The 115,343-nt window shown below is 60.2% G+C and carries 101 protein-coding genes, 2 tRNA genes and 1 riboswitch (1 of these 104 cut by a window edge); of the genes, 60 read left to right on the top strand and 43 right to left on the bottom strand.

Annotated elements, in window-relative coordinates; all coding sequences use genetic code 11:
• The 6 genes in view from CPH57_RS17315 to hemW are tightly spaced (at most 31 nt apart) and all read left to right on the top strand, a layout consistent with a single transcriptional unit that may run on beyond the window.
• Positions 1 to 505 carry the 3' portion of a YggS family pyridoxal phosphate-dependent enzyme gene (locus tag CPH57_RS17315; RefSeq protein ID WP_089197424.1) on the top strand. The gene continues 203 nt to the left of window position 1, outside the view, so only the last 505 of its 708 coding nucleotides appear in the window; its start codon lies beyond the left edge, outside the window; the stop codon is at positions 503 to 505.
• Between the two features lie 19 nt (positions 506 to 524).
• Positions 525 to 1,346, top strand: coding sequence for a pyrroline-5-carboxylate reductase (proC, locus tag CPH57_RS17320; protein WP_089197425.1), 822 nt, complete (start codon positions 525 to 527; stop codon positions 1,344 to 1,346).
• A 31-nt stretch (positions 1,347 to 1,377) separates the two neighbouring features.
• On the top strand, positions 1,378 to 1,932 hold the full coding sequence (locus CPH57_RS17325) for a YggT family protein (protein ID WP_033644671.1): 555 nt from the start codon (positions 1,378 to 1,380) through the stop codon (positions 1,930 to 1,932).
• Positions 1,929 to 2,219, top strand: a complete 291-nt coding sequence (gene yggU, locus CPH57_RS17330) for a DUF167 family protein YggU (RefSeq protein ID WP_004948014.1) — start codon at positions 1,929 to 1,931, stop codon at positions 2,217 to 2,219. Before CPH57_RS17325 ends, yggU begins: the two co-directional genes overlap by 4 nt.
• Positions 2,220 to 2,236: 17 nt before the next feature.
• A complete protein-coding gene (locus CPH57_RS17335; RefSeq protein WP_033651321.1) occupies positions 2,237 to 2,830 on the top strand; it encodes an XTP/dITP diphosphatase in 594 nt (197 codons plus the stop codon).
• Positions 2,823 to 3,965: a radical SAM family heme chaperone HemW gene (gene hemW / locus CPH57_RS17340; RefSeq protein ID WP_033644669.1), complete on the top strand. Its 1,143-nt coding sequence runs from the start codon at positions 2,823 to 2,825 to the stop codon at positions 3,963 to 3,965. The genes CPH57_RS17335 and hemW overlap by 8 nt, the downstream gene beginning before the upstream one ends.
• Before the next feature lie 37 nt (positions 3,966 to 4,002).
• On the opposite strand, the gene CPH57_RS17345 is transcribed toward hemW, so the two are convergent.
• The 5 genes from CPH57_RS17345 to trmB all read right to left on the bottom strand — a co-directional run bounded on the left by CPH57_RS17345 (position 4,003) and on the right by trmB (position 7,475).
• Positions 4,003 to 4,437 (bottom strand): DUF29 domain-containing protein, encoded by a 435-nt coding sequence (locus CPH57_RS17345; protein ID WP_016930094.1) that lies wholly within the window; start codon positions 4,435 to 4,437, stop codon positions 4,003 to 4,005.
• Between the two features lie 100 nt (positions 4,438 to 4,537).
• The gene (locus CPH57_RS17350) at positions 4,538 to 5,260 is read right to left on the bottom strand and encodes a DUF2884 domain-containing protein (protein WP_046687803.1); all 723 of its coding nucleotides are present in this window, start codon (positions 5,258 to 5,260) and stop codon (positions 4,538 to 4,540) included.
• 30 nt (positions 5,261 to 5,290) lie between these two features.
• Entirely contained in the window at positions 5,291 to 6,214 is a 924-nt protein-coding gene (gene glsB / locus CPH57_RS17355; protein WP_046688541.1) for a glutaminase B, read from the bottom strand.
• 215 nt (positions 6,215 to 6,429) lie between these two features.
• On the bottom strand, positions 6,430 to 6,756 hold the full coding sequence (locus CPH57_RS17360; RefSeq protein ID WP_004937412.1) for a YggL family protein: 327 nt from the start codon (positions 6,754 to 6,756) through the stop codon (positions 6,430 to 6,432).
• Positions 6,756 to 7,475, bottom strand: a complete 720-nt coding sequence (gene trmB, locus CPH57_RS17365; RefSeq protein WP_004937410.1) for a tRNA (guanosine(46)-N7)-methyltransferase TrmB — start codon at positions 7,473 to 7,475, stop codon at positions 6,756 to 6,758. Before trmB ends, CPH57_RS17360 begins: the two co-directional genes overlap by 1 nt.
• 175 nt (positions 7,476 to 7,650) lie before the next feature.
• On the opposite strand from trmB, the gene mutY reads away from it, so the two are divergent.
• The 3 genes from mutY to mltC all read left to right on the top strand — a co-directional run bounded on the left by mutY (position 7,651) and on the right by mltC (position 10,160).
• The gene (gene mutY, locus CPH57_RS17370; protein ID WP_004937408.1) at positions 7,651 to 8,751 is read left to right on the top strand and encodes an A/G-specific adenine glycosylase; all 1,101 of its coding nucleotides are present in this window, start codon (positions 7,651 to 7,653) and stop codon (positions 8,749 to 8,751) included.
• Complete coding sequence (locus tag CPH57_RS17375; protein WP_004937404.1) at positions 8,748 to 9,020, top strand: oxidative damage protection protein; 273 nt, start codon at positions 8,748 to 8,750, stop codon at positions 9,018 to 9,020. The genes mutY and CPH57_RS17375 overlap by 4 nt, the downstream gene beginning before the upstream one ends.
• Before the next feature lie 63 nt (positions 9,021 to 9,083).
• A complete protein-coding gene (mltC, locus tag CPH57_RS17380; RefSeq protein WP_033644661.1) occupies positions 9,084 to 10,160 on the top strand; it encodes a membrane-bound lytic murein transglycosylase MltC in 1,077 nt (358 codons plus the stop codon).
• A 48-nt stretch (positions 10,161 to 10,208) separates the two neighbouring features.
• Here mltC and speF read toward each other — a convergent pair whose 3' ends face one another.
• Positions 10,209 to 12,374, bottom strand: a complete 2,166-nt coding sequence (gene speF, locus CPH57_RS17385) for an ornithine decarboxylase SpeF (RefSeq protein WP_033644924.1) — start codon at positions 12,372 to 12,374, stop codon at positions 10,209 to 10,211.
• A 705-nt stretch (positions 12,375 to 13,079) separates the two neighbouring features.
• Between speF and CPH57_RS17390 the strand changes: the two genes are divergently transcribed.
• From CPH57_RS17390 to CPH57_RS17495, 22 genes are all read left to right on the top strand, one after another.
• Positions 13,080 to 13,155: transfer RNA gene (locus tag CPH57_RS17390), tRNA-Phe, on the top strand.
• 976 nt (positions 13,156 to 14,131) lie between these two features.
• Complete coding sequence (locus CPH57_RS17395) at positions 14,132 to 14,704, top strand: sorbitol dehydrogenase family protein (protein WP_046687809.1); 573 nt, start codon at positions 14,132 to 14,134, stop codon at positions 14,702 to 14,704.
• A 3-nt stretch (positions 14,705 to 14,707) separates the two neighbouring features.
• The gene (locus CPH57_RS17400; protein WP_033651316.1) at positions 14,708 to 16,363 is read left to right on the top strand and encodes a GMC family oxidoreductase; all 1,656 of its coding nucleotides are present in this window, start codon (positions 14,708 to 14,710) and stop codon (positions 16,361 to 16,363) included.
• A complete protein-coding gene (locus tag CPH57_RS17405) occupies positions 16,360 to 17,778 on the top strand; it encodes a cytochrome c (protein ID WP_096242595.1) in 1,419 nt (472 codons plus the stop codon). The genes CPH57_RS17400 and CPH57_RS17405 overlap by 4 nt, the downstream gene beginning before the upstream one ends.
• A 232-nt stretch (positions 17,779 to 18,010) precedes the next feature.
• Positions 18,011 to 19,213 carry a lactonase family protein gene (locus CPH57_RS17410; RefSeq protein WP_096242596.1) on the top strand — a complete coding sequence of 401 codons (1,203 nt, stop codon included), beginning with the start codon at positions 18,011 to 18,013 and terminating at the stop codon, positions 19,211 to 19,213.
• Positions 19,214 to 20,256: 1,043 nt separating this feature from the next.
• Positions 20,257 to 21,552 (top strand): lysine N(6)-hydroxylase/L-ornithine N(5)-oxygenase family protein, encoded by a 1,296-nt coding sequence (locus CPH57_RS17415; RefSeq protein WP_096242597.1) that lies wholly within the window; start codon positions 20,257 to 20,259, stop codon positions 21,550 to 21,552.
• Between the two features lie 50 nt (positions 21,553 to 21,602).
• Entirely contained in the window at positions 21,603 to 22,487 is an 885-nt protein-coding gene (locus CPH57_RS17420) for an ATP-grasp fold amidoligase family protein (RefSeq protein ID WP_033651313.1), read from the top strand.
• Positions 22,488 to 23,101: 614 nt separating this feature from the next.
• Positions 23,102 to 24,016: an alpha/beta hydrolase gene (locus tag CPH57_RS17425; protein ID WP_033644649.1), complete on the top strand. Its 915-nt coding sequence runs from the start codon at positions 23,102 to 23,104 to the stop codon at positions 24,014 to 24,016.
• Between the two features lie 416 nt (positions 24,017 to 24,432).
• Positions 24,433 to 24,843 (top strand): GNAT family N-acetyltransferase, encoded by a 411-nt coding sequence (locus CPH57_RS17430; protein WP_019453029.1) that lies wholly within the window; start codon positions 24,433 to 24,435, stop codon positions 24,841 to 24,843.
• A 27-nt stretch (positions 24,844 to 24,870) separates the two neighbouring features.
• Positions 24,871 to 25,560, top strand: coding sequence for a PAS and helix-turn-helix domain-containing protein (locus CPH57_RS17435; protein WP_033644646.1), 690 nt, complete (start codon positions 24,871 to 24,873; stop codon positions 25,558 to 25,560).
• Positions 25,561 to 25,580: 20 nt separating this feature from the next.
• On the top strand, positions 25,581 to 26,882 hold the full coding sequence (locus tag CPH57_RS17440) for a cytosine permease (protein ID WP_096242853.1): 1,302 nt from the start codon (positions 25,581 to 25,583) through the stop codon (positions 26,880 to 26,882).
• A 534-nt stretch (positions 26,883 to 27,416) separates the two neighbouring features.
• Complete coding sequence (locus tag CPH57_RS17445) at positions 27,417 to 28,031, top strand: helix-turn-helix transcriptional regulator (protein ID WP_033644644.1); 615 nt, start codon at positions 27,417 to 27,419, stop codon at positions 28,029 to 28,031.
• The gene (locus CPH57_RS17450) at positions 28,032 to 28,928 is read left to right on the top strand and encodes a queuosine precursor transporter (RefSeq protein ID WP_096242598.1); all 897 of its coding nucleotides are present in this window, start codon (positions 28,032 to 28,034) and stop codon (positions 28,926 to 28,928) included. It abuts the gene before it with no gap.
• A complete protein-coding gene (queF, locus tag CPH57_RS17455) occupies positions 28,906 to 29,745 on the top strand; it encodes an NADPH-dependent 7-cyano-7-deazaguanine reductase QueF (RefSeq protein ID WP_047575474.1) in 840 nt (279 codons plus the stop codon). The genes CPH57_RS17450 and queF overlap by 23 nt, the downstream gene beginning before the upstream one ends.
• 123 nt (positions 29,746 to 29,868) lie before the next feature.
• Positions 29,869 to 32,016: a phosphocholine-specific phospholipase C gene (locus CPH57_RS17460; RefSeq protein ID WP_096242599.1), complete on the top strand. Its 2,148-nt coding sequence runs from the start codon at positions 29,869 to 29,871 to the stop codon at positions 32,014 to 32,016.
• Between the two features lie 86 nt (positions 32,017 to 32,102).
• Complete coding sequence (locus CPH57_RS17465) at positions 32,103 to 33,239, top strand: ABC transporter substrate-binding protein (RefSeq protein WP_033644639.1); 1,137 nt, start codon at positions 32,103 to 32,105, stop codon at positions 33,237 to 33,239.
• Positions 33,240 to 33,399: 160 nt separating this feature from the next.
• The gene (locus tag CPH57_RS17470) at positions 33,400 to 35,523 is read left to right on the top strand and encodes a TonB-dependent siderophore receptor (protein WP_096242600.1); all 2,124 of its coding nucleotides are present in this window, start codon (positions 33,400 to 33,402) and stop codon (positions 35,521 to 35,523) included.
• Between the two features lie 197 nt (positions 35,524 to 35,720).
• Positions 35,721 to 36,647 carry an aminoimidazole riboside kinase gene (locus CPH57_RS17475; protein ID WP_033644636.1) on the top strand — a complete coding sequence of 309 codons (927 nt, stop codon included), beginning with the start codon at positions 35,721 to 35,723 and terminating at the stop codon, positions 36,645 to 36,647.
• A 195-nt stretch (positions 36,648 to 36,842) separates the two neighbouring features.
• On the top strand, positions 36,843 to 38,252 hold the full coding sequence (locus CPH57_RS17480) for a carbohydrate porin (RefSeq protein ID WP_096242854.1): 1,410 nt from the start codon (positions 36,843 to 36,845) through the stop codon (positions 38,250 to 38,252).
• Between the two features lie 63 nt (positions 38,253 to 38,315).
• On the top strand, positions 38,316 to 39,686 hold the full coding sequence (locus CPH57_RS17485; RefSeq protein WP_096242601.1) for a sucrose-specific PTS transporter subunit IIBC: 1,371 nt from the start codon (positions 38,316 to 38,318) through the stop codon (positions 39,684 to 39,686).
• A complete protein-coding gene (locus CPH57_RS17490; RefSeq protein WP_096242855.1) occupies positions 39,686 to 41,095 on the top strand; it encodes a sucrose-6-phosphate hydrolase in 1,410 nt (469 codons plus the stop codon). The genes CPH57_RS17485 and CPH57_RS17490 overlap by 1 nt, the downstream gene beginning before the upstream one ends.
• A 21-nt stretch (positions 41,096 to 41,116) precedes the next feature.
• On the top strand, positions 41,117 to 42,160 hold the full coding sequence (locus CPH57_RS17495) for a LacI family DNA-binding transcriptional regulator (RefSeq protein ID WP_033644632.1): 1,044 nt from the start codon (positions 41,117 to 41,119) through the stop codon (positions 42,158 to 42,160).
• Positions 42,161 to 42,215: 55 nt separating this feature from the next.
• Here CPH57_RS17495 and exbD read toward each other — a convergent pair whose 3' ends face one another.
• Positions 42,216 to 42,638, bottom strand: a complete 423-nt coding sequence (exbD, locus tag CPH57_RS17500) for a TonB system transport protein ExbD (protein ID WP_004937307.1) — start codon at positions 42,636 to 42,638, stop codon at positions 42,216 to 42,218.
• Between the two features lie 3 nt (positions 42,639 to 42,641).
• Entirely contained in the window at positions 42,642 to 43,619 is a 978-nt protein-coding gene (gene exbB / locus CPH57_RS17505; protein ID WP_072626976.1) for a tol-pal system-associated acyl-CoA thioesterase, read from the bottom strand.
• A gap of 430 nt (positions 43,620 to 44,049) precedes the next feature.
• Between exbB and metC the strand changes: the two genes are divergently transcribed.
• Together metC and CPH57_RS17515 are read left to right on the top strand one after the other, a co-directional pair.
• Complete coding sequence (gene metC, locus CPH57_RS17510) at positions 44,050 to 45,246, top strand: cystathionine beta-lyase (RefSeq protein WP_033644631.1); 1,197 nt, start codon at positions 44,050 to 44,052, stop codon at positions 45,244 to 45,246.
• Between the two features lie 145 nt (positions 45,247 to 45,391).
• The gene (locus CPH57_RS17515) at positions 45,392 to 46,054 is read left to right on the top strand and encodes a DedA family protein (protein WP_033644630.1); all 663 of its coding nucleotides are present in this window, start codon (positions 45,392 to 45,394) and stop codon (positions 46,052 to 46,054) included.
• A 10-nt stretch (positions 46,055 to 46,064) separates the two neighbouring features.
• On the opposite strand, the gene CPH57_RS17520 is transcribed toward CPH57_RS17515, so the two are convergent.
• On the bottom strand, positions 46,065 to 46,985 hold the full coding sequence (locus CPH57_RS17520; protein WP_042785382.1) for a LysR family transcriptional regulator: 921 nt from the start codon (positions 46,983 to 46,985) through the stop codon (positions 46,065 to 46,067).
• Positions 46,986 to 47,092: 107 nt separating this feature from the next.
• Here CPH57_RS17520 and CPH57_RS17525 point away from each other — a divergent pair, with 107 nt between their 5' ends.
• On the top strand, positions 47,093 to 48,121 hold the full coding sequence (locus CPH57_RS17525; RefSeq protein WP_089195190.1) for an NAD(P)-dependent alcohol dehydrogenase: 1,029 nt from the start codon (positions 47,093 to 47,095) through the stop codon (positions 48,119 to 48,121).
• A 19-nt stretch (positions 48,122 to 48,140) separates the two neighbouring features.
• Here CPH57_RS17525 and CPH57_RS17530 read toward each other — a convergent pair whose 3' ends face one another.
• On the bottom strand, positions 48,141 to 49,028 hold the full coding sequence (locus CPH57_RS17530; RefSeq protein WP_202396379.1) for an AraC family transcriptional regulator: 888 nt from the start codon (positions 49,026 to 49,028) through the stop codon (positions 48,141 to 48,143).
• Positions 49,029 to 49,254: 226 nt separating this feature from the next.
• Between CPH57_RS17530 and yqhD the strand changes: the two genes are divergently transcribed.
• From yqhD to CPH57_RS17545, 3 genes are all read left to right on the top strand, one after another.
• Entirely contained in the window at positions 49,255 to 50,418 is a 1,164-nt protein-coding gene (gene yqhD / locus CPH57_RS17535) for an alcohol dehydrogenase (protein ID WP_033644626.1), read from the top strand.
• A 287-nt stretch (positions 50,419 to 50,705) separates the two neighbouring features.
• Positions 50,706 to 51,530: a 2,5-didehydrogluconate reductase DkgA gene (gene dkgA, locus CPH57_RS17540; protein ID WP_033644625.1), complete on the top strand. Its 825-nt coding sequence runs from the start codon at positions 50,706 to 50,708 to the stop codon at positions 51,528 to 51,530.
• Between the two features lie 141 nt (positions 51,531 to 51,671).
• Complete coding sequence (locus tag CPH57_RS17545; protein ID WP_033644624.1) at positions 51,672 to 52,277, top strand: transglycosylase SLT domain-containing protein; 606 nt, start codon at positions 51,672 to 51,674, stop codon at positions 52,275 to 52,277.
• Between the two features lie 62 nt (positions 52,278 to 52,339).
• Here CPH57_RS17545 and CPH57_RS17550 read toward each other — a convergent pair whose 3' ends face one another.
• Both CPH57_RS17550 and CPH57_RS17555 read right to left on the bottom strand, forming a co-directional pair.
• The gene (locus CPH57_RS17550) at positions 52,340 to 54,508 is read right to left on the bottom strand and encodes a YgiQ family radical SAM protein (RefSeq protein ID WP_033651302.1); all 2,169 of its coding nucleotides are present in this window, start codon (positions 54,506 to 54,508) and stop codon (positions 52,340 to 52,342) included.
• An 80-nt stretch (positions 54,509 to 54,588) separates the two neighbouring features.
• Positions 54,589 to 55,323 (bottom strand): GntR family transcriptional regulator, encoded by a 735-nt coding sequence (locus CPH57_RS17555; protein ID WP_033644622.1) that lies wholly within the window; start codon positions 55,321 to 55,323, stop codon positions 54,589 to 54,591.
• A gap of 659 nt (positions 55,324 to 55,982) precedes the next feature.
• Between CPH57_RS17555 and CPH57_RS17560 the strand changes: the two genes are divergently transcribed.
• Together CPH57_RS17560 and CPH57_RS17565 are read left to right on the top strand one after the other, a co-directional pair.
• Entirely contained in the window at positions 55,983 to 57,380 is a 1,398-nt protein-coding gene (locus tag CPH57_RS17560; protein ID WP_060660237.1) for a cytosine permease, read from the top strand.
• Positions 57,377 to 58,309, top strand: coding sequence for a PfkB family carbohydrate kinase (locus CPH57_RS17565; RefSeq protein ID WP_060660236.1), 933 nt, complete (start codon positions 57,377 to 57,379; stop codon positions 58,307 to 58,309). The genes CPH57_RS17560 and CPH57_RS17565 overlap by 4 nt, the downstream gene beginning before the upstream one ends.
• 34 nt (positions 58,310 to 58,343) lie before the next feature.
• Here the strand turns inward: CPH57_RS17565 and CPH57_RS17570 are convergent, their stop codons facing one another.
• Both CPH57_RS17570 and xapA read right to left on the bottom strand, forming a co-directional pair.
• A complete protein-coding gene (locus CPH57_RS17570) occupies positions 58,344 to 59,594 on the bottom strand; it encodes a nucleoside permease (protein ID WP_033651349.1) in 1,251 nt (416 codons plus the stop codon).
• Positions 59,595 to 59,675: 81 nt separating this feature from the next.
• Positions 59,676 to 60,497, bottom strand: a complete 822-nt coding sequence (gene xapA / locus CPH57_RS17575) for a xanthosine phosphorylase (RefSeq protein WP_060660235.1) — start codon at positions 60,495 to 60,497, stop codon at positions 59,676 to 59,678.
• Between the two features lie 136 nt (positions 60,498 to 60,633).
• Here xapA and CPH57_RS17580 point away from each other — a divergent pair, with 136 nt between their 5' ends.
• Positions 60,634 to 61,545: a LysR family transcriptional regulator gene (locus tag CPH57_RS17580; protein WP_060660234.1), complete on the top strand. Its 912-nt coding sequence runs from the start codon at positions 60,634 to 60,636 to the stop codon at positions 61,543 to 61,545.
• 17 nt (positions 61,546 to 61,562) lie between these two features.
• On the opposite strand, the gene ftsP is transcribed toward CPH57_RS17580, so the two are convergent.
• The 3 genes from ftsP to parC form a co-directional block, all read right to left on the bottom strand.
• Positions 61,563 to 62,978, bottom strand: coding sequence for a cell division protein FtsP (gene ftsP, locus CPH57_RS17585; protein WP_033644615.1), 1,416 nt, complete (start codon positions 62,976 to 62,978; stop codon positions 61,563 to 61,565).
• 132 nt (positions 62,979 to 63,110) lie between these two features.
• Positions 63,111 to 63,845, bottom strand: coding sequence for a 1-acylglycerol-3-phosphate O-acyltransferase (locus tag CPH57_RS17590; protein WP_004937266.1), 735 nt, complete (start codon positions 63,843 to 63,845; stop codon positions 63,111 to 63,113).
• A gap of 246 nt (positions 63,846 to 64,091) precedes the next feature.
• A complete protein-coding gene (parC, locus tag CPH57_RS17595; protein ID WP_004937261.1) occupies positions 64,092 to 66,365 on the bottom strand; it encodes a DNA topoisomerase IV subunit A in 2,274 nt (757 codons plus the stop codon).
• A gap of 325 nt (positions 66,366 to 66,690) precedes the next feature.
• Here parC and CPH57_RS17600 point away from each other — a divergent pair, with 325 nt between their 5' ends.
• Complete coding sequence (locus CPH57_RS17600; protein WP_046687821.1) at positions 66,691 to 67,272, top strand: NAD(P)H-dependent oxidoreductase; 582 nt, start codon at positions 66,691 to 66,693, stop codon at positions 67,270 to 67,272.
• Positions 67,273 to 67,305: 33 nt separating this feature from the next.
• The gene (locus tag CPH57_RS17605) at positions 67,306 to 67,614 is read left to right on the top strand and encodes a putative quinol monooxygenase (protein WP_033644613.1); all 309 of its coding nucleotides are present in this window, start codon (positions 67,306 to 67,308) and stop codon (positions 67,612 to 67,614) included.
• A gap of 27 nt (positions 67,615 to 67,641) precedes the next feature.
• Here the strand turns inward: CPH57_RS17605 and CPH57_RS17610 are convergent, their stop codons facing one another.
• The 6 genes from CPH57_RS17610 to nudF all read right to left on the bottom strand — a co-directional run bounded on the left by CPH57_RS17610 (position 67,642) and on the right by nudF (position 73,059).
• Positions 67,642 to 68,538: a LysR substrate-binding domain-containing protein gene (locus tag CPH57_RS17610; RefSeq protein ID WP_046687822.1), complete on the bottom strand. Its 897-nt coding sequence runs from the start codon at positions 68,536 to 68,538 to the stop codon at positions 67,642 to 67,644.
• Positions 68,539 to 68,620: 82 nt separating this feature from the next.
• On the bottom strand, positions 68,621 to 70,516 hold the full coding sequence (gene parE, locus CPH57_RS17615; protein WP_025304305.1) for a DNA topoisomerase IV subunit B: 1,896 nt from the start codon (positions 70,514 to 70,516) through the stop codon (positions 68,621 to 68,623).
• A 46-nt stretch (positions 70,517 to 70,562) separates the two neighbouring features.
• Entirely contained in the window at positions 70,563 to 71,147 is a 585-nt protein-coding gene (yqiA, locus tag CPH57_RS17620) for an esterase YqiA (protein ID WP_004937252.1), read from the bottom strand.
• The gene (cpdA, locus tag CPH57_RS17625; RefSeq protein WP_004937250.1) at positions 71,147 to 71,974 is read right to left on the bottom strand and encodes a 3',5'-cyclic-AMP phosphodiesterase; all 828 of its coding nucleotides are present in this window, start codon (positions 71,972 to 71,974) and stop codon (positions 71,147 to 71,149) included. Before cpdA ends, yqiA begins: the two co-directional genes overlap by 1 nt.
• A gap of 27 nt (positions 71,975 to 72,001) precedes the next feature.
• A complete protein-coding gene (locus CPH57_RS17630) occupies positions 72,002 to 72,427 on the bottom strand; it encodes a DUF1249 family protein (protein ID WP_033651295.1) in 426 nt (141 codons plus the stop codon).
• A complete protein-coding gene (nudF, locus tag CPH57_RS17635) occupies positions 72,427 to 73,059 on the bottom strand; it encodes an ADP-ribose diphosphatase (RefSeq protein ID WP_004937242.1) in 633 nt (210 codons plus the stop codon). The genes CPH57_RS17630 and nudF overlap by 1 nt, the downstream gene beginning before the upstream one ends.
• 347 nt (positions 73,060 to 73,406) lie before the next feature.
• Between nudF and hasF the strand changes: the two genes are divergently transcribed.
• A complete protein-coding gene (hasF, locus tag CPH57_RS17640) occupies positions 73,407 to 74,924 on the top strand; it encodes a multidrug efflux transporter outer membrane subunit HasF (protein WP_046687823.1) in 1,518 nt (505 codons plus the stop codon).
• Between the two features lie 150 nt (positions 74,925 to 75,074).
• Positions 75,075 to 77,024, top strand: a complete 1,950-nt coding sequence (dhaR, locus tag CPH57_RS17645) for a dihydroxyacetone kinase operon transcriptional regulator DhaR (RefSeq protein WP_096242602.1) — start codon at positions 75,075 to 75,077, stop codon at positions 77,022 to 77,024.
• Here dhaR and dhaM read toward each other — a convergent pair.
• From dhaM to CPH57_RS17665, 4 genes are read right to left on the bottom strand one after another with little or no spacing between them, the layout of a single operon-like run.
• Complete coding sequence (dhaM, locus tag CPH57_RS17650) at positions 77,021 to 78,451, bottom strand: dihydroxyacetone kinase phosphoryl donor subunit DhaM (RefSeq protein ID WP_096242603.1); 1,431 nt, start codon at positions 78,449 to 78,451, stop codon at positions 77,021 to 77,023. The genes dhaR and dhaM overlap by 4 nt on opposite strands.
• An 11-nt stretch (positions 78,452 to 78,462) precedes the next feature.
• Positions 78,463 to 79,095: a dihydroxyacetone kinase subunit DhaL gene (gene dhaL, locus CPH57_RS17655; RefSeq protein WP_033644604.1), complete on the bottom strand. Its 633-nt coding sequence runs from the start codon at positions 79,093 to 79,095 to the stop codon at positions 78,463 to 78,465.
• A 9-nt stretch (positions 79,096 to 79,104) separates the two neighbouring features.
• Entirely contained in the window at positions 79,105 to 80,175 is a 1,071-nt protein-coding gene (gene dhaK, locus CPH57_RS17660; protein ID WP_033644603.1) for a dihydroxyacetone kinase subunit DhaK, read from the bottom strand.
• Positions 80,176 to 80,225: 50 nt separating this feature from the next.
• Positions 80,226 to 81,326: a glycerol dehydrogenase gene (locus CPH57_RS17665; RefSeq protein WP_046687824.1), complete on the bottom strand. Its 1,101-nt coding sequence runs from the start codon at positions 81,324 to 81,326 to the stop codon at positions 80,226 to 80,228.
• Between the two features lie 353 nt (positions 81,327 to 81,679).
• On the opposite strand from CPH57_RS17665, the gene CPH57_RS17670 reads away from it, so the two are divergent.
• The gene (locus CPH57_RS17670) at positions 81,680 to 82,348 is read left to right on the top strand and encodes a DUF1190 family protein (protein WP_033644601.1); all 669 of its coding nucleotides are present in this window, start codon (positions 81,680 to 81,682) and stop codon (positions 82,346 to 82,348) included.
• Between the two features lie 3 nt (positions 82,349 to 82,351).
• Positions 82,352 to 83,512 (top strand): glutathionylspermidine synthase family protein, encoded by a 1,161-nt coding sequence (locus CPH57_RS17675; RefSeq protein WP_033644600.1) that lies wholly within the window; start codon positions 82,352 to 82,354, stop codon positions 83,510 to 83,512.
• 47 nt (positions 83,513 to 83,559) lie between these two features.
• Here CPH57_RS17675 and ygiD read toward each other — a convergent pair whose 3' ends face one another.
• The gene (gene ygiD, locus CPH57_RS17680; RefSeq protein ID WP_033644599.1) at positions 83,560 to 84,342 is read right to left on the bottom strand and encodes a 4,5-DOPA dioxygenase extradiol; all 783 of its coding nucleotides are present in this window, start codon (positions 84,340 to 84,342) and stop codon (positions 83,560 to 83,562) included.
• Positions 84,343 to 84,667: 325 nt separating this feature from the next.
• Between ygiD and CPH57_RS17685 the strand changes: the two genes are divergently transcribed.
• Positions 84,668 to 86,200: an alkaline phosphatase gene (locus CPH57_RS17685; protein WP_096242604.1), complete on the top strand. Its 1,533-nt coding sequence runs from the start codon at positions 84,668 to 84,670 to the stop codon at positions 86,198 to 86,200.
• A gap of 52 nt (positions 86,201 to 86,252) precedes the next feature.
• Here the strand turns inward: CPH57_RS17685 and ribB are convergent, their stop codons facing one another.
• The gene (gene ribB, locus CPH57_RS17690) at positions 86,253 to 86,906 is read right to left on the bottom strand and encodes a 3,4-dihydroxy-2-butanone-4-phosphate synthase (protein ID WP_033636071.1); all 654 of its coding nucleotides are present in this window, start codon (positions 86,904 to 86,906) and stop codon (positions 86,253 to 86,255) included.
• A 109-nt stretch (positions 86,907 to 87,015) separates the two neighbouring features.
• A riboswitch (FMN riboswitch) is annotated at positions 87,016 to 87,176 on the bottom strand.
• A 147-nt stretch (positions 87,177 to 87,323) separates the two neighbouring features.
• On the opposite strand from ribB, the gene CPH57_RS17695 reads away from it, so the two are divergent.
• Complete coding sequence (locus tag CPH57_RS17695) at positions 87,324 to 87,599, top strand: accessory factor UbiK family protein (protein WP_004937216.1); 276 nt, start codon at positions 87,324 to 87,326, stop codon at positions 87,597 to 87,599.
• A gap of 51 nt (positions 87,600 to 87,650) precedes the next feature.
• Here the strand turns inward: CPH57_RS17695 and hldE are convergent, their stop codons facing one another.
• The 3 genes from hldE to CPH57_RS17710 all read right to left on the bottom strand — a co-directional run bounded on the left by hldE (position 87,651) and on the right by CPH57_RS17710 (position 93,349).
• Positions 87,651 to 89,081 carry a bifunctional D-glycero-beta-D-manno-heptose-7-phosphate kinase/D-glycero-beta-D-manno-heptose 1-phosphate adenylyltransferase HldE gene (gene hldE / locus CPH57_RS17700; RefSeq protein ID WP_033644597.1) on the bottom strand — a complete coding sequence of 477 codons (1,431 nt, stop codon included), beginning with the start codon at positions 89,079 to 89,081 and terminating at the stop codon, positions 87,651 to 87,653.
• A 77-nt stretch (positions 89,082 to 89,158) separates the two neighbouring features.
• Positions 89,159 to 91,996 carry a bifunctional [glutamate--ammonia ligase]-adenylyl-L-tyrosine phosphorylase/[glutamate--ammonia-ligase] adenylyltransferase gene (gene glnE / locus CPH57_RS17705; protein ID WP_046687828.1) on the bottom strand — a complete coding sequence of 946 codons (2,838 nt, stop codon included), beginning with the start codon at positions 91,994 to 91,996 and terminating at the stop codon, positions 89,159 to 89,161.
• Between the two features lie 45 nt (positions 91,997 to 92,041).
• The gene (locus CPH57_RS17710) at positions 92,042 to 93,349 is read right to left on the bottom strand and encodes an inorganic triphosphatase (RefSeq protein ID WP_096242605.1); all 1,308 of its coding nucleotides are present in this window, start codon (positions 93,347 to 93,349) and stop codon (positions 92,042 to 92,044) included.
• Positions 93,350 to 93,626: 277 nt separating this feature from the next.
• Between CPH57_RS17710 and CPH57_RS17715 the strand changes: the two genes are divergently transcribed.
• On the top strand, positions 93,627 to 94,247 hold the full coding sequence (locus CPH57_RS17715) for a TIGR04211 family SH3 domain-containing protein (protein ID WP_033644594.1): 621 nt from the start codon (positions 93,627 to 93,629) through the stop codon (positions 94,245 to 94,247).
• 122 nt (positions 94,248 to 94,369) lie between these two features.
• On the top strand, positions 94,370 to 95,614 hold the full coding sequence (locus CPH57_RS17720) for a multifunctional CCA addition/repair protein (protein WP_033644593.1): 1,245 nt from the start codon (positions 94,370 to 94,372) through the stop codon (positions 95,612 to 95,614).
• A 40-nt stretch (positions 95,615 to 95,654) separates the two neighbouring features.
• On the opposite strand, the gene bacA is transcribed toward CPH57_RS17720, so the two are convergent.
• Both bacA and folB read right to left on the bottom strand, forming a co-directional pair.
• Entirely contained in the window at positions 95,655 to 96,479 is an 825-nt protein-coding gene (gene bacA / locus CPH57_RS17725; protein ID WP_033644592.1) for an undecaprenyl-diphosphate phosphatase, read from the bottom strand.
• A gap of 132 nt (positions 96,480 to 96,611) precedes the next feature.
• Positions 96,612 to 96,971 carry a bifunctional dihydroneopterin aldolase/7,8-dihydroneopterin epimerase gene (gene folB, locus CPH57_RS17730; protein ID WP_015379095.1) on the bottom strand — a complete coding sequence of 120 codons (360 nt, stop codon included), beginning with the start codon at positions 96,969 to 96,971 and terminating at the stop codon, positions 96,612 to 96,614.
• A gap of 107 nt (positions 96,972 to 97,078) precedes the next feature.
• On the opposite strand from folB, the gene plsY reads away from it, so the two are divergent.
• Positions 97,079 to 97,723: a glycerol-3-phosphate 1-O-acyltransferase PlsY gene (plsY, locus tag CPH57_RS17735; protein ID WP_033644590.1), complete on the top strand. Its 645-nt coding sequence runs from the start codon at positions 97,079 to 97,081 to the stop codon at positions 97,721 to 97,723.
• Between the two features lie 30 nt (positions 97,724 to 97,753).
• Here the strand turns inward: plsY and tsaD are convergent, their stop codons facing one another.
• Positions 97,754 to 98,767: a tRNA (adenosine(37)-N6)-threonylcarbamoyltransferase complex transferase subunit TsaD gene (tsaD, locus tag CPH57_RS17740; RefSeq protein WP_004937199.1), complete on the bottom strand. Its 1,014-nt coding sequence runs from the start codon at positions 98,765 to 98,767 to the stop codon at positions 97,754 to 97,756.
• Between the two features lie 325 nt (positions 98,768 to 99,092).
• Here tsaD and rpsU point away from each other — a divergent pair, with 325 nt between their 5' ends.
• The 3 genes from rpsU to rpoD all read left to right on the top strand — a co-directional run bounded on the left by rpsU (position 99,093) and on the right by rpoD (position 103,192).
• A complete protein-coding gene (gene rpsU / locus CPH57_RS17745; RefSeq protein ID WP_001144069.1) occupies positions 99,093 to 99,308 on the top strand; it encodes a 30S ribosomal protein S21 in 216 nt (71 codons plus the stop codon).
• Between the two features lie 136 nt (positions 99,309 to 99,444).
• Positions 99,445 to 101,193 (top strand): DNA primase, encoded by a 1,749-nt coding sequence (gene dnaG / locus CPH57_RS17750; protein ID WP_025304325.1) that lies wholly within the window; start codon positions 99,445 to 99,447, stop codon positions 101,191 to 101,193.
• Positions 101,194 to 101,350: 157 nt separating this feature from the next.
• Positions 101,351 to 103,192 carry an RNA polymerase sigma factor RpoD gene (gene rpoD, locus CPH57_RS17755; protein ID WP_025304326.1) on the top strand — a complete coding sequence of 614 codons (1,842 nt, stop codon included), beginning with the start codon at positions 101,351 to 101,353 and terminating at the stop codon, positions 103,190 to 103,192.
• A 55-nt stretch (positions 103,193 to 103,247) separates the two neighbouring features.
• Here rpoD and CPH57_RS17760 read toward each other — a convergent pair whose 3' ends face one another.
• Both CPH57_RS17760 and mug read right to left on the bottom strand, forming a co-directional pair.
• The gene (locus CPH57_RS17760; RefSeq protein WP_084710309.1) at positions 103,248 to 103,700 is read right to left on the bottom strand and encodes an ester cyclase; all 453 of its coding nucleotides are present in this window, start codon (positions 103,698 to 103,700) and stop codon (positions 103,248 to 103,250) included.
• A 16-nt stretch (positions 103,701 to 103,716) separates the two neighbouring features.
• Positions 103,717 to 104,205, bottom strand: coding sequence for a G/U mismatch-specific DNA glycosylase (gene mug / locus CPH57_RS17765; protein WP_096242606.1), 489 nt, complete (start codon positions 104,203 to 104,205; stop codon positions 103,717 to 103,719).
• 146 nt (positions 104,206 to 104,351) lie between these two features.
• Here mug and CPH57_RS17770 point away from each other — a divergent pair.
• A tRNA-Ile gene (locus tag CPH57_RS17770) sits at positions 104,352 to 104,427 on the top strand.
• A gap of 106 nt (positions 104,428 to 104,533) precedes the next feature.
• Here CPH57_RS17770 and CPH57_RS17775 read toward each other — a convergent pair.
• Both CPH57_RS17775 and CPH57_RS17780 read right to left on the bottom strand, forming a co-directional pair.
• Entirely contained in the window at positions 104,534 to 104,755 is a 222-nt protein-coding gene (locus CPH57_RS17775; RefSeq protein ID WP_046687854.1) for a hypothetical protein, read from the bottom strand.
• Between the two features lie 265 nt (positions 104,756 to 105,020).
• Positions 105,021 to 105,656 carry a hypothetical protein gene (locus tag CPH57_RS17780; protein WP_046687855.1) on the bottom strand — a complete coding sequence of 212 codons (636 nt, stop codon included), beginning with the start codon at positions 105,654 to 105,656 and terminating at the stop codon, positions 105,021 to 105,023.
• Positions 105,657 to 105,831: 175 nt separating this feature from the next.
• Between CPH57_RS17780 and aac(6') the strand changes: the two genes are divergently transcribed.
• From aac(6') to CPH57_RS17795, 3 genes are all read left to right on the top strand, one after another.
• Positions 105,832 to 106,272: an aminoglycoside 6'-N-acetyltransferase gene (gene aac(6'), locus CPH57_RS17785; protein WP_046687856.1), complete on the top strand. Its 441-nt coding sequence runs from the start codon at positions 105,832 to 105,834 to the stop codon at positions 106,270 to 106,272.
• A 294-nt stretch (positions 106,273 to 106,566) separates the two neighbouring features.
• Positions 106,567 to 107,208 (top strand): YbhB/YbcL family Raf kinase inhibitor-like protein, encoded by a 642-nt coding sequence (locus CPH57_RS17790; RefSeq protein WP_096242607.1) that lies wholly within the window; start codon positions 106,567 to 106,569, stop codon positions 107,206 to 107,208.
• Between the two features lie 19 nt (positions 107,209 to 107,227).
• The gene (locus tag CPH57_RS17795; protein ID WP_197705152.1) at positions 107,228 to 108,106 is read left to right on the top strand and encodes an AraC family transcriptional regulator; all 879 of its coding nucleotides are present in this window, start codon (positions 107,228 to 107,230) and stop codon (positions 108,104 to 108,106) included.
• A gap of 13 nt (positions 108,107 to 108,119) precedes the next feature.
• Here CPH57_RS17795 and CPH57_RS17800 read toward each other — a convergent pair whose 3' ends face one another.
• Entirely contained in the window at positions 108,120 to 108,836 is a 717-nt protein-coding gene (locus tag CPH57_RS17800) for an HPP family protein (protein ID WP_096242608.1), read from the bottom strand.
• Between the two features lie 162 nt (positions 108,837 to 108,998).
• Between CPH57_RS17800 and yfcF the strand changes: the two genes are divergently transcribed.
• Positions 108,999 to 109,634: a glutathione transferase gene (gene yfcF, locus CPH57_RS17805; protein ID WP_096242609.1), complete on the top strand. Its 636-nt coding sequence runs from the start codon at positions 108,999 to 109,001 to the stop codon at positions 109,632 to 109,634.
• Positions 109,635 to 109,707: 73 nt separating this feature from the next.
• Here the strand turns inward: yfcF and CPH57_RS17810 are convergent, their stop codons facing one another.
• The 3 genes from CPH57_RS17810 to CPH57_RS17820 are packed head-to-tail and all read right to left on the bottom strand — an operon-like array spanning position 109,708 to position 113,740.
• On the bottom strand, positions 109,708 to 110,949 hold the full coding sequence (locus CPH57_RS17810; RefSeq protein WP_096242610.1) for an amino acid permease: 1,242 nt from the start codon (positions 110,947 to 110,949) through the stop codon (positions 109,708 to 109,710).
• A 58-nt stretch (positions 110,950 to 111,007) separates the two neighbouring features.
• A complete protein-coding gene (locus tag CPH57_RS17815; RefSeq protein ID WP_096242611.1) occupies positions 111,008 to 112,462 on the bottom strand; it encodes an NAD-dependent succinate-semialdehyde dehydrogenase in 1,455 nt (484 codons plus the stop codon).
• 12 nt (positions 112,463 to 112,474) lie between these two features.
• Entirely contained in the window at positions 112,475 to 113,740 is a 1,266-nt protein-coding gene (locus tag CPH57_RS17820) for a 4-aminobutyrate--2-oxoglutarate transaminase (RefSeq protein ID WP_047026542.1), read from the bottom strand.
• A gap of 121 nt (positions 113,741 to 113,861) precedes the next feature.
• Here CPH57_RS17820 and CPH57_RS17825 point away from each other — a divergent pair, with 121 nt between their 5' ends.
• A complete protein-coding gene (locus tag CPH57_RS17825) occupies positions 113,862 to 115,334 on the top strand; it encodes a PLP-dependent aminotransferase family protein (protein ID WP_096242612.1) in 1,473 nt (490 codons plus the stop codon).
• Positions 115,335 to 115,343 lie beyond the last annotated feature (9 nt).

Consider the following 115,343-nt stretch of genomic DNA (forward strand, 5'->3'; position numbering starts at 1 on the left):
TTTCGCCGAGTCGTCGCAGGGCGGTGAGTTGGTGTGGCACTTTATCGGCCCGCTGCAATCCAATAAGAGTCGGCTGGTGGCGGAACATTTCGCCTGGTGTCATACCGTGGATCGGCTGCGCATCGCCCAGCGCCTGAGCGATCAGCGCCCGGCCGACATGCCGCCGCTCAACGTGCTGATTCAAATCAACATCAGCGATGAGCAGAGCAAATCCGGCATCGCGTTGAACGAACTGCCGGCGTTGGCCGACGCGATCGCGGCGCTGCCGAATCTGGCGCTGCGCGGCCTGATGGCCATCCCGGCGCCGGAAACGGATTATCAGCGGCAGTTGGCGGTATTCAGCCGGATGAACGACGCATTTCTCGCCCTGCGTCAGCGTTATCCGCAGGCCGATACGCTGTCGATGGGCATGACGGACGACATGGCGGCGGCGATCGCCGCAGGCAGCACCCTGGTGCGCATCGGCACCGCAATTTTTGGCGCCCGCGACTACTCGCAGGCCTGACAAACAGACGAGGGATTTGATGCAACATCGCAAGATTACCTTTATCGGCGCCGGCAACATGGCGCGTGCAATCATCGCCGGCCTGGTCGCGGGCGGCTATCCGGCCAAATCCATCAGCGTCTGCGCCCCGTCGCCGAAAAACCGTGACGCGTTGGCGGCGGACTACGGCATCGTCAGCAGCGGCGACAACGTCGCCTGCGCGCGTGAAGCCGACGTCGTGGTGCTGGCGGTCAAACCGCAAATGATGGCCGACGTGTGTCAGCCGCTGCACGAACAGGTCGATTTCGGCGGCAAACTGGTGCTGTCGATCGCCGCCGGCATTCAGGTCAGCCGTTTCTATCAGTTGCTCGGCGACCAACTGGACATCGTGCGCATCATGCCCAACACCCCGTCGCTGGTCGGCAAGGGCATGAGCGGGCTGTACGCGCCGGCGCAGGTCAGCCAACAGGATCGCGACTACACCGGCGATTTAATGGCCTCGGTCGGTAAAGTTTGCTGGGTAGATGACGAAAATGGCATCAACGGCGTGATCGCCGCCGCGGGCAGCGCCCCGGCTTATTTCTTCCTGTTTATGGAAGCGATGCAAAAAGAGGCCGAACGCATGGGCTTCGACAGCCAGACCGCGCGCGATCTGGTGCAGCAGGCCGCTACCGGCGCCGCCGCGCTGGTTGAAGCCAACCCGGATACGCCGCTGGGCACGCTGCGCGAGCAGGTGACCTCCAAAGGCGGCACCACCGCCGAAGCGCTGCGGGTGTTCAACGAACGCCAACTGCCGGAAACCGTGGCGCAAGCGATGCAGGCCGCCGTTTCCCGTGCGCAAGAAATGGAAAAATTATTTTAAATAACCCCGAGTTAAGGAGAAGGACCACTTCATGCTAACGCTGACTTTCCTGGTCAAGACCGTTATTGATCTGTACGTGATGGTGCTGTTGCTGCGCATTTGGATGCAATGGACGCGCACCGATTTTTACAACCCGTTCTCGCAGTTTGTGGTGAAGATCACCCAACCGGTGGTCGGCCCGCTGCGCCGCATCATCCCAGCGCTTGGGCCTATCGACAGCGCTTCGCTGCTGCTGGCGTTCCTGCTGATGACCATCAAGTACCCGCTGCTGCTGCTGATACAAAGCCACGCGCTGTCGCTCAGCCCGTATAACCTGCTGTTCGGCCTGATCTCGCTGGTCAAGTCCGCCGGCTACCTGATCTTCTGGGTGATGATCATTCGTGCGCTGATGAGCTGGGTAAGCCAGGGCCGCAGCCCGATCGACTACGTGATGTACCAACTGACCGAACCGTTGATGGCGCCGATCCGTCGCATCATCCCGGCGATGGGCGGCATCGATTTTTCCGCCATGGTAGTGATCCTGATCCTCTATCTGATCAACTACCTGGGCATGGATGTGTTCGGCGAGATCTGGTTCCTGCTGTGAGTGCAGTCACTCCCGTGCTGGACGGGCTGGCGATCAGGCTATATATTCAGCCGAAAGCCAGCCGCGACCAAATTATCGGCTTGCATGGCGACGAGCTGAAAGTCGCCATCACCGCCCCGCCGGTCGACGGCCAAGCCAACGCCCATTTGATCAAGTTTATCGCCAAGCAGTTCAAAGTGGCGAAAAGCAACGTCACCATCGAGAAAGGCGAACTGGGGCGGCATAAACAGTTACGCATCGTGAATCCGCAACAGATCCCCGCCGTGGTCGCGGCGCTCATCGAATAATTTTCAAGGTAGTCATTATGCAAAAAGTCGTTCTTGCCACCGGTAACCCGGGCAAAGTGCGCGAACTCGCCGACCTGTTGGCCGATTTCGGCCTGGACGTGGTCGCGCAAACCGATCTGGGCGTGGAGTCCGCCGAAGAAACCGGCCTGACGTTTATCGAAAACGCCATTCTGAAAGCGCGCCATGCGGCACAGGTCACCGGCCTGCCGGCGATCGCCGACGACTCCGGTCTGGCGGTAGATGCGCTGGGCGGCGCGCCGGGCATCTACTCCGCGCGCTACGCCGGTGAAGACGCCGACGATCGGCAGAACCTCGACAAGCTGCTGGCGGCGATGAAAGACGTGGCGCCGGGCCGGCGCGGCGCGCAATTTCACTGCGTGCTGGTCTATCTGCGCCATGCGCAAGATCCGACGCCGCTGGTGTTTCACGGCAGCTGGGCCGGTGAAATCACCGAACAGGCCGCCGGTGAAGGCGGTTTCGGTTACGATCCTGTCTTCTACGTACCGGAGCTGGGCCGCACCGCCGCCGAGCTGAGCCGCGACGAGAAGCGGGCGATTTCGCACCGCGGCAAGGCGCTGAAGCTGATGTTGGAAGCCATGCGCAATGCTTAAGCTGCCCCCGCTGAGTCTCTACATCCACATCCCGTGGTGCGTGCAGAAATGCCCGTACTGCGACTTCAACTCCCATGCGCTGAAGGGTGACGTGCCGCATCAGGAGTATGTCGATCATCTGTTGGCGGATCTGGATGCCGACCTGCCGCTGGCCGGCGGCCGGGAAATCAGCACTATCTTTATCGGCGGCGGCACCCCCAGCCTGCTGAGCGCCGAGGCGATGCAAGCCTTGCTGGACGGCGTGCGGGCGCGCATTCGCGTCGCCGACGACGCCGAAATCACCATGGAAGCCAATCCCGGCACCGTGGAGGCCGATCGCTTCAGCGGCTACCAGCGCGCCGGCGTCAACCGCATCTCCATCGGGGTGCAAAGCTTCAGCGCCGAGAAGCTGAACCGTCTGGGGCGCATCCACGGCCCGGAAGAAGCCAAACGCGCGGCGACGCTGGCGACCGGCCTCGGCCTGCGCAGCTTCAACCTCGATCTGATGCACGGCCTCCCGGATCAGTCGCTGGAAGAGGCGCTGGACGATCTGCGCCAGGCTATCGCCCTCAATCCGCCGCACCTGTCGTGGTATCAGCTGACCATCGAGCCGAACACCCTGTTCAGCTCGCGCCCGCCGGTTTTGCCGGACGACGATGCGCTGTGGGACATCTTCGAGCGCGGCCACCAGTTGCTGAGCGCCGCCGGCTATCAGCAGTATGAAACCTCGGCCTACGCCAAGCCGGGCTACCAATGCCAGCACAATCTCAACTACTGGCGCTTCGGCGACTATCTGGGGATCGGCTGCGGCGCGCACGGCAAGGTGACCTTCAGCGACGGACGCATCCTGCGCACCGCCAAGACCAAGCACCCGCGCGGCTTTATGCGCGGCGACTACATGGACAAGCAGCATGAGGTGGCGGCGGCGGATCGGCCGTTCGAATTCTTCATGAACCGCTTCCGCTTGCTGGAAGCCGCGCCGCGCGCCGACTTCGCCAACTACACCGGGCTGACGGAAAGCGTCATTCGCCCGCAGCTGGACGAAGCGCTGGCCAAAGGCTATCTGGAAGAAACCGCGGAGCACTGGCAGATCACCGAGAAGGGCAAACTGTTCCTCAACTCGCTGCTGGAACTGTTCCTGGCGGACGACGAGTAAAAAAAAGCGCTGAATGATCAGCGCTTTTTTATTGGTGTTAATCCGGGTAAAACGTCTGAGACAGAATCTGCTGAGTTTCCCAGATGCCGTTTTCCGGATACACATCCAGCCCGGTTTCGGCCGTGGCGAGCGCAACGGCCTTCGACCAGACGACATCCAGCCAATCGGCATCGCTCAGTTTACCTTTTAGGCTGGGCGACTCTTTCAAGCTGTAAAGCACCTCTTTGCGCTGCGCTTTAATCGTTCTTTCCCAGCTGGTTCCGCGCCTGGCCGGCTGATATTTCCATTTAAGCAAATGTGCAATCAGCACCGTCATCCGGCTAGCAAGTTCCCTTTGCTCGCTCTTCCCCACGTCCTCAATCTCCTCGGCGATCTTTTCAATATCGATCTCAGACAATTTTCCGGAGCGCAAAAGAGCGGCCTGTTCATTTGCCCAGGCAACAACATCGGTTTCGTAACGTGTATGGCTCATAGCGTCCTCCGTAAACATCCATAAATCTGTACGTAGTTTGATCAGTCTGTCAGATAAGCTTCAGAAGGTCAAAAAACGGTCTACCAAGAAGATTCTTAAATCACTTCAACGCGTTAAGCAGATCCTTGCGCTGGGTTTCCAGTGCGGTGACGCGGTTGCACACGTCATGACCGAAGTTCTGGAAGTCCTGTTCCTGGTTGTTCCATTCGTTCTGGATCGCCTTCTGCAAGCCGCCCAAATTGCCCATGATCGCCTGCAGCGGGTTGCCGCCGCTGTTGGCGGCCTGTTTGACGCCCATCTCGTTCAGGCTGTCCTGCAGCACGCCGCCCATGCTCTGCTGCACGATGTTGCGGCCATCCTGTTCCACTTGGTCAATCGCCTTGTGGTGGAAGGTCAGGCCGTCGCTGCGGTGCTCGATGATGCGGTTCATCTGCTGTTTCAGCTGGCCATTCAGGGTGGTCAGCCGGTTGCGCACGTTGCTGTTGCTGCCCAGCTCTTTGACGATCACCTTATCCAGCGCTGCGCGGGCTTTCTCCAGGTGTTTCTGCGCGCCGTCGTCGATCCACGGCAGCTGCTTGCGCAGCGCGCTCTGGTAACTGAAGGCTTTCTGCCGCTGGCTGTCGCTCAGGCTCAGCGCCTGACCGTTGCGGATCACGTCACCATCCGGCGAAATTTGCAGGTCGCCGCTGGCGCCTTTCACCTGCACGCTCTGCGGGCTGATGATCACATCGTCCTGGGGTTTAACGCTGCATTGGTACTCGGCGTGGGCCTGCGCGGCAGTCGCCGCCAGCAGCAGTAAGGCTAACCCGGTTTTCTTCAACATAGCTTCTCCTGACTCCCATCCAGATTGGGATTAAAAAATCGAACGACCGATACGTTGAGACAACAGTTCCAGCGCCGCAGTTCCCGCCAGCGAGTTGCCGGAAGCATCCAGCTCCGGCGACCAGACGACGATCGACAATTCGCCCGGCACGATGGCCACGATGCCGCCGCCCACGCCGGACTTGCCCGGCATCCCCACCCGATAGGCGAATTCGCCGGCGCCGTCGTACATGCCGCTGGTCATCATCAGGGCGTTGATCTGCCGGGCCTGCAGCGGGCTGATCACCGTCTCGCCGTTGAGATCGCGGCCGTGATTGGCCAGATAGACGAAGCTGCGCGCCAGCTCCACGCAGCTCATGCGCAGCGCACAGTAGTGGAAATAGGTTTGCAGCACGGTGATCACGTCGTTCTCGAAGTTGCCGAACGACTTCATCAGATAGGCGATGGCCGCATTGCGATCGGAGTGTTCGAACTCGGAGCGCGCCACCCGCAGGTCATAGGCCAGGTCGTCTTCGCCGGCCAGCTGGCGCACCACCTCCAGCATGCGCTGTTTGGGGGCGCTGAGCCGGGTTTGCAGCATGTCGCACACCACCAGCGCGCCGGGGTTGATAAACGGATTGCGCGGTTTGCCCTGCTCCATCTCCAGCTGCAGCAGCGAATTGAACGGCAGGCCGGAAGGCTCTTTGCCGACGCGCCGCCAGATCTCATGCTCCTGATAGCGCGTCAGCGCCAGCGTCAGACTCAGCACTTTGGAGATCGACTGGATGGAGAAGCGCTCCGCGGCGTCGCCGGCCTGGAACAGTTCGCCATCCACCGTACACACGGCGAGCGCCAGCCGATCGGCGGGCACTTCCGCCAACGCCGGGATGTAGTCGGCCACTTTTCCCTGGCCAATCAGCGGGCGCACCTGTTGCAGGATCTCTTCCAGCAACGCGTTATCCAATGTTGTTACCACCTCGGTCACACTCCGGGCAAAACAAAGGCGCCGTTAAGGCACCTTAAATCCATCCCCGTCATACTTGAATCCGCATCTGTGTTGGCTGCGAGCGCTCACCCCAGTCACTTACTGAAGTAAGCTCCTGGGGACTCACCCTCTTGCCGCCGTGATGCGAATCCAATTATTTAGGGGGAAATAAGCGGCGCGAAGCCGCGCTCATCGGGCAAGCGCGATCAATCCCACCAGATATCGAACAGATCGCTGACCTTAACGTCGGTCAGTTTGCGCGCTTCCAGCCAGTTTTTCACCAGTTCGCGATGCTCGTCGGTGCAGTGGCCGATCTTCTGCAGGCAGATCAAACCTTCCCACTGCAGGTAGCCGCTGCCGTCAAACGCCAGACCGTTCGGCTCGATCACTTCATCGATGAAGGTATCCAGCGTGCTGTCGATATCTTCCACCGACGTGCCTTCGGCGAAGCGCCAGGCTACGGAGAAACCCAACTCCTGAAATTCTTCAATGTGCAACTTTTTACGTAAACGACGACTGCGGTTCTTAGCCATTATTCTTTCCTCTCAAACATCAAGTCCCAAACGCCATGTCCCAGGCGCTGGCCGCGTAATTCAAATTTCGTCAGTGGGCGCGAATCCGGACGCGGCACATAATCATTATCGCTGGAAAGATTACGGTAGCCTGCGACCCCGTTCATAACCTCTAACATATGTTCCGCATAAGGTTGCCAATCGGTGGCCATGTGGAAGACGCCACCGGTCTTCAGCTTGCGCAGCACCAGTTCGACAAACGGCGTTTGCACGATGCGGCGCTTGTTGTGGCGCGCCTTGTGCCACGGATCGGGGAAGAACAGCTGCACCATGTCCAGCGAGCCGTCCGGGATCATGTTTTCCAGCACTTCAACCGCATCGTGGCACATTACGCGCAGGTTGCTCAGCTTCGCCTCATGGGCGTCGGCCAGGCAGGCGCCCACGCCCGGCGAGTGTACTTCGATCCCTAAAAAGTTCTGCTGCGGGTTGTTGCCCGCCATGGTCACCAGCGAGGCGCCCATGCCAAAACCGATCTCCAGCACCGTCGGCGCTTCGCGGCCGAACAGCGCGGCGAGATCGACAGCGTCAGCCTGATACTCCACGCCCATCACCGGCCAATAGTTCTCCAGCGCGTGCTGCTGGCCTTTGGTCAGCCGCCCCTGGCGGCGGACAAAACTGCGGATACGGCGCATCGCGCGGCCGTTCTCATCAAATTCCGGGGAGATGACGTCATTAATCATAGTGCTTTCTGTCTGTTTGGCTGCCAATTAGGGAAACGCGCATTATGCAAAGATACATTGGTTTAGCAAGTGTTCATCTTCTGTACCCGCCGTGCGGCGTCGGAAAGTTCCGGTTTACAGCATCATGACTCTATGCTGCAATCTCGCTTCATTTTCTGCCGGATAACGACTCTTCATGATGCAAGCACAACAATTCGCACAGGTGGTGCTTGACTGGTACCAGCGCTACGGCCGCAAAACCCTGCCATGGCAGCTGGAGAAAACCGCCTATCAAGTATGGCTCTCCGAAGTGATGTTGCAACAGACCCAGGTTGCCACCGTCATTCCTTATTTTCAGCGCTTTATGGCCCGTTTTCCCAACGTGCGCGCGCTGGCGGAGGCCCCGCTGGACGAAGTGCTGCATCTGTGGACCGGCCTCGGCTATTACGCCCGCGCCCGCAACCTGCACAAAGCGGCGCAGACCATTGTCGCACAGCACGGCGGCGAGTTCCCGACAACCTTCGCAGAAATCGCCGATTTACCGGGCGTCGGCCGCTCCACCGCCGGCGCGGTGCTATCGTTGGCGCTGGGCCAACACTATCCGATCCTCGACGGCAACGTGAAGCGCGTGCTGGCCCGCTGCTACGCGGTGGAAGGCTGGCCGGGCAAAAAAGAGGTCGAAAACCGGCTGTGGAAAATCAGCGAAGAAGTCACCCCGGCCCAGGGCGTCGGCCAGTTCAACCAGGCGATGATGGATCTGGGCGCCATGGTCTGCACCCGCTCCAAGCCCAAGTGTGAGCTCTGCCCGCTCAACGTCGGCTGCCTGTCTTACGCCAACCACAGCTGGGCCAACTACCCCGGCAAGAAGCCCAAGCAGACCCTGCCGGAAAAAACCGCCTACTTCTTATTGCTGCAGCACGGCGACCGCGTGTGGCTGGAGCAGCGCCCGGCGGTGGGCCTGTGGGGCGGCCTGTTCTGCTTCCCGCAGTTCAGCGCGCGCGTGGATTTGGAACTCTGGCTGCAGCAGCGTGGTCTGAAAGGCAAGCGCCTGGAACAGCTGACCGCGTTTCGCCACACGTTCAGCCATTTCCATCTCGATATCGTGCCGATGTGGCTGTCGCTCGACGCGGCGGGCAGCGGCATGGATGAGGGCGCGGGTCTCTGGTATAACTTAGCGCAGCCGCCGTCGGTCGGGCTGGCAGCGCCGGTGGACCGCCTGTTGCAACAGCTGGCGAAGCAGCCCCCGATCCAACAAAACTTATATGGCGATAGCGCCATCGATGAGGAATTAGCATGAGCCGCACCATTTTTTGTACTTTCCTTCAACGCGACGCCGAAGGCCAGGACTTCCAGCTTTATCCCGGCGACGTCGGCAAGCGCATCTACAACGAGATCTCCAAGGAAGCCTGGGGCGAGTGGATGAAGAAGCAGACCATGCTGATCAACGAGAAGAAGCTGAACATGATGAACGTGGATGACCGCAAACTGCTGGAAGAGGAAATGATCAAATTCCTGTTCGAAGGGCACGACGTGCACATCGAAGGCTATACGCCGCCGAGCGAATAACGCTGTTGGGGCCAGGCGCTGGCCCGCTTCAATCCTCTTATACTTCTTCCAAACGGCTTTAAGATGAAGAAAATTTTAGCTTTGCTCGTAATAGCGCCTTTGCTGATCTCCTGTTCCGGCAAAAAAAGTGAAGAAATCAACGAAGCCTGGATCAAAGACACCAACGGCTTCGACATTCTGATGGGCCAATTCGCTCACAACATCGAGAACATCTGGGGTCTGAACGAAGTTCTGATCGCCGGGCCGAAAGACTACGTCAAGTACACCGACCAATACCAAACCCGCAGCCACATCAACTTCGACACCGGCGCCATCACCGTCGAGACCATCGCCACCACCGATCCGGCCGCGCACCTGCGCCAGGCGATCATCAGCACGCTGCTGATGGGTGACGATCCGGGTTCGATCGACCTCTATTCCGACGCCAACGATATCCAGATCAGCAAAGAGCCGTTCCTGTACGGCCAGGTGCTGGATAACAAAGGGGCGCCGATCCGCTGGGAATGGCGCGCGGCGCACTTCGCCGATTACCTGCTGCAGACCAAGCTGCAAAAACGCACCTCCGGCCTGCACGTCATCTACTCGGTCACCATCCAACTGGTGCCGAACCACCTGGACAAACGTGCGCATAAATATCTGCCGATGGTGCGCAAGGCGTCGGAAAAATATGGCGTGGACGAGTCGCTGATCCTGGCTATCATGCAGACCGAATCGAGCTTCAACCCGTATGCGGTGAGCGGTTCGGACGCGCTGGGCCTGATGCAGGTGGTGCAGCACACCGCCGGTAAGGATGTGTTCCAGATGCGCGGTAAATGGGGCACCCCGAGCCGCAGCTACCTGTTCGATCCGGAGAACAACATCGATACCGGCACCGCCTACCTGGCGATCCTGCAGAACAACTACCTGGGCGGCATTCAGAACCCGACCTCGCGCCGCTATGCGGTGATCACCGCTTACAACGGCGGCGCCGGCAGCGTGCTGCGGGTGTTCTCCAGCGACAGAACGCGCGCGGTGGGCATCATCAACGGCATGCAGCCGGGCGACGTGTACCAAACGCTGACCACCAAGCACCCGGCAGCCGAGTCGCGCCGCTATCTGGTGAAAGTGAATACCGCGCAGAAGAGCTACCGCAGAAAGTAGCGCTTCCCGCGTGGATAGAAGAAGGGCCGGTGCGAACCGGCCCTTTTTTCATGGCTTGATCATATAGCCGAAGATGCGCTTCCAGCCGTGATCTTTTTTCTCGATGTAGACCCCCTGCAGCTCCGGCGAGAAGCCCGGCAGGCGGTTGATGCCCTCCTCGAGCGCCAGGAAGTAGCGCTGCACCGCGCCGCCCCACACTTCGCCCGGCACCACGCACAGCACGCCCGGCGGATACGGCAGGGCCCCTTCCGCCGCGATGCGCCCTTCCGCCTGGCCGATCGGCACCAGCTCGACGTTGTCGCGGATAAACTCCACGTTGGCGTCCTGCGGGTTCATCACCACCGGCGGGAAATGATCCTGACGGAACATCTCCTTTTGCAGCTGCTTAACGTCAAAGCTGACGTACAGATCGTGCATCTCCTGGCACAGCCGGCGAATGCTGTAGCCGCGGTAACGCTGCTCGTTCTTGCGGTACACCGTCGGCAGCACCACGCTCAGCGGCGCATCCTCTTCGACATAGCGTTCGAACTGCGCCAGCATCTCCACCAGCTGTTCCATCTTGGCCGGGTTCTCCGCCGGGGTAAGCAGGAACAGGATCGAGTTGAGATCGCACTTCTCCGGCACGATGCCGTTCTCGCGCAGAAAGTTGGCCAGAATGGTGGCCGGCACGCCGAACTCGGTGTATTGGCCGGTCGCGGCGTCAATCCCCGGCGTGGTCAGCAGCAGCTTGCACGGATCGACCAAATACTGATCCTGGGCGTAACCTTCGAAGCCGTGCCACGTCTCCCCCGGTACGAAGGTGAAGAAGCGCGCGTCGTTGGCGATCAGATCGGTATCGTAATCCTGCCAGTCCTTGCCCGCCACCTGCAGCGGAATAAACGGCTTCAGCTGCGAGCAGCGCGTGAGCAGCTGTTTGCGCGTCTCGATGCCCAGCTTGACGCAGTCCATCCACATGCGGCGCCCGGCGGGGCCGGCGTGCATCTTGGCGTTGACGTCCAGCGCGGCGAACAGCGGATAGAACGGGCTGGTCGACGCATGCAGCATGAATGCGTTGTTCAGATGCTTATGGTTGCAGTGGCGCTTTTGCCCTTTGATATGGTCGTCTTTCTTATGGATCTGCGACGTCTGCGAGAACCCCGCCTGCTGTTTATGCACCGACTGGGTGACGAAAATGCCCGGATCGTGTTCGTCCAGCTCCAGCAGCAACGGCGAACACTCTTTCAGCATCGGGATAAAACCTTCGTAGCCCACCCAGGCGGAGTCGAACAGGATGTAATCGCACAGGTGGCCGATGGTGTCGATCACCTGGCGAGCGTTGTAAATCGTGCCGTCGTAGGTGCCAAGCTGAATGATCGCCAGCCGGAACGGCCGCGCCGCCGTGGCCTTCTCCGGCGCCACCTCGCGGATCTGCTCGCGCAGGTAGCGCTCGTCGAAGCAGCGCGCATCGATGCCGCCGATAAAGCCGAACGGGTTGCGGGCGGTTTCTAGATACACCGGCGTGGCGCCGGCCTGGATCAGCGCCCCGTGGTGATTGGATTTGTGGTTGTTGCGATCGAACAGCACCAGATCGCCACGGGTCAGCAGCGCGTTGGTCACCACCTTGTTGGCCGCCGAGGTGCCGTTGAGCACGAAGTAGGTTTTATCAGCGTTGAACACCCGCGCCGCATGCTTTTGCGCATCCTTGGCCGAGCCTTCGTGGATCAGCAGATCGCCCAGCTTAACGTCGGCGTTGCACATGTCGGAACGGAAAAGGGTTTCACCGTAGAAATCGAAAAACTGCCGGCCGGCCGGGTGCTTGCGGAAGAACTCGCCGCCCTGATGTCCTGGACACGCAAAGGTCGAATTCTCCATCTCGACGTAGGTCTTCAGCGTTTTGAAGAACGGCGGCAGCAGCGCCTGCTCGTAGGCGTCGGCAGCGGCCTCCAGCTGCGCCATGTAGAATGGCTTGCTGGCGCCGGCCAGCAGCGCAAAGACCCCGCTGACAAACGGCAGATAATCCGGGGAAAGATGCTCGTCCCCTTCCACCGCCACGAAGGTCGGAATATCGAACCCCGTCGCCTGCAAGCGCGCCAGAATGCCGGCATCCACGTCGGCGACCGACACCACCACTGCCGCCACGTCGGTGTAGTCCGTCTGCTCTACGCGCACGATCTGGCGCAGCGTCTCAATGGTGGCGACCAGGCTGGCGCTGGTTGCGATTTTCAATTCTTTCATCATGCTGACTCTCAAACGGTGAAGGATGAGGGTGTGCCACCGGCACGGTAATGAGATAACGCGGTTATCCCGGTAAAAGCGATACCCGGGCACGGCAGCATAAGCGGCGTGCGTGACCGCCTCATGATCGGGGACCATCAGGCAGCTATCGGGGGAACTGGTCTTGGCAGCGTCCGACAGGCATCAGTAAAATCAGGGCCGCAGCGCTGGCTTTACGCATGCCTAACAGCGAGCATCAGGCGGCCTTACCGCATGATCGGCAGGCGTATTCGGACGGATGGCGTTCGGAGCAAGCAAAGACGGAACGGTGGCGGCGTCAGAGGTCTGGTGCGCGACAGCGCTTGAGCGACAAAACCAGTCATGCCAATAACCCTCTGACTTATAAGAAGCGGGAACACCGTCAGGGAACGGAGAGTGCTAAAATTTGCGCAATGATTGCATGATTCGTTACGAGGTTCAAGCGAGAATCATCTGGGTTGAGCTTGCGTTAACGCAAGCATAACTTATTGTTACTTAACAATAAACATGAAAAACAACATTGATAAAGTGGTATAAATACACGTTTTTTATGCATATTTATTGGGTGCCGATATCGCCACAGGCTCTAGCGCCTCGGGTTCGCTGCCTGAAAATAGAGCAACCGATCGGCTTTGTGACAGAAAGCGATTGACGCCATCCGACCAATACGGTTTAATGCGCCCCGTTGCCCGGATAGCTCAGTCGGTAGAGCAGGGGATTGAAAATCCCCGTGTCCTTGGTTCGATTCCGAGTCCGGGCACCATATTCAGAAGAACCCGCCTATGGCGGGTTTTTCGCTTTCTGGGGTACGGACTCTCCATCGAACTGCGTTCGATTATTCGGCCAAAGGCCTCACCCTACGGGCCAGCGCTAAAGCGCTGTTCAACGCGGCGCCAGCGCCGGTTGTCCGAGTCCGGTCGCCCTATTCAGAGAACCCAGCCTATGGCTGGGTTTTTGCTTTGCAGGGACAGGACTCTCCATCGAACTGCGTTCGATTATTCGGCCAAAGGCCTCACCCTGCGGGCCAGCGCTAAAGCGCTGTTCAACGCGGCGCCAGCGCCGGTTATCCGAGTCCGGGCACCATATTTAGAAGAACCCGCCTATGGCGGGTTTTTCGCTTTCTGAGATACGGACTCTCCATCGAACTGCGTTCGATTATTCGGCCAAGGGCCTCACCCTGCGGGCCAGCTCTAAAGCGCTGTTCAACGCGGCGCCAGCGCTGAGACCTTGAATACCGAGCAGAAGTGCTCCTGTTCCTATCTCTTTAACCTAAATCTCGGCCTTTATATTCGCAGTCTTAATTGATGCCCGCCCCCTGCCCTGTGTTTACGGCACTGTATTATTTCCATTTGCGCCATAACCCAACCCTCCTTATTTTCGCCGTCATTTGAATTAATACGCAAACACGGGATACCATTAATGTTTTCATTCTGCGCCTGATAAAAACCCACAGCCACAAACCGATAAAAACATTAAATAACAATCAATTAAACAGAGCCCCATCACATAATCCCCTGCCGTTATTAAAAATAAACCAAAAATGCGGTCGGCACTCACCTTGTGATTTTTTGATAAATACCGTCCGTTGCCGCTGCTAATTTACCGACAGGCGTTCTTAAAACATCACATCGGTGAAGATCGTCATATCACCGTAATAGAACGCTTAATTTAGCCTGCTCACCCACTGATATTTTGGCCTTTTTTGGCTCTGGCATTAAACACCCGTTGAGAAAAAACATATGGAATATGGTTTATCAGACAATGGCGAACAGCCGGATCAACATGGCAAGGGCGTCAGCCGCAGAAATGTCTTGCTCGGCCTGGCGTCAACGCTTGTCGCCACCGCATTGGCCGGCGCCCCATTCCTCACGCTGGCGGAACAGCATACCGCCGCGCAAAACCCCCTGCTTTTTGCCCGTTTCTTCGCGCTCTCCCGGCAATTGACAGAACGTCAGGATATTGACCCTGGCATTTCGGCTCGTATTTTCACTGCGTTGAGCCTCGCAAACCCGCAATTCTCATCACAGGTTGAGCGATTAAGCGCACGCGTGAAGGCCGGACAAAGCGCCCGGCAACTTCAGCAAATCGCCGGCCAACTGGGGCTCTCGGCATTGGTCTCGGCCATCGTCACCGCCTGGTATACCGGTACCGTGGGCCAGGGGGCAAACGCCAGTCTCATCGCTTATAAAGATGCCCTGATGTATCGCCCGGTTAAAGACGCCTTGATTGTGCCCACCTATTGCGGCAACGGCCCGCTTTGGTGGACCGCCGCCCCGCCTGAGGTTAACGCCTTACTGCCCTCTGAGAGCTGAATCATGAAAAAACCGGTATTCACGGCTGATGGCGATGCCTCGGCCGATATTGTCATCGTCGGCTCGGGGATCGTCGGCGGCATGATGGCGGACCAGTTGGCCGGCCAAGGCTATTCCGTGCTGGTATTGGAGGCGGGCCTGCGTATCGATCGCGCGCAGGCCGTCGAAAACTGGCGCAATATGCCGTTTGATAACCGTGCGGGCTCCGATTTTCAAGGCTTGTACCCGCAATCAGCCTACGCCACCGCGCCGCTCTATTTTCCGCCAAACGATTATGTCGCGTTAAGTGGCCCAAGCGCGGACAGCTTTAAGCAGGGCTATTTACGCACCGTGGGCGGCACGACCTGGCACTGGGCGGCCTCCTGCTGGCGCCATCTGCCAAACGATTTCAAAATGAAAACGCTGTACGGGGTTGGCCGCGACTGGCCCATCGCCTATGACGATCTCGAGCCCTACTACTGCCGCGCGGAGGAGGCGATTGGCGTCGCCGGCCCAAACGATCCGGCCAAACAATCGCCTTCAGCGCGCAGCAAGCCTTATCCCATGGATATGGTGCCCTGGGCCCACGGAGATACGCGGTTCGCCGAAGTGGTCAACCCGCACGGTTACCGCTCCGTACCGATCCCCCAAGGGCGCAGCACGCGACCATGGCAGGGGCGGCCCACCTGCTGCGGCAACAATAACTGCCAACCTATCTGCCCGATTGGCGCCATGTATAACGGCATCCATCACATCGAACGCGCCGAAATGAAAGGAGCGCTCGTGCTGGCGGAAGCGGTGGCGTACAAAATCGATACCGATGGACAAAATCAGGTTACCGCCGTGCATTGGCTGGACAACCAAAAGCGGTCGCACAAAGCCAGCGCCAGCGCGTTCGTCCTGGCATGCAATGGCATCGAAACCCCGCGCCTGCTGTTGATGGCCGCCAATGCGCAAAACCCGAATGGGATCGCCAACAGCTCCGATCAGGTTGGCCGCAATATGATGGATCACTCCGGCTTTCACTGCACCTTCCTGGCGAAAGAGCCGCTGTGGCCAGGACGCGGCCCGGCGCAGAGCAGCTGTTTGGTCGGCCCGCGCGATGGGGATTTCCGCAAGCATTACTCAGCCAACAAGATGATCCTCAATAACATCAACCGCGTTTTGCCGGCTACGCGTCAGGCCCTGGCGCAGGGCCTGGTGGGGAAAGCGCTGGATGACGAGATCCGCCGCCGCGCGGCGCACGGCGTCGATTTGTCCATCAGTCTGGAACCGCTGCCCGATCCCAATAACCGTCTGACGTTGAGCGCAACGCGCAAAGACGCCCACGGTTTGCCTTGCCCGGACATTTACTATGACGTGGGGGACTATGTGCGAAAAGGGGCTGAAGCGGCGCACCGGCAGCTCAAGCATATTGGCCAATTGTTTGATGCCGATGAATTCACCATCACCACCAGCCTGAATGCCAATAATCACATTATGGGCGGCACCATCATGGGCAACGATGAGAAAAATTCCGTGGTGAACGGCGATTGCCGTGCGCACGATCATCCGAACCTGTGGCTACCCGGCGGTGGCGCCATCCCTTCAGCCAGCGTGGTGAACAGCACGCTGACGATGGCGGCCCTGGGCCTTAAAGCGGCGGACGACATTGCCCGCAAACTGGCGGTGAAATCATGAGAAAACCTGCAAGGATAGCCTGGCTGGCGCTGCTCTTCGCGGCGGGCGGCGGCTCGGCGTTCGCCGCCGACGAAGGACCGTATTTCGGCGCCGAGCTGATTGAAAAAGGCGAGCGGCTCGCGGTGGCGGCGGACTGCCAGGCCTGCCACACCCAAACGGGAGGCGGCGAGCGATTTGCCGGCGGTTACAGCATCGCCACGCCGGTAGGCGTGATTTACACCACCAACATCACCCCCGACAAGGAAACCGGCATTGGCCGCTACAGCGAAGCGCAATTCGCCCGCGCCGTGCGTGAAGGCATTCGTGCGGACGGCACCCCGCTGTACCCGGCAATGCCTTATACGTCATACGTCAAATTGAACGACGAGGACATTCACGCGCTGTACGCCTACTTTATGAACGGCGTCGCCCCCGTCGTTCAGCACAACAGGCGAACCGAACTGCCCTTCCCCTTTAACCTGCGCTTTATCATGCCGGCCTGGAACAGTTTGTTTCTGGAAGAGGGGCATTTCAGCGCCGACAGCCGCGAAGATGCGCAATGGAACCGCGGCGCCTACCTGGTCAACGGCCCTGGACACTGCGATACCTGCCATACGCCGCGCAACGTGTTACTGGCTGAATACAGCGGGCAACCGCTTTCCGGCGCCATGGTCGGCAGTTGGTATGCGCCCAATATTACTTCCGACCCGATCAGCGGCATTGGCGGATGGAGCCAGGCTGAGCTAATCCAGTATTTGAAAACCGGGCGCGCGGCGGGAAAAAACCAGGCGGCGGGGGGCATGGCGGAAGCGATAGAAAACAGCCTGCAATATTTGTCGGACGACGATCTGGCCGCGATTGCCGCTTACCTGAAAAACAGTCCGCCGATCAGAGATCGACGCGATACGCGGCCGGCAGACAGCTTTGGCAAGCCGTTCAACGTTGAACCCGAGCTGCGCGGCGCGCATCCGCCGACCGCCAACGAGACGGTGATTGACGGCGCCGCCTTGTTCAGCGGCAACTGCGCCAGCTGCCACCAACCCGACGGCAGCGGCAGTCAAAACCAGGCCTATCCATCGCTGTTCAACAACACGGCGACGGGCTCGCGCAATCCCTCCAATCTGATCTCGGCCATTTTGTTCGGCGTCGAGCGCCGCGTCGGGGATCAACATATCCTGATGCCGAATTTCGGCCCGCAATCCTATGTCAATCCCTTGAACGACCAACAGATTGCGGCGATCGGCAACTATGTCTTGCAACATTACGGCAACCCCGCGGCGCACGTCACCGCCGAAGACGTTGCGATCCTCAGACGAGGGGGCCCGGCGCCCTTGCTGGCCGAGATGCAGCCCTATATGGCACCGGGGTTGGGCGGCGGCGCGCTGGCGCTACTGGCGGCCATCGCGTGGCGGGTGCGCAAACGCCGCGGCGCGTGATTCACGCCAATTAAAGCTCCCTACGCTGGCGGCCGCAGGGAGCTTGTCTGCCGGCGCGCAAGGCTCTGATGCCATACGCCAATGATGTGCTAAAAATAGGCCCCGCCGGCGTTTTGCACTATTTTGGTTATGTCTGCCTGTTCATTCTGGGCGGTGCCTCGCTACGACGATAAACCCTGTACACCGTTCGCCTCGGTCACAAAACACAGTCAATCACGCCAGGAGCCCGACCATGAAAAACGCAACGTTCCCCAGCATCGCCAAGTTTTCCTTTCTGTCTTTATTATTGCCGGCCTGGATCACCCAGGCCGCTCCCCCGCAGCCGCAGCCGGGCAGCACCGCGCAAATCGTTTTGATTGGCACCTGGACAGGGGAAAGAGACGGCGATCGGGTTCAGCCGCCCGTTTATCCCAGCCAGGGGATGTATCGGTTGGCGCTCAACGAAGACGGCAGCCTGCTGCCATTGAATCGCATAAAAATGGACAGCCCTTCCTGGATAGTTCTGAGCAAAAATCGCCAATTTGCCTATACCACCAATGAAACTCAGCAAGGCCAAATCAGCACGCTCAGGCTCGGCAAAGGCGGCGACCCGCAACGCATCAGCGGCATCGACTCGCAGGGACAAGAGCCGACGCATGCCGCCATCAGTCCAGACGGGCGCTACTTATTGGCCGCCAATTACTCCAACGCCCCCGGGCATGCCAGCGTCATCGTGGCCCCCATTCTCCAGAACGGTGAACTCGGCGAGGTGCTGCAGCGCTTTCCCTTCACCAAGGGCTCAGAGGCCGTTGCCGAGCGGCAAGCCAGCGCCCATATTCACTCCGTCAACTTCACCCCCGACGGGCGCATGATGTACGCCGCCGATTTAGGCGGCGACATCATTCATGCCTTCTTCTACGACGCGGCAAATAAGGCCGCGCCGTTCAGGCTCGCGCCGGATTACGATTTGTCGTTTCCGCCGGGCACCGGCCCGCGACATATGATCTTTACCGCAAATGGCAGATTCGCCTACGTGATCAGCGAAATGTCGGCGAATATTTTTGCCTACCAGATTAATAACGATCGGTTGGAGAACATCCAGACATTAGCGCTGACGGAAAGCACCCGCGCGGATGCAAAGGGCGGCGGCGGGCTGGCGTTTTCCCCTGACGGAAAATACCTCTATGCGAGCAATCGCCAAAAAACCAACGAAATCGTGGGTTATAAAATTAACCCGAAGAATGGCAAACTCACGCTGATTGGCCGCACGCTTTCCGGCGGAATCGAACCGCGCGCTTTCGCCTTCGATAAAAGCGGAAAGTTTTTGCTAGTCGCCAATGTGTTTAGTAATAACGTTACCGTATTACAACGCGATCTGGATACCGGCGAATTATATGGCAACGGCGTAAGCGTCCAGATAGGTACGCCAACTGACGTTAAATTTATCCACGAGTAAATTATTGCTGCGGCAATCCGTTTGTCGCAGCGCCAACATCGATTCTCTTGCCCACACGAGCGCCATACTTTACCCCATTCCCATGGCGTTTAACGTGTCGATAACGTGAACGCTCAGGTAATGAGAATCATCATCAGCGGCAAAGGAATTATAAAAGAGAAACGCCAAAACAATTCAAACCGGGTTGATATCATGGCGGCTACATTCAGGCAAGTTCCGGCGGCACACGGATATCCTTGCACGTCACGCCGTCGCTGAACCTAAACGAACCTAAACGTCAAACTGTCGGCCAATCGGTTTTTAATTGGCGCTTTTCCAACGTCAACAGGCGCCTCTGTATATAACATGAACATTCACTCATTGAAATTAATGCATATAGGGATAATTTCCCGCCATACAGGCCCGCAAACAACAAAACTGGGCGCATTGGCCGGTGTGAAAGCGGATACCCCCATGCCGCCCAGACGCAATAGCTCTCGCATCCAAAAGATAATAACACATTGAATACAATGATAAAAATACCATCAAAACGGCCTAATTTCATAATTTCACTTTAATTTCATCTTTTCAAAAAGCGCTCAACGCCTAATATCATGTTATTTCACCTTCCCAGAATCCCTTTTAACGCTATTCTAAGCAGCGAATACCTGATTCAAGAAACACAAGCCGAACGCAGAACGGCGTATACACGTTAACAGTCAATAGTCGATGCCAATCCCATGCGGCTTATCCTCTTTGCGGAGTGTCGTTTACATGGAATGATGAACGCGGTTTCTAAGATTATTGCTTAAGAATATTAATTAAACACATACGCAAACTTTCGCAGGGACTTTCATGGAAAGAAATACACCCGTAGCCTTTACCTGATGTGCTACCGAATTCTAAACGGGCATTTAAAAATGACGCATTTTTAACCCGCATATCTTTTAATTATTTTTAATTCATGTCGTTTACTTATAAGAAAAAGGCAGCCTGGTTGCTATAAGCCAACCCCTTTGCAGCCGTATTTCTGGGTATTATTCTCATTATACTGGAGCTTATTAATGAATCAGCGTTTCGATATCATCGGTATTGGCCTTGGCCCGTCGAATCTTAGCCTGGCGGCCTTAGGGAGCGAAATCGAGGGATTTACGGGGCAATTCCTTGAGCGCAAACCTCATTTCTCCTGGCACCCGGGCATGATTTTGGCTGACTGCAACATGCAAACCAACTTTTTAAAGGATTTGGTGAGCGCGGTTGCCCCAACCAATCCCTACAGCTTTCTCAACTATCTGGTAAAAAACCGAAAATTCTACCGTTTCCTGACGACCGAACAGCGTACCGCATCGCGTGAAGAGTTCGCCGATTACCTCACCTGGGCCGCAAGCGGGATGGGATCGTTGGCGTTCAATCAAGACGTTCAGCGAGTCGAGTTTGACGATCGGCAACGCCAGTTCGTGGTGACCACCTCACGGGAAATCTTCCACGCCAGACACGTAAGTATCGGTATTGGCAAGAAAATAAAGTTACCTGATTGCGTGACGGCGCAAAACGATCGCTGTTTCCACGCCAGCGAAATGATGCTGCGCAACCCTAATCTGGCAGGCAAACGCGTGGCGATCGTCGGCGGCGGCCAGAGCGGCGCCGATCTGTTCCTGAATATTTTTAAAGGGGAATGGGGGCAGCCGGAACAACTCGACTGGATATCGCGGCGCAACAATTACAACGCGCTTGATGAGGCGGCCTTTGCCAATGAATATTTCACGCCAGATTACGTCGAGAGTTTCTACTCACTGGACAGCGCGGCCAAGCGGCATATGCTGGCCGAACAAAAGATGACCTCAGACGGCATCACCAGCGAGTCGCTGCTGGCCATCTATCGCGCCATGTACCACCGCTTCGACGTACTGCGCGAGAAATTATGGGTGCGCCTGCTGCCCAGCCGTTCGCTGACGGCCGTAAAACACACGCTGGATAACGCCTACCAACTCGAAACGCGTCATCATCTCGATCACGGCGAGGAAATCTTCAAGGCGGACGTGGTGATCTTTGCTACCGGTTATCAATCGGCGACGCCTGAGTTCCTTGCGCCTCTGGCCCACCGACTGTTGACCACGGCGGACGGCGAGTACCGCATAGCCCCGGACTTTACCTTTGAGTGGGAAGGCCCGGCGGAGAACTGCTTATTTGCGATGAACGCCAGTATGCATAATCACGGCATTGCCGATCCTCAGCTGAGCCTGATGGCGTGGCGTTCGGCCCGCATTCTTAATCGGGCGTTAGACCACCAGCCATTTGATTTGGGAACAACGCCGACAGCCATTCAATGGCGCAGTGAAGGCGCGCCACCCGCGTTTTAAATACAAGAACGTCTTAATCATTGTCACTATGCTTTGATGGAATTACGTATATGAAAAGACAAATAAACAAGTTCATTATGAATCAGTTGGCCGTATTGGCCCCCGAATTCAAGGCCAGATTGATCTACAAAAGAGCATTTGGCAAACCGCTGAACTTGCAGGCGCCATCGACCTGGAATGAAAAAATCAATCACCTTAAGTTGAATGACTACAGTAAAAATGCCTTAGTCACTCAATGCGCAGATAAATATGCGGTTAGAGAGTACATCAAGGCAAAAGGATGTGAAGAGATCCTAAATGAGCTGTACTTTGCCTGTGATTCGGTACAGGAGATCCCATGGGAAACGCTGCCTGAGAAATTTGTCATCAAGGGGAATCACGGCTCAGGATATAATTTAATTTGCCAGAATAAACAATCGTTGAACATTAAAAGCGCCTCCCAGCTGATCGATGGCTGGATGAAAGACGATTACTGGAAAACCTATGTAGAACTCAACTACAAAGGGATACAAAAAAAGATCATTGGAGAAAAGTATATCGAATCGGCCAATGGTCACGGGCCTGAAGACTACAAAATTTATTGTTTTCGCGGCGTGCCATACTGCACCTTGCTGTGCGTCGGCAGGGATACCGGGACGCCGAAATATTACTTCTTCGACAAAGATTTCAAGTTCCTTTGCTATAGCGAGGACTGCCTGGCGTTGAGCCAGGAGGAGATAGATGCCTTCGTGAAACCGGAGGGATACGATGAGCTGTTTGAGTATGCCGCTCGTTTGTCAGCGCCCTTCGAGTTCGTGCGCGTTGATTTCTACATCTCTCAGGGCCAAATCATTTTCGGTGAGCTGACCTTTACCCCCTCGGCCGGGCTGGATACGGATATTCTGCCACCGACCGATGTTTTGCTTGGCAAGATGCTGACGCTGCAACAGCACTGATTATCATCAACAAAAGGCGGCGCAATTCCCCTGCGCATCCATCAAACAGGAGATACCGGCCGGCGTTTTCGCAGGCCGCCCGCCGGCATCTCACTGTGGGGCGGCGGGCCGGCACCGCCCCGCCACCTGCGCTTAATCCACTGCGGAGTGGCTTGCACCGCCATCGGGAACGTTCCCCCTTGGGCGACATAACCCCTTGAAAAACAATGGCATTAGAACATTAATAAGAATCGTTTACATATTTATAATAAAATGTTCTATATGTATAGGAAGCTATAATATAAGATACCGGAAAGTTTCCCTGGTGTTGTTGTGTGTCTTTGCCCTATTTTATAGGGCTTTTTTTTCGCTAACACCCATTGATGATTGAGTGTTTTTGCACCCATCAGCAGATTACCCCCTCAAAAAAACATAATCATTTCTAATTAATCGTAACCCTTCTTATTCCTGACTTGCCAATAATAACAATGAGTTGCTATTAACCCTGCGAAGCATCAGGCAGCCACCGCCTGACCCCGGCCGCACTTCGCCACTGAAATACCCGCCCGAAGGAGAGGTTTTTACTGGGCGCGTACCGATGCTAATATCGGCCTTTTTCGAGGACGCTGCCCCGCATGTTATTGTCTCACCGGCATTTTATCTGCACGCTTCTGGCGCTCGCCATCGGCTTTTGGTTGCCGACTGCCGTGCAGGCCAGGCCCGATCTGGAACGCAGGATCGGCGTGACCGTCGCCGATAGCGACTCTGCGGATTACCGCTTCAGCGATCTGCGCTTCACCTCCGCCGATGGTCAACGGCGTTACCGCGTCCGTATCGCCCAGCCGCGTCGGGCGCCTGCGCCTGACGGCTATCCGACGATTTATTTCCTCGACGGCAATGCGGTGCTGATGGAGCTGAACGCCAGCTTACTGGCCAGATTGGCGACGGCGAAGCGGCCACCGGTGCTGGTGATGATCGGCTATGACAACGATCTGCGCATCGATGCCGCCGGCCGCGCCTACGACTATACGCTGCCTCTGCCGACGGGCATGAAGAAACCGCCGCAGGCGGGCGGGGGCGCGGAGGCCTTCCTGCAATTGATTGAAACGCGGATCAAACCGGCGATCGCCGCCAAACTGGCGGTCGATCAGCAGCGGCAAACGCTGTGGGGCCATTCCTACGGCGGGCTCTTCGTTCTGCATACGTTATTCGCCCATCCCGCCGCCTTCCAGCATTATATCGCCGTGGAACCCTCGCTGTGGTGGGGCAACGGCATGATCCTGCAAGAGGCGCAGCAGTGGGCGGAACGGCATCCGACGCCGGCGGCAAGGCTGCAGTTGTGGGTGGGTCTGGCGGAGCGCGAGCGCGCGGCCCCGCCCGGCGTGAAGAGCCCTGCACTGCCGGCGAACGCGGCGCAAATGCTGGCGGAACGCCTGGCAAAGCTCGACGGTCTTACCGTCGGCTATCGGGAATGGCCCGACTTGGGACACGGCGCCATGCTGGGTGCCGCCATCGAGCCGGCACTGAGCAGCGTGGCATATGAAGACTAAAGGAGGGTATCGACCGCATTTTCATCGGCGGCTCATATCTTCTGATAAGAAGAGCGTTTAATATCTGAGACAGCGCGCAGTCATCGCGGAACGGATGCGCAAAAACAAAGTGGCTCCCCCGTCGGCAAGTTAGCTTGCTCTATCCGGTGGAGCCGTACAGTACTGCAGTTTTCCCGGTGGGGCCCTGGTGAGGCGCAAGTAGGAAAAGATGGTGTTGGCAGGGCATTTCAGCGTTTTAATACTGCCTGTTTCGCTATTTTCTTCACCCTGTGATGCTTACTATAAGCGCCCGCCTGCACGGCGGAAAAGGGTGAAAACCACCCTTGAAATACATTAATAAAAGTGATAATAGAAGCGGTTGGGGCGAAAGCGTCTAGTTCAGATTTGAATAATTAAATCAGGGAATTATATTAAAAATGAATATTAATATCACCGACAAACCCAACCCGCAGGATGAAGAGTTCGTTATCGACAGCCTCTGGGCGCACAACCATAAAACCCAGCCCGTAGACATTCACCCGCTGTTCCTGACCGTCACCGACGACAACCAGCAGATCGTCGGCGGTCTGGTCGCACGTACCTGGTGGGGCGGCCTGGAAGTACAGTATCTTTGGGTCGGCGATCAATGCCGCAAAAGCGGTTACGGTCGCCAACTGATGCAGCTAGCCGAAGAAGAAGCCCGCAAGCGCGGTTGCCATATGGCCTACGTCGATACCTTCGATTTCCAGGCCAGAGGCTTCTACGAAAAACTGGGCTACCGAGTCTATGGCGAGCTGGGTGACTATGCGCATCGCCATACCCGCCATTACCTGGCTAAAAGCCTGTAACGCGGCCTGAGCGGCGCAGAGGTGGGTATGGGTTCATCGCATAAAAATAATGAATCTTATTTCAAGGGCCTCATCACCATGATGGAGCACCTGAGCGAGCCCTGGGGCATCAAAGACCAGCTGTCCCGCCACCTCTATATGAACCGCGCCGCTTATCTCTATACCAATACGCCGCTGAATTTCGACGTCGCGGGAAAATATGACCACGAATTCCCCGCCGACTGGGCCGATTCCGCCGCCGACTTTATCGAGCATGACAAGATGACCGAAGCGGCGCGCGATCGGGTCACGGTCATCGAGACGCACTACTGGTATGGCAAAGACAGCCTGACGCCGTTTATCAGCGAAAAGCTGCCGGTCTACAACGATGACAAACAGGTGATCGGCGTGATCTGGAACGCCAAGCCGATGAACAGCCTGTCGCCGCTGAAATACATCAATCAGCAAAAACCCAGCATCTTGACCACCGAAGTTAACAACGAGCTGTTCACCCGCGCCGAGCTCGATGTCATTTTCCTTATGCTGCAGCGATTTACGGTGAAAGAGATCGCCAAAATCTATAACGTCAGCAATAAGACCATCGAAAACCGCATTTATAATATTTACCAGAAGGCCAACGTGCATACTCAGCAACAGTTTGAGGAGTATTGCAAATACGCCAACCTGGATAACTACATTCCCGATCGCCTGATAACCAAGGGCATTCAGTTTATTTGAACCGCAAGGAAGATCTCACCGTGATAAAGATCGAAGATTATCCGCTCACCCGGGTGCCGCAGGATAAAAGAGTCTCGTTTTTAAGCGTGGCCATCGTGCATATGGGCATGCTGACCGCGCTGGACCAGTTCATGCTCGGCGCCGTGCTCGGCAACTCCATGACGCTGATTGACGCCTTCACCGCCATTTTCGTCGGCAGCCTGATCTTCGGCGTGGTGACCTATGGGCTTGGGATGGCGGGCATGCGCGAAGGGATTTCCGGCAGCCTGCTGGCGCGCTGGTGCGGCTTTGGCCGCCTGGGCTCGGTGCTGATCGGCGTGGTCGTGGCCGTCAGCCTGCTGGGTTGGTTCGGCATTCAAAACGCCATTTTCGCCAAGTCGCTCGATTTCGCGCTCGGCAATAAGCTGGGCTTTGGCCTGGCCGCCGGGCTCTCGGGCACGCTGTTGACCATCCTGGTGGCATTCGGCTTCAAGGCGTTGCGCATCGCCGCCCGTATCGCGGTGCCGATGTTCATTATGCTGGTGGCCTATATTTCGGTGACCGCGCTTTCCGGCCATAACCTGCAGGAGATCATCCAGCTGGCGCCGCCGGGTGAACCATTGACCATCAGCGCCGGCATCACCATCGTCGTCGGCGGCGCCATCGTGGCCAGCCTGATGACGCCCGATCTGACCCGTTACTCCAAAAACGGCAAACACGTGCTCGGCGTTACGATCTTCACCATCGTCGCCGGCGAGTTCGTGGTGAATGGCCTGGCTATCCTGATCGCCAAAACCCTGGGCACCGCGGATGTGGTCACCATCATGTCGCAAGCGGCCGGCGGCGCCGGTTTGCTGGTGGTGGTGTTTTCCACCCTGCGCGTCAACGATCTCAACCTGTACTCCTCTTCGCTGGGCATCGTCAACGCGGTGGAAGGCATCACCGGCAAAAAGCTGAAGTACACCTACACCACGTTGGCGATCGGTATTCTGGGCACCACGCTGTCGGTGCTGGGCATTCTCGACCGCTTCGTCGACTTCCTGACGGTGCTTGGCGTGGTCTTCCCGCCCCTTATCGGCATCATGTTGGTGGACTATTACCTGCTGCGCAGCCACCGCAAAATCCTGGACGAGAGCCGCCGTACGGGCCAGTTGCCGAACGAAACCCCAACCATCGGCTGGGCGGCGATCGTCGCCAGCATCGCCGGCGGCGCCGTTGGCCTGGCGACCGAATGGGGCGTACCGACCATCAACTCACTGGTGGCCGCCAGCCTGCTGTATTGGGTGCTCAAGCTGGCCTTCAGTCGGGCGCAAAAACCCCTGGCCTCGCAGAAGTCGCTCTGATTTTCGCACAGGCGTTAACGCACTCCTCCGATGACGGGGGAGTGTTTTATTGCTCGCAAAATGCGGAGTTCAGCGCAAAGGAATAGGCCGATCGCGCAGACAAACGGCCGTGGTGATGAGGGTCCCTGGTGTCGGTAGCAAGCTATCCATTATGCTCAGAGTGCGGGAACATCCCCCTCTGAGCTTTTTATTATAAAAGTCGTTAGCTTCAGTGTTTTGATCGTAAAGAAAAACTTCAGCTTGCATGAACAGTAGCCCATGAAATCGCCTTTGGTCAACATAAAAGTGAACATAAAATTGGCTTTTGTGTTCACTTTTCCATAAGCAAAAGCTAATCAATTGATTTGCACAGCTTTATCATTTCCCCAAACCGCCTTCCGCATCCACGTCGCCCGCCCCCCGCCAAGCCGCTGACAGAAAGCAATAATTAACGAAAATAATCAGTCTGTTATCCTATTCCCTGCGCCTTTTTATCTGGACAACGCCAACGCGTAAGATATAGTGAAGCCAGCGTAATGTTTGTAAGGACAGCCTATGAAAACCCCCAACGCACAGCGCAAAATCAACATCATTAAAAATATTGAATATCTAATGCGTACCCGCGGTGAAACCAAGGCTTCCTTTTCCAACCGCAGCGGCCTGACGCGCACTACCCTATACAAAATTCTTGATGGAAGAGTGAACAACGTTCAGCAATCCACCGTTAATCGGATTTCAGATTTTTTCGGTGTCTCCTGTGAAGAGATCGAAGACTACGATCTGGAAAAACTGGAGCTGCTCAACGAAACGTTGTCCACCGAAGGCAACAAGAACCCTTCCGCCATTCCGGTGATCCCGCAGTCGCGCTATCTGGCCGTCTCGCAGCGCAAGATCGGGCAACTGGTCACCGAGTTTCCTTTGACTTATTTCTTCGGCGATGAGTCGAACATGTTGGCAATGAAAATAGAGACCGAAATTAAAGGGTCATTCATTCCGGGCGAAGTCATTATCATCAAACGTCCGCCGGTACTGATTTGCGATTCACCTTTGCTGTATCACTCGGGAAAAAGCGGCTTCTTTGTGGTTGACGACAAAGACAGCGAAAGCATGGACAAACGCCTTCAGGAGACGGTGCAATTCCTGGGTTATATCGTTGGAGAAAGGTTATAAATGGAACCGAATCAGAAGTTCAAGCTGTTGGGCTTCACCCGACATGGCACCATCGCGGCCAATGTCATGGTATTGGCCACCGGCAAAACCATTACCATGGGGCTCAATGAGCTGGCCGACAGCGAAATATCGGAAGATCTGAGCCGGCACGAGCTGCAGGCGCTGTACCGTAAACTCTACGGCGACAATCAACAAAAAACCGCCTATGAGCTCAGCGATCGCCATGAACGTTCCTGGTACGCCTACCTGATTATTACCGTGGCGCTCAGCGTGATTTATATCTTCTCGACGCTGTGCGGCGTCAAGCCGATCCAAATTCCGGTGCTGAATCTCATCACGCCGCCGGCGATCTTCATCTATCCGCTCACGTTCATCCTGGTGGACATTCTCAACGAGTTCTATGGGTTGCGGCTGGCCAGACGCACCATCATCATCTCGTTCATCGCCAACCTGACCTTCGTTCTCGGCGTCTGGGTGACGACGCTGGTGCCGAGCATTCCACAGTGGGAGTACAGCGAGACCTACAACGGCATCGTGCACAGCATCATGGCGGTGCTGGTGGCCTCTTCGGCGGCCTATCTGATCTCCGAGAACGTCAACTCCTATCTGCTTTGCAAGATCAAAGAGTTGACCAACTCCCGCTACCTGTTCGTGCGCGTGATCACCAGCACCGTAATCGCATCGGCCATCGACAGCGTGGTGTTCTGTACGCTGGCGTTCTACAACGTGCTGAGCAGGGACATCATCAAAACCATGATCCTGTCTCAGTTCCTGATCAAGGTGGTTTACGCCCTGCTGGGCGTCGGGCCGATTTACGCCACCCGCAGTCTGTTTAACCGCTACATCAATACCGAACAAGCAAAGGGCAATGAATATGCATATCCAAAAGCAAGATAAGATCACCCATCTTGGCGCGAACTCCGATTATCCGGACCAATATGCTCCCGCATTGCTCGAAGCCTTGCCGCGCGCACGCGGCCGCGATCTGATCGGCGTGGACGAACGGCAGCTGCCGTTCAGCGGCTTTGATCTGTGGACCGCCTTCGAGTTGTCGTGGCTCAACGGCAAGGGCAAACCGGTGGTGGGCATCGGCGAATTTACCTTCCCGCACTCCTCTTCCAACCTGATCGAATCCAAATCGTTCAAGCTGTATCTCAACAGCTTCAACCAAACGCGCTTCGACAGCGTGGAACAGGTGAGCGCCGCCATGCAGAAGGATCTGTCGCAGGCGGCCAATGGCCAGGTCACCGTCAAGCTCTATCCGGGTCTGGAAGGTTATCCGGCGCAGATCGATCGTCTGCCGGGCATCAACATCGACGATCTGGATATCGCGGTCGACGACTTCGCCTTCAAACCGGAATACCTGAGCGGCGCGGCCGATCAAGGGGAGCACGTAGCGGAGACGCTGTCTTCCAATCTGCTGAAATCCAACTGCCTGGTCACCAACCAGCCGGACTGGGGCAGCGTGGTGATCCGCTATGAAGGCCGCAAAATCGATCGCGAAAGCCTGCTGCGCTACCTGATCTCCTTCCGCCAGCACAACGAATTCCACGAGCAGTGCGTCGAGCGCATTTTCAACGACATCAAGCAGAGCTGCCGCCCGGAAAAACTCAGCGTGTTCGCGCGTTACACCCGCCGCGGCGGCCTGGACATCAACCCCTTCCGCAGCGATTTCGAAACGGCGCCGACGCTCGGCCGCCTGATCAGACAGTAAGCCTCATCCCCCAATGCTCCCGCCAGGGAGCATTGTTTCTCTCGCTTTCATCTCCCTGTTATTTTTCGCCATTATCGTCGTCAGCGGCTATCTTCAAAGCACACTGACGGAGATTAACGACGCATGCCTGACCTTTCTCGCAGAGACATCCTGCGGGCTGCCGCCATCGGATCGGCGTTCTCGCTGTTGCCCGCCTCGATTCGCAAAGCGCTGGCCATTCCCGCCAATAACCGCACCGGCACCCTGCGCGACGTCGAACACGTGGTGATCCTGATGCAGGAGAACCGCTCTTTCGATCACTACTTCGGCACCTTGCCGGGCGTGCGCGGCTTCAGCGATCGATTTACCATTCCACTGCCCGGCGATCGCCTGGTCTGGCAGCAACAAGGCGCCGAACGGCTGGTGCTGCCCTACCATCTGGACAGCAAACGCGGCAACGCCCAGCGCGTCACCGGCACGCCGCACTCGTGGGTGGATGAGCAAGCCGCCTGGGATCACGGCCGCATGAGCGCCTGGCCCACCTACAAAACGCCGGCCTCGATGGGCTACTACCGCCAGCAGGAGCTGCCGTTCCAGTTCGCGCTGGCCAACGCCTTCACCCTGTGCGATGCCTATCACTGTTCCATCCACGCCGGCACCAACACCAATCGGCTGTTCCACTGGACCGGCACCAACGGCCCGTCCGCCGCCGACGTGGCGGTAGTGGTCAACGAATGGGACAGCCCCGGCCCGGCAGAGATCGGCTACCGGTGGACCACCTATCCGGAACGGCTGGAGGCGAGCGGCGTCAGTTGGAAGGTATACCAATTCCTGCCGGACAACTTTACCGACAACCCGCTGGCGGGCTTTCGCCAATACCGCGCCGCCAGCATTCAGGTGGGCAACCCGGCTCGGCCGCCAAAAGACTTCAACGCCTTCGTGCCTTATCGCGACGAGCTCAACGCGACCGCGCCGCTGTACAAAGGCAACGGCAACACCCTGCCGGCCGCCGACGGCAACGATCTGGACGCCATGCTGGCCGGATTCCGCACCGACGTGCAGCAGGGCAAACTGCCGCAGGTCAGTTGGATCATCGCGCCGGCGGCCTATTCGGAACATCCCGATCCCTCCAGCCCGGTGCAGGGCGGCTGGTTCACCCAAGAGATCCTCAACGCGCTGACCGACAACCCGGAGGTGTGGAGTAAAACCGTGCTGCTGGTCAACTACGACGAAAACGACGGTTTTTTCGATCATATGCCTTCGCCTTCCGCGCCGTCGCTGCGCGAAGACGGCAGCTTCGCCGGTAAATCGACGGTGCCGTTCGATACCGAGATCTTCCAGCACGTGGCGCCGCCCGGCTCGCAGGACCAGCCGCCGCCGGACGGCCGCATCTACGGCCCCGGCCCGCGGGTGCCGATGCTGGTGCTGTCGCCCTGGAGCCGCGGCGGCTGGGTCAATTCGCAGATCTTCGATCACACCTCGGTGCTGCAATTCCTGGAAAAGCGCTTTCAGGTGCATGAACCCAACATCAGCGCCTGGCGCCGCGCGGTGTGTGGCGATCTCACCTCGGCGTTCAACTTTGTCGATCCTAACGGCGAAGCATTGCCGAGCCTGCCCGCCACCAGCCGCCACGCCGCCGACGGCCTGCGCCAGCGTCAGGAGCAGCTGCCGCAGGTGCCGCTGCCGCCGCCCGCCCGCCAGCGTTTGCCACACCAACGCCGCCTGGCGCGCCCTTCTCGCGCACTGCCCTATCAGCTGCACGTCGAGGCCAGCGTCGCGGCCGAGCAGCGGCGCGTAACGCTGAACCTGTTCAATACCGGCGAGCAAGGGGCGGTGTTTCACGTCTACGACCGGCGAGATCTGACGCAGATCCCGCGCCGCTATACCGTCGAGGCCGGCAAGGCGGTCAGCGACGACTGGCAGACGGAGGACGAGTACCATCTGTGGCTGCTCGGCCCCAACGGCTTTCATCGTGAAATGCGCGGCGCGCTGAGCCGGCCGCAGCCGGAAGTACGTTTGCGCCCGACGGGCCGCAGCCTGCTGCTGCAGTTGGATAACCCGGGTGCCGAAACGGTGACGGTCACTCTCGACCGCTGCCCTTACACGCAACAAGGCCCGTGGCCCATCACGCTGCCTGCGGGCGGCAGCCACCGCCAAACGTTTGACGCCCGCGCCAGCGGCGGTTGGTATGATCTTGCGCTGCACAGCGCCGGAGGCTGGCGGCGCCGCCTGGCGGGCCGACTGGAGGATGGCGAACACAGCGTCAGCGACCCGCTGATGGGCCAGGAGTAGCCTATCGACAGCGAAGAGGTTCAAAAAGCGAAAGGATATCGCTTATCATTGCGTTCTCGTTCCTAGCCGATTACTCAAGGATCTCCATGTCCGCTGTTCTTATCGCCAAAGCCGGCCGCTGGCTGGCCGCCTGCGTTTTGCTGTTGGCCGGCGCCGCTCAAGCCGCGCCGATCGTCGTTACCGATGTCGCCGGCCGTCAGGTTACGCTGCCGCAACCGGCCAAGCGCGTTATCCTGGCCGACGCCCGCGCGCTGTTGGCGCTGAATATTCTGCATCCGCAGGAGCCGCTGAAAAACATCATCGCCTGGGACAACTCGCTGAAGGTCAAAGCCCCGGATCTGGTTGAGGCCTATGCGAAAAAATTCCCGCAGGTCATGCAAATCCCCACCTTCGACAACCCCTACACCAGTGACTTCAGCGTGGAGAGCGCGGTGGTGCGCCAACCGGACCTGATCATTTTCGACATCGGTCTGCTGAGCAAATTGAAGGACAGCGGCGTACTGACCCAGCTGGAAAAAGTCGGCATCCCGGTGCTGATCATCGATTTCCGCCAGCAGCCGCTGACCAACACCGTCGCCAGCATGGCGCTGTTGGGCAAAGTGTTTGACGAGCAGCCCAACGCCGACGCCTTTATCCGTTTCTATCAGCAACGCCTCGAGCTGGTGCGCCAGCGCGTCGCCACGCTGAAACCGGAGCAGCGCCCCAGCGTCTTCATCGAACGCAGCGCCGGCATCAAAGGCGAGCAGTGCTGCAATACCTTCGGCAAAGGCAGCTTCGGGCAGTTTATCGATACCGCCGGCGGCGACAATATCGGCAGCAAACTGTTTTCAGACATGGGCGGTGAAGTGAACGTCGAACAGGTGATCGCCAGCAATCCGGATTTCTATCTGCTGACCGGCGCCGACTGGAGCCGTGGCCATCGCGGTACGCTGGCCGTGCCGCTGGGCTACACCACCGATATGGCCACCAGCCAAAAGAAACTGGCGCATCTGCTGGATCGCACCGGCATTAACGTGTTGAAAGCGGTGAAAGAAAAACGCGTGATGGCGATTTATCATCAATTTTACGACACGCCGCTCAACTTTATCGCGGTCGAGGCGATCGCCAAATTCCTGCACCCGGCGCTGTTTAAAGATATTGATCCGCAAGCGGATATCGAAAGCGTGCACCAGAAATTCACCGCGCTGGATTATAGCGGGGTCTTCTGGCTTACGCCGCAATAATCCCCGCCAGGGCCCGCCAACCGGGCCCTGCTACCGGCATCCTTCATGTAGTTACCCGCTTAACTATTCCATAACAATTCTATTTACTTGCCAATAATTATCATTAAGATTGTCGTTTCTAAAAAAACACATCCGGGTCTGAAACTTCTAAGGCATTATTATGTCAATTCTTTTTCGCCTCTCCCTGCTGGCGACCTCTATCGCCGTTGCTTTCCCCATCCTTGCTGCTGATAACTCATCTCAAAACGATGCCGATACGGTAACCGTCGTCGGCAACTGGCTGGACAACCCTGATACCAGTTCGGTGCTGCTCAACCATCCGGGCGCGCGATCCATCGTCACTCAGCAGCAGATGCATGAGCAAGGCGACCAAACCATCGCCGACAGCCTGCGCGGTGTGCCCGGCGTGCAGGTGCGCGACAGCAACGGCACCGGCGGCAGCGACATTTCGCTCAACGTCGGCGTGCGCGGCCTGACCTCACGCCTTTCTCCGCGATCCACCATTCTGATGGACGGCGTTCCGTTGGCCGTCGCGCCTTACGGCCAGCCACAGCTGTCGATGGCGCCGCTGTCGATCGGCAACCTGCAATCGGTTGACGTGGTGCGCGGCGGCGGCGCGGTGCGTTACGGGCCGCAAAACGTCGGCGGCGTGATCAACTTCGTCACCCGCGACATTCCAAAAGCGTTTGGCGGCACCGCCGGCGTGCAAACTCAGGGCGCCAGCCACGGCGGCCTGAAGACCCTGACCAGCGCCTCGGTGGGCGGCACCGCAGATAACGGCTTCGGCGCCGAGCTGCTTTACTCCGGCCTGCACGGCCAGGGCTACCGCGACAACAACGACAACACCGACATCGACGATTTCATGCTGAAAACGCGTTATGCGTTCACCGATCGTGACGAACTGCTGGCCAATTTCCACTACTACGACGCCAAAGCCGGCATGCCGGGCGGCCTGAGCAGCGCGCAATACGCGCAGAACCCGTTCCAGTCCACGCGTCCCTGGGACCAGTTCGAAGGCCGCCGCAAGGATATGTCGTTCAAATACAAACATCAGGAAGACGACAAACAGTTCGAAGTGTTGACCTACTTCACCGACAGCTACCGCGGCAGCAACATCGAGTCGGAAGGCACCGGCAAAAATGCCGGGTTGCGGCGCATGGTGTCCTATCCGCGCCACTATTCGACCTGGGCGATCGAACCAAGCTATTCGCAACTGTTTCGCTTCTGGGATATGGCGCACGAGATCACCCTCGGTTACCGCTACCTGAATGAAACCATGGATGAAAAGGCGTCGCGTTCGGCCTGGTATAACCCGGCGAATGTCGGCGCCACGCCGGATACCCCGGACTATTACCAGCACACCTCCGGCGGCACCGCAGCCAACGCGTTCTATATCGACGATACCATTAACGTCGGCAACTGGACGGTCACGCCGGGCCTGCGTTATGAAAGCATTCGCACCCACGTGGACGATTCGTTCAACAACATCAGCCGCGAGAAAAGCTACAGCGAACCGCTGCCGTCATTGAACGTGATGTACCACCTGTCCGACGCCTGGAAACTGTTCGCCAACGCCAACACCTCGTTCGGCAGCATGCAGTATTTCCAGCTGACCAAAGGCGGCAACGGCAACCAGCCTGCGCCGGGGCTGACGGCGGAAAAAGCGCATACCTATGAGTTCGGCACCCGCTACGACGACACCGTGGTCAAGGCCGAAGCCACGCTGTTCTATATCGACTTCGATAATCAGCTGCAATACATCAGCAACGATGTGGGCTGGACCAACATGGGCGCCACCAAGCACAAAGGCATCGAGTTGGCGCTCAGCTACGATCTCAGCGAGCTGAACCGCGCGCTGGACGGCGCCAGCGTCTACACCAGCTATACCTACACCAAGGCCAGCACCGACAAGGGCGACTTCGCCGGTAAAGACCTGCCGTTCTACTCGCGCCAGGTCTATACCGTCGGCACACGCTACGCCACCGGCAACTGGATATGGAATCTGGACGGTTACGCGCAGTCCAAACAGCATTCGCCGGGCACCGGGCCGGAGTACGTCACGCAGGAAAGCGCCGATGGTCAGTTCGGCAATATCGCCGGTTACATGGTGTGGAACATGCGCGGGGAATATAATTTCGGGCCGCAGCTATCGAACCTGACGCTGGGCGCCGGGGTGAAAAACCTGTTCGATCAGCGCTACTTTACCCGCTCCAACGACAATAACTTCGGCAAGTACGTCGGTGAACCGCGCACCTTCTTCGTGCAGGGTTCCGTCGCATTCTGACCCCCAGCGCCCACTACAGGCGCTTCGTTCATCCATACCGCCCGCTCGCATCGCGGGCGGTATTTCCTGCGCCTGACCCGCCCTATTTTTTGATCTTGCTCACTCCCCAAACGCCTGACGCATTATTTCATTGCTTTGCTAAACCGGTTCTTCTATTTTAGCCACCCATCAGACATCGGTAGAAACAGGGATTAAGCATGGCGAATCGCGTATGGGTGCTGGGCGACGCAGTGGTCGATTTGGTGCCAGAAAATTCAAACAGTTATCTTAAATGCCCCGGCGGCGCGCCGGCTAACGTGGCGGTGGGCGTCGCCCGCTTGGGCGGCGACAGCGCCTTTATCGGCCGAGTGGGGCAAGACAGTTTCGGCGCCTTTCTGCAGCAGGTGCTGAGCGAAGAAGGGGTGGATATTGACCATATGCTTTCGGATCCCGAACACCACACCTCCACGGTGGTGGTGGATCTCGATCAGCACGGTGAGCGCTCATTCACGTTTATGGTGCAGCCCAGCGCCGATCTGTTTTTGCAGCCCGACGATCTGCCGGCTTTCCAACGGGGCGAATGGCTGCACCTCTGCTCCATCGCGCTGTCGCAGGAGCCCAGCCGCAGCACGGCCTTTACGGCGATGGAACGCATGCGGGCAGTCGGCGGCCGGGTCAGTTTCGATCCCAACATCCGCGAAGAGGTCTGGCGTCAGCCGGAAGCGCTGCGCCCCTGCCTGCAAAAGGCGCTGCTGCTGGCGGACGTGGTGAAACTGTCGCGCGAAGAGCTGGTTTTCATCAGCCATCTTGACGATGTGGAGAACGGCATCCGCTGGATGATGCAAACCTACCCGTTGCGCCTGTTGCTGGTCACGCTGGGCGGCGACGGCGTCTACGTGCATGACGGCCAACGGCTGCGTCATTTCCGCGCGGCGCCTGTCGTGCCGGTCGATACCACCGGCGCCGGCGACGCGTTTGTCGCCGGGCTGTTAGCGGCGCTGGCACGCCTTCACGCATTGCCGCAAGAAGCGCAATGGCCGGCGATTATCGCCCAGGCTCAGGCCTGCGGCGCGCTGGCCACCACCGCCAAAGGCGCCATGACCGCCCTGCCCCGCGCCGAAGAGCTCGCCGCTTTTCTGCGCTGATCCCCTGCAACCACGGCGATCCCCTGGGCGCCGTGGTCTTTTAACCCCACGATTTGCGCACTCGATCACAATAGCTGAATCGGGTTAGCAAACTTGATTGCCAGTCCGCTTCTCGATCGTTATCTTTCGCCATGAAAAACCGGTTTAGCAATTTAGCAAAAAATAATAACAACCCTTCCCGGATGATAGACGATGATGAAAAAACTCAGCTATTTGGCGATAACAACAGGGCTTTTCCTCTCCACTTCTGCCGCTGCAGCCTCCGGCGACGGCAGTATCGAGGCGCGTCTTAACGCGCTGGAACAACGTCTGGCGCAGGCGGAACAGCGCGCCGCTCAGGCTGAAACCCGCGCCACGGCGGCGGAACGCCGGGCGCAACAGCTGGAGCAGCGCACCGCCAGCACCGAGCGGCAAACCGCGCGGGTCGCGCAACGCGCCGCCGCGCTGGAAACGCAATCCCCCGTGACCGGCGCGCTAAAACTGAACGGCTTCAACGATCTGAAGCTATACGGCGACGTGGAGTTCAATCTGGACGGCGCCAGCCGCAGCGGCCAACTGACGTCGTTGAAAGGCAGCGATCACAAGGATTGGAAACCCGGCAACAAAGAGCGCTGGGACATCAACGGCCGCATTCTGGTGGGGCTGGACGGCTATCGCCGCAATCCGGACGGCAACTTCTCCGGTTTCAGCGTCCAGCCGCTGGCGGACATGACCGGCAAAATGAACCTGGACGACGCCACTTTCTTCTTCGGCAATGAAAAGAACTGGCAAACCAAAATCGGCCGCTTCGAAGCCTACGACATGTTCCCGCTGAATCAGGACACTTTCATTCAGTATTCAGGCAACACCGCCAACGATCTTTACGCTGACGGCTTTGGCTATATCTATATGATGAAAGAAGGCCGTGGCCGCAGCAGCAGCGGCGGAAACCTGATGTTGAGCAAATACGCCGGGGATGTCTATTTCGAACTGAACACGCTGGTGGAAGACGGCACTTCGCTGTTCCAGGACAACAGCTACCACGGCAATGCGCTGAACAATAAGAAAAACGTCGCCTATTTGCGCCCGGTGATCGCCTGGAAGAAAGAGGCCTTCAGCATCGCGGCGGCGATGGAAAGCAACGTGGTGAATAATGCCTACGGCTATCAGGACAGCCAGGGCCGCTTCGTCGATCAATCCAAGCGCAACGGCTACGGCATGACCATGAGCTGGAACACCAACGCGGCCGATCCGGATAACGGCGTGGTGGCCAACCTGAGCACCGCCTACCTGGACGCCGCCGGCGAGCAGGACTTGACCGCCGGCGTCAACGTGCTGTGGCGGCGCTTCGAACTGGGTTATATCTATGCGCACAACAACATCAAAGAGTTCAATACCGCCGGGATCGCCGCCGATATCCACAATCCGCTCAGCGAGCCGGGCAACTACGACATCCACACCGTTCACGCGTCGTATCAGATACCTAACATTATGAATATGAAGAATTTCAATGTGTATTTAGGCGCCTATGTTTCGCTGCTGGAAGCCAACGCCGAGAACAAGATCGCCAACGGCGACAACGACCAGCGTTACGGCGTGCGCGCCAGATTCAAGTATTTCTTCTGACATCGATGAACGTATTTCCGCCGCGTAGAGCGCGGCGGCATTTTAATTCAGCAAGGGGACAACATGGACATTACCGCAACCGCCAACGCGCTGTTGCCGCTGCTCGGCGGTAAAGAGAACATCGCCAGCGCCGCCCACTGCGCCACGCGCCTGCGCCTGGTGCTGGTGGACGACAGCAAGGTGGACAAAGAGGCCATCGGCAAACTGGACGGCGTCAAAGGCTGCTTCAGCAACGCCGGTCAGATCCAGGTGATCTTCGGCACCGGGCTGGTCAACAAGGTGCATGCGGAATTCATCAAGGCGGCGGGCGTCAGCGAATCCAGCAAGGCCGAAGCCGCCGATATCGCGGCGAAAAAGCTCAACCCGCTGCAGCGCATCGCCCGCCTGCTGTCGAACATCTTCGTGCCGATCATCCCGGCCATCGTCGCCTCCGGCCTGCTGATGGGGCTGCTCGGCATGGTGAAAACCTATGGTTGGGCGGATGCCGACAGCGCGCTGTTCGTGATGCTGAACATGTTCAGCTCGGCGGCGTTCATTATCCTGCCGATTCTGATCGGTTTCACCGCCGCCCGCGAATTCGGCGGCAACCCCTACCTGGGCGCCACGCTCGGCGGCATTCTGACGCACCCGGCGCTGACCAACGCCTGGGGCGTCGCCGGAGGGTTCCATACCATGAACTTCTTCGGTCTGGAGATCGCCATGATCGGCTATCAGGGCACGGTATTTCCGGTGCTGCTGACGGTGTGGTTCATGAGCCTGTTGGAAAAACGCCTGCGCAAGGTGATCCCCAACGCGCTGGATTTGATCCTGACGCCGTTCCTGACGATCGTGATCTCCGGGTTTGTCGCCCTGCTGTTTATCGGCCCCGCCGGCCGGGCGCTGGGCGACGGCATCTCCTTCGTGCTCAGCACGCTGATCGCCCATGCCGGTTGGTTCGCCGGCCTGCTGTTCGGCGGCCTCTATTCCGCCATTGTCATCACCGGCATCCATCACAGCTTCCACGCGGTGGAGGCCGGGCTGCTCGGCAACCCCAACATCGGCGTCAACTTCCTGCTGCCGATTTGGTCGATGGCCAACATCGCTCAGGGCGGCGCCTGCCTGGCGGTGTATTTCAAAACGCGCGATGCCAAAATCAAAGCCATCGCGGTGCCTTCAGCCTTTTCCGCCATGCTCGGCATCACCGAGGCGGCGCTGTTCGGCATCAACCTGCGCTTCGTGAAACCGTTCCTGGCGGCGCTGGCGGGCGGCGCGCTCGGCGGCGCCTGGGTGGTGGCCAATCATGTCGGCATGAACGCGGTCGGGCTGACGGCGATCCCCGGCATGGCGATCGTGCAGGCCAGTTCGCTGGTCAGCTATATCATCGGCCTGGCGATCGCGTTTGGCAGCGCCTTCGCCCTCTCCCTGCTGCTGAAATATAAAACGGACGCGCAATGATGGAGGAACTCAGCTTAATCAAACAGGCACTGCGGGCGGTCATGAACGGCCTGCCACTCGCGCTGCGCGATCCGCACCGCCCGGCCTGGCATCTGGCGCCCAGCGTTGGCCTGCTGAACGATCCCAACGGCTTCATTCAGCACAACGGCGTTTATCATCTGTTCTATCAATGGAATCCGCTGGGCTGCGACCATCGCAACAAGTGCTGGGGACATTGGCAGTCGACCGACTTGCTGCGTTGGGCGCATCAGCCGATCGCCCTGGCGCCGGGCGCCTGTTACGACAGCCACGGCTGTTACTCCGGCTCGGCGGTGGTGGCGGAAGACAAAATCACGCTGATCTACACCGGCAACGTGAAATTCCCCGATGGCTCACGCACCGCTTACCAGTGCCTGGCTCAGGAAAGCGATCGGGACGAGTACCGCAAACTCGGGCCGGTGCTGCCGCTGCCGGCGGGCTACAGCGGGCACGTACGCGATCCGAAAGTGTGGCGTCATCAGAATGCGTGGTACATGGTGCTCGGCGCGCGGGACTTGCAGGATCGCGGCAAGGTGCTGTTACTGCGCTCCGCCGATCTGCGCGGCTGGCAACCGCTGGGCGAGATCGCCGGTTCCGGCCTGAACGGCTTAGGCGAATTCGGCTACATGTGGGAGTGCCCGGATCTGTTCTCGCTGGACGACGCTGACGTGTTGATCTGCTGCCCGCAGGGGCTGGCGCCGCAGCCGGAACGCTACCTCAATCGCTATCAGGCCGGTTATCTGATCGGCAAGCTGGATTACCGCCAGGCGGCCTTCCGTCACGGCGAATTCCGCGAACTGGACGCCGGCTTCGAGTTTTATGCGCCGCAGACGACGCTGGCGGAAGATGGCCGCCGCTTGCTGTTCGGCTGGATGGGCGTGCCCGAGCAAGATGAAGAAGCCCATCCGACGCGCCGCTACGGCTGGATCCACACCATGACCTGCCCGCGCGAGCTGTCGCTGCGGCATGGCCGCCTCCAGCAGCGTCCGGCGCGCGAGCTGCAACAGCTGCGCGGCGAACGAACATGCTGGCAGGGCCGCGCCGATGGCGCCCCCGCCTGCGCGCTGGGGGCCGCGGAGCTGCAGTTGGCGCCGCAGGGCGCGTTCAACGCCGCCTTTGGCGACGCAATGACGCTGAACTGGGACGGCGAAAGGCTGCGGCTGACGCGCGCTTCCCTGGCCGACGGCCAGCCGGAGCACCGTTACTGGCGCGGCCCGGTCACGCATCTGCAGCTGCTGTTCGATCGTTCCAGCGTGGAGATCTTCATCAACCGCGGCGAGGCCGTGATGAGCGCGCGCTACTTCCCGGCCATTGAGCCGCAACTGCGGCTGTCCGGAAACGCGCCGCTGGCGTTGGAATACTGGCCGCTGACGCCATGCATGCTAGAATGACGCATCCTCCGATGACTTCAGATGGCGTCAGTGAAAAAAAATAAACGCATTACCATCAGTGACATCGCCACGCTGGCCGGGGTGTCGAAATCGACCGCCAGCCTGGTGTTGAACGGCCGCAGCAAGGAATACCGGGTGTCCGACGACACCCGCGACCGCATTCTGGCGCTGGCGCACGAGCACCATTATCAGCCCAGCATCCACGCCCGCTCCCTGCGCTCCAACCGCAGCCACACGCTGGGGCTGGTGGTGCCGGAGATGACCAACTACGGCTTTGCGGTGATTTCACGCGAGCTGGAAACGCTGTGCCGCGAAGCTGGCCTGCAGCTGTTGATCGCCTGCACCGATGAAAACCCGGCGCAGGAGATGATGGCGGTGAACAGTCTGGTACAGCGGCAGGTGGACGGCTTGATCGTCGCCTCCAGCCAGTTGAACGACGCAGAATACCAGAAGATCAACGCCGGGCTGCCGGTGGTGCAGATGGATCGCCTGATCGCCGGCTCCGAACTGCCGCTGGTGATCACCGATTCGGTCAATTCGACCGCCGACCTGGTGGAAACGGTCGCGCGCCAACATCCGGATGAAATCTATTTTCTCGGCGGGCAGCCGCGCATTTCGCCGACCCGCGATCGCCTGGCCGGCTTCCAGCTTGGCCTGGAGCGCGCCGGCGTAACGTGCAAACCGGAATGGATCATCAACGGCAACTATCACCCCAGCTCAGGTTACGAGATGTTCGCTCAGCTGTGCGCACAGCTGGGGCGTCCGCCCAAAGCGCTGTTTACCGCCGCCTGCGGCCTGCTGGAAGGCGTATTGCGTTATCTGACTCAGCATCAGCTGATGGAGAGCGACATTCACCTGTGCAGCTTCGACGATCACTACCTGTTCGACTGCATGACGCTGAAGATAGACACGGTCGCGCAAGACTGCCTGGCACTGGCGCAACATAGCTTCGACAATGTCACCGCGCTTATCGACGAGCGGCCGCTGGAACAGAACGCGCTGTATCTGCCGGGCCGCATCCACTGGCGCCATGCCGGTTCCAGGGATTTATTGGCAAAGGCGTGACATCGCTTTAGCCGTAAAAAAGGGCGCCTGAGCGCCCTTTATCGTTTTGCTGCCGCTACTTGGCGGCGCCTTCCATGCCCACCAGCCCCACTTTCAGGTAACCGGCTTTACGCAGGGTGTCCATCACGCTCATCAGCGTTTCATAGTCCACGCTCTTGTCCGCCTGGAAGAAGATGGTGGTTTCTTTGTTCGCCTGAGTGCGTTGATCCAGCACCGAGGTCAGCTGATCGGCATTCACCGGCTGATCGCCGACGTAGAGCTGCTTGTCGGCCTTCACCGACAGGAAGACCGGTTTTTCCGGCCGCGGCTGCGGCTTGGCGGAAGAAGCCGGCAGATCGACGCGGATATCTACCGTTGCCAGCGGCGCGGCCACCATAAAGATGATCAACAGCACCAACATGACGTCGATAAACGGCGTCACGTTGATTTCATGCAGTTCGCCGCTGTCGTCCAGATCTTCATTTAAGCGCATCGCCATGACTCACCCCGCCCGCAGTTGATGTGCGTGCTGTGAGCGCTTGGCTTCCGCCGTTGCGGCCAGATCCAGATCGCGGCCCTGCAGCAGCAAGACCTGTGCCGCCACGTCGCCCACCTGGGCGCGATGGCCGCTGATAACGCGGGCGAAGATGTTGTAGATCACCACCGCCGGGATCGCCGCCACCAGGCCCATTGCGGTCGCCAGCAGCGCCTCGGCGATGCCCGGCGCCACAACCGCCAGGTTGGTGGTCTGCGAATGGGCGATGCCGATGAAGCTGTTCATGATGCCCCATACGGTACCGAACAGGCCGACGAACGGCGAGATGGCGCCGATGGTGGCCAGAAAGCCGTTGCCGCGGCCCATATTGCGGCTGTAGGCCGCCACGCGGCGCTCGAGGCGGAAACCGGTGCGCTCTTTGATGCCGTTGTTGTCGTCAGACTCGGCGGACAGCTCCAGCTCGTTTTGCGCATCGTTCAGCAGCACCGCGCTGACGCTCTCCGGGGAGAAATTTTGCGCCAGCTCGGAAGCTTCATCCAACGAGCGCGCGTCGGCCAGCGCCGACTGCTCACGGCGCAGACGGCGCTTGGCGCGCAGCAGTTCGCTGCCTTTGGCGAACAGAATGGTCCAGGTCACGATAGACGCCAGCACCAGGCCGATCATCACCGCTTTCACCACCGCGTCGGCGTGCTGGTACATGCCCCAAATGGACAAGTCCATACCGCGGGTTTCCGGCGGCTGGATCGTGGGCGCCGGGTTCACCGGCGTGATGCTTTCCGGCGCGGCGGCTGCAGGCGCAGGCGCGGCGGCCGGCGCAACGCTTTCGGCAACGGCCGGATGGGTCGCCGGCGCAGCCTGCGCGCTGCCGGCCAACCCTACGACCAGCACCATTGAAGCCATCAGGCTGCGGCCAAAGGCCTTGCCCCACTGCGCCCGGCCCTGGCCGAACGATCCTTGATTTAAATTCTTGCCAGCCGTTTTCACGCTGTGCCTCCACCCATTACCGATCAAAATTAAGGAATAATTCAGCGTGCGATCATATCAAACCAACCGGGGATTGATAGTAGTTCTCATTATTATTTACCAAATAAACGAGAAAATTTTAGACACCTCCGCAACCAAACGCCAATCCACGCCCGTTCACCGCTAAAAGCCCCTTTTATAGGGCGATTTCGTTACTTTTCTCCCACAACGGCGCAACAACGCCACGCTGCCGAACGGCGTCTCGACCGATGAATGGGCTTCTCTCTGGCCGCTCGGCAGAAGGATGACGCGAAAAATGCGCGGGCGGCAGCCAATTATAGCCGTTTCTATATCCAGAAGTTAAAACGTCTGGATGGCTATAATAACTCATGCTAACGTAAGGGCTATCGCAAACGGGCAGTGCAGAGCAACCAGAGGTGAGCCAGGTACCATGACGTCAAAACACATCGAAACCACGCTGATCGGCGCCGGCCGCGGCAAACGCTACACCCAGGGCTCCGTCAACCCCGTGACTCAACGCGCCTCTTCCCTGGTCTTCGACTCCGTCGCCGCCAAAAAACAGGCCACCGCGCAACGCGCCCACGGCGAGCTGTTTTATGGCCGACGCGGCACGCTGACCCACTTCGCGCTGCAGGATGCGATGGTGGAGCTGGAGGGCGGCGCCGGCTGCGTGCTGTACCCCTGCGGCGCGGCGGCGGTGGCCAATGCGATCCTGTCGTTCGTCGGCGCCGGCGATCACCTGCTGGTCACCGGCTCAGCGTATGAACCGACCCAGGACTTCTGCACCCACATCCTCGGCCGCATGAACGTCAGCACCACCTATTTCGATCCGCTGATCGGCGCCGACATCGCCACGCTTATCCAACCCAATACCCGCGTGGTGTTCCTTGAGTCCCCCGGCTCCATCACCCTGGAAGTGCAGGATATCCCGGCGATGGTGCAGGCCATTCGCGCCGTGGCGCCGGACGTGGTGATCATGATAGACAACACCTGGGCGGCGGGCGTGCTGTTCAAGGCGCTGGATTTCGACATCGACATTTCCATTCAGGCCGGCACCAAATACCTGATCGGCCATTCCGATTACATGCTCGGCACCGCCGTCGCCAACGCGCGCTGTTGGGAGCAACTGCGCGAGTACTCCTATCTAATGGGGCAGATGGTGGATGCCGACACCGCCTACATGGCGAGCCGCGGCCTGCGCACCCTGAGCGTGCGGCTCAAGCAGCACGAACGCAGCAGCATTGAGGTCGCCAACTGGCTGGCCGAACGGCCGGAGGTGGCGACGGTCAATCACCCGGCCCTGCCCAGCTGCAAGGGCCACGCGTTCTACCGCCGCGACTTCAGCGGCTGCAACGGGCTGTTCTCTTTCGTGCTGAAAGAGCGGCTGGATGAGGCGCAGCTGGCCGCTTACCTGGACAACTTCAGCCACTTCAGCATGGCCTACTCCTGGGGCGGCTTCGAGTCGCTGATCCTGGCCAATCAGCCGGAAGAACTGGAAGCGATCCGCCCGGCGGGCGGCGTCGATTTTTCCGGCACGCTGGTGCGGTTGCATATCGGTCTGGAGAACGTCGAAGACCTGATCGCCGATCTGGCGGCCGGCTTCGATCGCCTCAACGGCGTGCGCTAAGGCGGATTCCGGTAATTTTCTTCGTCTCGTTTAATGTCGGCTTAAGCTATTAGCGGTACACTAACCGGGTAACTGTCAGATACGGTAACCGCCGCATCCTGGAGAACGTGACCCCGGGCGCAACCGGCATGCAACAGGACATAAAATGGATGTATTACGAGAGATTATTCATGCGCTTTGGCAGCAGGACTTCATCGCCCTCGCCGATCCCAGCGTGATTTGGGTGGTTTACGCCGTACTTTTCACCACCTTGTTTTTGGAAAACGGACTGCTGCCCGCCTCCTTCCTCCCCGGTGATAGCCTGCTGTTGCTGTCGGGCGCGCTGATCGCCAAAGGCGTGATGGGCTTTGCCCCCACCCTGTTGATTCTGACCGCCGCCGCCGGCCTCGGCTGCTGGCTGAGCTATATCCAGGGCCGCTGGCTGGGCCACACCAGCCTGGTGAAAGGCTGGCTGCTGCAACTGCCGGCGCAATACCATCAGCGCGCGCATAACCTGTTCAACCGCCACGGGCTGACGGCGCTGCTGATCGGCCGCTTCCTCGGCTTCGTGCGTACGCTGCTGCCGACCATGGCCGGCATTTCCGGGCTCAACAGCTCGCGCTTCCAGGTTTTCAACTGGCTGAGCGCAGCGATCTGGGTCTGCGCGCTGGTCGGCCTCGGCTACGCTTTCAGCCAAATTCCGCTGGTGAAACGCCACGAAAGCCAGGTGATGACCGGCCTGATGCTGCTGCCGCTGCTGCTGCTGTTCGTCGGCCTGCTCGGCGCCATGCTGGTGGTCTGGCGTAAAAAACGCGCCTCCTCTTCCTGATCCCGGCGCGCTACAGCGCTTTCTCGACCAACGCCAGGCGAGGCGGCAACTTGCTCACCAGCGTATCCACCGCCAGCCGCACCTTCAGCGGCAGGTGAGGCGTGTGCGGCCACACCGCATGCGCTTCAAAGGCGGCGCCGGGCCGATCGCGCAGCAGGCGCACCAGCGCCCCGCTCAACAGCTGCTCACGCACCAGCCAACACGGCAGCCAGGCGATGCCGAACCCGGCCGTCGCCGCATCCGCAATCGCCTGCAAATCGTCCATCTGCAATCGGTTATTCGGCATCACTTCCTGCGGCTCGCCGTTCTCGTCCAGCACCCGCCAGCTGCGCCGCGCGCCGGCGCGCATATAGGTCACCGCCTCGTGCTGAGCCAGTTGCTCAATGCTGTGCGGTTCGCCGCACCGCTGCAGATAGGCCGGCGAGGCGCACAGCGTCATGCGGTGATCGCCGATGCGCCGCGCCACCAGCCCATTGCTGTTGGCCAACGTGCCGTTGCGGATCGCCATATCGAAGCCGTCCTCAATCAGATCCACCACCCGATCGCTGAACGACAGCTCCAGCTCCAGGCCGGGATGCTCACGCGTCAGCTCGGTCAGCAGCGGCGCGATGCACATGCGGCCAAACAACACCGGCATCGATACCCGCAGCCGGCCACTGACCTGCCGCTTGCCCGACTCCAGCAGCGTTTCCGCGCCGCGGATCTCCTCCAGCGCCCGCAGGCAACGCTCATAGAACAACGCGCCATCGTCGGTCAGGCTCTGGCTGCGGGTGGTGCGATGAAACAGCCGCACGCCCAGCCGCTGTTCCAGCCGGGCGATCGTTTTCCCCACCGCCGAGCGCGACAGGTGCAGCCGACTGGCCGCCAACGCAAAACTGCCCGCCTCCACGGCGGTGACGAATACCGAAATGCCGCTCAATCGATCGCTCATGGTTTGTCGCTCTAAAAGAAACAATCTGCGGAAATCTTATCGCCACTGGCGAACCTTCATCAACGATATTATCGACAGGTCGTTAATCGCAGACTTTGGAGAACATCATGACCGACACGATGCAACGCTGGACGATGGACGCCCTGGGGCGTGAACACCTGCAGCTGACCACCGACGCGATCCCGCAGCCGGGGCCGCGCGAGATCAGAGTGAAAGTGAAGGCGGTAGCGCTCAACTACCGCGACAAAATGATGATTGAAAGCGGCATGGGGCTGACGCTGCCGCAGTCGTTCACCCCCACCTCGGACATGGCCGGCGAGGTCGACGCCGTCGGACCCGGCGTCAGCCGTTTCCAACCCGGCGCCCGGGTCATTTCTACCTTCAGCCCCGGCTGGATCGACGGCCGGCAAAAACCGTACGGCAATGCGCGCCAGGCGCCTTACCACACCCTTGGCGGCTTCTATCAGGGCGTGCTGGCGGAATACGTGATTTTGCATGAAGACTGGTTGGTGGCGGCACCGGCGTCGCTGGACGACGTGCAGGCCAGCACCCTGCCTTGCGCCGGGCTGACCGCCTGGTTCGCGCTGGTGGAACAGGGCAAACTGCATGCCGGCGAGACGGTACTGGTGCAAGGCACCGGCGGCGTGGCGTTGTTCGCGCTGCAGATCGCCAAAGCCCACGGCGCGGAGGTCTATGTCACCTCCGGCAGCGATGAAAAGCTGGCGCGAGCCCTGGCATTGGGCGCCAATCATGGCATCAACCGGCTGGACGGCGATTGGGTGGAGGCGATTTATGCGCTGACGCAGGATCGCGGCATCGACCATGTGATCGATACCGTCGGCGGCCCGAATTTGGGCAACTCGGTGCGCGCCGTGGCGGTGGGCGGCCGCATCTCAGTGATCGGCGTGCTGGCGGGCGCCGAGATCTCCGCCCCCGCCGGCCTGCTGCTGCTGAAATCGGCGGAGATCCAGGGCATCGGCGTCGGCCACCGCCGCGCGCTGGAAGATCTGGTGCGCGCCGTGGACGCCGTCAACCTGCAGCCGGTGATCGACCAGGTATACCGGCTCGATCAACTGCCGCAGGCGTTGGATCACCTCGATCGCGGCCCGTTCGGCAAGATCGTGCTAACCCCATAGCCCGCCGCCCGGCGGCGGCTCACCCCTCCAGCATCAGCGGATTGGCGTCGCGCAGCCGGGCGACTTCATCCCCCGGCGTGACGCCAAACAGGCGTTTGAATTCACGGCTGAACTGCGACGCGCTCTCGTAGCCGACGCGGATCGCCGCGGTACTGGCCTTCAGGCCATCATGCACCATCAGCAAACGCGCCTTGTGCAGCCGGTACGACTTCACGTACTGCAGCGGCGAGGTGTTGGTCACCGCCTTGAAGTTATGGTGAAACGCCGACACGCTCATGTTGACCTCGCCGGCCAACTGCTCGACGTTGAGGCTCTCGGCATACTGATTTTCTATGCGCCGCAGCGCCTTGGCGATCTGACTGAAATGGGTATGACGGTTGACCAGCTCCTGCAGCGACGCGCCGCAGGCGCCGCGCAGCACGTAGTAGAGGATCTCGCGTACGATCTGCGGCCCCAACACCCGAGCGTCGAGCGGCTTGGCCATCACGTCCAGCAGACGTTCGGTGGCGCACAACAGCTCTTCCGTCAGCTCGGCCAGGTTTACGCCGTTGCTCTCCGCGCGCGGCTGCATCAGGTAGTCGTCGTCGCCGATGTCGATCAGCAAGTCCTGCAGCATTTGGGTATCGATATTGACCGCCAATCCAACCAGCGGCAGCTCCGGGCTGGCGAAGGTTTCGCACTCGAACGGCAGCGGCACCGTCATCAGCAGGTAGTTGCGCGGATCGTACTGGAACACCTTGTTGCCGCAATAGCCGACCTTGTGCCCCTGAAAGATGATGACGATCCCCGGTTCGTACATCACCGGCTGGCGCGGGCAGTGGCGATCGACATACAGGATCTTCACCCGCGGCACCGGTGACGGCGTATAGCCGTTGCCGGTGGCGATAGCCATCGCCTGGCGCGCCATGCGGCTGCGCAGCGCATCGATTTCAGTCACGGAAACACCCTCTTACAGTCAGAACGATTCGGCATAAATCATAATTTAAAACTCTCTATTTCTACAGTCATCTGTAGAAATAGGCAATAACCAAACAGGAATGTGCATTGTGCGTTACCGCCAGGTTGCTGACAATACGGGCCAGAAACCTTTGCGCCGCTTTGGCGCCCGCCTGACAGAAAGAGAGAAATCAGCCATGCAAAACTTCATTCTGCATACCCCAACCAAAATCCTGTTCGGCAAGCAGCAAATCGCCGAAGTGGCCGGCCAGATCCCGGCGGACGCGCGCATTCTGATCACCTACGGTGGCGGCAGCGTGAAGAAAAACGGCGTGCTCGACCAGGTGTATAGCGCGCTGGCCGGCCGCGACGTGCGGGAATTCTCCGGCATCGAACCTAACCCGACCTACGAAACCCTGATGAAAGCGGTCGAGGTGGTGAAAACGGAAAACATCGATTTCCTGCTGGCGGTCGGCGGCGGTTCGGTGGTTGACGGCACCAAGTTCATCGCCGCCGCGGCTCGTTATACGGCCGACAGCGATGCCTGGCATATTCTGCAGACCGTCGGCAGCCACATCACTGACGCGGTGCCGATGGGCTGCGTGCTGACGCTGCCGGCCACCGGTTCAGAATCCAACAGCGGCGCGGTGATCACCCGGAAGAGCAGCGGCGACAAGCAGCACTTCTTCTCACCGCTGGTGCAGCCGCGCTTCGCCGTACTGGATCCGGTGGTGACCTACTCGCTGCCGCCGCGCCAGGTAGCCAACGGCGTGGTCGACGCCTTCGTACACACCCTGGAACAGTATCTGACCTACCCGGTCGACGCCAAGGTGCAGGATCGCTTCGCCGAAGGCCTGCTGTTGACCCTGCTGGAAGACGGCCCGCGCGCGCTGGCCGAGCCGGAGAACTATGCGGTGCGCGCCAACGTGATGTGGAGCGCCACCATGGCGCTGAACGGCCTGATCGGCGCCGGCGTGCCGCAGGACTGGGCGACCCACATGCTGGGCCATGAGCTGACCGCCATGCACGACCTCGACCACGCGCAAACGCTGGCCATCGTGCTGCCGGCGCTGCTGCACGAGAAGAAAGCGCAGAAACGCGAAAAGCTGCTGCAGTACGCTGAACGCGTCTGGGGCCTGCGCGAAGGCAGCGAAGACAGCCGCATCGACGACGCGATCGCCGCCACCCGCGCCTTCTTCGAGCAGATGGGCGTGCCGACCCGCATGGCGGATTATCAGCTCGACGGCAGCAGCATTCCCGCGCTGCTCGACAAGCTGCAGCAGCACGGCATGACCGCCCTGGGCGAGCATCAGGACATCACCCTGGACGTCAGCCGCCGCATTTATGAAGCGGCGCGTTAATCGCAAAACGGCGATTTTTTGCTAGGCTTTAGTCTTCGTCAGCCATTTTTCGCCGCATTCTGCGCTCGGCCGATCGCCGGGCGCAGTCGGGCGCCTCAGCGCGCCGCCGCTCGTTTCGCACCCTTCGTCTTACCGCTCATTCGCAGGGAGAGCGGGGAGAAAATCGCCCTCCCGCCACCGCTGAAATTAGGCTGGCAAACCCGGCAACCGCCCATTTTGCCAACTAGAATTTATCTATAGCCGTTTCGGTGCCGCAGGCGCCGCAATCCGTACACAAGGAGATGCGCATGACAACGCAACAACCCATCATCAAACTCCACGATGGTAATCTGATGCCGCAGTTGGGTCTCGGCGTTTGGCAGGCGAGTATTGAAGAGACCACCCGCGCGGTCAGCAAAGCGCTGGAGATTGGTTACCGCTCCATCGACACCGCCGCGATCTACAAGAACGAGGAAGGCGTCGGTGCCGCGCTGCAGTCCAGCGCGCTGCCGCGCAACGACCTGTTCATCACCACCAAGCTGTGGAACGACGATCAGGGCGATCCGCTGGCGGCGCTGGAAACCAGTCTGGAAAAGCTCAAGCTGGACTACGTGGATCTGTATCTGATCCACTGGCCGCGCCCGCAGCAGGATCAATACGTCTCCGCCTGGCGCGAGCTGATCAAACTGCGCGAACAAGGCCTGGTGAAAAGCATCGGCGTGTGCAACTTCCATACGCCGCACCTGCAGCGTCTGTTGGATGAAACCAACGTGGCGCCGGTCGTCAACCAGATCGAGCTGCACCCGTTGCTGCAACAGCGCCAGCTGCGCGCCTGGAACGCCACGCACCATATCGCCACCGAATCCTGGAGCCCGCTGGCGCAGGGCGGTGAAGGGGTATTCGACCAGCCGCTGATCAAGGCGCTGGCCGAGAAATATGAGAAGACTCCGGCGCAGATCGTGGTGCGCTGGCACCTGGACAGCGGCCTTATCGTGATCCCGAAATCGGTCACGCCGTCGCGCATCCGCGAAAACTTCGAGGTGTTTGATTTCAAACTCGATAAGGACGAACTGGGCGAGATCGCCAAGCTGGACGTCGGCAACCGCCTGGGGCCGGATCCGGATACCCTGTAACCCCCTCAAGCCCTCTCCCGCCGGAGGGGGCTTTTCCTTCCCGCACATTGCTCCTTTGCGCCGCCTGACGTTATGATGACGACGCCGGAGGCTCCGGCCACCGGTTAACGCCGTTAAAAAAACAGACAAGCACGGAGCACCATGAAATTCTCTTTCTCACACGGGTCACGGCTGGGCATGCTTTGCATCATGCTGGTGCTGGCGGGTTGCGCCGGCAAGAAACAGCGCGTCAGCTACGATCGCCACGCCTTCGATAGCGCCATTCAAGACGCCGCCAGCGAATACGGCGTGGACGCCAAGCTGATCACCGCCATGATCCAGGTGGAGTCCGGCTTCAACCCTTCCGCAGTGAGCAGATCCAATGCGATCGGTCTGATGCAGCTGAAAGCCGATACCGCCGGCTGCGACGCCTACCGCTACAAAGGCAAACGCGGCTGCCCGGACGACGATGACCTGCGGGATCCCGACACCAATATCGATCTCGGCGCCGCCTATCTGGCCACCTTGCAAAAACAACAGCTTAAAGGGATCGCCAATCCCGTCACGCTGCGCTACGCCACCATCATCGCCTACGTCAACGGTACCGGGGCGCTGCTGCGCACCTTCTCCAGCAACCGCCAGCAGGCGATCGCGATGATTAACAACCTGTCGCCGGAAGCCTTTAACTGGCACGTGCGCAAATACCATCCCGCCCCGCAGGCGCCGCGCCATTTGATGAAAGTGGAAGCCGCTTACGAACGGTTGTAATTAGCCAAAGTAAAAAGGAGAACCCGAGGGTTCTCCTTTTTGTTTGCGCGCGGGCCTCGTCGTTACGGCTTGGCCTTGCGAATCGGTTTGCGCGGTGGCCGGTTGGACGGCGTGCGCTGCCGATTGATGTCGGTATGCTTGGTCAACGCCGGTCGGGTGTGGCGCTGCAGCCGTTTCGCTTCGCGCTGCTCGTCGATGCTCGGCGCCGGCACCAGACACTCGCGGCGGCTGCCGATCAGGTGCTTCAGCCCCATCTCTTCCAGCGCGGTGCGGATCAGCGCCCAGTTGGCCGGATCGTGGTAACGCAGCAGCGCCTTATGCAGGCGACGCTGGCGCTCGCCGCGCGGCACCACCACGTCTTCACTCTTGTACCCCACCTTGCTCAGCGGGTTTTTGCCGCTGTAATACATGGTGGTGGAGTTGGCCATCGGCGAAGGATAGAAGTTCTGCACCTGATCGAGGCGGAAACGGTTCTTCTTCAGCCACAGCGCCAGGTTCACCATATCTTCATCGCGGGTGCCCGGGTGCGAAGAGATGAAGTACGGGATCAGGTACTGCTCTTTGCCCGCCTGCTTCGAATAGTGATCAAACAGCTGTTTGAAGCGATCGTAGCTGCCCATGCCCGGTTTCATCATTTTCGACAGCGGGCCTTCTTCGGTGTGCTCCGGCGCGATCTTCAGGTAGCCGCCGACGTGGTGGGTCGCCAGTTCCTTGATATAGCGCGGATCTTCCACCGCCAGATCGTAACGTACCCCGGAGGCGATCAGGATCTTCTTGATGCCCTCCAGCGAACGCGCGCGGCGGTAAAGCTTGATGGTCGGCTCATGGTTGGTATCCATATAAGTGCAGATCTCCGGATACACGCACGAGGCGCGGCGGCAGGTCTGCTCGGCGCGCGGGTTGGTGCAGCGCAGCATATACATGTTGGCGGTCGGGCCGCCCAGATCGGAGATCACGCCGGTAAAGCCCGGCACTTTGTCGCGGATCTCTTCGATTTCGCGAACGATCGAATCTTCCGAACGGCTCTGGATGATGCGCCCTTCGTGCTCGGTGATCGAACAGAACGAACAGCCGCCGTAGCAACCGCGCATGATGTTCACCGAGAAGCGGATCATGTCGTAGGCAGGAATGCGCTCCTGACCGTAGGACGGGTGCGGCACGCGCTGGTAAGGCAGGGCGAAGACGCTGTCCATCTCCGGCGTGGTCAGCGGGATCGCCGGCGGGTTGATCCACACGTAGCGATCGCCGTGTTTTTGCATCAGCGCGCGGGCGCAGCCGGGGTTGGTTTCATGGTGCAAAATGCGCGAGGTGTGCGCATACAGCACCTTGTCGCCCTTCACTTTCTCGAAGGACGGCAGCAGCACGTAGGTCTTCTCCCACGGCTTCGGCTTGGCGGCGCGCACCGTGACAGGCTTGGCTTCCGGCTCCTTCGGTTTGGCGCCGTCGGCGCACGGCAAATCCTCGCCGTACGGGTTCGGGATAGGTTCGATGCGGCCCGGCTTGTCGAGGCGGGTGGAATCCACGCCGCTCCAGCCCGGCAGCGCTTCTTTACGCATCACCGCGGTATTGCGAATATCGTGGATATCGCCGATCTTCTCGCCGGCGGCCAGACGGTGCGCCACTTCCACCAGCGGGCGTTCGCCGTTGCCGTAGATCAGCATGTCGGCTTTGGAGTCCACCAGCACCGAGCGGCGCACGGTATCCGACCAATAGTCGTAGTGGGCGATGCGACGCAGGCTGGCTTCAATGCCGCCCAGCACGATCGGCACGTCTTTATAGGCTTCTTTGCAGCGCTGGCTGTAGACCAGGGTGGCGCGATCCGGGCGCTTGCCACCGACGTTGCCGGCGGTGTAGGCGTCGTCGTGGCGCAGTTTGCGATCGGCGGTATAGCGGTTGATCATCGAATCCATGTTGCCGGCGGTGATGCCGAAGAACAGATTCGGTTTCCCCAACCGCATGAAGTCTTCTTTGTTGCTCCAGTCCGGCTGCGCGATGATGCCGACGCGGAAGCCCTGCGCTTCCAGCATGCGGCCGATGATCGCCATGCCGAAGCTCGGGTGATCGACATAGGCGTCGCCGCTGATGATGATCACGTCGCAGCTGTCCCAGCCCAGTTGATCCATCTCTGCTCGCGACATCGGTAAAAACGGCGCGGTGCCATAACATTCCGCCCAATAAGGCTTATAAGAAAACAGTTCACGATCGGGTTGGATCAGGCTGGTGGTGCTCATTCTGCTGCTCTTTTTACAGGTTAATTAATCGCCGGGCGGCGATTATACGCACTAGTGGCAAAAAGAGCATGGTTATTTCGCTAACCATTCACCTCGAATTCATAAACGTCGCTGCGGCACAAGATATCGCTGAACTCCAGCGCCTCGCCCCGGGCGTTGCGGCTGGTTTGGATGATGTGCAACAACGGCGCGCCGCACGGTACGTTGAGCAGCTCGGCGACCTCGCCGCTGCAGGACACCGCCTTCAACAAAAAGTGTTTATCTTCAGGCACGATGCCGCGCGATTGCCATAACGCATACAGCGAATGCTCCAGCTGCGCCGGTTCAGGCAGGAAGCGCAGCGGAATATAGGTGGTTTCCAGCGAGACCGGGCTGCCGTTCAGCAAGCGTAAACGCCGCAGTTTGACCACCTCATCCCCTTCCGCGATCCCCAGCGCCGCCGCGGCCTTGGCCGGCGCGCCGACCCGTGCGCGCAGCAGCCATCGGTTGCTGACGCTGCTGCCGTGACGCAGCGCCTGAGCGGTAAAACCGCTGTCCTTATCGAGGGAATAGCCGATACGCATCGCCACGCGGGTGCCAACGCCCTGCTGCCGCGAAATCAGCCCCTTCTCCTCCAGCAGTTTCATCGCCTTGCTGACGGTGACGCGCGACAGCGCCAAACCTTCCGCCATGTGCCGCTCCGGCGGCAGAAATGCCTCCGCCGCCAGCACCTGCTGCCTGATCGCGGTTTCTATCGCCGTCGCCAGCTGAATATAGCGCGGCGCCGCCGCCCCCTGCGCCAGATGTTCACGCAGCCAGGCCATAAAATCCGTCATTCGCCCGCCCTCTTGTTCCGCCCTATGCCCAAACTTCGCTTTCTCCTATCGCCGATCCGGCGATAAAGCCTCTCACCATAACTAAAATATTGCTAATGTTTTCAGAGGGACATCACAATTTTTATTCAATGGACTTTCATTGGATCTAGATCGCGCGTAATCTGTGCTTATTGATGTTGAAACATCAATGGCACCAACACCAGGGATCCACCTTTAAAACAACTAAAAATCCGCTGCCGACCAGACAGGACGCACCTGATGGTCAGGCAGCGGGCATACGCTGTCCGCATCCCGTTCGCTGAAGCGGATGGGCGACCCTTTGGGATGAATTGCCCGCTTCTCGCCGTACCCGATGGGTCACGTTGCCCAAGACGCCACTACAAATGACAAATAATAAGCAACGGTGCTAATGGATAGCTTGCTCACGGCTCATCATCCCCTCGCGCGATCCCCCTTGCGCCGGGTGAAACGGACTGATGCCTGCAAATAAAAACGTTCTCTCTCTTCCAAACTCCGCTGCAGACCCACTCTTTGTCTACACTCATTGGCGCCGTGCGGTCGGCAAGCCTCATCCGAGGCGGCGGCCGCAGCGCCAACAAAATCGCTTTTCAGTTAACTGCGGCGGCCCTCAAGGCCCTGCGCAACAGGGATCAATTGCTATGACCGATATCAATCGCAATGAAGCATGGAAGGTAGAGAGCACCGGTATCGACCGGGTGCCGGATGCGGAACAGACCGGGCGGCCCATCGAGCTGTTTTGGATCTGGTCGGCAGCCAATATCGGCATTCTCGGCGTGGTGTATGGCGCCATCATCGTCGGCTTCGGCTTATCCTTCCTGCAATCGGTGCTCGCCGCCTTGTTCGGCGTCGCCAGCTTCGTGCTGGTTGGCCTCACCAGCTTCGCCGGCAAGCGCGGGCGCACCTCTACGCTGACGCTGTCGCGAGTGATTTTCGGGCTGAAGGGCAACGTGGCGCCTACCCTGTTCAGTTGGATCAATCTGATGGGCTGGGAAGCGGTCAACGTGATCACCGGCACCCTGACGCTGGCGGCGCTGTTCGAGGCCTTCGGGCTGGGGGCCAGCCATCTGCTGACCGCGCTCAGCCTGTTGCTGTTCGCCGGGCTCACTATCGTCGTCAGCCTGCTGGGGCAGAATACCGTAGTCTGGATGCAAAGCTGGTTCAGCCGCATCTTCGGCACCATGACGCTGATCGTGGTGCTCTATATCCTGTTCAACACCGAGTGGAGCCAGGTGCTGGCGCTGCCTTCCGGCAGCTGGCTGACCGGCTTCCTGCCGGCGGTCTCGGTGATCGCCGCCGGTACCGGCATCAGTTGGGCGATCGCCGGCGCCGATTACAGCCGCTATCAAAGCCCGAATTCGTCGAGCAAAAGCATTTTCGCCGCGGTGATGGGCGGCGCCTGTTTGCCGCTGATGCTGCTGATGCTGGCCGGCATTCTGCTTTCCGTGCAGCTGCCCGATCTGGCCAACGCCGCCAATCCCATCGCGCTGATAGGCTCAGTGCTGCCCGCCTGGATGGCGATCCCTTATCTGCTGGCCGCCACCGCCGGCATCGTCACCATCGCGGTGCTCAGCCTGTATTCCGCCAGCCTTAACCTGCTGACCATCGGCGTGCAGGTCAAACAGTGGTTGGCGGTATCGATCGACGCCGTGGTGGTGCTGGGTATCGCCCTGTATGTGCTGTTCATCTCCGGCGATTTTATGGGGCCGTTCATCTCCTTCCTGGTGTTCTGCGGGGTGTTCCTGGCGGCCTGGGAGGCGATTTTCCTGCTCGATTACCTGTGCCTGCGCCGCCACCACGGGTATGATGGCAACGCTTTGTACGGTCTGCATGGCCAGAACCGCGGCGTGCGCAAAGCCCCGCTGTTCTGCTGGTTCCTCGGCGCCCTGTGCGGCCTGCTGGTCACCAAAACCGGTTTTATCGACGGCCCGCTGGCTAAAGGCTTGTTTGCCGACTCCAGCCTGGGGCTGTTTGTGTCGTTTGCGGTTAGTCTGATCGCTTACGGTCTGTACCTGACCCAACGCAGAGAACATCAATGAATGAGTGGGAAGCTGTAACGCCTGTCCTGGTGATAGGGGGCGCGGTCGGCGATCTGGTGATGACGCTGCCGCGCCTGCCGACCAGCGGCGAAGATATCGAAGCCCAGCCGCAGGCGCGGCAAATCGGCGGTTGCGCGTTCAACGTGGCGCGCGCGCTGACGCGCCTTGAAGTGCCGGTGATCAACGGTATGCCGGTCGGCAACGGCGAATGGGGCGCGGCGATCGAAGCCGCCATGGGCGAACTGGGGCTGGAGGTGCTGTTGCGCCACGGCCAGATGGACAATGGCTGGTGCCTGGCGCTGGTGGAGCCGAACGGCGAACGCACCTTCATCACGGTTTCCGGTTGCGAAAGCCAATGGAATAAAGCGCAGCTGGCCACGCTGCCGCTGACGGAACACACCCTGATCTACGCCAGCGGCTACGAGCTGGCGGGCGAAAACGGCGAAGCGCTGCGCGAGTGGCTGACGCGCATGCCGTTCGACCAACCGCGTCTGATCGATCCCGGCCCGCGCATCGCCCAGCTCAGCGAAGATTTCTTCGCCATGCTCAGCGACAGCCACACCCTGCTGACGCTCAACCGCGACGAAGTGGCCGCGCTGTGCGGCGCCGGCGACGCCGTGGATGCCGCGCAGCGCTATGCCGCCGCCCGTAACCTGACGCTGATCTGCCGCCTGGATCGCGACGGCGCCTGGATCTGCGACGGCCGCACGCCGCCGCTGCACGTTCCCGCCTATCCGGTGGACGTGGTCGATACCATCGGCGCGGGCGATGCCCACTGCGCCGGTTTGCTGGCGGGGCTGTCCGCCGGCTGGCCGCTGCCGCGGGCGGTCGATCTGGCCAACCGGGTCGCCGCCTGCGTGGTGGCCAGCCTCGGCGCCGCCAATCCACCGGACCGGCATCAACTGCAACAACGCTTCCCGCAGGCCTGACGTTTCAGGGCGCCACCATCCAGCGCCCTCAGCCTTACTGCGCCGCCGCCGCACTCTCCTGCGGCGAGTGGCGATAGTTGAAGCTCAACGCGAACACAATCCCCAGCACCAGCGTATACAGCGCAAACACCAGCCAGATGCTCTGCCAGTCTTTCACGCCGTCATGGCTGAAGAAATCCACCACTTCGCCGCTGGCGAGCGCCCCCACATAGGCGCCCAGACCGTTGACCATGGTCATGAACAGCCCCTGCGCGCTGGCGCGGATGCGGTGATCGGCCTCCTTCTCGACGAAAATGGCGCCGGAAATATTAAAGAAGTCGAACGCGCAACCGTAAACGATCATCGACAACAGCAGCAGCACGAAACCAAAACCGACCGGTGTGCCGTAGGCCAGGAACAGGAAACGCAGCGTCCAGGCCGCCATGCTGATCAGCATCACCTGCTTGATGCCGTAACGGCGCAGGAAAAAGGGAATGGTGAGGATAAAGAACACTTCAGAGATCTGCGACAGCGACAGCAGCACCGCCGGATACCGGACGCTGAGGCTGTCCTGATACAGCGGATTGAGCGACAGATCGTGCAGGAACGGGTTGCCGAAGGTGTTGGTTATCTGCAGCGCCGCGCCGAGCAACATGGCGAACAGGAAAAACAGCGCCATGCGCCGCTGGCGAAACAGCACCAGCGCATCCAGCCCCAGCACGCTCACCCAGCGCTTCGACTCGGCCGCGCGGTTGGTCGGGCAACGCGGCAGCGTCAGCGAATAGGCGGACAGCAGCAGCGACGCCGCAGAAGCCAGATACAGCTGCAGATTACTGAGCTCGATTTGGCTGAAACCGACCAGCCACATTGCCAGAATGAATCCCACGGTGCCGTACACCCGCACCGGCGGAAAGTCCTTTACCGTGTCAAAGCCGTGCTTCTCCAGGCAAAAATAGGAAATGGCGTTGGAGAGCGCGATGGTCGGCATATAGACCATCGCGTTGAACAGCATTACCCAGAACATCAGCATCGGTTGCTCAACCTGCGCCGCACAGTACAGCGCCAGCGCCCCGAGCAGGTGGCAAAGCGCATACAGGTAGTTGGCCCTCATCCAACGGTCGGCGATGATGCCCGCCAGGCCCGGCATGATCAGCGCCGCGATCCCCTTGGCGCTGTAAACCATTCCCACCTGCATGCCGCTGAAATGCAGCGTGTTGATCATATAGGAGCCCAGCGTCACCAGCCAGGCGCCCCAGATAAAGAACTGCAGGAAAATCATCACCTTCAATCGTGTTTTTATCGCCATCGCCATCACCTTGTTATTATGCTTTCAACGATGATTGGTGCGGCGGGCCCACTGCAGCCCGCCGCCGGTTTGCTTACGGTGTCACAGCGTTTTGAACAGCTCGCGGATAAGGCGCATGAAATCGTCCGCCGCCAGCGCCGCGCAGCTGAGCGTTTGTTCGTGAGAAAGAGGCGTATCCGACAGCCCTTCGGCGTAGTTGGTCATCGCGGACACCACCAGCACCTTGAGACCGCAGTGGCGCGCCGTCAGGACTTCCGGCACGATCGACATGCCCACGACGTCGCAGCCGAGGGTCTGCATCATGCGGATCTCCGCCGGCGTTTCGAAGTTCGGCCCGGTGTAAGCGGCGAACACCCCTTCCGCCAGCGGGATGCCCGCGCTTTCGGCCACCGCCGCCAGTTGGGCGCGCAGATCGCGATCGTAGGCGTTCGCCAGGCTGAAGAAGCGCGGCCCGAAGCGCTCGTCGTTGGCGCCGACCAGCGGCGATTCCGGCATGAAATTGATATGATCGGTAATGGCCACCAGGCTGCCCGGCGCTACCGAGCGGCGCAGCGAACCGGCGGCGTTGGTCGCCAACAGGAATTCGCAGCCCAGCAGTTTGAAGGTGCGCACTGCGGTGGTCATCACCTGCATGCCGCGCCCTTCATAGAAGTGGCCGCGCCCTTTCATGCACAAGACCGGCACGCCCTCCAGCTTGCCGGCGACCAGTTGCCCGGCGTGGCCGACGACGCCGCTCACCGGGAAGCCCGGCAGCGCCGCGTAATCGAGGGTGACGGTTTCAGTCATCACCTCCGCCAGAGCGCCGAGCCCAGAGCCGAGAATCAAGGCCGCTTTCGGCTGAAAACCCGGCAGACGTGCGCGGACAACATCGGCGCAGATAAAAGCATCTTCTTGATTAAACATCGTATTCTCTCTTTAAGCGGGGGACAATAAGCCCCATAGTAGAGAGCGAGGCGCGGCCGAGGCCAATACATTCTTGGCGGCCGATTTATTCCATTTATCTATAAGTTGAGCTGCGTCACAGGAGGCGATACCCCGGATGAACCCGCCCCATGCCCTGCCCGATCCCGGTCGGATTAACTTCCGCCTACTGCACTATTTCCGCGTGGTGGCGGAAGAGATGAATTTCACTCAGGCGGCGCGGCGGTTGAATATGTCACAGCCGCCGCTCAGCAAGCACATCAAGGAACTGGAGAGCCAGCTCGGCGTGGTACTGTTCAAACGCACCACCCGCTCCATGACGCTGACGCCGGCTGGCCGCACGCTGCTGCGCAACGTCGAGCGGCTGCTGGATCAGGCCGACAGCGCGCTGCATCAGGTGCAACAAATGGGGCGCGGCGAAGGCGGCCACATGGTGGTCGGCATGGTCGGCACCTCGGCCTGGGGCGGCTTGATTGCGGCGCTGCGGCGATTCAGCGAGCGGAGCGCCGGCGTCACCTGGTCGGTGAACGAGCTCACGCCCAGCCAGCAAATCATCGCGCTGCAAAAGCGGCATATCGACATCGGGGTCTGGCGAGAGGCGCAGCAACAGACGCTGCCGGGGTTGACCTGCCAACGGTTGGCGTGCGAAAGCATCGCCGTGGTGCTGCCGCTTGATCATCCGCTGGCGCAGCAGGAAAACATTCCGCTGGCGGCGCTGCAGAACGACAGCTTCATCGTGCTGCCGCCGCATGAGGCCAGCCTGGGGCTGTATCTGCACAATCTGTGTCTGCAGCAGGGATTTTTGCCGGACGTCGCTTATCAGGTCAATGAACCGCAAACCCTGCTGGCGCTGGTGGCGGAAGGCTGCGGCATTACGCTGCTGCCGGACAGCTACGGCCGCATCCCGTGGCCCGGCGTGCGGTTTTGCTCGCTGCAGCAGGCGCCCCCGGCGGATCTGTATGCGGTATACCGTACCGACAGCGTCACGCCGGTGGTGCAGGCTTTTTTGGCGATGCTGCGGGCGCCCTAAGCGGCCCGCAGAGCGGGTTACATCGTCGGCTGCACCATCAGCTGGCCGGCGGTGCCGCGATCGGCCATCTCCAGCGTCTGGCTGTAATACAGGAACGGGAAGTGTTCGGAGGTGGATTGGTTGAAATACACCAGCAGCTCGACGTCGCCATCGACCCAGACGGTATCCTTCCAGCCGCGATCTTCCGCCATCGGCTGCGCGCCGTTGACGCGTTTAATCAGGAACTGCACGCCCTGAATATGGAACGACTGCGGCGTATCCGCATGAATGTTCCAGCGTTCCCAGGTGCCTTGCTGCGCCTGTACGTCGATGCGGTTCATGTCCCAAATTGCGCCGTTGATGCCGACGCCGCCGTCGCCCAGGCGGAAATCGCGGGTGCGGCTGGCGCTGCCGTCCAACAGCTGATCCGCCAGCAGGCGCATCGGCAGGTTGTCGGTCACCAGCGGCAGCAGGCCGGTCGGGCGCAGCGTCAGCACCTGGGTGGACACCAGAATGCTCGACGGCTCGAACAGGCCGCGCAGGCGATCCATGATGCCCGCCGCTTCACCGGCGGTGATGGTCACCTCGTCGCCCTTCGACATGTCGATCAGCACTTCCCGGCGCTCGCCCGGCGCCAACGACAGCTGCTGCACCGCAACCGGCGCAGGCAGGAAGCCCTGATCGCTGGCGATCACGTTGAACGGCCGCCCGTCGCTGAGCTGCAGGGTATAACGCCGCGCGTTGGAGGCGTTGAGCAAACGCAAACGCACCCAGCCGCGCGACACGTCGACATACGGGTTTTGCACGCCGTTGACCAACAGCGTATCGCCGACGAAGCCGCCCTGCGACGGCGCATCGTATTGCGGCGTGCCGAAGTTATCGAAGCGTTTGTCCTGAATGATCAGCGGGAAATCGTCGACGCCGTAGTGGTTGGGCAGCGGCAGCGCTTTGCTGACGGCATCCTCCACCAGCCACAATCCGGCCAGCCCGTTATACACATGCGGCGCCATGCGGTTTGGCGTGTTGGCGTGGTACCAGCAGGTAGCCGCCGCCTGACGAATGGGCAGCACCGGCGACCAGTCGACGTTGGGCGACATCATGCGCGGCGCGCCGCCCATCAGCGTGCCCGGCACCTGCAGACCGCTGATGGTCATCGCCACCGGCTCCTGCAGGCGGTTGCTGTAGATCAGTTTGACGTCGTCGCCGCTGTAAACCCGCACCGTCGGCCCCAGGTACATGCCGTTGATGCCCCACACCGCCGCTTTGCGGTTATCCATAAACGCCCAGTGGGCGCGCTGCAAGGTCAGGAACAGCGGCTGACCGCGGCGAGACTCCAGCAGCGGGGGAATGGGTAATGGGGTCTGCGTTCCGCTCGCCTCAGCCCTCAGCGGCACGGCGCCCGCGCACAGCGCCAGGCCCGATGCCTGTAAAAACTGACGTCGACTGAGTGACATATTTTCTCCATGAAAAGCAATAACTAAACCGTGTGCAAAACCCAAACGCCCGCCAATCAAGATTAGCAGGCGCTCAGGCGTTAACGGCGCTGAACGCCAATTAAAAAACTCTTCTTTGAAGCCGGTAGACTCTTATTTTTTGGCGGCGTTGCGCTGGGCGACTTCGGCGTCCAATTCGGCGATTTTCGCCTCCATCAGCTCGCGGCAATGGGCCGCCAGCTCGCGCACGTTTTCTTTGCCGTATTTGCTGGTATCCACCGGCGCCAACATCTCGACGATCACATGGCCGTTATTCCAGCGATTAAGATTTATATTACCGCTGGTGGTGGATACGCAGATAGGCACAATCGGCACGCCGGCGGCGATGGCCGCGTGGAACGCGCCGGTTTTAAACGGCATCAGCCCACGGCCGCGGCTGCGGGTCCCTTCCGGGAACATCCAGATCGAAATGTCTTTCTTCTTGAACTGCTCCGCCACCTGGGCGATGGTGCCGTGCGCCTTGGCGCGATTATCACGATCTATCAGCAGATTACCGGTCAGCCAATACAGCGGGCCGAAAAACGGGATCCACACCAGACTTTTTTTACCGACCGTCACGGTGCGCGGCTGCACGATATTAGAGGCCGTCACCATGTCGTAGTTATTTTGGTGGTTGGCGATATAGATGCAGTTGCCGTTGTTGGCCGCATCGGCCGGCACGCGGGTTTCAACCTTGATGCCGAACAGCGTCGACAGACGACCGAAAAGATGGCCGAAGGTCGCCACATGGCGAGGATTACGCGGACTGAACAAGCAATAAACCGAACCGAAAATACACACCAGAATACAGAAAAGAGTGGCGAGAACGGCACGCAAAATCAATAACATAACAACCTCATTAGCACACTGCCAACGCAGTTTACTTCGCTGCGCAGATTCCTTTACTCATTATTTGCCGACCAAGCGGAAAGCACGCCTATGTCGCCTGCATTTCTCGCTATTTTCCCGCCAGGCGGCAGTACGCACAATAATTTTATGCGCAGAAATGTTAACTATTTGGAAAATAAACGCCAGCAAAAATAAATAAGGCGGCCACAGCATGCTGCGACCGCCCGTTAACGCTGGTGCCAACGCTTACTCTTCGCTGTCGCCACCCGACGCCCGCACCGGCGCATCCACTTCGACGCGATCGATGCGCTGCAGGCCGCGCGGCAGTTGGGTGCCCTTGCGGCCGCGTTCCGCACGGAACTTCTGCAGATCTTCCGGACGCAGCGTCAGCTTGCGTTTGCCGACGTGCAGCGTGACAGACGCCTGCGGCGGCAGCACGAACAGCCAGGCCAGCTTGTCTTCACCGGCGGCGGCCTGCGCCGCCGGAATGGAGACGATCTTGTTGCCCTTGCCCTTCGACAGCTGCGGCAGATCGGCGACCGGGAACATCAGCATGCGCCCGGCGGCGGTGATCGACAGCAGCATATCGTCTGCGCCGTGGATCTCCATCGGCGGCAGCGCTCTGGCGTTGTCCGGCAGCGTGATCATCACCTTGCCGGCGCGGTTGCGCGCCACCAGATCGTTAAAGGTGCAGACGAAACCGTAACCGGCGTCAGACGCCATCAGCAGCTTCTGATCGTCGGCCGCCATCAGCACCTGCTCGATGGTGGCGCCCGGCGGCGGCGTCAGCTTGCCGGTCAGCGGCTCGCCCTGCCCGCGCGCCGAAGGCAGCGTCATCGGATCGAGCGCATAGCTGCGCCCGGTAGAGTCGATAAATACCACCGGCTGATTGCTCTTGCCGCGCGCCGCGCCGCGGAAGCTGTCGCCGGCCTTGTAGCTCAACCCGGTCGGATCGATGTCATGGCCCTTGGCGCTGCGCACCCAGCCCATTTCAGACAGCACGATGGTCACCGGTTCGGACGGCACGAAGTCATGCTCGCTCATCGCCTTGGCTTCCGCGCGCTCGGTCAGCGGCGAACGGCGATCGTCGCCGTAGGTCTGCGCATCGGCCTGGATCTCTTTCTTAATCAGCGTATTCAGCTTGCGTTCGGACGCCAGCAGCGCCTGCAGCTGATCGCGCTCTTTCGCCAGTTCGTCCTGCTCGCCGCGGATCTTGACCTCTTCCAGCTTGGCCAGGTGACGCAGTTTCAGCTCGAGGATCGCTTCCGCCTGAGTATCGGAGATGCCGAAACGCTGCATCAGCACCGGCTTCGGCTCATCCTCGCTGCGGATGATGTGGATCACCTCGTCGATGTTGAGGAACGCCACCAGCAAACCTTCGAGGATATGCAGGCGCTTGAGCACCTTCTCGAGGCGGTAGTTCAGGCGGCGACGCACCGTATCGCGACGGTAGGCCAGCCATTCGGTGAGGATCTCCACCAGCCCTTTCACCTGCGGGCGGTTGTCCAGACCGATCATGTTCATGTTGATGCGGTAGCTGCGCTCCAGATCGGTGGTGGCGAACAGGTGATTCATCACCTGCTCCAGATCGATGCGGTTGGAACGTGGCACGATCACCAGACGCGTCGGGTTCTCGTGATCGGATTCGTCGCGCAGGTCTTCGACCATCGGCAGCTTCTTGGCGCGCATCTGGCTGGCTATCTGCTCCAGCACCTTGGCGCCGGAAACCTGATGCGGCAAGGCGGTGATCACCGCGCTGCCATCCTCTTTCTTCCACACGGCGCGCATGCGCACCGAGCCGCGGCCGCTCTGGTAAATTTTGCGAATTTCATCGCGCGGGGTGATGATCTCGGCTTCGGTCGGGAAGTCCGGCCCCTGCACGAACTCGAGCAGGTCATCGAGCGAGGCGCCCGGCTTGTCGAGCAGTGCCACCGCGGCGGCGGCGACTTCGCGCACGTTGTGCGGCGGAATGTCGGTCGCCATGCCAACCGCGATGCCGGTGGTGCCGTTCAGCAGGATGTTCGGCAGGCGCGCCGGCAGCATCTTCGGCTCTTGTAGCGTGCCGTCAAAGTTCGGGATCCAGTCGACCGTGCCCTGGCCCAGCTCGGCCAGCAAGACCTCGGCGTATTTGGACAGGCGCGATTCGGTATAACGCATCGCCGCGAACGACTTGGGATCGTCCGGCGCCCCCCAGTTCCCCTGGCCGTCCACCAGCGGATAGCGATACGAGAACGGCTGCGCCATCAGCACCATGGCTTCATAACACGCGCTGTCGCCGTGCGGGTGATATTTACCCAGCACGTCGCCCACGGTGCGGGCGGACTTCTTGAATTTGGCGCTGTTGGTCAGCCCCAGTTCAGACATGGCGTAGATGATGCGGCGTTGTACCGGCTTCAAACCGTCGCCAATGTACGGCAACGCCCGATCCATGATGACGTACATGGAATAGTTCAGATAGGCGTTTTCAGTGAATGTGTGCAGCGGTAAACGCTCTACACCGTCATGAGTCAGATCACTCATTACTCAATTATCCTCAGACCGTGGCTTGGCAATCCCTTGGACGACAAAAGGCATCGCTTGTCGATTCTGCCCGCGATAGTAACCCATCTGCAGGGTGGCTGTCACAGTTGGCGCAAGGATCGCCGGCGGCGGCCGGTTGCGCGCTGCGGTTTATGCAAAATTTCGCTGTCTGGCGGCCCGTTTATTGACTGGCAGTCAACACTGTTGTGCGCTGGATCGCATTTTTACTTGCCTGCCTAACGATTACACTCGTCGCCAGCGAGATGGTTTCCGCCTTTTCGGCGGGAAGCATGCCATATCTTAACTCTGACGGGAGCCGCGAAAGATGAGCAATATCCTGATTATCAACGCTAAAAAACAATTCGGCCATTCCAACGGCGAACTCAACCAAACCCTGAGCGACGTGGCGGAAAGCTTCCTGCGCGATCTGCAGCACGATGTGCAGGTCACCGTGGTTGACGACGGTTATGACATCGAAGCCGAGGTAAAGAAATACCTGTGGGCCGACGCGGTCATCTACCAGATGCCGGGCTGGTGGATGGGCGAACCCTGGATCCTGAAAAAATACATCGATGAAGTGTTCACCGCCGGTCACGGCAGCCTGTATGCCAGCGACGGCCGCTCTCGTTCTGACGAAAGCAAAAAATATGGCTCCGGCGGCCTGATCCAGGGCAAAAAATACCTGCTGAGCCTGACCTGGAACGCCCCGCTGGAGGCCTTCACCGATCCCGATCAGTTCTTCCACGGCGTCGGCGTCGACGGCGTTTACCTGCACTTCCACAAGGCCAACCAGTTCCTGGGAATGGAAGCGCTGCCGACCTTTATCTGCAATGACGTGATAAAACAACCGGATATCGAAGCGGACATCGCACGTTATCGCGAGCATCTGGCGAAAAATTTTGCTTAACTGACGCAGAACATACTCATCAACGAGGTAAGCATGATCACCGTAATCGCAGAAATCAAAGTGAAACCCGGCCACCGCGCCACCGTACTGCAAGCCATTGAAAAGCTGGTGCCGCTGGTGCTGGCGGAAGAGGGTTGCGGCGAATACACGCCGATGGTCGACAGCAATACCCAGGCGCCGTGGCAGAAGCGGTCGCCGGATTCGGTGTTCATGCTGGAGAAATGGGAAAGCATGGCGCATCTGGAAAAACATCTGGCCATTGAGCACATGCTCAAACACCGCGACACCCTCAAAGACAGCGTGCTGGACACCGAGATCTACATCCTGGAAAACGCCCTGTAAGCTCCGCCTTATCCTGTAAGCTCCGCCTTATAACGTCTGCGCGTCGATGTGCGCGCTGACGTAGTCAAGAAAACAGGTGATGCGCGCCGCCAATTGCGTATTGCGGTAATACACCGCATTAATCGGCTGGCGCACGTCCAGCGTCTCCTGCTCCAGCAACGTCACCAACTTGCCCGCTTCCCGATCGCGCCGGGTCATAAAGTCTGCCAGCTGTACGATCCCCTCGCCCCGCAGCGCCAATTGCCGCAGCGTTTCACCGCTGGACGCCGAGATCGTCGGCGTGATGGCGAAATGCGGCGCCTGGCGATAGCGCAACGGCCATTGGTTCAGCGATTCCGGTTGGGTAAAACCGAGCAGACAATGCCGGTGCAACGCCTCCACGCTCTGCGGCGTGCCGTGCTGCTGCAGATAAGCCGGGCTGGCGAGGATGCGCAACCGGCTGGCGCCCAGCGCGCGCGCATGAATGGTCGAATCGCGCAACGCGCCGATGCGAATGGCGATATCCGTGCGTTTTTCCAGCAGATCGATGATCAGATTGTCGGTGTTCAGCTCGAGCGAAATTTGCGGATAACGTTCCCTGAACCCCGCCACCAGCGGCACGATGACGTGCTCCATAAAAGGCGCAGCCGCATTGATCCGCAGTCGCCCGGCCGGCATCTGCCGGCGCACCGCCATTTGTTCTTCGGCATTTTCCACCGAGTTGATGATCGTACGCGCATGGCTCAGGAAGCTTTGCCCCTCTTCGGTCAGCTCCAGGCGACGCGTAGTGCGGCGCATCAGGGTGGTATCGAGCTTATTCTCCAGGCGGCTGAGCGCGCGGCTGATGCCGGAAGTCGTCTGGCCGAGCCGATCGGCGGCGGCGGTGATGGAACCGCTGTCGACCACCGAAGTGAACGCCAGCAATTCTTCGAGCGTGATCTTCATGCATTCCGGCCCAGGTTATCGGGCGCCGCATGAACGCCCTGCGGGAAAGCCGGCCCGGCATTTCACCGGGCCAGGGTCAGGCTCAGACCGCCAATTCGGCCATGTCGCCCTTGTCTTGCAGCCAGTTGCGGCGATCTTCCGAACGCTTCTTGGCCAACAGCATGTCCATCACCGCCAGCGTCTGATCGACATCATCTTCCGCGACCGTCAATTGCACCAGACGGCGGGTGTTCGGATCGAGGGTGGTTTCGCGCAGCTGCAGCGGGTTCATCTCGCCCAGCCCTTTAAAGCGCTGGACGTTCGGCTTGCCTTTCTTGCGCTTCAGCTGTTCCAGCACGCCGGCTTTCTCTTCTTCATCCAGCGCGTAGAACACCTCTTTACCGAGATCGATGCGGTACAGCGGCGGCATGGCCACATAAACGTGCCCGCCTTTCACCAGCGAACGGAAGTGGCGCACGAACAGCGCGCACAGCAGCGTAGCGATGTGCAGGCCGTCGGAGTCCGCATCCGCCAGGATGCAGATTTTGCCGTAGCGCAACTGGCTGAGATCTTCGCTGTCCGGATCGATGCCGATCGCCACGGAAATGTCATGCACTTCCTGCGAGGCCAGCACTTCGTCCGAGGAGACTTCCCAGGTATTCAGGATCTTGCCCTTCAGCGGCATGATCGCCTGATATTCGCGATCGCGCGCCTGCTTGGCCGATCCGCCCGCGGAGTCCCCTTCCACCAGGAACAGTTCGGTCATGGCCAGATCCTGCGAGGTGCAGTCCGCCAGCTTGCCCGGCAGCGCCGGCCCGCTGGTCAGCTTCTTGCGCACCACTTTCTTGGCGGCGCGCAGACGGCGTTGGGCGCTGGAAATCGCCAGCTCGGCCAGCTGTTCCGCCGCCTGAACGTTCTGGTTCAGCCACAGGCTGAAGGCATCTTTCACCACGCCGGAAACGAAGGCCGCGCACTGACGCGAAGAGAGACGCTCTTTGGTCTGCCCGGCGAACTGCGGATCCTGCATCTTCACCGACAGCACGTAAGCGCAGCGATCCCAAATATCCTCCGCCGACAGCTTCACGCCGCGCGGCAGGATGTTGCGGAATTCGCAAAACTCGCGCATCGCGTCCAGCAGCCCCTGACGCAGACCGTTGACGTGGGTGCCGCCCTGCATGGTCGGGATCAGGTTGACGTAGCTTTCGGTCAGCAGCTCGCCGCCTTCCGGCAGCCACAGCAGCGCCCAGTCCACCGCTTCGGTATCACCGGCGAAATTGCCGACGAACGGCGCTTCCGGCAGGGTGATCAGGCCGTTAACCGCTTCCATCAGGTAGTCGGTCAGGCCGTCCTGGTAGCACCAGCGCTGCTCGGTGTTGTTCACCTTGTCGATGAAATAGATCTCAACGCCGGGGCACAGCACCGCTTTGGCTTTCAGCAGGTGAGTGAGGCGCGATACCGAGAAACGCGGGCTGTCGAAGAACTGTTCGTCCGGCCAGAAGTGCACGCTGGTGCCGGTGTTGCGTTTGCCGCAGGTGCCGGTCACCGTCAGATCTTGCACTTTGTCGCCGTTTTCGAAGGCGATGCCGTAGACGTTGCCGTCGCGGCGCACGTTGACTTCCACCCGCTTCGACAGGGCGTTGACCACCGAGATCCCAACGCCGTGCAGGCCGCCGGAGAACTGGTAGTTTTTATTCGAGAATTTACCGCCGGCGTGCAGTCGGCACAGGATCAACTCAACCGCCGGCACGCCCTCTTCCGGGTGGATGTCCACCGGCATGCCGCGGCCGTCGTCGATCACTTCCAGCGACTGATCGGCGTGCAGGATCACGTCGATACGCTTGGCATGTCCGGCCAACGCTTCGTCGACGCTGTTATCGATCACCTCTTGGCCGAGGTGGTTTGGGCGCGTCGTGTCGGTATACATGCCGGGACGACGGCGCACTGGTTCTAGACCGCTGAGTACTTCAATGGCATCAGCGTTATAGCTGGATTGAGTCATCGTTGATTATTTTTTCGTGGTTAAAGGGAGGTGCCGGAACGGTCCGTCAGACCGCGTTTAGCCCTAAAAAATCCACAATCTGGGGGAAGTAGTGCTCGAAACCGACGAAGGCGTGGTTTCCACCCGACTCCACCGTTTGCCGACACGCGGTGTAATACGCCACTGCCTGGCCGTAATCGAGAATTTCATCGCCCGTTTGCTGCAGCAGCCAGATTAAATCCGGCGACTCCAAAGGATCGATCTGCATCACTTTCAGATCGTAAACGTGACGAGACTCTAACACATATTGCTGGCCGGTGTAGGGGTTCTCGTTGGCGCCGAGATAGTCGACCAGCAGCTCAAACGGCTTGACCGCCGGGTTGACCACCACCGCCGGCAGCGAAAAACACTGCGACAGCCAGGTGGCGTAATAGCCGCCCAGCGAGGACCCCACCAATCCGAGCGTTTGTCCGGCGCGTTCCAGCACCAGATTTTCCAGCATTTCGGCGGCCTCCGCCGGAAAGGCCGGCAACTGCGGCACCAGCATCTCGATAGCGGGATGGTGTTCGGCCAGCCAGGCCTTGAAGGCCACCGCCTTGGCCGACTGCGGCGAGCTGTTGAAACCGTGCAGGTAGAGCAGTGTCGAAGGCATCAGTATCCATCCGAGTCCATATCGGGGCGGAAATCGTCGTTTTCCAGGCGGAACACCTGCGTCTCGACGCGGCCGTCCGGCAGCAGATCGAGGTAACGCCAGCCGGGGGAGACGTCGTCGATGGTAAAGTTAGTGCAGTGCGGCTTGAATTGCACGCAGGTGGACGGCGTCGCCAACAGACGCCGGCCCTGCCATTCCAGATCCAGATCCTGGTGAATATGACCGCACACCACGGTATTCACCTTCGGGTAGCGCAACAGGATCGCGCCCAGCATATGCGGGTTGCGCAGGCTGTGCTGATCGAGCCAGGTGCAGCCGGAAGGCAGCGGATGGTGGTGCAGCAGCAACAGCGTGTAACGCTCGGGGTGCGCCTGCAGGCAGCGCTCCATCCACTCGAGCTGGTATTCGCTCAGCTCGCCGTGCGGTACGCCGAACACCTGACTGTCCAACATCAGCACCTGCCAGTTATCGCCCAGCAGCACCTGCTTGGAAGGGGCGATGCCGGCGGCGGCCAACGCGTCGACCATCGCCGGTTGGAAATCGTGGTTGCCCGGCAGCCACACGCACGGGGCCGGCAGTTGCGCGATGCCGGCGGCGAAGTGGCGGTACGCCTCCTGCGAATGATCCTGCGCCAAATCTCCCGTGGCGACGATCAAATCGACATCGCGGCGCTGCGCCTGAATGGCGTCCAGCACCGCGTGATAGCTGCGATAGGTATTGATGCCGAGCAACGTCTCGTGTTCGCCGGCAAAAAGGTGGGTATCTGTTATTTGTAGAATCCTGACCGCGGCCCCACTCGCCACGGGCAGTTTAAACAGGCTTTCCAAATGGTGTCCTTTGTTATTTCAGTCTGTCTAACAAACCGGAACCGCCATCGCTCCATGCGCCAAACAGTAGCGCAGCCAATCAGCAAGAAACTGGTTAATTTGATGCTTTTCGTCGCGTTGATGCAACTTTTTATTAGGATAATCATAACGCGCTTTAAAGCGGTAGATCTGCTGACTGGAACACACTTCCGCAACCATGGCGTCATGGTATAACCGCACCGTCATCGCGGGCAGGCTCCAGTAGCTGACCGCCGGAAAGATCTGCTCGATCTCCACCAGCGACGTGTAACGCGTGGACTCAACAATGGTCAAACGATAGCTAGCGCCGTTCACCTGATAAGTCACCGTTTCGCCCGCTTCGTCGTTGCGCGGCAGCAAGCGGCGCAATTGCGCGAAGTTGGTTTCGCACAATCTCATCATTTCGGGGAAATCAGGGGTATAGCGCTGTTTCATTAGTTGGCCCACTCTTTTCTCAACGATTCATGGTGCAACGCCAGCCATTGCAATGCAATCACTGATGCGGCGTTATCGATCGCGCCCTCTTCCACCCAGCGGTAAGCCTGCTCGCGGCTGACCACATGGACGCGAATATCTTCATGCTCTTCCGCCAGGCCGTGGATGCCTTCGGCGGTGCCGGCGTCCACCTCGCCGACCATGATCGACAAGCGTTCGCTGGTGCCGCCGGGGCTGGCCAGATAGCTCAGCACCGGCTTGCAGCGCCCGACCACCACGCCGGCTTCTTCCTGCGCTTCGCGGCGGCACACGTCTTCGACGCTTTCGCCGGTTTCGATCATACCCGCCACCATTTCCAGCAGCCAGGGCGAATTACTGGTATCGACCGCGGCGATGCGCAGTTGTTCAATCAGCACCACTTCATCGCGCACCGGGTCGTAGGGCAGCAGCACCGCCGCATGGCCGCGCTCGAAAATTTCACGCGTGATTTCAGGACTCATTTCGCCATTGAACAAGCGATGGCGAAACCGGTATAAATTGAGTGAAAAAAAACCACGGTACAGCGTCTCGCGTGCAATAATTTCTACATCTTTTTTATCGAAGGTGACGGGTGACGGCTGCGAACGGTTCATGCGCGAATTCTCCTGCGTGAGTATGCCGATAAAATAAACGGTTTTGATGACAGAAACAGCGGGTCTCACCGCCGCCGCTTTATGTTAGGCTGTTTTTCGCCGCCGGACGCGGCGCGTTTGTGCGCTCGCGGGTAATAGCGGGAAACAATCCTGATTGTCAGCCATAATATCAGCTGCAGTCGGCCCGGGCAGTACGCCAAGGTAAATGGGCGGTCTGAAAGGTAAAAGTTACGTGAGATGGCACATTCAGCCACCTGATGCGTACCGCAGACTCTGCTAGAATCGGCAACTATTTCGTCTATCGTCAGCGCTAACATAGCAATATTGCTGCACAACAAGGAATGCAAATGAAGAAACTGCTCCCCCTTCTTATCGGACTGAGCCTGGGCGGCTTCAGTGCAATGAGCCAGGCAGAGAACCTGCTGCAGGTCTACAAACAGGCCAGGGAAAGTAACCCGGATCTGCGCAAAAGTGCTGCTGACCGCGACGCCGCATTCGAAAAGATCAATGAAGCGCGCAGCCCGCTGCTGCCGCAGCTCGGTTTAACCGCAGGTTACGATTACACCAACGGTTATCGTGACAGCAATGGCGTTAACAGCAACGTCACCAGCGGTTCGCTGGCATTGACGCAGACCCTCTTCGACATGTCGAAATGGCGCCAGCTGACGCTGCAGGAAAAGAGCGCCGGCATCTCCGACGTCACCTTCCAGACCGCAGAGCAGTCGCTGATTCTCAACACCGCCACCGCCTACTTTAACGTGCTGAAGGCGATCGACACGCTGTCGTACACCCAGGCGCAGAAAGACGCGGTGTACCGCACGCTGGATCAAACCACCCAACGCTTCAACGTGGGCCTGGTGGCGATCACCGACGTGCAGAACGCCCGCTCGAACTATGACACCGTGCTGGCGGCCGAAGTCTCCGCCCGCAACGATCTGGATAACGCGCTGGAAACGCTGCGCCAGGTGACCGGGGCCTTCTACCCGGAGCTGGCCTCGCTGAACACCGATCGCTTCAGCACCCAGCGCCCGGAAGCGGTGAACAACCTGCTGAAAGAAGCGGAGGCGCGCAACCTGAGCCTGCTGTCCGCCCGCCTGAGCCAAGATCTGGCGCGCGAACAGATCCGCGCCGCACAGACCGGCTATATGCCGACGATTGACGTCAGCGCGTCAACCGGCATCAGCAATACCAAATATAACGGCTCAAACACCGGCGGCGCGAATGCCGCACGCTACAGCGACTCCGATGCGGGCCAAAATAAAGTGGGCATCAGCTTCAACCTGCCGCTGTACAGCGGCGGCGCGACCAACTCGCAGGTTAAACAAGCGCAGTACGGCTTCGTCGGCGCCAGCGAACAGCTGGAAAGCGCTCACCGCAGCGTGGTGCAGACCGTGCGTTCATCGTTCAACAACGTTAACGCTTCGATCAGCAGCATCAACGCCTACAAACAGGCGGTGATCTCCGCGCAGAGCTCCCTGGACGCGATGGAAGCCGGTTATCAGGTCGGTACCCGCACCATCGTCGATGTGCTGGACGCCACCACCACGCTGTATAACGCCAAACGTCAGCTGTCCGACGCGCGTTATACCTATTTGATCAACCAGCTGAACATCAAGTCGGCGCTCGGCACGCTGAACCAGAACGATCTGCTGCTGCTGAACGGCGCGTTGGGCAAGCCGGTATCGACCGCGCCTGACGCCGTCGCACCGCAAAACCGCGCGCAGGACGCCTATGCGGACGGTTATCAGGACAATGCGCCGATGCAACAGACTGCGGCGCCGGCACCGGCGGCCACTCGCGCATCCGCGCCGGCCGTTACCACCAGCCAACCGGCTCGCCACAGCGGCAACCCATTCCGCAACTGATGTCCGCACGCTGACAAACACGGGGTCCGGCCTGCGCCGCGCCCCGTTTTTTTTGTCCCGATTTTCCCCGCTTCTGCCCGCCGCCTCACAGCCGCCGCTGCGCCAGGTGATATCATCGTCACTCTCGTTTTCGCAGTTGGATGAGGTTCGATGGACAACGATTCACGTTGGCAGCAACTGATTAACGACGGCGAACTGCCGCCGCCGCTGCGCCCGACGCCGGCGGTGTACGCCTCCTGGCTGCGTTGCCGCAGCCTGATGCAGCCCGATGTCTGGCAAGCGCCGCACCGTGCGCAGGGCGCCACCTTCGAATCGATTTGCCGCCGCAAGAACGATCTGCTGACGCTCGGCCAGGCGGCGCTGGAAGACGCCTGTGAATACATGGAGCCGCGGCGTTGCCTGCTGATGATCCTCGACGAGAGCGGCTGCATGCTGTGGCGCTGCGGCGACGCCCAAACCTGGGAACATCTGCAGCAACTGGGGTTCGCCCCCGGCGCTTACTGGGCCGAAGGACAGATAGGCACCAATGCCCCGGCGCTGGCGGCGGCGGAAGGCCACCCGGTGCGGGTGAGCGGTAAAGAACACGTGCGCCGAGCGCTGCACGGCTGGTCGTTCTGCGCCACGCCGGTCTACGACAACAGCGGCCGCCAGCGCGGCTCGATCGCGCTGGGCTGCCTGCTGGCCGACTGCGCCGCCGGCGATCTGTCGCTGACGCTGGCCATCGCCCGCGAAATCGGCAACTCGCTGAACGCCGACGGCCTGCTGGCGGAATCCAACCGCCATCTGAATCAGCTTTACGGCCTGCTGGACGGCGTGGACGACGGCGTTATGGCCTGGGATCACCGCGGCTACCTGCAATACATCAACCAGCGCGCCGCCGGCCTGCTGAAGCTGGACGAACAGCAGAGCCAGGGCAAGCCGTTGGCGCAGCTGTTGACGCTGCCCGCGCTGCTCAAGCGCGCCATCGCCGATCGCCAACCGCTGCAACACGTCGAAGTCACCTTCGAAAGCCAGCGGCAGTTTATCGCCGCCTTGTTGACGCTCAAGCCGATTTTCGACGGCGATCGCTGCAGTTTCATCGCCCTGCTGCACCCGATCGAACGGCTGCGCCAGTATGTCAGCAGCCAGCTGGGGCGCGTCAGCCACAGCTTCGAACAGATGCCTTCCGCCTCGCTGGAGATGCGGCGACTGATCCGTTACGGGCAGCAGGCGGCCAAAGGCCAGCATCCGATCCTGTTGCGCGGAGAAGAAGGCGTTGGCAAAGAGCTGCTCAGCCAGGCTATCCACAACGCCGGCGAACGCGCCGCCGGGCCGTATATCGCCCTCAACTGCCAACTGCTGCCGCAGGCGCAGGGGCTGCGTGAGCTGCTGGGCAGCGACGCCAGCGAAGAAGAGGCGGGCCAGCTCAGTAAATTCGAATTGGCTAACGGCGGCACGCTGTACCTGGAACAGATCGAATACCTGCCGGCGGAGATGCAGTCGGCGCTGCTGCAGGTGCTGAAAACCGGCGTGGTGATCCGCCTCAATTCCAGCCGGGTGATCCCGGTCGATGTGCGGGTGATCGCCAGCAGCGCCGCCGACCTGCCGCTGCTGGTGCAGCAAAACCGCTTCCGCCGCCAGCTGTTTTACAGCCTGCAGGCGTTCGAGATCCAAATCCCGCCGCTGCGTCAGCGGCTGAGCGATATTCCGCTGCTGGTCAAACACCATCTGCGCACGCTGGAGCAACATTTTCAGTGTCGCTTCCGGGTGGATGACGAGGTGATGGCTCAGCTGGCGCTCTATCTGTGGCCGGGCAACGATTTGGAACTGAAAGGGGTGGTGGAGCGCGCGGCAATGATTTGCCACGGCCACCACATCCAGCTGGCGGACCTGCCGGCGCACCTGCTCGGCCAACCGTCGCTGCTGGAAAGCGATCCGCAGCCCGGCGCGCCGCTGTTGACGCTGACGGACATGGAGCGCCAGGCGATCCTGCGGGCGGCGACCGTCAGCCGCGGCCAACTGACGGAAATGGCGCAGTTGCTGGGCATCGGCCGCACCACGCTGTGGCGGAAGATCAAACAACACGGGATCGACATCCGCCAGTTCAAGCTGCGCGCCTAGTGGCTGAGCTGCAACACCCCACGCGCGGCGTCCAGCATCGCCTTCTGGCCGCTGCGGGTTTTGCTCAGGCAATCCTGCATGCCGACCACCATCGGAATGCCCATCGCCTTCGCCAGAATGGCGCTGTGCGAGAGGGCATTGCCGCCGCTCAGGCAGATGCCGAGCACCAGTCGGCGATCCAGCATCACTACCTCTGAGGGCATCAGCTCATCCATCACCAGTATTGACGGCTCTGCGAGCGCAATGGTCGGCAGCGGCTGCCCCTGCAGGTGGCACAGCGTGCGGCGCAGCATGTCGCGCACGTCCAGTTCGCGCGCCCGCATGTAGTCGTCATCCAACTCGCGGTACTCTTCGGCGATCGCCTCCAGCACCTGCCGCCAGGCCTGCTCGGCGCTGCACAACTGCTGCGCAATGCGGGTGTAAGCCGCCTGCTGCAGATCCGGATCGTCCAGCAGCATGCTGTGGGCGCCGAAGATAGCCGCCTGCGGCTTGCCGATCAGCGTGCCGGTGCGCTCCGCCAGCCGGTTGAGATCGCTCAACGTGTGCTGCAGCGCCTCCCGCAGGCGTTGCTGTTCGCCCAACACCTCGTCCGCGCCGATCCGGCGCTCGGCGGCTGACGGCCAGACACTGCGGGCCTGGAACACCGGCCCGCTGGTGACGCTTTCCGCCACCGGAATGCCGTGCAGCGAGGGCTGCTGCCGCTCGGAGACCGTCTCGCCAAAATGCTGCTCCGCCAGCGTTTTGAACGCCGCCAGCGCCTCGTCCGCCTGCGCGCCGTCGGCGATCAAACGGATGGTGTCGCCGTGGCGCACCTGCAGCAGCGCCAGCTGATTGAGGCTGCGCGGATCGACGCACTGCCCCTGTTTTTCCAGCACCAGCTCGGCCTTGAACGGCGCCAGCGCTTCGACCAGCCGCGCCGCCGGGCGCGCGTGCAGTCCGTGCGGGTTCTGCACCGTCCAGGTTGCGCTTTTGCCCTGCGCCAGCGGCAAGGCCGCGCGCTTCGCCGTAGGTGAAGCCTCGCTCAGCTGCGCCTGCTTGGCCTGCAGCGCCCCCTGCGCCTCCGCCACCACCTGCTCCAGCGAAGCGCCGGAGTTGGCGGCCACCACCGCCGCCAGCGTGCCTTCGATCAGCGGCGCGGCGCACAGCCGCACCTTGGCGGCCAACTCCGGATCCAGCAGATCGAGCGCGGTTTCGGCACTGAGCAGCGCGCTGCCCAGATCCATCAGCACCAGAATGCCATCGCCGTCGGCGACCGCTTCGATCGCCTCCATGACGTTGACCGCGTCGGTACCGATCGGGTGCTCCTCGTCATCCACGCCCGCCGCCAGCGCCAACTTGCAGCCGTCGCCGCGCATCATCTGCCGCGCCAGTTGCTCAACGCCGCGCGCCAGCAACGCGCTGTGCGACACCACCACGATATTAATCATCTCGCCTCCTGCTAACTGCCGGCGACCTCGGCCAGCGTTTTCATCATCAGCATCACCGAAGTGGCGCCGGGATCCTGGTGGCCGATGCTGCGCTCGCCCAGGTAACTGGCCCGCCCCTTGCGCGCCTGCATGGTGATGGTGCTCTCCACCGCCCGCTCGGCGCTGTCGGCGGCGCGCTGCAGCGCCTCCGCCACGCTCAGGTTCTGCTGCGCGGACTGGCCGAGGCTTTCCACCACCGGCCACCAGGCATCGCACATGGTCTTGTCGCCCGGCTCCGCCTTGCCGCGCATCACCACGCCTTCCACCCCTTCCTGCATCATTTGATGCAGCTCCGCCAGATCCAGGCTTTGCTTGGCGTTCGCCGCCTGCGCCGCGCGGATGAAGAAGGTGCCGAACAGCGGACCGCTGGCGCCGCCTACGCTCGACAGCAGCGTCATGCCGGTGTTTTTCAGGATAAAGCCGATATCCTTGTCCGCCACCGACGGCAGCTTTTCCACCACCTTATTGAAACCGCGATTCATGTTCAGGCCGTGGTCGGCATCGCCGATCTCGGTGTCCAGTTGGGTAAGAAAATCGCGCTCTCGGCTGAACACTTCGCCGCAACGCATCAGCCAATCGACGACCTGTGGTTTGGTCAACGCCATAATTCCTCCTCAGCAACCCCAACGCAGCGCAGGCGTTTTCACCGGCGCATCCCACAAGGACAACAGTTCGTCGTCCACGTTCAACAACGTGATGGACACGCCCTGCATATCGAGCGAAGTGCAATACGCGCCCACCAGGTTGCGTTCGATGATGATGCCCGCCTCGGCGCAGCGCTCCGCCAGCCGATGGTACACGCCGTACAGCTCGGACAGCGGCGTGGCGCCCAGGTTGTTGACCAACGCGATCACCCGATCGCCGCGCGTCAGCGGCTGCTTGGTCTGCATCTCGTCGCGCCACTCACCCTGTTGGCGATCCCAGACGCGGATCGTGCGCTGATAGTGGCCGTGGTCGATCAGCGTATGGAACATGTCATCCACCGCCGCGTTGAGCGTGGTGAACGGACGGCGCGCAATGCCCGGCTCGCCGTGAATGCCGACGCCGAACTCCATCTCGTTCTCCGCCAGGGTGAACGAGGGTTTGCCGGCGGCGGGGACGGTACAGGCGCCCAGCGCGATACCGATCGAATGCCCGTGGTTGTTGATGCGATGCCCCAGCGTCACCACGCTGTCCAGATCGTCACCGCGCGCCGCGGCGGCGCCCAGCAATTTCTCCATCAGCACGGTGTTGGCCACCCCGCGCCGCCCGGCGGTAAACAGGCTGTCCTTGACCGCCACGTCGTCATCCACCAGCACCGTCGCCACCGCGACGCCGCTGTCGTGCAGCAGCTCGGTGGCGGTTTCGAAGTTGAGCACGTCGCCGGTGTAGTTCTTGATCAGCAGCAGTACCCCGGCGCCGCCGTCGATCGCCTGACCGCACTCGTACATTTTATCCGGCGTCGGCGAGGTGAAAATCTCGCCCGGACAGGCGCCGTCGAGCATCCCTTCACCGACGAAACCGCAGTGCATCGGCTCGTGGCCGCTGCCGCCGCCGGACAGAATTGCCACTTTGCCCGCTACCGGCGCGTCGGCGCGGGTGACGAACGCCGGATCCGCATGCACCAGCAACTCGGGATGAGCCTCCGCCAGCCCCTGCAACTGCTCTTCCAACACCGACTCGACCTGATTAATCAGTTTTTTCACGATGGTTTCCTCTGTAAGCCAGGGGCGCGGCGCACCGCGCCCCAACGGTATCAATGACGCAGCAGCCAGGCGGCGCCGAGCCGATCCGCCGTCAGGATCGCCGCCTGCACGCCAGCAGGGGTGACCTTGAACGGCATGTTGTGAATGGTTTCGCCGGCGGCGCAGCTGGCCTCGGCCACCGCCATCGTCTTCGTCGCCGCGTCGCCGGTAACGCCCATCTGCGCCAGCGTGATCGGCAAGCCGATGCCATGACAAAACGCCAGCACGGTTTCAATCTGCGCCATAGGGCTGTTCTGCAGCACCAGCTGCACCAGGGTGCCGAACGCCACTTTTTCGCCGTGATAGAGGTGGTGACACTCCTCCAGCACGGTGAAACCGTTGTGAATGGCGTGCGCCGCCGCCAGCCCGCTGCTCTCGAAGCCGATGCCGCTCAGATACGTATTGGCCTCAATGATGCGTTCCACCGCTTCCGTCACCACGCCGGCCTCGACCGCCAGCTTGGCCTTCACCCCTTCGGCCAGCAGCGTGTCGTAGCACAGCCGCGCCAGACTGAGCGCCGCCAGCGTCGATTTGCCGCCGGCCATGCTGGTGGCCTGAGCGTCGAAGCAGGCCTGCGCTTCGAAATAGGTGGAGAGCGCGTCGCCCATGCCGGCTACCAGCAGGCGCACCGGCGCTTTGGCGATGATGGCGCTGTCCATCACTACCATGTCCGGGTTGCGCGGGTAGATCAGGTATTCGGCGAATTCGCCCTGTTCGGTGTAGATAACCGACAGCGCGCTGGTCGGCGCATCGGTGGAGGCGATGGTGGGAATGAGCACCACCGGCAGCCGTTGGTAGTGGGCGACGGCCTTGGCGGTGTCGAGCGTCTTGCCGCCGCCGACGCCGATCACCCCGCGGCAGCCGTGGGTCTGCAGCTCGCGGCCAAGCCGGTCTATCTCTTTACGGCAGCACTCGCCGTTGAAGCGGGCCGCATGATGTTTCACGCCGTGCTGCTGCAGGCTGCCCATCAGGGTGTCTCCCGCCAACTGCATCACGAAGTCGTCGGCGATCACGAAATAATGGTCGGCGAGGGATTTGGCGTATTCGCCGACGGCGGCCAGCGCATTGGCGCCCTGAATGTATTTGCCTGGTGACTGGATGATTCTCAACATAACCGGATCCTTGTAGGGAGTTGGCGATGGTAACGTTCAGATATCAGGTGATGACGCGCCGACTTCGCCGCCGGCTTGTTGTTGTGCTTCGACTATGAGCGCCTGCCGCCCGCCTGGCGAGCCACGCGATTTTTGTTCCATTATGGAACATCATCATAGCGATAACGTTTCATGATGAAACGCCAATGCGCGTTTTTTCGCCGCGAAAGCGAACTGGCGCACACCCCAACGTATAACTGCGTAAAGAGTGGATTCTGCGGGCGTTTCAGCTTTAATTTTGACCATGTTTCCCCTATCCTTAGCGCCACTACTGGGAAAGGGCGAAAACAGCCCGCATGATGGGATTGATAACGATGAAACGGACAAAAAACATCAACCAAGAGACGTTCCGCAAATCCTGGCGCAGCTACCGTGTCGCGCCCGTGGCTTTGGCGATCAGCGCCGTCTTTATGCTGGCCGGCTGCGAGAAGAGCGATGAAACGGTCTCCCTGTATCAGAATGCCGATGACTGTTCGCGCGCCAACCCTTCGATGAGCGAGCAGTGCACCACCGCCTACAACAACGCCCTGAAAGAAGCGGCGAAAACCGCGCCGAAATACGCCACCCGCGAAGACTGCGTCGCCGAGTTCGGCGAAGCGCAGTGCACCCAGGCGCCGGCTCCGGCGCAGGCCGGCATGGCGGCGGAATCGCAAAGCAGCGGCAGCTTCTGGATGCCGCTGATGGCGGGCTACATGATGGGCCGCCTGATGGGCGGTTCCGGCTTCGCGCAGCAGCCGCTGTTCACCTCCAAGAACGCCGCCAGCCCGGCGAACGGCAAGTTTGTCGACGCCAGCGGCAAGAGCTACGGCCCGGCCACCGCCGGCGGTCGCACCATGACGGTGCCGAAAACCGCCATGGCGCCGAAGCCTGCGGTCACCAACACCGTGACCCGCGGCGGTTTCGGCGAGACCGTGGCCAAGCAGACCAGCATGCAGCGCAGCAGCGCCACCTCCAACTCCGGCTCTCGCAGCATGGGCGGTTGATGCATGAAACGTATTGCCATTACCGAGCGCCCGGACTGGCGCGAAAAAGCGACCGAGTTCGGCTTCCGTTTCCACACCATGTACGGCGAGCCGTACTGGTGTGAAGACGCCTATTACCAGTTCACGCTGGCGCAGATTGAAGAGATCGAAAATGCCACCGCCGAGCTGCATCAGATGTGCCTGCAGGTGGTGGAGAAAGTGGTCGCCAGCGACGAGCTGATGGCCAAGTTCTGCATCCCGAAACACACCTGGGAATTCGTGCGCAGCTCCTGGCGCACCAACCAGCCGTCGCTGTATTCGCGTCTCGATCTGGCCTACGACGGCGTCAATCCGCCGAAGCTGCTGGAGAACAACGCCGATACGCCCACCTCACTGTATGAAGCGGCCTTCTTCCAATGGCTGTGGCTGGAAGACCAGATCAACGCCGGCAAGCTGGATCCGGAATCGGATCAGTACAACAGCCTGCAGGAGAAACTGATCGAGCGTTTCGCCGAGCTGAAAGCGCATCACGGCTTCGGCCTGTTGCACCTGGCCTGCTGCCAGGACAGCGAAGAAGATCGCGGCACGGTGCAATACCTGCAGGACTGCGCGCAGGAAGCCGGTCTGCCGACCGAGTTCCTGTTCATGGAAGAGATCGGCCTCGGCGAGAAAGGCCAGTTCACCGATCTGCAGGATCAGGTGATCGGCAACCTGTTCAAGCTCTATCCGTGGGAATTCATGCTGCGCGAGATGTTCTCCACCAAGCTGGAAGACGCCGGCGTGCGCTGGCTGGAGCCGGCCTGGAAAAGCATCATCTCCAACAAGGCGCTGCTGCCGCTGCTGTGGGAAATGTTCCCGAATCACCCTAACCTGCTGCCGGCTTATTTCGCGCAAGACGATCATCCGCCGATGGATCATTACGTCACCAAACCGCTGTTCTCACGCGAAGGCGCCAATATCCAGATCGTCGAAAACGGTCAGGAAGTGGCGCGCGTCGATGGGCCGTACGGTGAAGAAGGCATGATCGTGCAGCAGTTCCATCCGCTGCCGAAGTTCGAAGACAGCTACACGCTGATCGGCAGCTGGCTGGTGAACGATCAACCCTGCGGCATCGGCCTGCGCGAAGATCGCGAACTGATCACGCAGGATCTGTCGCGCTTCTATCCGCACACAATCCTCGGCTGATCGCCCCGCTGAAGGCAAAAACGCCAGTCTCTGACTGGCGTTTTTCTTTAGCCCACCTGCACCGACAGCATGCTCAGCGCTCCCATTTCGATACCGTCGATCGGCACGCTGATGGCCTCTTTTCCATCCCAGCCGCCGAGCACATACAGCAATGGCAGATAGTGTTCCGGCGTCGGGTTCGACAGCGCCGCGCCCTCATGGCGCATGAAATCCACCAGCGGGTGGTTATCGCCCCGATAACGCAGGTTATCCCGGACAAAGTTATTGAAAGACTCCGCCCACGGATAGGCGCTGGTATCGCCCTGCCATTTCACCATGCGCAGGTTGTGTACCACGTTGCCGCTGGCGACGATCATCACGCCCTCATCCCGCAGCGCCGCGAGTTTGCGGCCCAGCTCATAGTGGTAAGCCGCCGGCTGAGTGCCGTCGACGCTGAGCTGCACCACCGGGATATCGGCATTGGGATACATCTTGATCAATACGCCCCAGGTGCCGTGATCCAACCCCCACTCGCCGAGATCCGCCGTTACCGGCACCGGCGCCAGAATGTGCTGCAGCTGCGCAGCCAGCGCGGGGGAACCCGGCGCAGGGTAGCGGGTATCAAACAGCGCCTGCGGGAACCCGCCGAAGTCGTGAATGGTTTTGGGTTTTTCCATCGCGGTGACCGCAGTGCCGCGGGTATACCAATGCGCAGAAACCGCCACGATCGCCTTCGGACGCGGCAATGACTCACCCAACGCACGCCATGCCTGGGTGTAGCGGTTGTCTTCCAGCACGTTCATCGGGCTACCGTGGCCAAGAAACAATGCCGGCATACGAGAGGTGTTCATAGAGCGATCCTTAGTTCAAATTGTGCTATGGCGTTACATTACGCGCTTTGCCGCAGCAACACAGCCGGATAACCGTGATGAAGATATTCAATAAATTTGAATTAAAAATCGCAAAAATGCACCGGCAAACAAAAAGTTAAAAAATGAATGATTTTCAAATGATTAATAAAAATCATGAATACAATGGCATTACTGCCACACAGATCTAAATTGTGAACAATTTATGTATTTTTTGTTAACACAATCGATACACTCCTCCTGCCGTCGACAGGGTGTTGGCAGCCCGTCGGCGCTACGGGAATCACGTCTCACCAAGGAGGAATTCATGTTCAGACTCACACTGGCAACCCGCCTGGCGCTTTCCATGTCCTTGTTAGCCACCGGGGCGGCAGCCGCCAAAGCGACGGACAACGCGCCGCTGACGCAGCGCGAAGACCCTTACTTCCTTCAGGCGCAAGCTCAGCTGCAACAGCGACTGAAACAGACCCCAAACACCAACCGCGCTAAAAACGTCATTCTGGTGGTCGGTGACGGCATGGGGTTTTCCACCGTGACCGCCGCCCGTATTTTTGAAGGACAGCAGCGCGGCGTGGACGGCGAATCCAACGTGCTGGCCTGGGAAGCCTTCCCCTATCTGGCGGCAGCCAAAACCTATTCCGCCGACGCCCAAATCACCGACTCCGCGCCCAGCGCGGTGGCGATGACCACCGGCGTCAAAACCATCAACGATCTGATGGGTCTCAACCATACGGCCGCCCTCAACAACTGCGAGGATCAGCAAACCAAGGCCGTCACCACGCTGTGGGAGATGGCCGCAACGCTCGGCATGTCCACCGGCGCCGTGACGACCGCGACCATTACCCACGCCACGCCGGGCGCCACCTATGCCCATATCGCCAACCGCGACTGGGAGTCTGACGCCAAAATGCCGACGGATGCCCTGGCCGCAGGCTGCCGCGACATCGCGCGCCAGCTGGTGGAAATGAAATACGGCAACGGCCTGAACGTGGCGATGGGCGGCGGGCGCGCCAACTTCCTGCCCGACAGCGTGAGCGATCCGGAATATCCCGGCAAGAAAGGCGCCAGAAGGGACGGCCGTGACCTGACGCAGGCCTGGCTGCAACGCTACGGCGAGCGCGGACAATACGTCTGGAATCAGGCCCAGTTCGACAAAATCGAACCGGGCAACGTCGACCATTTGCTGGCCCTGTTCGAGCCGTCGCACATGAACTTCGAGCATGACCGGCGGCAAGACGCGGCGGGAGAGCCTTCGCTGGCGGAAATGACCGGCAAGGCCATCGATATTTTGGCCAGGAATCCCGAAGGCTATCTGTTGCTGGTGGAAGGCGGGCGCGTCGATCACGGCAGCCATAACGGCAACGCCTACCGCACGCTAAGCGACGCGGTCGCCCTGAACGAGGCGGTGAAAACCATTGTCGGCAAGGTCAACCTGGACGAAACGCTGGTGATCGTGACCGGCGATCACAGCCACACGCTGACCATCGCCGGCTATGCCAAGCGCGGCAATCCTATCCTCGGCATTTCCGTCGGCGTCGACGGTAAACCTCGGCTGGGCAGCGACGGCAAGCCCTACACCACCCTCGGTTTCGCCAACGGCCCCGGCGGCGCGATCCCGCTGACCGAGCGCCCGGCATTGACCATGGAGCAAACCACCGCGCCCGACTTTATTCAGCCGGCGCTGGTGCCGCTGAAAAGCGAGACGCACGGCGGGGAAGATCTCGGCATCTACGCCATCGGCCCCTGGGCACATCTGTTCCAGGGTACGGTTGAGGAGAACTACACCTTCCACGTGATGAATTACGCCAGCCGCATCAGCGAACGCCTGTCAGAACGGTAGATACAAAAAAGCCGCATTACGCGGCTTTTTTATCGTTGAAAGCGGCCGGCTATCAGCTGGCTTTTTTCTCGTGCGCCTGGCGGTAGGCCACCAGATCTTCGATGGTCAGCACCACCATGTCGTGCTGTTTGGCGAAGGCGATCACTTCCGGCGCATGCGCCATGCTGCCATCGTCGTTGGTCAGTTCACACAGCACGCCGGCAGGTTTGAAACCGGCCATGGAGACCAGATCGATGGTCGCTTCGGTGTGGCCGCGACGGCTCAGCACGCCGCCCGGCTGCGCGCGCAGCGGGAACACGTGGCCCGGACGGTTCAGGTCGCTCGGCTTGGCGCTGTCTGCCACCGCCGCACGGATGGTGGTCAGGCGATCGGAAGCGGAAACCCCGGTGGTTACGCCCTGCGCCGCTTCGATGGTCACGGTGAAGGCGGTCTGGAACTGGCTGGAGTTGTTGGTCACCATCATCGGCAGCTCAAGCTGCTGACGGCGTTCTTCGGTGATGCACAGGCACACAATGCCGCTGCCGTGGCGAATGGTCAGCGCCATCTGCTCAACGGTCATGGTCTCCGCGGCGAAGATCATGTCACCTTCGTTTTCACGGTTTTCATCATCGAGCACCATCACGCCGCGCCCGTTGCGCAGTGCGTCGATCGCGCGTTCAACGCGTTCTGTCGGCGTGCCGAAGTCTGAAAGTAGCGTCTGATTCATGGTAAAAAACCTCATTAAAAATTATGGATTACCAGAACCAGGGCGATCTTGAGGAGTAGCTAGCAATAGCTAAAAAAATAACGCAAGCGGGCGCATGCCCGGCAGATACCGTTACTCTCTCCCATCCGGACTATAACCGTCGGCCCCGGAATTACACCGGATCTGCTGACCTCTAACCGGCCTTTACAGGCTGGCTGAGCGCTCGCGGGCTTTCACCGTAGAAGGTGATTTACCGCCGGTGGGGACTTTCACCCCGCCCTGAGAATAAGCAAGATGACTATAACGCTAATGGATAGACAGGGCAATTGGCAAAAGCACAATTCGGCCACGCGCGGCGAATGCGCTTAATGGTGTTTATCCGGCGGGCAACTCGCATTACACTAAGCGGCAGCTATTAAACTCTGAAAGGGATACGCCATGATTGACCCGAAAAAAATCGAACAAATCGCACGCCAGGTTCATGAGTCCATGCCTAAAGGCGTTCGTGAATTCGGGGAAGACGTTGAGAAAAAAATCCGTCAGGTGCTGCAGTCGCAGTTGACCCGCCTGGATTTGGTTAACCGCGAAGAGTTCGACGTGCAGACTCAGGTGCTGTTGCGCACCCGCGAAAAGCTGGCGCTGTTGGAACAGCGCATGGCCGAGCTGGAAAGCAAGCTGAGCGCGGCGCCGGCCGCCAAACAGGAAGACGAATAATTCCCGCCAAGGGCGCGCACCGCGCGCCCTTGTTCTTTACGTCGCCCGGCGTTAGCCGCGCCCGTCTTTGATCGCTTTGATGATGTTGGTGGTCGACAGGCCGTCTTCAAAGTTCAGCACTTTGACATCGCCGCCGTTGGCCCACACTTCCGCACTGCCGGCAATCTCTTCCGGCTTGTAATCGCCGCCTTTCACCAGCAGATCCGGCAAGATGTCGGCGATCAAGCGCTGCGGCGTGTCCTCCTCGAACGGCACCACCCAATCCACCGCTTCCAGCGCGCCCAGCACAATCATGCGGTTCTCCAGCGCGTTGACCGGGCGTTTTTCCCCTTTCAGGCGTTTGGTCGACGCATCGCTGTTCACCGCCACGATCAGGCGATCGCCCAGCTTGCGAGCATTGGCCAGATAAGAGACGTGGCCGGCATGCAGAATGTCGAAGATGCCGTTGGTCATCACCACTTTTTCGCCGCGCTGACGCGCCTGCGCGACGGCCTGTTTCAACTGCGCTTCGGTCATCACGCCAAAACCGGTCTCGGCGCGGCCGCGCACCGCGTTCTCCAGTTCGATCGGCGACACGGTGGAGGTACCGAGCTTGCCCACCACCACGCCGGCGGCGGCATTGGCCAGGAAACAGGACTCTTCCAGCGAGTTGCCGGCGGCCAGCGAGGCGGCCAGCACGCCGATCACGGTGTCGCCGGCGCCGGTCACATCGAACACTTCCTGCGCCTGGGTCGGCAAGTGCAGCGGCTCAACGCCCGGCTGTAGCAGCGTCATGCCGTGTTCGGAACGGGTAACCAGCAGCGCCGACAGCTCGAAATCCGCTACCAGCTTCATGCCGCGTTCCACCAGTTCCGCTTCATCCTTACAGTGGCCCACCACCGCTTCGAACTCGGACAGGTTCGGCGTCAGCAGCGTCGCGCCGCGATAGCGCTCGAAATCGGATCCTTTCGGATCGATCAGCACCGGCACCTTGGCGGCGCGCGCCAGTTGGATCATGCCCTGCACCTGGCTGAGCGCGCCCTTGGCGTAATCGGACAGCACCAGCGCGCCGATCTGCGGCAGCGCCTGCTGAATGCGCTCCAGCATCGGCTGCGGATCAACGTTGGAGAAGCCTTCTTCGAAGTCGAGACGGATCAGTTGCTGGTTGCGCGACAGCACGCGCAGCTTGGTAATGGTCGGATGGGTCGGCACCGAGACGAAGTCGCAGCGCACGTTGACTTCATTCAGCTTGGCGCTCAGCGCCCGCGCCGCATCGTCGATGCCGGTCAGGCCCACCAGACGGGAAGTGGCGCCCAGCGAAGCGATGTTCATCGCCACGTTAGCCGCGCCGCCGGGACGCTCTTCGATGGTATCGACCTTGACCACCGGCACCGGGGCTTCCGGTGAAATGCGGCTGGTCGGCCCATACCAATAGCGATCCAACATGACGTCACCGACCACCAGCACACCGGCGCGGCGAAAATCAGGCAGCGTAACTTTCATCCGATAACTCCAAAAAAGAACAAAATTTTAGTGGCGCAGATATTACCACAGACCGCCGGAATACCCGCAAAAAGGTATTAATCCAGCCATTTGGCCCAGCTGGCGCGCACCTGCTCGCGCTCGGCGGCAAACAGCCCGCTGCCGACCTTGCCGGAATGTTCCTGCAGCGCCAGGTGGTGGATCTCGTCGCGCATGGTGACATAGGCCTGGGTCAGCGCGCGCGCCTCTTCATCCGGCATGATGTCGTAATTGGCCATCAGCTCGAAGATGCGCACGTTGTCCGACCAACGCGTCAGGCGCGGTTCACCCGGCGCATAGCGTAAGACCAGATATTGGGCGATAAATTCGATGTCGGTAATGCCGCCCTCATCGGCCTTGATATCAAACAGATCGCGCTGCTTGTTGCCGAGATGGTTGCGCATCTTTTCGCGCATCTCGCGCACTTCGCGCTTCAGGGTCTGCGCATCGCGCGTTTTGCACAGGATCTCGCGCCGGATCGCGTCGAACTGCTGATGCAGCGCCGGATCGCCGTGCACGATGCGCGCGCGCACCAGAGCCTGATGCTCCCAGGTCCAGGCTTCGTTTTGCTGGTAGTCGGCGAACGCCTCGACGGTGCTGACCAGCATCCCCGCGGCGCCGGAAGGCCGCAGGCGCGCGTCCACCTCATACAGAATGCCCGAGGACGTGCGGGTGCTGAACAGATGCATCACCCGCTGCGCCAGCCGCAGGTAGAACTGGCGGCCGTCGATGCAGCGATCGCCGTCGGTCATCACCTCCGGCGGGCAATCCAACAGGAACACCAGATCGAGATCGGAACTGTACCCCAGCTCCCAGCCGCCCAGTTTGCCATAGCCGATCACCGCAAAGCCGCGCCCCTCCCGCTCCTGCAAATGGGTGGGCTGGCCATAGCGCGCCACCATGTCGCTCCAGGCCTGTTGCACCACCGCGTCGATGATCGCCTCCGCCAGATAAGTCAGGTGATCGCTCACTTTCATCACCGGCAGCGCGCCGGCGATATCCGCAGCGGCGATGCGCAGCTGCTGAGCCTGTTTGAACTGACGCAGCGCCTCCAGCTTTTGCTCTTCGTCGTCTTCCGGCACCCGCAGCAGATACTGCCGCAGCTCGCTGCGGTAGGCGTCCAGCGCCACCGGCTGATACAGCGTGGCCGGATCCAGCAGCTCGTCCAGCAGCAGCGGGTAACGCGACAGCTGGTTGGCGACCATCGGCGACGCGGCGCACAGGCGGATCAGATGGCTGAGCGCCGCATGGTACTCCACCAGCAACTCGAGATAGGTAGTGCGGGTGACGATGCTCAGCAGCAGCTGCGCCAGCCGCACCAGCGCGGTCGGTGCGTCCTGGCGCGGGCATACCTCCGCCAGCAGGCGCGGCATCAGCTGATCGAGCACGTCGCGGCCACGCGGGCCGATGGTGCGCTTGTCGACGTCGTGACGAAAATCGGCGATGGTGCGCAGCATCTGTCGACGCGCCTCTTCGTCCAGGTGCGGCGTCAGCGGCGCCAGCTCGTTCTCCTCCAGCGCGTCCTGCCACAGACTGTGATAGTGCTGGTAATCGGGATCTTCGCCGACATCCGGGCTATCGTCGCCGATCAGGTCGTCGAACACCGCGCGCACCGCCTGCATGTGCACGTCCAGCGCCGCCATCAGCGCCGGCCAATCCGCCAACCCCATGCCGTAGGCCAACCGGGCCTGATCGAGCGCCTCCTGCGGCAGCGTCTGGGTTTGCTGATCGCCGATCGCCTGCAGCAGGTTCTCCAGCCGCCGCAGGAACAGGTAGGCGGCGCTCAGCGCCCGCACCTGCTTGCTTTCCAGCAGCCCCAGCTCGCCCACCGCCTGCAGCGTCGGCAGCAGCGAACGCCCCTGCAGCGCCGGTTCACGGCCGCCGCGGATCAGCTGGAATACCTGGGTGATGAATTCGATTTCGCGAATGCCGCCGGCGCCCAGCTTGATGTTGTCCTTCAGGCCGCGCCGCCGCACTTCACGGGCGATCATGCCCTTCATGTTGCGCAGAGACTGAATGACGCTGAAATCAATGTAACGACGGAACACGAACGGCCGCAGCGTTTTACGCAGCTCCTGGCTGTAGGCGTCTTCCGCCCCGCCCATCAGGCGCGCCTTCACCATCGCATAGCGCTCCCAGTCGCGCCCCTGCTCCTGATAATAATCTTCCAGCGCCGCGAAGCTCATCACCAACGGGCCGCTGTCGCCGAACGGCCGCAGCCGCATGTCGACGCGATAGACAAAGCCGTCGATGGTCTGTTGATCCAGCGCCTTGATCAGCCGCTGGCCAAGGCGGGTGAAGAACTGAGCATTGTCCAGCTCGCGCCGTCCGCCCTGAGTCTGGCCGTTTTCCGGGTAGGCGAAGATCAGATCGATGTCCGACGAGAAGTTCAGTTCGCCGCCGCCCAGCTTGCCCATGCCGAGGACCAGCAGCGGCTGCGGTTCGCCGTCGGCATTGCACGGCGTGCCCCACTCGCGGCAACAGGTTTGGTACAGCCAGTCGCGCGCGCTGACGATCAGCGTCTCCGCCAGCCCGCTCAGCTGCAGCAACGTTTCTTCGGTCGCACACAGCCCCTGCGCCTGCGCCCAGGCGATGCGCACCAGCGTTTCGCGGCGAAACAGACGCAGCGTGCGCATCAGTTGCGCTTCGTCGCGCACCTCTTCCAGCTCGTCCTGCAACCAGGCGGCGTAGTGTTGCCACTCGCCGGGCGCCGGCGGCTGTTCGCGCAGCGTCGCCAGCCAGGCCGGCTGGGCGAGCAGCGCGTCGCTGACGAAGTCGCTCGACGCCAGCACCCACTGCTCTTGCTCGCTAAAGGCGCAGTCCGCGCCGTGAACTTCCTGAAAACGCTGCACAACCTGCTGTGCCTGAGCCTGTAACGCGGCTGAAAGTGGCGACATAGTGTTTGACCCGTTCTGCGGCCCACGGCTGGCGGGCCGGTTGGATTAACGAAGCGCGCCGTTTAACCAGAATGGCGCATGCGATAAGGCCTGTTTGCGGCTGGCTTCATACCAGCCCTGGCGGCGCTCGCTCAGCGCCGCCTGCAGCTCGCGCCAGGCGTCGATATAAGGCCCGGTCTGCTCGTCGGGGTAAGCGCCCGACAGCAGGACCAGCGCCGAAATCTGACGCGTCAGGCGCGGCAATTGTTCCTGATATTCATCTTCGTTCAGCGTACGGCTGAAGGCTTCTTTCAGCTCCGCGCCGCTGCGCCCCAGCATGATGTCGCTGAAGCGTTTGAAAGAACCGTCCAGTTTGGCCTGCCCTTTGGCGTCGATAAACGGCCGCCAGGCGCCGCGCACCAGCCATGATGTGAGCGCCAACTTACATTGCAGATAGGCCGCGCTGTAGCACAGGTTCTCCGGTTGCGCGGCTTTGTCCGCCAACAGCGGTTCGAGCTCGGTCAGGCGGGCGCGCAGATCGGCGCTGGCCTTGCGCGGCACCAGGCCGCCGAAGATCACCAGCGCCTGGCGGATAGTGCCGACCGCTTCGAGGACCGCCCCGCGCGCCTGAGCATCGCCGCGCAGCCACAGCTCCTCATGGTACTGCCAATGGTTGAGCGCCAGTTCGAAGGCGGCGATCATCCCCTGCTCCACGGTCGCCTTCGCCGCCGGCTTCAGCACCCGCAGCGGGCGCACCTCGCGCGGCGGATTGCCCTGCGCCAGGTGGTAGCCGCGCGCCGCCTTGCTCAGGCTGCCCTGACGCAGCCCGCCATGGGCCGCCAGCTCGCCGGCCAACGCCAGCAGATCGGCGGTGTTGCCTTTCAGCAGCTCCAGTTCGATCTCGCTCAGGGCTTCGCTGAGGTCACCGGCACGCACCTCTCCCTGATCCAAGCCAATCTCGATCTCGCTTTGGCCGTAAGTGACCCCCCACTTTTCACGCGCAAAGTCGGTACGGAACAGCGGCTGCAACGCCTGCTGCAGCGCCGCGATATCACAATCCTGTGGCCAGATGTCGGCAGGAAACTGCGCCAGCGCCAGCTGCGGCTCGGCGATAGCGACGTTGTATTCCGGACGTTGGTGCAGGCCGGCCACCACTTTACCGGCGGTTTTGATGGTCATCTCATAACGATCGTCGAAACCGCGAATGCGCAGCCCCATGTCGTGATTGCGCAGGAAGTTATCGGCCGTTTCGAAGTAAATGTTGGTCAGTTTTTGCGGCGCGGAATGCTGATGCGGCCAGGCGGCAAGCCATTGCGGCAGAGCGGCCACCGCTTGCGGCGCGGCGATGAATTTCAGTTCAATTTCAACGGTCATAATTCTTTAACACCAATAAGTTATGCATTCACGTCTGTTTCAGCGCGGCGCGTTCGGCCGCCGCATACTGCCCAATGACGCACAGTTGCCGTTATCTTACCGCGATTCCCGGCGCCTTAACCCTGCTAACTGTAGAAAAAACCTGTTACGTTATAAAACGCCGCGCAACTCACAGAATCAGCCACAGTAAGATAGTTCTCATTCCGGTTTTGGCGTTGCGTCGTCAGACTGAACGCTCTACTATCGTTCCATAAATTCACCAAGAAACGATGAACTAATGCAGAAATTACGCCTGATTTGCCTTGCCGCGCTGAGCTTCAGCATCACTTGGGGCGCACATGCCGAAGATAAACGCTATATCTCCGATGAGTTAAGCACTTACGTCCATAGCGGCCCAGGTAATCAGTACCGTATTGTCGGCACTCTGAACGCCGGTGAAGAAGTCACCCTGCTGAGCGTCAACGACAGCACCAACTACGGCCAGATCCGCGATCCGAAAGGCCGCACCACCTGGATCCCACTCGATCAGCTCAGCCAGACGCCGAGCCTGCGCACCCGCGTGCCCGAGCTGGAACAGCAGGTGAAAACCCTGACCGACAAGCTGGCCAACATCGATAACACCTGGAACCAGCGCACGGCGGAAATGCAGGAAAAAGTCGCGGGCAGCGACAGCACCATCAGCAGCCTGCAGAAGGAAAACCAGGATCTGAAAAACCAGCTGGTGGTCGCGCAGAAGAAGGTTAACGCCGTTAACCTGCAGCTCGACGACAAACAGCGCACCATTATTCTGCAGTGGTTCATGTACGGCGGCGGCGTCGCCGGCGTCGGCTTGCTGCTGGGCCTGCTGTTGCCGCACCTGATCCCGCGCCGCAAGAACAACAATCGCTGGATGAACTGATCTCAGTATCGTTCAGTTTGAGTATGGGCGCCTGCGGGCGCCCTTTTCATTGGCGCCGACATCCCGCGGCCAATTCATGTAATCTGATAGACAGAGCCTTACACGATATTCAGGAGTCAACAGTGCAGATTTATCTGGTCGGCGGCGCCGTTCGCGACAGCCTGCTCGACATTCCGGTGGTCGATCATGATTGGGTGGTGGTGGGCGCCACGCCGGCCGAGCTGCTGGCATTGGGCTACCAGCAGGTCGGCAAAGACTTTCCGGTATTCCTCAATCCCGACACCCACGAGGAATACGCGCTGGCGCGCACCGAGCGCAAATCCGGCCAGGGATACACCGGTTTTACCTGCTATGCCGCGCCGGACGTCACGCTGGAGGAGGATCTGCTGCGGCGCGATCTGACCATCAACGCCATCGCCCGTTCCGCCGAGGGAGAGCTGATTGATCCTTACGGCGGCGTGGCCGATCTGCAGGCGCGCGTGCTGCGCCACGTTTCCGACGCCTTCGGCGAAGATCCGCTGCGCGTACTGCGCGTGGCGCGCTTCACCGCCCGCTTCGCCCACCTGGGTTTTCGCATCGCCGACGAAACGCTCGCCCTAATGCGCCGGATGGCGCACAGCGGTGAACTGGCCGCGCTGACCGCCGAACGCGTCTGGAAAGAAACGGAAAAGGCGCTGCAAAGCCAGAGCCCGCAGGTCTATTTTCAGGTGCTGCGCGACTGCGATGCGCTGGCGGTGCTGTTCCCGGAAATCGACGCGCTGTTCGGCGTGCCGGCTCCCGCCAAGTGGCACCCGGAAATCGACACCGGCGTGCACACGCTGATGGCGTTGGCGATCGCCGCCCGCCTCACGCCGGAGGTGGACGTGCGCTTCGCCACCCTGTGCCATGACCTCGGCAAGGGATTGACGCCAAAAGAGTTCTGGCCGCATCACCACGGCCACGGCCCGGCCGGCGTGCGGCTGGTTGAGGCGCTGTGCCAGCGGCTGCGGGTGCCTAACCCGGTGCGCGATCTGAGCAAGCTGGTGGCCGAGTACCATGATCTGATCCACACCGTGAACAAGCTGCGGCCGGAGACCCTATTGAAGCTGTTCGACGCCATCGACGTCTGGCGCAAGCCGCACCGGCTGGAGCAGATGATCCTGACCAGCGAGGCGGACGCGCGCGGCCGTACCGGCTTTGAGGAGAATCCCTATCCACAGGGCGACTATCTGCGCCAGGCGTATCAGGTGGCGAACGCGGTATCGATTAAAGAGGTGGTGGCCAGCGGGCTGCAGGGCACCGCGATCCGCGACGAGCTCAAACGCCGCCGCCAGCAGGCGCTGGCCGAGTGGAAGCTCACCCAAACCATCATCAACGATCAGGCATAAAAAAACCCCGCGGAGCGGGGTTTTTTCTTGGCGTGAAGGCTTACAGGAACACCATGTAAACCACGGCCGCCACGATAAAGCGGTAGATAGCGAACGGCACGAACGAGATGCGTTTGATCAGCGACAGGAAGGTCTTGATCGCAACCAGCGCCACCACGAAGGCGGTGACGAAACCGACGGCGAACATCGGCAGGTCGCCCCAGGTCAGGAAGTGCAGGCTCTTATACAGATCCAGGCCGCTGGCGCCAATCATCATCGGCACAGCCAGAATGAAGGAGAACTCGGACGCCGCATAGCGGTTCACGCCCACCAGCATGCCGCCGGCGATAGTGGAACCCGAACGGGAGAAGCCCGGCCACAGCGCCAGACACTGGAAGCAACCGATCATGAACGCCTGACGGTAAGTGATGTCATCCAACCCTTCCGCGCTAGGCTTCTTCGGCTTCAGCCATTCCGCCGCCAGCAGCAGCAGGCCGCCGACCACCAACGCGTACATCACGTTTTTCGGCGCAAACAGCGACTTGATGAAATCATGGAAGGCCAGCCCCAGCACCACCGCCGGGATCATCGCCAGCAGGATGTGCCCCAGCTTCAGCTGGCCGCTGGTTTTGCCTTCGTGCTCCACCGGCTTGCCGCCGAAATGGATGCCGATCAGACCGAACAACCGGCGCCAGAACATCACGACGACGGCCAGGATCGACCCCAGCTGGATAATGACTTCAAAGGTTTTGGCTTTGTCGCCGGTAAAGCCCAGCCACTCGCCGACGATGATCATATGCCCGGTGGAAGACACCGGCAAAAATTCGGTTAATCCCTCGACAACCCCAAGAACAAACGCAATAAACAGTGAATGCATGTCTGCCATGTGCTTCGCTCACCCCATAAAATAACGGCTATCACATAAAAAAGCGGCAATGCTTAAAGACAATGCCGCTAAAACAATTCTCAGGATTAAGACCAGGTTAACGGTCTTTCGTTGCAAGCAGATGACATAAAATCATGCGGGACGGGTGCCGCGCTCAATGATCACGCCGACCCGATTGGCATGTGCTACAGCGCCCGGTTTGCTGACCTTAATACGGACCCAGGGGGAATTGAAGCGCTGGAGCAAAATTTCAGATATTTCCTCCGCCACGCGCTCCACCAGCGCGAACCGGTTCGACTCCACGTGTTGGATCACGGCATCGCTGACGTCGGCATAGCTCAGACAGTCATTTACGTCGTCGCTGGCGGCGGCCGGCCGGTTATCCCAGCCCATTTCGATATCGAACACCAGCTTCTGACGAATGCCCTGTTCCCACTCATAAACGCCAATGGTGGTAATTACGGTAAGCTCTTCAATAAATACGATATCCATCACGTCATTCTCTGTTTTTGGCCTTGCCGGATACCACTTCCAGCGGAATGTGCGTATTATCCATAGATGTTGCGAGTAAAACGACCATTATTAAACGGAACCGCGTTATGAGTGCTACCGCGCTTGGCATGATTATCTTCGCGTATCTGTGCGGCTCGATTTCGAGCGCGATCCTGGTTTGCCGGATCGCCAGGCTGCCGGACCCGCGTGAACATGGCTCAGGAAACCCCGGAGCGACCAACGTCCTGCGCATCGGCGGCCGGCTGGCGGCGGCGGCGGTGCTGGTGTTCGATATTCTGAAAGGGATGTTGCCGGTCTGGCTGGCCTACAAACTCAATGTGCCGCCGCTGTATCTGGGCCTGACGGCGATCGCCGCCTGTCTTGGGCACATCTATCCGGTGTTCTTCCACTTCCGCGGCGGTAAAGGCGTGGCGACGGCGTTTGGCGCCATCGCGCCTATCGGCTGGGATCTGACCGGCCTGATGACCGGCACCTGGCTGCTGACGGTGTTGCTCAGCGGCTACTCTTCGCTCGGCGCCATCGTCAGCGCGCTGATCGCCCCGTTCTACGTCTGGTGGTTCAAACCGCAGTTCACCTTCCCGGTGGCGATGCTCTCCTGCCTGATCCTGATGCGGCATCACGACAATATTCAGCGCCTGTGGCGCGGCCAGGAAGGCAAGATTTGGGGCAAGTTCCGCAAGAAGAAAAACGACGCGGATGAGGATAACGGCGACCAGCCGAAAGACGAATAACGTAAGGGCCGGATAATCCGGCCCTTTGTTTTATACCGCAGGCAGTTCCGCCAGCGGCCAGCGCGGCCGCACCGACACGCTCAGCTCCGGGTTGGCGCCGCTCTTCAGCCGCACCATGCCGGCATAGGCGATCATCGCGCCGTTGTCGGTGCAAAATTCCGGGCGGGCATAGAACACTTCCCCGCCGCGTTTCTGCATCATCTCCGCCAGTTTGGCGCGCAGCGTACGGTTAGCGCTCACGCCGCCGGCCATCACCAGGCGTTTGAAGCCGGTTTGCTCCAGCGCGCGTTTGCATTTGATCGCCAGCGTATCCACCACCGCATCCTCGAAGGCGCGGGCGATGTCGGCACGCGTCTGATCGTCGTTGCCGTTGGAGCGGATGGTGTTGGCGGCGAAGGTTTTCAGGCCGGAGAAGCTAAAGTCCAGCCCCGGACGATCGGTCATCGGCCGCGGGAAGGTGAAACGCCCCGCCGTACCCTGCTGCGCCATCTTCGACAGCATCGGCCCGCCGGGATAATCCAGGCCGAGCAGCTTGGCGGTTTTGTCGAACGCTTCGCCGGCGGCATCGTCGATCGACTCGCCCAGCAGTTCATATTCACCGATGCCGGTGACGCTGATCAGCTGAGTGTGGCCGCCGGAGACCAGCAGCGCGACGAACGGGAACGCCGGCGGGTTATCTTCCAGCATCGGCGCCAGCAGGTGGCCTTCCATGTGGTGCACCGGCACCGCCGGCACGTTCCAGGCGAACGCCAGCGCGCGCCCGACGGTAGCGCCGACCAGCAGCGCGCCTACCAGGCCCGGCCCGGCGGTATAAGCCACGCCGTCGATATCGGCCGGGGTCAGGTTGGCCTCTTTCAGCGCCGCCTGAATCAGCGGCACGGTTTTGCGCACGTGATCGCGGGAGGCCAGTTCCGGCACCACGCCGCCGTAGTCGGCGTGCAGCTTCACCTGGCTGTATAATTGGTTGGCCAACAAACCGGTTTGATCGTCATACACTGCAATTCCGGTTTCATCGCAGGACGTTTCTATACCCAGTACTCGCATTACATTTCCCATCATTCACGTGCGGCCGCCAGTCTACCACATTCCGCCGCATTTACCGCCGATGCGGCGCATCTTGTCACCGGCTTGCGCCTATGTCGATGATTCATCCAGAAAATGCCCGAGCGATTAAACACGAGCATTTTTTTCTGATTAGTCTATAATCAGCGCCCGGTGCAAAATTGCGCACGTTGCGGCAGAGCGACGCGGGTTTCAATTTGCTGTGATGCTTTACAAAGCAGCATCCATTGGAGTAAAATTCCGCACCATTTTGAAAAGGCTGGCGCTTGGCCAGCAACAAACCGAATTTTATTGAGGTGAGAGGCACATGCCGGTAATTAAAGTACGTGAAAACGAGCCATTTGACGTTGCTCTGCGTCGTTTCAAACGCTCTTGCGAAAAAGCAGGTGTTTTAGCTGAAGTTCGTCGTCGTGAGTTTTATGAAAAACCAACTACCGAACGTAAACGCGCTAAAGCTTCTGCTGTGAAACGTCACGCGAAGAAACTGGCTCGCGAAAACGCACGCCGCACTCGTCTGTATTAATTCTTCGGGGGCAACCCCACCGCGTGAATTTCTGATTTTCAAAATCGCGCAGACCGAGTAGTTGCATACGAAGGCCGTGCTTTCCGAAAGGAATGCGCGGCTTGTTCTCGTTTATAGGCTAATGAAGTAAGGGCTTATGGCTGGACGAATTCCGCGCGTATTTATCAATGACTTGCTGGCTCGCACCGACATCGTCGATTTGATCGACGCCCGCGTGAAGCTCAAGAAGCAAGGCAAGAACTACCACGCGTGCTGTCCGTTCCACCACGAAAAGACGCCTTCATTTACCGTTAATGGCGAAAAGCAGTTTTATCACTGTTTTGGATGTGGTGCGCACGGCAACGCCGTCGACTTTTTGATGAATTACGACCGACTCGAGTTTGTCGAAACCATCGAAGAGCTGGCGACCATGCACGGGTTGGAAGTGCCTTACGAAGCGGGCACCGGGCCGACCCAGATCGAACGCCATCAGCGCCAGAGCCTATACCAACTGATGGAACAGCTCAGCGCGTTCTATCAACAGTCACTGCAGCAGTCCTCCGGGGCGCCGGCGCGCAGCTATTTGCAGCAGCGCGGATTAAGTGACGACGTTATTCGCCATTTCGCCATCGGCTTCGCGCCGGCGGGATGGGACAACGCCCTGAAGCGTTTCGGCCGCGACGCCGACTCGCGCCGCGCATTGAACGATGCCGGCATGCTGGTGACTAACGATCAGGGGCGTTCGTACGACCGTTTCCGCGAACGGGTGATGTTCCCCATCCGCGACAAGCGCGGGCGCGTCATCGCCTTCGGCGGCCGCGTGCTGGGCGACGGCATGCCCAAGTACCTGAACTCGCCGGAAACCGAAGTTTTCCATAAGGGCCGCCAGCTGTACGGCCTGTATGAAGCACAGCAGAATCACCCTACCCTGCAGCGGCTGCTGGTGGTGGAAGGGTATATGGACGTGGTGGCGTTGGCGCAATTCGGCATCGATTATGCCGTCGCCTCGCTCGGAACCTCGACGACGGCTGAACACATTCAGCTGCTGTTCCGCGCCACCGACAACGTCGTCTGCTGTTACGACGGCGACCGCGCCGGCCGCGAAGCGGCCTGGCGGGCGCTGGAAACCGCGCTGCCGTACCTGAACGACGGGCGCCAGCTGCGGTTCATGTTTTTGCCCGATGGCGAAGACCCGGACACCCTGGTGCGCAAGGAAGGCAAAGAAGCCTTCGAGCAGCGAATGGAGCAGGCGCAGCCGCTGTCCACTTTCCTGTTCGAAAGCCTGCTGCCGCAGGTGGATTTGAGCAGCCCGGACGGGCGCGCCAAGCTGAGCACGCTGGCGCTGCCGCTGATTACTCAGGTGCCGGGCGAAACGTTGCGCTTGTACCTGCGTCAGGAGCTCGGCAACAAGCTGGGGCTGCTGGACGACAGCCAGCTCGACAAGCTGATGCCCAAGCAGGCTGAAAATGCGAATCCTTATCAGGCGCCCCAGCTAAAACGCACAACCATGCGTATACTGATAGGGTTACTGGTGCAAAATCCGCAGTTGGCTACACTTATCCCTTCGCTGGAAGGGTTGGAGCAGACCAAACAGGCGGGATTGCCGCTGTTCGTCGAACTGGTGCAGACCTGTTTGGCGCAGCCGGGCCTGACAACCGGGCAATTGCTGGAGCTGTATCGCGACAACAAATTCAGCCAGCAGCTTGAAACCTTGGCGACCTGGAACCATATGATCGTTGAGGACATGGTCGAACAGACCTTTTTGGATACGTTGGCCAGCCTGTACGACTCGGTGCTCGAGCAACGGCTGGAAACGCTGATCGCGCAGGCCAGAACGCGCGGCCTGAGCCCGGAGGAACGTGAAGAAGTCCGTTCCCTCAACCAGGTTTTAGCGAAGAAAAACTGAATACCAAACGGCTTAAGTGCCGATAATTGCGAGGGCAGAGCCCTGCACAGTGCCGCCATAGTGGGCCGCGGCGATAACGAAAACGCCCCAAATGCTATTGTTGGCGGTTTCGCCGACCGACACCAACCTAAATACTCTGAAGTGTGGATACCGTCTTATGGAGCAAAACCCGCAGTCACAGCTGAAGCTACTTGTCACCCGTGGTAAGGAGCAAGGCTATCTGACCTATGCTGAGGTCAATGACCATCTGCCGGAAGATATCGTCGACTCCGATCAGATCGAAGACATCATCCAGATGATTAACGACATGGGCATCCAGGTGATGGAAGAAGCACCGGACGCCGATGACCTGCTGCTCGCCGAAAACTCGAACAGCACGGACGAAGATGCGGAAGAAGCCGCCGCACAGGTTCTGTCCAGCGTGGAATCCGAAATCGGCCGCACCACCGACCCGGTGCGTATGTACATGCGCGAAATGGGTACCGTCGAACTGCTGACGCGCGAAGGCGAAATCGACATCGCCAAGCGCATCGAAGACGGCATCAACCAGGTGCAGTGCTCGGTTGCCGAATACCCGGAAGCCATTACCTATCTGCTTGAGCAGTACGATCGCGTCGAAGCGGGCGAAGCGCGCCTGTCCGATCTGATCACCGGCTTCGTCGATCCTAACGCGGAAGAGGACATCGCCCCAACCGCGACCCACATCGGTTCCGAACTGTCGAGCGAAGAGCAAGACGACGACGAAGAAGATGAGGATGCCGAAGACGACGACACCGAAGACGACAACAGCATCGATCCTGAGCTGGCGCGTCAGAAGTTCGCCGAACTGCGCGATCAGTATGAAGCGACGCGTCTGGTGATCAAAAAGAACGGCCGCAGCCACGCCAGCGCCGCGGACGAGATCCTGAAGCTGTCTGAAGTGTTCAAGCAGTTCCGACTGGTGCCGAAACAGTTCGACTTCCTGGTCAACAGCATGCGCACCATGATGGACCGCGTTCGCACCCAGGAACGCATCATCATGAAGCTGTGCGTTGAACAGTGCAAAATGCCGAAGAAAAACTTCGTCACCCTGTTCGCCGGCAACGAAACCAGCGATTCCTGGTTCGAAGCCGCACTGGCGATGGCCAAGCCATGGTCGGAAAAGCTGAAAGACGTGGCTGAAGACGTGCAGCGCAGCCTGCAGAAACTGCGTCAGATCGAAGAAGAAACCGGCCTGACCATCGAGCAGGTCAAAGACATCAACCGTCGCATGTCGATCGGTGAAGCGAAAGCTCGCCGCGCGAAGAAAGAGATGGTTGAGGCAAACCTGCGTCTGGTTATTTCCATCGCCAAGAAATACACCAACCGCGGCCTGCAGTTCCTGGATCTGATCCAGGAAGGCAACATCGGCCTGATGAAAGCGGTAGACAAGTTCGAATACCGCCGCGGCTACAAGTTCTCGACGTACGCCACCTGGTGGATCCGTCAGGCTATCACCCGCTCCATCGCCGACCAGGCGCGCACCATCCGTATCCCGGTGCATATGATTGAGACCATCAACAAGCTCAACCGTATTTCGCGCCAGATGCTGCAAGAGATGGGCCGCGAGCCGACGCCGGAAGAGCTGGCCGAGCGCATGCTGATGCCGGAAGACAAGATCCGCAAAGTGCTGAAGATCGCCAAAGAGCCAATCTCGATGGAAACGCCGATCGGCGACGACGAAGATTCGCATCTGGGCGACTTCATCGAGGATACCACCCTCGAGCTGCCGCTGGATTCCGCGACCTCGGAAAGCCTGCGTTCCGCCACCCACGACGTGCTGGCCGGCCTGACCGCGCGCGAAGCGAAAGTGCTGCGCATGCGTTTCGGCATCGACATGAACACCGACCACACGCTGGAAGAGGTTGGCAAGCAGTTTGACGTTACCCGTGAGCGTATTCGTCAGATCGAAGCCAAGGCGCTGCGCAAGCTGCGTCACCCAAGCCGCTCCGAAGTGCTGCGCAGCTTCCTGGACGACTAAGTCCGGCGGTTGCACTCAAAACAAAAACCCCGGCCTGCCGGGGTTTTTTTATGCCTCAGAACATGCTGTTGCCGCTGGCGGTCTTCTCCGGCACCGGCTGCGTCACGTCCCAGTGCTCGACGATTTTTCCGGCGCCGTCGAGACGGAAGATATCGATGATCGCCGCTGTCTTGCCGGCCTCGCGCCCGCTGACTTCCACATGCAAAATCACATAGTCACCGTCGACGAACGCCTGTTTTACCTCACTGTGCGAGTTGGGGTAACGCGTTTTCAGCAGCTCGACAAATTGACGAAAACCCGCCACGCCGTCTTTGGCATTAGGGTTATGCTGCTTGTACTGCTCGCCCAAAAACGGCCGCGCCGCCGCAAAATCCTTGTTGTTCAGCCCCTGCCGATAAAACTCCAGCACGTTCTGCTTGTTGCGCGCTTCCTGCGGCGAATGCCCCGCCTGCGCAGCACCGGTCACCAATAGCAGCGCCATCACACAACCTTTCATCATCGATGTCATCGCATACTCCCTTATGTCATTGCAGCGCCAGGAACAGCTCGCGATAGCTGGCGGTAAGCTGCTCCAGCGTGGCGCGGTTCAATCCGCTGGGGTTGGGCAATACCCACACCTCGGTTTCCCCCAGCGTCAGCGTCTGCTTGCCCCAGGGCGCGTTTTTCACCCCAAAGGCGGTGGTGAACGCCTGCTTGCCCAAAATCGCCAGCGCGCGCGGCTGATAGCGCAGGATCTTCTCTTGCAGCGCCTCGCCGCCGCTGCGCAACTCGTCGCGCGACAGCTCGCTGGCCGCCACCGTCGGGCGCGCCACCAGAGCGGTAATGCCGCAGCCGTTGTCCTTCAACTGCTGCCACTGCTCCGGTGCCAACTGGCTCTCGGTAAAGCCGGCCTGATGGATCACCTTCCAGAAGCGGTTGCTGCCGTTGGCGAAAGGGTAGCCCTGATGGGCGGAAGAAAGGCCGGGGTTGATGCCGCAAAACACCACCCGCAGGCCAGGCGCCAGAAGTTCCATGAGTATCGTGAGTCCATTGCAGGGATTTACTGCGGTTATCGCAAAATCCGCCAGCAATTACAACAGGCTAGAACTGCGCAGAAAAGCAACATACGGGCGGGTAACAGTAGACCGCCGCTTAAGGATTCCCTATAATCTCGCGGCTTGGCCCCTTAGCTCAGTGGTTAGAGCAGGCGACTCATAATCGCTTGGTCGTTGGTTCAAACCCAACAGGGGCCACCAAATTTTAGCTTTAAAATCATATAAAAAAGCCACTTTTCTCGAAGTGGCTTTTTTATTTCTTGCTCACAGTGGCGGTAAAATGGCGGCAGTATGCCAACACTCTCAGCTATCTTTCCCCTCTTAACCAGCCTATAGACAGACTTACCAGGAAGCCGGCAAAGAAGATCGCGACAGCCGCAGCGATAGATTTCCACCACTCATCAAACCAGAACAAGGCAACAAATGCCGCTATAGAGAACAGGCCAATGACTATGGACTCAGCCAAGTCAGCAGTTTGTCGGCCAACAAATTTAACGAACTTCACAAGAAAGGATTTTAGCCAGTTCATTGATTTTATTACTTAACGATAGGAAGTCATCATCACTTAACCATTAGTTAAAATCCAACCGCTGGCTTTTGATTGATCTATCCGCTATCGCTCGCCTCTCACAAGGCTACACAAAGCAATAGTGACAAACACCAGCAACAGGAATATTGCCGCGCTCAGAATTCGTTGCCACCATTCGTCGAACCAGAACAGTGAGCCAAACGCAGCGACAGAAAATATCCCGCCCAAAATCGCTTCCACAAGGTGCGACAATCCTTTACCGAGCTTACTGCCCCAAGACTTTAGATAGCTCATGATTCACACCTTCACAGAACATTTTCGATTTGCTGGTATAGGCAACAAAGGGTTCAAGATACTCCTCCGCCAGAAAGTAGATCATGTCCAAATTTCGTGGCGTGAGCTTATGGTACGTTGAGGGATATTGTTCCCGCAAACGACGCGAAGAAACGGAGGCCTGTTCAATAATTCCTTGTAAAAGAATGATGTTTAGCCCAGCAATGGTGACACCTTTGAATACCCATTTGAAAAGTGTGCTGCCGATAACCTTTTTCAAAATATGGTGTGTGATTTGCTGAACCAGAATGAACTGCGTCCCCATACGTCCTGTAAGATAACCCTCTACATGGTTTAATTTTTGGCTTAGCACGGTTTGTGTTTGCAGATCCATCCGCTGATAGCAGTCACGGATAATCACCGCTATCAGCTCACGTAGCGGGGCTTCGATACCATAGCCGGCACGAACGACCTTGATGAACCGTTCCGTTTCGATTTCATTGCGGCGCTTAAGCTCTCGACCGCCGAGCCCTGCTCCCTGCCATGTCCCACGAGCACTATAGGCAATGCTCCTTGGTAAAGACTCTATTCCCTCAAGAATTCCTTGAGCTACGGCTTTCGCATCCATAACAATCCCTTATCAGCGCCCTGGCCGTACCCTATACTAACTTCGCTTAAAATATCAACACCCCTTTCATCCTAATGAAGGGCGCCCCTCGGCATAATGGCTTTTTTGTTTCCCGCTGCCGTGCCACACTTCCCTCTCGGCATTCCTGATTTATTCCGACTCATAAGGCCCCTGCATGATCGTCAACTGCGACCACGACAACCTTGATGCCTGGCTGGCGCTGCGCTCGGCGCTGTGGCCCACCTGCCTGCGGGAAGAACACCGCGCAGAAATGCGCGAAATATTGGCTTCGCCGCACCACACCGCGTTTATGGCGCGGGGGCTGGACGGCGCTTTCGTTGGCTTTGCCGAGATCGCGCTGCGCTACGATTACGTCAACGGCTGCGAATCGTCGCCGGTGGCGTTTTTGGAAGGGATTTACACCGTCGAACGCGCCCGCCGCCAGGGCTGGGCCGCGCGCCTGATCGCGCAGGTGCAGGAGTGGGCGAAGCAACAGGGGTGCAGCGAGCTGGCGTCGGATACCGACATCGCCAATCTGGACTCCCAACGCCTGCATGCGGCGCTGGGCTTTGCCGAAACGGAACGGGTGGTGTTTTACCGCAAAATGCTGGGCTGATCAGGCGATCTTGCTTTGCCGCTGATGCGCCAGCTGCTCGGCGCGCAGCAGCCTCTTCCCCACCAATATTAACCAACCCCCATCCCCATCCCCATCCAGCGTTTGCCGTGGCACTCTCACCGGCACAGCAACCGAATCGGTCGCCCATCAACATAAGGCTATCAAATACAATCACAATGAGCGTAATTGGTTCTATTTTGATTGGATTTGTCGCCTTACTTTATTTTGAAAAACTTATAATGGGGACATCACATACCCGCAGATACCGCTCAATAGAACAGGAGATTGGCATTTATGAAACTGACCAGCCAAAGCTTTAAAGAAGGAGAGTTCATTCCCGGTGAGTTCGCCTTCGCTGTCCCCGATGCCGCCAACCATGTCGCTTTATCGAGAAATCGCAACCCCCATCTGGCCTGGAGTGAAGTGCCTGCAGGCACGGAGTCTTTCGTGATCGTCTGCCATGATCCCGACGTGCCAAGCCGTGGTGGTGATGTGAATCAAGAGGGTCGGGTTGTGCCCGCATCGTTGCCGCGCGTTGATTTCTTTCATTGGCTGCTGCTCGATATTCCGGCCAGTACCGTGGAAATTGCGGCGGGTTCTCAATCGGACGGCGTAACGCCGCGTGGCAAAGCCGGGCCAAGCGCACCCTCAGCCTATCGCCACGGCATCAATGACTATACCGGTTGGTTTGCCGCCGACGAGCAGATGAAGGGGGAATACTACGGTTACGATGGCCCATGCCCACCGTGGAACGATACGTTAGTTCATCATTATATATTCACGGTTTATGCGCTTGCTACCCCCGGTTTGGATGTGCAGGGGCCTTTGACAGGGGCTAATGTGAATGCCGCCCTGGCGGAAGCGCCGGTGTTAGCCCAGGCGAGCCTGACGGGCCTCTACAGCCTGAACCCAAACGTAGCGCCGACGGTGAAATAACCCCATGAAGGAGCCGAGCATGAACCGGAACAGTTCCTCCAGGCCAATGAAAACCAGACGCGAGCCAGATGCGAAGCGTTTGCCCTGGTATTCTCCTTCGGGGGCTCCGGTGTCAAGGCGCCGGCTATGCGGGGTGTGTCAGCCGACATTGAAACGCCAGCTGCATACGCCGCAATTCGTCTTCCATGAAGCGACGGTCTTGTTGATCGTGGCCGGCCAGCTCGATATTACAACGGCCTCACACCACCTCTCTCTGGAGAACCCCGGCGAACTGGTCTTGATCGCCCCCAATACCCGTGCAGATTTGGTCAAAACACCGGTCGACATCGATCGGCCTTTTCGCTCGCTATTCCTGACGCTGTCGGCAGAATTGCTGGATACCTTTCACCGAAACCGGCAAGCTTCGGCCCCCATTCGCTATACAGACTACGCGTGTAACACGCTGCCTCTGAACGAAGATCTGTCGGCGACGTTTTATCACGTGATTGAAAGCGTGGAAAAACAAGAAATCAGCGATATTCGCCTGCAATATCGCCTGTTGGACTTTTTGACCGCGCTGGCCGAACGGGGGCATGTTTTCACGCATTTGCCATTGGATAGCGCATCACAGCGCCTGCGCACCTTGATTTTTGAGGCTCCGGAACAAAACTGGACGGCGGAAACAGCGGGAAAAACGTTAGCGATGAGCCCGGCAACGTTGCGGCGGCGTCTTGCCGCCGAACAGACGCGCTTCGAAGACTTGCTGATAGACGTCCGTATGCATCACGCCATGATGTTGGTTCAAACCACCCGATGGGATATGACCCGCATTGCAGAAGCCTGCGGCTACAAATCCAGAGCGCGTTTTAGCGAACGCTTTCAAAAGCGTTTTGGTTACGCGCCTTCCGCCATCAGATAAAACGCTGGGCTGATCAGGCGGCCTTGCTTTGCCGCTGATGCGCCAGCTGCTCGGCGCGCAGCAGGATCTCCTGCAGATCGTCCTCGTCGATATCGAACAGATCTCCCTCCATCAGCGCCTCGTGCAGATCGGCGCGGGTGATGGCAACGGCATCGATCGGCAGATTGGCCGGCTTGGCCTCCGCCGGCGCCAGCGCGTGCGGGTAGCGTCGCCCGGCCAGGTTATTGAACAGAATGGCCAGCGCCGCCAGCAGCACCGAGTTCAGCAGCACCGGGTACAGCACAAAGTGATAGCCCATCTGGTGAATGCCGGGGCCGCCGAGGATGGCGGTCAGCGCCACCGCGCCGCCCGGCGGATGCAGGCAGCGCAGCTTGAACATCAGGCCGATGGCCACCGCCGCCGCCACGCCGCAGGCCAGGCCCGGATCGGGGATCAGCAGACCGGCACTGACGCCCACCGTCGCCGCCAGCGCATTGCCGCCGACGATCGTCCAGGGCTGCGCCAGCGGGCTGTTGGGCACGCCGAACAGCAGCACCGCCGAAGCACCCATCGGCGCGATAAACCACAGGTTCACCTCACCCAAAATAAAGTGGCTGATCCAGCCGGCGAGCATCAGCCCCAAACCGGCGCCGACGCTGGAAATCAGCATCTCTCGCTTGCCCACCGCCAGCGGGTGCGGCCACAGGCGCGCAACTCCCACTCTTACCCGTTCTATCCACTGCGTCTTCATGTTACCCGATACGGCTCAATTCACGTGTTGGCAACAAATATATCACGTCGCGCCAGCGCCGCCTTCCGCCGCGTCATAAAAGAACTTTTAGGCTAACAGATTGATTTTTAGCCTCCCCTCAACAATGATGAATGTTCCCCCCTTAACCCCGAGGAACCGCCGATGTCTCAACCGATCACCGAGCTTTATACCGACAGTGAATTTTTCAGCCCGTACGCCATGTCCGCCTTTGTCGTGCTGACGGAAAAAGGCATTCCGTTCACCGTGAAGCCGGTGGACCTGGCGAAAGAAGAGAACAAAGAGGCGGCCTACGCGGCGCTGTCGCTCACCCGCCGGGTGCCGACGCTGGCGATCGGCGAGTTCCAGCTTTCGGAGTCTTCGGCGATCGCCGAATACCTGGAAGACATCCACCCGGCCCACGCCGTATACCCGCGCGACGTGAAGCTGCGCGCCAAGGCGCGCGAGATCCAGGCCTGGCTGCGCAGCGATCTGCTGCCGATCCGCGCCGAGCGCTCGACCGAGGTGGTGTTCAACAACGGCAAGTTCCCGCCGCTGTCCGAAGCCGCGCAGGAGGCCGCGCGCAAGCTGATCGCCGCCGTAGAAAAACTGCTGAGCCACGGGCAGGACAATCTGTTCAGGGAGTGGTGCATCGCCGACACCGATCTGGCGCTGATGCTCAACCGGCTGGTGATACACGGCGATCCGGTGCCGGAGCGCGTGCGCCACTATGCGCACAAGCAGTGGCAGCGCCCGTCGGTGCAGGCCTGGCTGGCGTTGTCGGAAAAGCGGCGCGCGTGAGAAAAAAATCGGCGGCCACGACGCCGCCGTTCTCAATGCCGAGAAACAACATCACTGCTTGAGGGAAGGCAAATCACCATCCAGAGGGCAGATAGCCTAACAATGAAGCGATGGCGTACACCGCGCTGGCCAGGTACAGCAACACAATGCTGATCTGCAGCAGCGGATGCGTGATCCAGTTACACTGCCAGCGTGGGGTTTGGTCGCCGTGTTTGCGCGCGCCGCGCAGGATCAGCATCGGCATGATCGACAGGATCACCCCGCTGAACACCCCGGCGAAGTAGAGCGCGTTGACGAACGACACCAGCCCGCTGTAGGCCAGCGCGAACGGCGGCACCACCACCAGCAGCAGCACGCCGAAGCGGCGCAGCGGCAGCTCGTCGTTGCCCAGCCGGAACTTGTCGAAAATATTGGTCAGGAAGCTGCCGCCCAATCCCCAGTACGAGGTCAGCATCGCGCACAGCGCAAAGATGTTGGCGGAGAAGAACGCCCACTGCCCCAGCGCCTGGCCCCAGGAAATGGTGGCCACGTCGGAGATGTCATTCAGCCCGCTGAGCGCAATCACCGACATCGGCACCGCCGCCAGCAAAATGAACGTCACCACCATGCCGACAATGATCGCCTTCGGCAGTTGCTCCGGTTTGTCGGCAAAGCCGCGCGCCATTTCCGGCACGATGTACTGCGCCGAGAAGCAGAACACCACCACGTTGAACACCGGCACCATATAGCGCCAGTCGCCGTCCAACAGGTTGCGCATCTGGGTGGTGTCTTTCAGCAGCGTCGCCGCCACCAGGGCGGTCAACATCACCACCATGCCGATGCTGATGAACTTCTCGCCGCGGCCAATCGCTTTCAAACCGAGGTACAGCACGCCGGCGGCGGGCACGAAGAACAGCAGGCTGCCCAGCGCCGGCGAGATGCCGAACAGCGATTGCAGCAGCTTACCGCTGCCGGTCATATAGGCGGTGAGCGCCCCAACGCTGTTGACGCATACCGAAGCGAACATCAGCCAGGCGCCCAGGCCGCCGACGTAGCGCTTCGCCAGTCCGCTCAGCTGCAGATGCGCGCGGGTACGCAGCGTGGATTCGGCGACGTACAGCATGGTGATGGTGGTCAGGCTTCCCACCAGCACCAGCCAGAACAGCAGCGGCAGAAAGCCGGCCTTGCTGGAGGCGTAGGCGATGGAGAGCACCCCGGCGCCGATGTTGGTGCCGACGATCATCGCCACCCCTTCGAGGAAACTTAACGATTTGGCGGGTGCAGGTGCTCGCACCCCGGCGGCAAGCACCGGAGAAACAGAGATATTATCAGACATGCATCATCCTTTATCGCCCGGCGACACTGGCCGCCGGGATGGGTTAACGTCCTGACGCTCAACAGCTCACATCGATACACAGGTATTTCAGCTCCAGATATTCTTCTATCCCGTAGCGCGATCCTTCACGCCCGAGCCCTGACTGTTTCACGCCGCCGAACGGCGCCACTTCGTTGGAAATCAACCCGGTGTTGATGCCGACCATGCCGTACTCCAGCGCCTCCGGCACGCGCCACTGACGCGCGGCGTTCTGCGTGAACAGGTAGGCGGCCAGGCCGAATTCGGTGTCGTTGGCCATGGCGATGGCTTCCGCCTCGTCATGGAAGCGGAACAGCGGCGCCACCGGCCCGAAGGTCTCTTCTTTGGCGAAGCGCATCTTCTGCGTTACGCCGGTCACCACCGTCGGCTGGAAGAAGGTGCCGCCCAGCGCGTGCGGCTGGCCGCCGGTGGCGATCTGCGCCCCTTTGATCAGCGCGTCGTCGATATGGCTCTGCACCTTCGCCACCGCATCGCTGTCGATCAGCGGCCCCTGGGTAGTGCCTTCCTGGCTGCCGTCTCCCACTTTCAACTGCTCGACCGCCGCCACCAGTTTCTCCGCCAGCCGCTCGTAGATGCCGTCCTGCACGTAGATACGGTTGGCGCACACGCAGGTCTGGCCGCTGTTGCGGAATTTGGAGGCCATGATGCCCGCCACCGCCGCGTCCAGATTGGCGTCGTCAAACACGATGACCGGCGCGTTGCCGCCCAGCTCCAGCGACAGTTTCTTGATGCTCGGCGCGCACTGCGCCATCAGGATGCGGCCGACCTCGGTCGAACCGGTAAAGCTCAGCTTGCGCACCACCGGGCTGTCGCACAGCACTTTGCCCACCTGCGCCGCTTCGCCGGTCACCACTTGCAACACGCCGGCGGGAATGCCAGCGTCCTGTGCCAGCTTGGCCAGCGCCAGCGCGGTCAGCGGCGTTTGCTCGGCCGGTTTGACGATGATGGCGCAACCGGCCGCCAGCGCCGGCGCCACCTTGCGGGTGATCATCGCCGCCGGGAAATTCCACGGGGTGATGGCCGCGCACACGCCGATCGGCTGCTTCACCACCACCAGACGCTGCGAAGCCTGCGGCGCCTGCAATACCGCGCCGTCCACCCGCTTGGCCTCTTCGGCGAACCAGGTGATGAACGACGCGGCGTAGGCTACTTCGCCGCGCGCTTCCGCCAGCGATTTGCCCTGCTCGGCGGTCATCAGCTGCGCCAGATCTTCCTGCGCGGCCAACACTTTGTCGGCCCAGGCCAACAGCAGCGCGGAACGCTGCTTGGCGGTCAGCTGTTTCCAGTCGTTTTGCGCCCGCTGCGCCGCCGCGATCGCCTGCTGGGTTTCCTCTTCGCTGACCAGCGGAATGCTGGCCAGTTCGACGCCGGTGGCCGGGTTGATCACTGCTTCACGTTTGCCGCTCAGGGCATCGCACCACTCGCCGTTGATCAGACACTGGCTGCGCAACAGCTCGGGATTATTCAATTTCATGCCGATCGCTCCTTAGTGGGCCAGCGCGCGGGACAGAATGCCCATCGCCTTGGTGAACTGATCGTCCGGGATGGTCAGCGGGTAGAGGAAGCGGATCACGTTGCCGTTCACGCCGCAGCTCAACAGCAGCAGCCCTTCCTCCATCGCCTTCTGCTGCACCTGACGGGTGATCTCCGCCGAAGGCTTGCCGGTAACCGGATCGTTGAACTCCACCGCCACCATCGATCCCTGCGCGCGCACATCGGCGATCGCCGGGCTGGTTTTGCGCGCCTGCTGCAACACTTCCACCAGATGCTGGCCGAGACGCTGAGCGCGCTGGCACAGCTGCTCTTCGTCGATCACGTCCAGCACCGCGTGCGCGGCGGCCACCGCCAGCGGGTTACCGGCATAGGTGCCGCCCAGCCCGCCCGGCGCCGGCGCGTCCATCACCTCGGCGCGGCCCGCCACCGCCGACAGCGGCATGCCGCCCGCCAGGCTTTTCGCCATAGTGATCAAATCGGGCTTAACGCTGTAGTGCTCCATGGCGAACAGCTTGCCGGTACGGGCGAAGCCGGTCTGCACTTCGTCGGCGATCAGCAGGATGCCGTGCTGGTCGCACAGCGTGCGCAGCGCCTGCATGAAATCGGCCGGCGCCACGTTGAAACCGCCCTCGCCCTGCACCGGCTCCAGCACAATGGCCGCCACCTGCTTGGGATCGATATCCGCTTTAAACAGGCGATCCAGGCTGTTCATCGCGTCTTCGGTGGTCACGCCGTACAGCGCGTTGGGATACTGGCCGTGGAACACCGAGCCGGGGAATGGGCCAAAGCCCAGTTTGTAAGGCGCCACTTTGCCGGTCAGCGCCATGGTCATATAGGTGCGGCCGTGGAAGCCGCCGCCGAAGGTGATCAAGCCCGGACGGCCGGTGTAAGCGCGGGCGATCTTCACCGCGTTTTCCACCGCTTCCGCGCCGGTGGTGAAGAAAGCGGTTTTACACGGGCCGGCGATCGGCGCGCGCTGGTTGATGCGCTCCGCCAAAGAAACATAGCTTTCGTAAGGAACGATCTGATAGGCGGTGTGGGTGAAGGCCTGCAGCTGCTTTTCAATTGCGGCGATCACCTTCGGGTGACGGTGCCCGGTGTTCAGCACGGCGATCCCCGAAGCAAAGTCGATCACTTCTTTGCCTTCCACATCCCACAGCGTGGCGTTCTCTGCGCGCTCGGCGTAAAAACCACACATCACGCCCACTCCGCGCGGGGTGGCGTCCTGACGGCGTTGGTTCAATTCTGCGTTTTTCATGCTGTTCTCTCCGGTCGGTGCCAGTTACACGTTTCGTTCACATTCGTGAAACAATGCCGTTTATTTACACAGGATGTGGCCCTATAATCGAGTGCCAGTTACGAATAATTGAGGGATCCAATTGCGCTCATTGAGTGGTGATCTGTTGCTGCAGCGCCTTGGCGAACAGCCCGATGACAAGCTGCACAAGCGGCTTTACAACGCGATCCGCACCAGCATTCTCGACGGCAGCCTGCCGCCCTCCAGCCGCCTGCCCGCCTCACGCGATCTGGCGCAGGAGCTCAGCCTGTCCCGCAACACCGTGTTAACCGTTTATGAACAACTGCTGGCGGAAGGCTACGTGTCGGCGCGCGCCGGCAGCGGCACCTTCGTCGCCGACACGGTGCCGGACAGCTGCCTCTCCACCGGCGGCGCCCCGGCGGACGGCAGCGGGCAACCGCGACGCGTCGAACTGTCGGCGCGCGGCGCCACGCTGCTGCACCACGCCAGCGCCAGCCCCAAACAGTGGGGGGCGTTCATTCCCGGCGTCCCTGACGTCAACGCCTTTCCCCATCAGTTGTTCAGCAAGATCCAGGCGCGCCTCAGCCGCCGCCCGACGCCGCAGCGGCTGACCTACAGCAATCAGGGCGGCAGCCCGGAGCTGCAGCATGCGTTGGTGGAGTATTTACGGGTGGCGCGCTCGGTGCGCTGTTCGCCGGAGCAGATCCTGATCACCGAGGGCATCCATCAGGCGATCGATCTGGTGACGCGCATGTTGTGCAATCCGGGGGATGACGCCTGGATCGAAGAGCCGGGCTATTGGGGGATCCGCAATATTCTGCGCATCAATGCGCTGAACATCTGCCCGCTGGCGGTGGACGAAGCCGGGCTGGTGCCGCCGGAGCAGCCGACCAACCCGCCGCGGCTGATCTTCGTCACCCCGTCGCACCAGTATCCGCTCGGCTCGGTGATGAGCCTGGCGCGCCGCCAACGGCTGCTGGCGCTGGCGCGCAACGCCGCCGCTTGGATCGTCGAGGACGACTACGACAGCGAATTCCGCTTTTCCGGCCAACCGATCCCGGCGCTGCAAGGGCTGGAAGCCGACGCGCCGGTGATTTACATCGGCACCTTCAGCAAAACACTCTACCCGGCGCTGCGCCTCGGCTATGTGGTGTTGCCGCCGCCGCTGGTGCAGGCGCTGAAAACCGCCCACGCCGAGCTGTACCGCGGCGGGCACCTGCTGATCCAGAGCGCGCTGGCGGAGTTCATCCAGGCGGGGCACTACACCGCGCATATCCGCCGCATGCGGCTGCTGTACGCCCGGCGGCGCGCCTTCCTGACCGGCTTGATCGAACGGCACCTCGGCAAACAGGCGCTCAGCGAGTTCAACAGCAACGCCGGATTGCACCTGATCCTCAACCTGCCGGACGAGGCCGACGACGTGGCGATCGCCGCCGCCGCCGGCGCGCAAGGGGTGCTGGTGCGGCCGCTGTCGCGCTACTACATGCTGCCCAATCGGCGGCGCGGCCTGCTGATGGGTTTTGCCTGCGTGCCGGAAGAGCAGATGGCCGCCGCCTTCACCCAACTGCTGGCGTGCATCAACGCCCCGCACTAAGTCAGAGCG

It is taken from the genome of Serratia sp. JKS000199, from assembly GCF_900215455.1.
GTDB classification, from domain to species: Bacteria; Pseudomonadota; Gammaproteobacteria; order Enterobacterales; family Enterobacteriaceae; genus Serratia; species Serratia ureilytica.

Coding starts and splice junctions, on each gene's coding strand:
- proC (WP_089197425.1), top strand. CDS start 525: ATGCAACATCGCAAGATTACCTTTATCGGCGCCGGCAACATGGCGCGT.
- CPH57_RS17325 (WP_033644671.1), top strand. CDS start 1,378: ATGCTAACGCTGACTTTCCTGGTCAAGACCGTTATTGATCTGTACGTG.
- CPH57_RS17335 (WP_033651321.1), top strand. CDS start 2,237: ATGCAAAAAGTCGTTCTTGCCACCGGTAACCCGGGCAAAGTGCGCGAA.
- hemW (WP_033644669.1), top strand. CDS start 2,823: ATGCTTAAGCTGCCCCCGCTGAGTCTCTACATCCACATCCCGTGGTGC.
- CPH57_RS17345 (WP_016930094.1), bottom strand. CDS start 4,437: ATGAGCCATACACGTTACGAAACCGATGTTGTTGCCTGGGCAAATGAA.
- CPH57_RS17350 (WP_046687803.1), bottom strand. CDS start 5,260: ATGTTGAAGAAAACCGGGTTAGCCTTACTGCTGCTGGCGGCGACTGCC.
- CPH57_RS17360 (WP_004937412.1), bottom strand. CDS start 6,756: ATGGCTAAGAACCGCAGTCGTCGTTTACGTAAAAAGTTGCACATTGAA.
- trmB (WP_004937410.1), bottom strand. CDS start 7,475: ATGATTAATGACGTCATCTCCCCGGAATTTGATGAGAACGGCCGCGCG.
- mutY (WP_004937408.1), top strand. CDS start 7,651: ATGATGCAAGCACAACAATTCGCACAGGTGGTGCTTGACTGGTACCAG.
- CPH57_RS17375 (WP_004937404.1), top strand. CDS start 8,748: ATGAGCCGCACCATTTTTTGTACTTTCCTTCAACGCGACGCCGAAGGC.
- mltC (WP_033644661.1), top strand. CDS start 9,084: ATGAAGAAAATTTTAGCTTTGCTCGTAATAGCGCCTTTGCTGATCTCC.
- speF (WP_033644924.1), bottom strand. CDS start 12,374: ATGAAAGAATTGAAAATCGCAACCAGCGCCAGCCTGGTCGCCACCATT.
- CPH57_RS17395 (WP_046687809.1), top strand. CDS start 14,132: ATGGAATATGGTTTATCAGACAATGGCGAACAGCCGGATCAACATGGC.
- CPH57_RS17400 (WP_033651316.1), top strand. CDS start 14,708: ATGAAAAAACCGGTATTCACGGCTGATGGCGATGCCTCGGCCGATATT.
- CPH57_RS17405 (WP_096242595.1), top strand. CDS start 16,360: ATGAGAAAACCTGCAAGGATAGCCTGGCTGGCGCTGCTCTTCGCGGCG.
- CPH57_RS17410 (WP_096242596.1), top strand. CDS start 18,011: ATGAAAAACGCAACGTTCCCCAGCATCGCCAAGTTTTCCTTTCTGTCT.
- CPH57_RS17415 (WP_096242597.1), top strand. CDS start 20,257: ATGAATCAGCGTTTCGATATCATCGGTATTGGCCTTGGCCCGTCGAAT.
- CPH57_RS17420 (WP_033651313.1), top strand. CDS start 21,603: ATGAAAAGACAAATAAACAAGTTCATTATGAATCAGTTGGCCGTATTG.
- CPH57_RS17425 (WP_033644649.1), top strand. CDS start 23,102: ATGTTATTGTCTCACCGGCATTTTATCTGCACGCTTCTGGCGCTCGCC.
- CPH57_RS17430 (WP_019453029.1), top strand. CDS start 24,433: ATGAATATTAATATCACCGACAAACCCAACCCGCAGGATGAAGAGTTC.
- CPH57_RS17435 (WP_033644646.1), top strand. CDS start 24,871: ATGGGTTCATCGCATAAAAATAATGAATCTTATTTCAAGGGCCTCATC.
- CPH57_RS17445 (WP_033644644.1), top strand. CDS start 27,417: ATGAAAACCCCCAACGCACAGCGCAAAATCAACATCATTAAAAATATT.
- CPH57_RS17450 (WP_096242598.1), top strand. CDS start 28,032: ATGGAACCGAATCAGAAGTTCAAGCTGTTGGGCTTCACCCGACATGGC.
- queF (WP_047575474.1), top strand. CDS start 28,906: ATGCATATCCAAAAGCAAGATAAGATCACCCATCTTGGCGCGAACTCC.
- CPH57_RS17460 (WP_096242599.1), top strand. CDS start 29,869: ATGCCTGACCTTTCTCGCAGAGACATCCTGCGGGCTGCCGCCATCGGA.
- CPH57_RS17465 (WP_033644639.1), top strand. CDS start 32,103: ATGTCCGCTGTTCTTATCGCCAAAGCCGGCCGCTGGCTGGCCGCCTGC.
- CPH57_RS17470 (WP_096242600.1), top strand. CDS start 33,400: ATGTCAATTCTTTTTCGCCTCTCCCTGCTGGCGACCTCTATCGCCGTT.
- CPH57_RS17475 (WP_033644636.1), top strand. CDS start 35,721: ATGGCGAATCGCGTATGGGTGCTGGGCGACGCAGTGGTCGATTTGGTG.
- CPH57_RS17480 (WP_096242854.1), top strand. CDS start 36,843: ATGAAAAAACTCAGCTATTTGGCGATAACAACAGGGCTTTTCCTCTCC.
- CPH57_RS17485 (WP_096242601.1), top strand. CDS start 38,316: ATGGACATTACCGCAACCGCCAACGCGCTGTTGCCGCTGCTCGGCGGT.
- CPH57_RS17490 (WP_096242855.1), top strand. CDS start 39,686: ATGGAGGAACTCAGCTTAATCAAACAGGCACTGCGGGCGGTCATGAAC.
- CPH57_RS17495 (WP_033644632.1), top strand. CDS start 41,117: ATGGCGTCAGTGAAAAAAAATAAACGCATTACCATCAGTGACATCGCC.
- exbD (WP_004937307.1), bottom strand. CDS start 42,638: ATGGCGATGCGCTTAAATGAAGATCTGGACGACAGCGGCGAACTGCAT.
- metC (WP_033644631.1), top strand. CDS start 44,050: ATGACGTCAAAACACATCGAAACCACGCTGATCGGCGCCGGCCGCGGC.
- CPH57_RS17515 (WP_033644630.1), top strand. CDS start 45,392: ATGGATGTATTACGAGAGATTATTCATGCGCTTTGGCAGCAGGACTTC.
- CPH57_RS17520 (WP_042785382.1), bottom strand. CDS start 46,985: ATGAGCGATCGATTGAGCGGCATTTCGGTATTCGTCACCGCCGTGGAG.
- CPH57_RS17525 (WP_089195190.1), top strand. CDS start 47,093: ATGACCGACACGATGCAACGCTGGACGATGGACGCCCTGGGGCGTGAA.
- CPH57_RS17530 (WP_202396379.1), bottom strand. CDS start 49,028: ATGGCGCGCCAGGCGATGGCTATCGCCACCGGCAACGGCTATACGCCG.
- yqhD (WP_033644626.1), top strand. CDS start 49,255: ATGCAAAACTTCATTCTGCATACCCCAACCAAAATCCTGTTCGGCAAG.
- dkgA (WP_033644625.1), top strand. CDS start 50,706: ATGACAACGCAACAACCCATCATCAAACTCCACGATGGTAATCTGATG.
- CPH57_RS17545 (WP_033644624.1), top strand. CDS start 51,672: ATGAAATTCTCTTTCTCACACGGGTCACGGCTGGGCATGCTTTGCATC.
- CPH57_RS17550 (WP_033651302.1), bottom strand. CDS start 54,508: ATGAGCACCACCAGCCTGATCCAACCCGATCGTGAACTGTTTTCTTAT.
- CPH57_RS17555 (WP_033644622.1), bottom strand. CDS start 55,323: ATGACGGATTTTATGGCCTGGCTGCGTGAACATCTGGCGCAGGGGGCG.
- CPH57_RS17560 (WP_060660237.1), top strand. CDS start 55,983: ATGACCGATATCAATCGCAATGAAGCATGGAAGGTAGAGAGCACCGGT.
- CPH57_RS17565 (WP_060660236.1), top strand. CDS start 57,377: ATGAATGAGTGGGAAGCTGTAACGCCTGTCCTGGTGATAGGGGGCGCG.
- CPH57_RS17570 (WP_033651349.1), bottom strand. CDS start 59,594: ATGGCGATAAAAACACGATTGAAGGTGATGATTTTCCTGCAGTTCTTT.
- xapA (WP_060660235.1), bottom strand. CDS start 60,497: ATGTTTAATCAAGAAGATGCTTTTATCTGCGCCGATGTTGTCCGCGCA.
- CPH57_RS17580 (WP_060660234.1), top strand. CDS start 60,634: ATGAACCCGCCCCATGCCCTGCCCGATCCCGGTCGGATTAACTTCCGC.
- ftsP (WP_033644615.1), bottom strand. CDS start 62,978: ATGTCACTCAGTCGACGTCAGTTTTTACAGGCATCGGGCCTGGCGCTG.
- CPH57_RS17590 (WP_004937266.1), bottom strand. CDS start 63,845: ATGTTATTGATTTTGCGTGCCGTTCTCGCCACTCTTTTCTGTATTCTG.
- parC (WP_004937261.1), bottom strand. CDS start 66,365: ATGAGTGATCTGACTCATGACGGTGTAGAGCGTTTACCGCTGCACACA.
- CPH57_RS17600 (WP_046687821.1), top strand. CDS start 66,691: ATGAGCAATATCCTGATTATCAACGCTAAAAAACAATTCGGCCATTCC.
- CPH57_RS17605 (WP_033644613.1), top strand. CDS start 67,306: ATGATCACCGTAATCGCAGAAATCAAAGTGAAACCCGGCCACCGCGCC.
- CPH57_RS17610 (WP_046687822.1), bottom strand. CDS start 68,538: ATGAAGATCACGCTCGAAGAATTGCTGGCGTTCACTTCGGTGGTCGAC.
- parE (WP_025304305.1), bottom strand. CDS start 70,516: ATGACTCAATCCAGCTATAACGCTGATGCCATTGAAGTACTCAGCGGT.
- yqiA (WP_004937252.1), bottom strand. CDS start 71,147: ATGCCTTCGACACTGCTCTACCTGCACGGTTTCAACAGCTCGCCGCAG.
- CPH57_RS17630 (WP_033651295.1), bottom strand. CDS start 72,427: ATGAAACAGCGCTATACCCCTGATTTCCCCGAAATGATGAGATTGTGC.
- nudF (WP_004937242.1), bottom strand. CDS start 73,059: ATGAACCGTTCGCAGCCGTCACCCGTCACCTTCGATAAAAAAGATGTA.
- hasF (WP_046687823.1), top strand. CDS start 73,407: ATGAAGAAACTGCTCCCCCTTCTTATCGGACTGAGCCTGGGCGGCTTC.
- dhaR (WP_096242602.1), top strand. CDS start 75,075: ATGGACAACGATTCACGTTGGCAGCAACTGATTAACGACGGCGAACTG.
- dhaM (WP_096242603.1), bottom strand. CDS start 78,451: ATGATTAATATCGTGGTGGTGTCGCACAGCGCGTTGCTGGCGCGCGGC.
- dhaL (WP_033644604.1), bottom strand. CDS start 79,095: ATGGCGTTGACCAAACCACAGGTCGTCGATTGGCTGATGCGTTGCGGC.
- CPH57_RS17665 (WP_046687824.1), bottom strand. CDS start 81,326: ATGTTGAGAATCATCCAGTCACCAGGCAAATACATTCAGGGCGCCAAT.
- CPH57_RS17670 (WP_033644601.1), top strand. CDS start 81,680: ATGAAACGGACAAAAAACATCAACCAAGAGACGTTCCGCAAATCCTGG.
- CPH57_RS17675 (WP_033644600.1), top strand. CDS start 82,352: ATGAAACGTATTGCCATTACCGAGCGCCCGGACTGGCGCGAAAAAGCG.
- ygiD (WP_033644599.1), bottom strand. CDS start 84,342: ATGAACACCTCTCGTATGCCGGCATTGTTTCTTGGCCACGGTAGCCCG.
- CPH57_RS17685 (WP_096242604.1), top strand. CDS start 84,668: ATGTTCAGACTCACACTGGCAACCCGCCTGGCGCTTTCCATGTCCTTG.
- ribB (WP_033636071.1), bottom strand. CDS start 86,906: ATGAATCAGACGCTACTTTCAGACTTCGGCACGCCGACAGAACGCGTT.
- CPH57_RS17695 (WP_004937216.1), top strand. CDS start 87,324: ATGATTGACCCGAAAAAAATCGAACAAATCGCACGCCAGGTTCATGAG.
- hldE (WP_033644597.1), bottom strand. CDS start 89,081: ATGAAAGTTACGCTGCCTGATTTTCGCCGCGCCGGTGTGCTGGTGGTC.
- glnE (WP_046687828.1), bottom strand. CDS start 91,996: ATGTCGCCACTTTCAGCCGCGTTACAGGCTCAGGCACAGCAGGTTGTG.
- CPH57_RS17710 (WP_096242605.1), bottom strand. CDS start 93,349: ATGACCGTTGAAATTGAACTGAAATTCATCGCCGCGCCGCAAGCGGTG.
- CPH57_RS17715 (WP_033644594.1), top strand. CDS start 93,627: ATGCAGAAATTACGCCTGATTTGCCTTGCCGCGCTGAGCTTCAGCATC.
- bacA (WP_033644592.1), bottom strand. CDS start 96,479: ATGGCAGACATGCATTCACTGTTTATTGCGTTTGTTCTTGGGGTTGTC.
- folB (WP_015379095.1), bottom strand. CDS start 96,971: ATGGATATCGTATTTATTGAAGAGCTTACCGTAATTACCACCATTGGC.
- plsY (WP_033644590.1), top strand. CDS start 97,079: ATGAGTGCTACCGCGCTTGGCATGATTATCTTCGCGTATCTGTGCGGC.
- tsaD (WP_004937199.1), bottom strand. CDS start 98,767: ATGCGAGTACTGGGTATAGAAACGTCCTGCGATGAAACCGGAATTGCA.
- rpsU (WP_001144069.1), top strand. CDS start 99,093: ATGCCGGTAATTAAAGTACGTGAAAACGAGCCATTTGACGTTGCTCTG.
- dnaG (WP_025304325.1), top strand. CDS start 99,445: ATGGCTGGACGAATTCCGCGCGTATTTATCAATGACTTGCTGGCTCGC.
- rpoD (WP_025304326.1), top strand. CDS start 101,351: ATGGAGCAAAACCCGCAGTCACAGCTGAAGCTACTTGTCACCCGTGGT.
- CPH57_RS17760 (WP_084710309.1), bottom strand. CDS start 103,700: ATGACATCGATGATGAAAGGTTGTGTGATGGCGCTGCTATTGGTGACC.
- mug (WP_096242606.1), bottom strand. CDS start 104,205: ATGGAACTTCTGGCGCCTGGCCTGCGGGTGGTGTTTTGCGGCATCAAC.
- CPH57_RS17775 (WP_046687854.1), bottom strand. CDS start 104,755: ATGAACTGGCTAAAATCCTTTCTTGTGAAGTTCGTTAAATTTGTTGGC.
- CPH57_RS17780 (WP_046687855.1), bottom strand. CDS start 105,656: ATGGATGCGAAAGCCGTAGCTCAAGGAATTCTTGAGGGAATAGAGTCT.
- CPH57_RS17790 (WP_096242607.1), top strand. CDS start 106,567: ATGAAACTGACCAGCCAAAGCTTTAAAGAAGGAGAGTTCATTCCCGGT.
- CPH57_RS17795 (WP_197705152.1), top strand. CDS start 107,228: ATGAACCGGAACAGTTCCTCCAGGCCAATGAAAACCAGACGCGAGCCA.
- CPH57_RS17800 (WP_096242608.1), bottom strand. CDS start 108,836: ATGAAGACGCAGTGGATAGAACGGGTAAGAGTGGGAGTTGCGCGCCTG.
- yfcF (WP_096242609.1), top strand. CDS start 108,999: ATGTCTCAACCGATCACCGAGCTTTATACCGACAGTGAATTTTTCAGC.
- CPH57_RS17810 (WP_096242610.1), bottom strand. CDS start 110,949: ATGTCTGATAATATCTCTGTTTCTCCGGTGCTTGCCGCCGGGGTGCGA.
- CPH57_RS17815 (WP_096242611.1), bottom strand. CDS start 112,462: ATGAAATTGAATAATCCCGAGCTGTTGCGCAGCCAGTGTCTGATCAAC.
- CPH57_RS17820 (WP_047026542.1), bottom strand. CDS start 113,740: ATGAAAAACGCAGAATTGAACCAACGCCGTCAGGACGCCACCCCGCGC.